Genomic DNA, 111,602 nt, shown 5'->3' with positions numbered 1-111,602 from the left:
GGTCAGCACATTCGGGCCCAATGGCGTATCGAGCTTCAGCAGCCGGTCCTGCTGAAGCAACCCGCCGCGCAATGCGGCAACAGTGTTCTGCATGTTCATGGCAACGGCCTTTTCTTCTTTTGACGCGCCCTCGGATGGCGCGCTATGCGATTTCGCTCGCGCGATTTTACAGACAAATTACTGCGAGACTCCGAAAATCGAACTGATTTAAAAGAGTTTTTCAAGCGTATTCCGAGGGACCCGGTCGAACCGTTCGAACGCTTGTTCGACACATACGCGCCATGACGTCACGCCGAACTGCTCACGCATGGCCCGCTGAAATCGATGCAATCAGGGCCAATTCGACTTCCGGCGCGGCCCGGTTGCGAGTAGTGTCTACGTGCCCGTATTCCGGCCCAGTCCGGGCACGACCGATGCCCGGCGCTCGATTACCACACTGAACACTGGAGATCTGCGATGAAACGTTCGAAGTTCCTGCTGTCGGGCCTGCTGCTCGCGTCGGCCCTCGGTTTCACGGCCGTTGCCGCTCATGCGGAAGACCTGCTCGACTCGGTGAAGAAAGCCGGCGTGCTGCGCGTCGGCCTCGAAGGCACGTATCCGCCGTTCAACTCGCGCGGCACGTCGGGACAGCTCGAGGGCTTCGACGTCGATGTCGCCAATGCCGTTGCCGGCAAGCTCGGCGTGAAGACGCAATTCGTCCCGACCGAATGGAGCGGGATCATTGCGGGGCTGCAGGCCGGCAAGTTCGACGTGATCGTCAACCAGGTCACGATCACGCCGCAGCGCAAGGAAGCGCTCGACTTCAGCGAGCCGTACACGTACTCGGCAGCGCAGCTGATTCAGCGCAAGGACGACACGCGCAACTTCAAGTCGCTCGAGGATTTCAAGGGCAAGAAGCTCGGCGTGACGCTCGGCACCAACTACGACCAGATGGCACGCAGCGTGCCGGGCATCGAGGTGCAGACGTATCCCGGCGCGCCGGAAAAGCTGCGTGACCTCGCCGCGGGCCGGATCGAGGCGACGCTCGACGACCGCCTGATGCTGCCGTACATGATCAAGACGTCGAACCTGCCGCTGCGCTCGGGCGCGGTGCTGAACGGCGGCAAGCAGGAGATGGCGATCCCGTTCCGCAAGGGCAATCCGAAGTTCGAGAAGGCGATCAACGATGCGCTGGAGTCGCTGCGCAAGGACGGCTCGTTGAAGAAGATCTCGATGCACTGGTTCGGCAGCGACGTGACGGTGCCGGTCGCGCAGTAAGCGGTTCGCCGCGCTTGCGTTGCGTCACGTCCTTCGCTGCGGCGAAGGCGTGACGCGCAACTGCATTACTCTTCCCTTCCCCTCAAGCCGCTTCGTCGAAGCGCGCAAGCAGCATCTGGCCGATCGGCGTCAGCGCCGGGCGCGCGGCCACCGCACTCACACGTACCTGCGTATCGTCGACGAGCCGCTTTTCGACGAGTACGGCGAACGCCGGATTCGACGGGTCGACACTGTCCGGTGCGCGGGCAATGCGCAGCAGCATCGAGAATTCGTGCGGACTCAGCATGGTCCTTGTCTCCTGATCGTCCGCGATCCGGTTCGAACCGGCGTCGATCGTCTCTTTTGATGAAATGGCCCGAAGGCATGTGAATGCGAAAATGCGCGGCCGTTTGCGACGAGGGCACGTCGTCGCGAGGAGCCAGCCGCTCCCTGAGCGGTGCGACGTCATCGGATCCGCTGGATGCGGACGTCACGGCAGGGACGTGCAACGTTATTTGGCCATCGTGACGCGGCCGTGACAGCAAAGCAGGGGCGCACATCTGGCCGACCGATACCGACGACCACGCTCATCGCCGACGGCAGATTGGTCGTTTGCAGGCATTGCCTGGAAGACTGGCTGCGGCGCCAAGGCATCGCTTGGAGCGGCATTGCAACCGGGTGAATGCGCCGCTCCTGATAAGCGCGGCGCGGGCCGGCCAGGAAATGTACGGCACCGAGTCGAGAAATCCCGCATGCGCGTGTCCACACATGCATGCGCTGAAATGCACTGAAGCGGGCTTGCCATGCGCCCCGTGTCCCCGCGTCAGATTTGTCGGCTCGCGGCGCTGAAACGACGAAGGGCCGGGAGAAAAAATCTCCCGGCCCTTCGTTCAATTTGGAGCAGTCGCAGGACTCGAACCCGCCACCTGATGCTTACAAAGCACTCGAACGATCAAGCAAACTCAATCACTTACGCAAATTTCGCGTTACCAAAATACCGAATTCGACGGTGTTCTCAGCCATATCCGACGGGCATCGTGACATCGATTGAAAACGCGCCGATATACGTCAAGCAGGGACAGCTTGATATATCAGCGCGCGCTCCACCTCCGTCGTGTAAAAAATTTCATTCACACTGCGGCCTGCTCAAAACCAATCACGATCAACCGAATCAACGCGAGGACGATCAAGATCGAAAGAACAAAGCACATCAGGGGCACGGCAAGGTTCGATCTCGGCCTCCCTTTCGCATCGAATTGGATGAAGTGAAGTAAAGATGGGTGGCGTTTGGCGCGAAATGGGAGGATGGCAAATGACGCGAGCGTGATCGCAAATGCAGCGTTCCTGATATTAGACGTCGATGCCGACTGGTGAATTTCACGGAGAAACGCCACGAAATAGAAAAACGTGACGATACCAACTATCAAAATCGCATCAATCGCATACCCGGCAGCTTTCTTCACGTCATACTCCTTACCGAACCCGTCGCATTCGCTTAAACGCAGTTGCTCCGTCGGTCCACGCCCCGGACGTCGTGAAAAGTGTAGGCTGACTTGGATACCGATTCAGATCTCGTTTACGCGCATGGACGCACGTAACGGCTGTCCCCGCGACGCAACTCCAACCGGCACGCTCCCGATTCGTCAAGGCGCTCCGGAAGTCGGAATGCCTCGTTGCATGCGTTGCGCGGTTCCAGTTGATGACGAAGAAAGATTCGCAATGACGGAATAGCAACCCGAGAACCACTAGACACTGTCCGACCGGCAGCGGTGATTGTTGCCTTGACTATGTGGTCTTGCGGAGTCGCAGCTTGTGAACATACTCGTGCGCCCGCGGATGATGAAGACGAACGTCCGCACCGAATGCTCGGCCCCGCCACTGGCTCGATTTCCGGACTGTCACGCAAAAGCTGAGTTGGAAACGCGAAGGGGCTACGCAAACATCGCGTAACCCCTTGCTAGATATGGTGCGGCTGCAGGATCAACAATCCTTATCCAATCTATTGATTCAAAACGAAAACGGAATCGACGATTGGAGCACCCCCCCCCAAACATACCCCCAATCGGTTGAACCCATGCCGACGAGGCCATCGAGAGAGAAATTGTGGCGTAAGTCGCCGATCGCCGGCCGCCCGAACAGAAAACTTCTGGAGATTTGGAGATATACGCTCAATTCACCCCAGAAGCCTTACGGGTCAAGGGTCCGACTATCTCCAAATGTATCTCCAAAACACTCATTTGCTTGGAGACAAAGTTGGAGATAGTCGGCAAATACGTCGCATGACGCCCGCCGTGTCGAGAAGCACCCTGCGGTCTGGAACGCTGCGCGCAAAGAAACTCCCGTGCCGCAGCCCTCCCCGATGCCACGGCAAAAGCTGGCCTTGTGCTCAATGAAAAGTGACTTTGGACGGTCAAAAATTGCACCGCGCCATTCACCTGCGAAGCCTCCCGGCAACTTTGACAGGGTAGTTACCCTTATTCGGTGCGTGCTACAGTCCTCGCAAAATTTCAACAGAGGATTCGGCATGAGTTCTGCGTTCATTCGGGAAGGCGATACCACTTCGCACGGTGGCCGGGTGCTCGCCTGCACGTCTACCAACATCGTCTTCGGCAAGCCACTCGCGCTCGAAGGCGACATGGTGTCGTGTCCCAAGTGCAGCGGCGTCTACCCAATCATCGGCGTCCGCGTTCGCAGCATGACGTTTGGCGGCCGGGCTGTGGCGACCGAAGGCGACAAGACTGCATGCGGTGCGACGCTGATAGCATCGCAAGGCATGGCGACGGTAGAGCCGACCTCCGGCGCAGGCGGCTCGGTTGGCGCAGGCAAAAGTGTAGTCACGCAGACGACCGCGCAAGACGATGGCGCATATCGCGGCCGCTTCCAGCTCGTCGACGACAAGACACGCGCACCGATCCCGAATCACCCATACACGGTCACGTCGGCGGACGGTCAAACGATTCAAGGCACGACGGACGCGAGCGGCCACACCGATTGGATTAGCAGTCACCAAGCTGCATCGCTGTCGTTCCATCAGCCCGGGAGCGATGCATGACCGGCCCCTACTCCCCAGGGTCGTCGACTGGGGGCTCGAGCACCGGTGGCCAGACAACGCAGGTTGGATTAAGCGCCTCCAAACTCTCCCCGAAGGATCGGAAAGTTCTGTGTCACACGTTCTGCGAGTGCCGTCGGATCGGCGTCGCGACAAAAGCCGGGACAATCCAGCGGCAGCGCTGCGTCGAGATGCGCCTCGGGCTGCCCAATGAGGTGTCGAAGATGCAGTCGGGCGTTCCAACGGAATACAGGCCGGAACAACCGTACGATATGACGACGAATCCACCCCAGCCGATCATGGACTACGACGATCCGCTGGAGCCCAATTCGGGCATTCGCCAATGGATCAAGGACGTATGGCCCAGCAAGGGCAAGAAATACGAGAAAGGCGACGTCCGCCGCCCTGACGTCGTCATCGTGAACGACCCGTCGAAACCTCCCGAGCAATCGAATATCAAGACCGTCGTGGAAATGAAGTTCCCCGGCGATCGATACGGCCCTGATCAGGAAGACGACTACATCGAAATCGCGGGCGGCCCGTCGAAGTTTGTCCACCTCGGCGCGGCTGATTGCGGATGCGGCGACGACGACGGCCAGAAGGAAACTTCGCGCTCGAAGCAATCCGCGCGACAATCCGAGCTTGACGACTTGTTCGGCGGCAATAGCAGCGCGCCCGGAGGCCCACCGCTCCCGACCGCGCCTACATTGCCGCCACCTGCATTCCCGCTCCCGCTTTGACGCCATGACGAACGACGAAATTGAAGCTTGGGCCAAAGATCCGCGCCGTGCGGACACGATGCCTTTCGGGCTTTACGAGCCCGCGCACCAAAAAGGGATCACGGGTGCCGCCCTTGTAGTGCGGGGCGTGCTTTACTTCCGCAACGGTTTCACGTCGGAGGTTCGGCAAGCGCTGGTGCGCTGCTTCAAGCAGTACAACGCGGCGATCGAGGAATATCAACACGCGCTCGAAGTGGCGGCCGGCCAGACGCCGTCGAAGTCCGGGCCGCTGCGCTGGTTCTATTCCGAGGGAGAAGAACCGATCCAGTACGACAAGTCTCCGGGATTCGAAAGTCTCGCGACGAGCGTTCCCTCCGACGAGACCCTTGCGGTCGCGATCACCAGCGGCGAGCACAAGCTCGCGACCGGGTTCTATGAATTCACGGTGTTCGCGCTTAGCGAAAAGAAGGCTGCACGGAAACGCGGTCTCGACGGACTGGTCTTCACGGTACCGCGTGCGTTTATCGCCCACCGCCCCGGCGTGTTCGAGGCGATGTTCCGCGCGTTCGCAGAAGCGTTGCCGATAGTTAGCGGTCACGGCGGGCTGGCCGTGAACGTGCCTCCAATGGGGCGGCGACCAAACGAAGCCAGCGAGTATTTCTACGCGCGCCGTTTCGGGCCTGGCATCGACGTCGGCGATCCAATGCGTTCCACCGTTCGTAAGCTTTACACGAAGATCAAGACCGTTGACTGGCTCAACGCGCTCGATGCGGACTTGGTCGCGGCTGTCGGTGGCGCATCGGCGCTCGGACTCCCGCCAGATTGGTTCGCCCGTATTCCCCTGGGCAACGGAGGCTTAATTATTCAAGCCGGCGTAGCCCCGCAGTCTGGAGTATCAAATGGCCCAGGCATACCCGTATCGCCGCCCGCCGCGTACGTCATTCTGAACCGTGCACTGCGGCCGATCATCGCGGATGACGTCGATACGCTGCAAGACGGGACGCTGGATAGTACTGCGCCCCTGCTAAATACAGTCGTAGCGACCGAAGGTTGGCTGCGCCGGTTCAGCGTACAGGACGATCAGCTCAGCGGCTTCTGGGTCGACCTACACAAGACGCCGAAGCTGGGCGGCGAAACGACGTGATGTTGCGATGAGGCAGCGCCTTGTGATCCGTCATACGCAACATCGCTGCCACCGCTTACACCCTGGCCCCCGGTTGCAATCAAAGACTCTTCAGGTAATCACGATTGCGATTCAACATCGCACCGATGATTCAACATCGCACCGATTTCTGCCAGCTTGGGGTGCGGGCGATTTCATTGTGCGCCGGGGGTACGGCATACCCCCAAATCCGGGAAGTCATACCCCGAATCTTACCCCCAAATTTCCGGGATGCCCCGGTTCCACTCGGCACTTCCAGAAACAAAAAACCCGCGTCAGCGCTAGGCCGGACGCGGGTTTTGGGACTTCTGGGTACTACTTGAAACTAGTGTTTGGTGCCGGCTGCAGGACTCGAACCCGCCACCTGATGATTACAAATCAACTGCTCTACCAGATGAGCTAAGCCGGCGTAAGCGCGAGATTCTACCTCATTTCACGATCTTGAGGCGAGGTCTGCCGCCTTTCGAGCCGTCGCCGTCGGTTTTCGGCGGTTCGTCGGCGCCTTCGGACGGCTCCTCGTTCGCCCCGTCATCGACGACAGGCGTCAACACGGCAGGCGACTCGTCACGCGGCGCATCTTCCGCCTGCGCGGCATCGTCTTCGAACGCGCCCGAATCCGCGCCCTCGCCCGCGACCGCATCGACCTGGAACGCCATCCCCTGCCCATTCTCCCGCGCATAGATCGCGAGCACGTTGGCCACCGGAATCTCGATCTTGTGCGCCTTCCCGGAGAACCGGGCGGTGAACTCGATCCACTCGTTACCCATCTGCAGCTGGCTCGTCGCCTCGAAGCTGATGTTGAGCACGATCTCGCCGTCACGCACGAACTGACGCGGCACGCGCGTCGAGTTGTCGACCCTCACCGCGATATGCGGCGTGTAACCGTTATCGGTGCACCACTCGTACAGCGCGCGCAGCAGATAAGGCTTCGTTGAAATCTCTTGCATCACAATCCTCGAACCCGGAGCGGGCACGCGGCACGCCGCGTCGCCGGCTCCGTCATGCACTCATTGCACCATCAACGACGCATGACCTTTTCGGACGGCGTCAGTGCTTCGATATAGGCCGGACGGCTGAAGATCCGCTCGGCGTACTTCATCAGCGGCGCAGCGTTCTTCGACAGCTCGATGCCGTAGTGATCCAGACGCCACAAGAGCGGCGCGATCGCGACGTCGAGCATCGAGAACTCCTCGCCGAGCATGTACTTGTTCTTCACGAAGATCGGCGCGAGCTGCGTCAGGCGATCGCGGATCGCGAGGCGTGCCTTCTCGTGGTTCTTCTCCGCTGCCTTGCCCTTTTCGTTCTCGAGCGTGCTGACGTGAACGAACAGCTCCTTCTCGAAGTTGAGCAGGAACAGGCGTGCGCGTGCACGCTGCACCGGGTCGGCCGGCATCAGTTGCGGGTGCGGGAAGCGCTCGTCGATGTATTCGTTGATGATGTTTGATTCGTACAGAATCAGGTCGCGCTCGACCAGAATCGGCACCTGACCGTACGGGTTCATCACCGAGATGTCTTCCGGCTTGTTGAACAGGTCGACGTCACGGATCTCGAAATCCATGCCCTTCTCGAACAGCACCAGCCGGCAACGCTGGGAGAACGGGCAAGTTGTGCCGGAATACAGAACCATCATATTTGCGTTTCCTCAAAAAAGCCGAGGGCCGACACGCGGCGCAACCCCTTTCACGGGTTCCGCCTTGCGCCGGCCCCACGCCGGTCAGGCGTGTTTACTTGATATCTTTCCAGTACGCGGCATTGAGCCGCCAGGCCAGGAAAGTCAGGACACCGAGAAAGACCAGCACCCACACGCCGAGGCGCTTGCGGGTCTGCTGGGCCGGCTCGGACATCCATGTCATATAGGCCACCAGGTCGGCCACCGCAGCATCATAGTCCGGCGACGACAACGTCCCCGGCGTGACCTGCTGGAAGCCGACGAGCTTGTGGACCTTCTCGCCCGTCTCCTCGTCCGTCTTGTCTTCGAATTTGGCAGTGCGCTGCCCCTGCAGTTGCCACAATACATGGGGCATGCCGACGTTCTCGAACACCGCGTTGTTCCAGCCGCTCGGCCGCGTATCGTCGCGGTAGAAACTCCGCAGGTACGTGTAGAGCCAGTCGCGGCCGCGCGCCCGCACCTCGACCGACAGGTCGGGCGGCGAGGTGCCGAGCCAGTTCTTCGCGTCTTCGGGCCGCATCGCGACGGACATCGTATTCCCGACCTTGTCGGTCGTGAACAGGAGATTCGTTTCGATCTCCTTCTGGGATATGCCCAGATCCGTCAGACGGTTGTAGCGCATCAGGTTCGCGCTGTGGCAGTTCAGGCAATAGTTTACAAACAATTGCGCGCCGTGCTGAAGCGAAACGAGATTTTCCGTGTTATCGGGCGCCCGGTCGAGCGGAAAATTACCTTCCGCGCGCACGGCCGGCGCCGCCAGCAGCGCCACGGCCGTTGCCCCGATCAGTGCGAGCGTCGAAAGCAGTTTCTTCATGTCGTTCTCTCCTCGCTCACGTTAATGGGGCTTGAAGCGCACCCGTTCCGGCGGCTGCTTGAACGTGCCAAGCGGTGTCCAGACGGGCATGCCGAGGAAGAACGCAAAGTAGATCAGCGCGCAGCCCTGCGCGATCAGCGTCGCGGCCGGCGATGGCGGCCGTGTGCCGAGGAACGCGAGGGTCAGGAACGCCGCGACGAAGATCCCGAGGAACACTTTGTGGAACAACGGCCGGTAGCGGATCGACTTCACCGGGCTACGGTCGAGCCACGGCAGGAAGAACAGCGTAATCACCGCGGAACCCATCACGACGACGCCCCAGAACTTCGATTCCGTCAGGAACATGAACACGACGATCGCCGCGGCCAACACGGGCAGGCCGACCTTCCACTTGCCGCGCGCGCGGATCAGCGCGAGCACGCCGAGCAGCGCGATCACGATCATCAGCACGATCTTGAACGGGTCGGTGGTGGCGCGCAGCATCGCGTAGAACGCTGTGAAGTACCAGACCGGCGCGATCTCCGGCGGCGTCTGCAGCGGGTTCGCCGGGACGAAGTTGTTCGACTCGAGGAAGTACCCGCCCATCTCCGGCGAGAAGAACACGATCAGCGCGAACACCATCAGGAACACGCAGACACCGAAGAAATCGTGCACCGAGTAGTACGGATGGAACGGGATGCCGTCGAGCGGAATGCCGTTCGCGTCCTTCTTCGCCTTGATCTCGATGCCGTCCGGGTTATTCGACCCCACTTCGTGCAACGCGACGAGGTGCGCGATCACGAGGCCGACCAGCACGAGCGGAATCGCGATCACGTGGAACGCGAAGAAGCGGTTCAGCGTGACGTCGGACACGACATAGTCGCCGCGGATCCACAACGACAGGTCCGGGCCGACGAACGGGATCGCCGAGAACAGGTTCACGATCACCTGCGCGCCCCAGAACGACATCTGGCCCCACGGCAGCAGGTAGCCGAAGAACGCCTCGGCCATCAGGCACAGGAAGATCGCACAACCGAAGATCCACACGAGCTCGCGTGGCTTGCGGTACGACCCGTACATCAGCCCGCGGAACATGTGCAGGTACACGACGACGAAGAACATCGATGCACCGGTCGAGTGCATGTAGCGGATCAGCCAGCCCCACGGCACCTCGCGCATGATGTACTCGACCGACGCGAATGCGAGCATCGAGTCGGGCTTGTAGTTCATCGTCAGGAAGATGCCCGTGACGATCTGGTTGACGAGCACGAGCAGCGCGAGGGAGCCGAAGAAGTACCAGAAGTTGAAGTTCTTCGGCGCGTAGTACTCGGAAACGTGCTTCTTCCAGGTGGACGTGAGCGGGAAGCGCTGGTCGATCCAGCCGGTGAGACCTGTCGTGGAGACTTCCTTGTTGTCGGCCATCACGCTTCTCCTTTCTCGTCCTTGCCGATCACGAGGGTCGCCGCCGACGTGAACATGTAGGGCGGGATGTCGAGATTCTGAGGCGCCGGCTTGTTCTTGAACACGCGGCCGGCGAGGTCGTAGGTCGAACCGTGGCACGGGCACAGGAAACCGCCCGGCCAGTCGTCCGGCAGGTTCGGCTGCGGACCCGGCGTGAAGCGTTGGCTGGGCGTGCAGCCGAGGTGCGTACACACGGCCATCACGACGAGAATGTTCTTGCGATCGGCCCGCGCGCGATATTCGTTCGCGCAATACGCGGGCAACGGCATCGAATACGGGGATTTCGAGGTCGGATCGGCCACTTCCTTGTCGGCCTTGACGACGTCGGCGAGCATGTCGTCGGTGCGGTTCAGGATCCAGACCGGCTTGCCGCGCCACGGCACGGTGACCATTTCGCCGGGCTTCAGGCCGCTGATGTCGACCTCGACCGGGGCTCCGGCCGCTTTCGCTTTCGCGGACGGCGCAAGCGACGCCGCGAAAGGTATGACGGTGGCTACGCCTCCCACGCCACCTGCTACGGATGTCGCAATCAGCCAGGTACGGCGGCCGCTGTCGACGCGTTTCTCTTCCTTGTCTCGCATCACACGCCCCACTTCTGAGTTGGATTTTCCGTCACGACTTTTCATTCCGCCGCTAGTTTGCGCGAATGGAGTCGCCATTTACAAGGCCCGGAGATGAAAATCCCTTCGAAGTAGTTGATAGTTAAGGGTTTCCCCCCACTATCGGAGCGATTAAATCATTTCGCTCTTAAGCGGATGCTACATTGTGAAATTTCGATGCGCCGCCGCAAATCCGTCGCTCAGACCGGATTATGAATATCGATAAAAAGGTGTTCGATATCGAATTCTTCGGACAAGTGGGCGCCAAGCGCCTGGATTCCGTAGCGTTCGGTCGCATGGTGCCCTGCCGCAACGAACGCGACGCCGCTCTCGGCCGACGCGTGCGTGACGGGTTCCGATACTTCGCCGGTCAGGAACACGTCGGCGCCGGCGTCGATCGCGGCATCGAAATAGCTCTGCGCGGCACCCGTGCACCACGCGATGCGGCGCAACTGCATCTCCGGATCGCCGAGCACGAGCGGCGTGCGGCCGAGCGTGCGCTCGACCTTCGCGACGAAGTGCTCGAGCGTGACGGGCATCGGCAGCGTGGCCATCCAGCCGAGGTCGCCGTCGCCGAAACGCTGTTCGCCGATCAGCCCGAGCTTCTCGCCGAGCTGAGCGTTGTTGCCGAACTCGGGATGCGCGTCGAGCGGCAGGTGGAACGCGAACAGGTTCAGGTCGTTCGCGAGCAGCAGCTTCAGGCGCCGGTACTTGCGGCCCGTGATCTGCGGCGCCTCGTTGCGCCAGAAATAGCCGTGATGGACGAGCACCGCATCCGCCCCCCATTCGAGCGCGGCTTCGAGGAACGCGAGCGACGCCGTCACGCCAGTGGCGATCTTCTCGATCTTGCGACGCCCCTCGACCTGGAGGCCATTCGGGCAATAGTCCTTGAAGCGCGCGGTTTCAAGGGTATTGTTCAAGTACAATTCAAGTTCGATCCGATCCATATAAACCTCTAATCCATTCAGATGCTTAGACGCTTCTGGCTGTTCTTCGCGCAGGCGGTGACCGTACTGCTCGCGCTGATGTTCATCGTCGTGACGCTCAAGCCGCAATGGCTGCAACGGCAAGGACAGCTCGGCAAGCAGCTCGCCACGCCGATCGTCGCGCTGCGGGAAGTCGCGCCGGGCATCGGCGGTGCACCGGCGACCACGTCATACGCGGAGGCCGCGCAAAAGGCGATGCCCGCCGTCGTCAACGTCTTCTCCAGCAAGGACGGCTCGCTGCCGCCCGACCCGCGCGCGAAGGATCCGCTGTTCCGCTACTTCTTCGGCGACCGCAACGCCCGCAAGCAGCAGGACGAACCTGCGGCCAACCTCGGCTCCGGCGTTATCGTGAGCCCTGAAGGTTACATTCTAACGAACCAGCACGTCGTGGACGGCGCCGACCAGATCGAAGTCGCGCTCGCCGACGGCCGCACGGGCACCGCGAAGGTGATCGGCAGCGACCCCGAAACCGATCTCGCCGTGCTGAAGATCAACATGACGAACCTGCCGACGATCACGCTCGGCCGCTCCGACCAGTCGCGGGTCGGCGACGTCGTGCTCGCGATCGGCAACCCGTTCGGCGTCGGCCAGACGGTCACGATGGGGATCATCAGCGCGCTCGGCCGCAACCATCTCGGCATCAACACGTTCGAAAACTTCATCCAGACCGACGCGCCGATCAACCCCGGCAACTCGGGCGGCGCGCTGGTCGACGTGAACGGCAACCTGCTCGGCATCAACACGGCGATCTACTCGCGCTCGGGCGGCTCGCTCGGCATCGGCTTCGCGATCCCCGTGTCGACCGCGCGCACCGTGCTCGAAAGCATCATCACGACGGGCTCGGTCACGCGCGGCTGGATCGGCGTCGAGCCGCAGGACGTCACGCCGGAAATCGCCGAGTCGTTCGGGCTCCAGCAGAAGTCGGGCGCGATCGTCGCGGGCGTGCTGCAGGGCGGTCCGGCCGACAAGGCCGGCATCAAGCCGGGCGACATCCTCGTGAGCGTGAACGGCGAGGACATCACCGACACGACGAAGTTGCTGAACACCGTCGCGCAGATCAAGCCGGGCACGCCGACCAAGGTGCACGTCGTGCGCAAGGGCAAGGAGTTCGACGTGAGCGTGGTGATCGGCAAGCGCCCGCCGCCGCCGAAGCAGACGCTCGACGAACAGGACAGCGACAGCGAGTGACATCCGGCGGGCGGCGTATCGGCGAGCGCCGCTTGCCGGCCAAGGATGGAAATGCAAAAGGGCAGCCTGATCGGCTGCCCTTTTGTTTTGCTTCGACGATCCTTCGTCACGGTGACGGAGCTGCGCTCACCCGCCGCCTGCACCGCCCGGTCGCGCGCCCGGATTCAACGTCGTCGAGGTGCCGCATCGACGGCGCCCCTCATGCCGGGCGCAGCGCGCCGCGTTTCATCAACTCGCGGCGCCGTTCTCGGCCTCGGGCTCTTCCGTCGGCTTCGGCACGAAGAATCGCGCGGCCAGCAGCCCGATTTCGAACAGCACGACGAGCGGCAGCGCGAGCATCAGCTGCGAGAATACGTCCGGCGGCGTGACGACCGCCGCGACGACGAACGCGCCGACGATCACGTACGGCCGCATCTCCTTCAGCTTCTTCAGCGACAGCACGCCCATCCGGACGAGCAGCACGACGACGATCGGCACCTCGAACGTGACCCCGAACGCGATGAACATCCCGAGCACGAAGCTCAGGTAGTTGTCGATGTCGGTCGACATCTCCGCGCCGAGCGGCGCGTTGTAGTGCGCCATCACACGGAAGATCGTCGGGAACACGAGGAAGTATGCGAACGCCATCCCGCACAGGAACAGGACGTAGCTGCTGCCGACGAGCGGCACGACGAGCTTCTTCTCGTGCTGATACAGCCCCGGCGCGACGAACGCCCAGATCTGGTACAGCACGATCGGCAGCGCGATCACGAGCGCGACGAGCATCGTGACCTTCATTGGCACGAAGAACGAGCCGGTGACGTCGGTCACGATCATCCTGCCGCCCTTCGGCAGGTTCTCCATCAGCGGCCGCGCGAGCAGCCGGAAAATGTCGGGCGCCCAGTACACGAGCCCGAGGAACACGACGATCACGGCCAGCCCCGCGCGAATGATGCGATCGCGAAGCTCGACGAGATGGGAAATGAAGGTTTCTTCCGGGGCGTCGCCCGGATTCTGCTGGGGGTCGCTCACACCGGCCCTCGGTAGGATTGACGAGCGAGCATGCGCTCGGCTCAGAAGAAGCGCGTCGGCCGGCGCAGGCTGGCCGGCTGATGGCGCGCGACACGCGCGGCGCCCGACTGCACGTGCGTGCGGCGGGTCGTGGCGCGCTTGTACCAGACAGGCGTCGCCGCCTGTTTCACACGCCAGTTGCGACGCTTCGGCGCGAGCGCGGCCATGCTGCCCCGCCACGACGGCGCCGCGGGCGTGTCGGAGCCGTACGTGCCGGCATCGACCGAGCCTTCGTTAGGACCGCCGACCGCGGAGTTCCACGTGTCGTTCAGTTCCTTCTCGTGCTCGCGCAGGTTGTCGTGAATCGTCGTCTCGACATTGCGCGCGGCCGACTCGAAATCGGTCTTCATCGTCCGCAGCGCGTCGAGTTCGATTTCGCGCGAGACCTCGGCCTTCACGTCGTTGATGTACCGCTGCGCGCGGCCGAACAATGCGCCTGCCGTACGCGCGACGCGCGGCAGGCGCTCGGGGCCGAGCACCACGAGCGCGACGACGCCGATCAGCGCCATCTTCGAAAGACCGAGATCCAGCATCGCGAATGCCTGTCAGCGTGCCGGCGTTACGCCTTGTTCGAGTCGGAACGCGTCGTTTCCTTCGCGTTGACGTCGACCGAACCCGAACGCGGCAGTTGCTGCGCATCCGCCGGTGTCTCGCCTTCCTTCATGCCGTCCTTGAAACCCTTCACGGCGCTGCCGAGGTCGTTGCCGATGTTGCGCAGCTTCTTCGTACCGAAAACCAGCGCGACGATCAGCAGCACGATCAGCCAGTGCCAAATGCTCAATCCACCCATGATGAAACCTCTCCTCAACCACGCCGCGTCGCGGCGCAAATCGCCGGCGGCACGCCGGCTTCGACTATCGATGCGGGGAAACGCCCCGCCACGTCAACCCATCCGCAGCCACGGGCGCGGGCCGGCCAGGATGTGCGCGTGCAGGTGGTAGACCTCCTGCCCGCCGCCGGGGCCCGTGTTGATCACCGTGCGAAAACCGGTTTCGCCTCCCGTGTATGCAACGCCGAGCTGGTCGGCCAGACGGGCGACCAGCAACATCAGCCGGCCGAGCATCGGCGCATCGGCCTCGCTCGCCGCCGACAGCGTCGGCACATGCCGGCGCGGAATGACGAGCACGTGCGTCTCGGCCGCCGGGCGGATGTCGCGGAACGCGACGAATTCGTCGTCCTCGTGCACCTTCGTGCTCGGGATCTCGCCCGCCGCGATCTTGCAGAACAGGCAATTCGGATCGTGACTCATGTTGCTCCTGCGAAACGCCCGTGCGCCGGTCAGAACCACGCCTGCGGATCGAGCGTCTTGTTGTCGTTCAGGTACAGCCAACCTTTGATGATACGGTACAGCGTCCAAATCCACGTGACAAACATGATCACGAATCCCACCACCACGAACATCAGCGCGAAGCCGATCACGTAGGCGATCAGCGCGCGCCAGAACGTGCGGATCTGCCACTCGAAATGGTCGGCGTACGGCGTGCCGGCCACGTCGCCGCGCTTCACGTAGTTGATGATGATCGCGATGATCCCGGTGACGCCACCCGTCAGCCAATGAATCGCGTAGAGGCCGTACAGCACGTGCGTCAGCGTGCGCAGACCTGCCAGTCGCTCGGCGTCCGCTGCGCCCGGCACCGACGGTGTCGGAAACTGGCTCGGCGTATCGGTCATGATGCTACCCCCGTTAGATGACAATTCTTACAGCTTACCGCACTGTCGTCGGCGCGGCAGGCCGCGCGTCGTCACCCGCCGTTTTCCTCGCGCTCGCGACGCTTGCGCAGCGCCTTTTCCTCGATGCCCGACAGACCTTCGCGGCGCTCGAGTTCGGCGATCACGTCGGCCGGGCTCAGGTCGAAATGCGACAGCATCACCAGGCAGTGGAACCACAGGTCGGCCACCTCGCCGACCAGCGCCGTCGGCGCGCCGCCCTGGCGCACGTCCTTCGCGGCCAGCACGACTTCGGTCGCCTCTTCGCCGATCTTCTTCAGCACCGCGTCGTCGCCCTTGTGAAACAGGCGCGATACGTACGATTGTTCGGGGTCGCCGCCCTTGCGGCTATCGATCACGGCCGCGAGGCGCAGCAGCGTGTCTTCGGTCGATTGCGTCATTTGTAGATGTGTTCGGGGTCTTTCAGCACCGGATCGACCGCGACCCAGTCGCCGCTGTCCACGGTGCCTTCGAATTTCTGGAAGAAGCACGAATGCCGGCCGGTGTGGCATGCGATGCCCGACACCTGCTCGACCTTCAGCAGCACGACGTCCTCGTCGCAGTCGAGCCGCACCTCGTGCACGTGCTGCACGTGGCCCGACTCCTCGCCCTTGAACCACAGGCGCTTGCGCGAACGCGAATAGTAGACCGCGCGCTGCGTCTCGATCGTCTTCGCCAGTGCCTCGCGGTTCATCCACGCGAACATCAGCACGTCGTTCGTCGACGCTTCCTGCGCGATCACCGGCACGAGGCCGTTGTCGTCCCAGCGGACCTTGTCGAGCCACGCGGGCAGGGATTTCGTTTCCGTGTTCATCACAGCCTCACCGGAATGCCCTGGTCGGCCATGAAGCGCTTCGCCTCGCCAACCGTGTGCTCGCCGTAGTGGAAGATGCTCGCGGCCAGCACTGCGTCGGCGCGGCCGTCCTTGATGCCGTCCGCGAGGTCCTGCAGCGAGCCCACGCCGCCCGATGCGATCACCGGCACCGGCACCGCGTCCGACACGCCGCGCGTGAGCGCGAGGTCGAAACCGGACTTCGTGCCGTCGCGGTCCATGCTCGTGAGCAGGATCTCGCCCGCGCCGAGCTCGGCCATCTTGCGCGCCCATTCGATCGCGTCGAGGCCCGTGCCCTTGCGGCCGCCGTGCGTGAACACTTCCCAGCGCGGCGCCTCGCCGTCGGCCGACACGCGCTTCGCGTCGATCGCGACGACGATGCACTGCGAGCCGTACTTGTCGGCCGCGTCGCGCACGAGCTGCGGGTTCGCGACCGCCGACGAATTCATGCTGACCTTGTCCGCGCCGGCGTTCAGCAGGCGCCGCACGTCCTCGACGGCGCGCACGCCGCCGCCGACGGTCAGCGGAATGAAGACCTGCGACGCGACGGCTTCGATGATCGGCAGGATCAGGTCGCGCTGGTCGGAGGTCGCGGTGATGTCGAGGAAGGTCAGTTCGTCGGCGCCTTGTTCGTCGTAGCGGCGCGCGATTTCGACGGGGTCGCCGGCATCGCGCAGTTCGACGAAATTGACGCCCTTGACGACACGCCCGGCAGTCACGTCCAGGCAGGGGATGATGCGTTTAGCTAGAGCCATGATGTTGCGCCAAATGCCGCGCTGGGACGGCCGGTTACGGAAGCCTCGCACGAGGCTTCCGGTGGAGCCGCCCGCGGGCAGCTCCGGCAAACGGAACAACCGCGGTTACGCGTTGTCGAGTTCGCCGTTCAGTTCGTCCGCGCGCTTTTGCGCGGCCGCGAAATCGAGATCGCCGGAGTAGATCGCACGGCCGCAGATCACGCCTTCGACGCCATGCTCTTCCACTTCGCAGAGGTTCTCGATGTCCGTGAGGTTCGACAGGCCGCCGCTTGCGATCACCGGGATGCCGACCGCCTGCGCGAGCTTCACGGTCGCCTCGATGTTGATGCCCTGCAGCATCCCGTCGCGGCCGATGTCCGTGTAGACGATCGATTCGACGCCGTAGTCCTCGAACTTGCGCGCGAGATCGATCACTTCGTGGCCGGTCAGCTTGCTCCAGCCGTCGGTCGCGACCTTGCCGTCCTTCGCGTCCAGCCCGACGATGATGTTGCCGGAGAACGCGGTGCACGCGTCCTGCAGGAAGCCGGGGTTCTTCACGGCGGCAGTGCCGATGATCACGTAGGACAGGCCGGCGTCGAGATACTTCTCGATCGTCTCGAGGCTGCGGATGCCGCCGCCGAGCTGTACTGGGATTTCGTCGCCGACTTCGTCGAGGATCGCTTCGATCGCTTCGAGATTCTTCGGCTTGCCGGCGAATGCGCCGTTCAGGTCGACGAGATGGAGCCGCCGGGCGCCGAGATCGACCCACTTGCGGGCCATCGCCGCCGGGTCCTCGGAGAAAATCGTGGCCTGGTCCATATCGCCCTGTTTGAGGCGCACACACTGACCGTCTTTGAGATCGATGGCCGGAATCAGCAACATAGCAATCGGGTGTCGTCGTGGAAAATGAAAAGAATCCGGCGCGTACCGGCCAAACCGGTGCCGCGCCGTCTCGCTAGTTTAGTACAACTCTTTCGGCGCTTAAGCGGGCAAGCCCCGCGCGACAGGCCGTTCGGCCCGGTCGACTGTGGCTCGCACGCCACGTTTACGGCTTCCAGTGTACGAAGTTGCGATACAGACGCAACCCGACCTCCGCGCTTTTCTCGGGGTGGAATTGGGTCGCGAAGAGGTTGTCCCGCGCGACCGCGGACGTAAACGGCGCGCCGTATACCGTTTCGCCGACCGTGTGCGCCGGGTTGTCCGGGCTCACGTAATAACTGTGCACGAAGTAGAAATATGCGTCGTCGGGCACGCCATCCCACAGCGGGTGCGGCTGCGACTGGTGCACGCGGTTCCAGCCCATCTGCGGCACCTTGAAGCGCGAACCGTCGTCCTGCAGGCGGCCTTCGAGCTCGAACCGCACGACCTTGCCGGGCAACAGGCCCAGGCCCTTCGTGTCGCCTTCCGCGCTCCAGTCGAACAGCATCTGCTCGCCGACGCACACGCCGAGCAGCGGCTTCGTGCGCGACGCCTCGATCACGGCCTCCTGCAGCCCCGACTCGCCGAGGCAGCGCATGCAGTCGGGCATCGCGCCCTGGCCGGGCAGCACGACGCGGTCGGCCGCGCGAATCGCGGCCGGCGTATCGACGATCGCCACGTCGGCGGCCGGTTCGGCCTTCTTGAGCGCCTGCGCGACCGAGCGCAGGTTGCCCATCCCATAATCCACAATCGCAATCGAAGTTTTCATCTCAGTGCAGGCAGTAGCGCCCTCAGTCCATTGACGATGAATTCCACCGCCAGCGCCGACAGCATCAGACCCATCAGCCGCGTGGCGATGTTGATGCCAGTGCGGCCGATCCAGTTCGCGATCGGCTCGGCAAGCCGCATCGCGAAGAAACACAGCAGAGCCAGGACCGCGCCGATCGCGACGAGCCCGGCTCGCTCATACCAGTGATGCGAGTTCGCCGCATAGACGATCGCCGTGCTGATCGAGCCGGGGCCCGTGAGCAGCGGAATCGCCAGCGGCACGACCGCGATGTTGTCCTTCAGCTCGGCCTCGTGGCGCTCCTCCGGCGTCGATCGCGTGTTGCCGATCTGCGCGTTCAGCATGTTGATCGCCATCAGCAACATGATGATCCCGCCGCCCACTTCAAGGGAGCCGACCGAAATACCGAAGAAGTCGATGATCTGCTGCCCGAGCAGCGTCGTCACCGTCATCACGCAGAACACCGACACCGACGCGATCCGGATCGTGCGGCGCCGCTCGATGTCCGACTGCTGCGCCGTCAGGCTCAGGAAAAACGGCACCGCGCCGATCGGGTTGATCAGCGCCAGCAGCGAAATGAACGATTTGAGCAGATCCATCGCAAGCCGGCGCGCCGCGCCGAAGCCGTGAGGTTGTCGTTGGCGGCGTGTCCGTTCGGAAGTTAGAGGCTGCCCTTCGTCGACGGAATCTGCCCCGCCGCACGCTCGTCGAGCTCCACCGCCCCACGCAGCGCCCGGCCGAAGGCCTTGAACACCGTTTCGAGCTGGTGGTGCGCGTTGATTCCGCGCAGGTTGTCGATGTGCAGCGTGACGCCCGCGTGGTTCACGAACCCGCGGAAGAATTCGATGGACAGGTCGACGTCGAACGTGCCGATCCGCGCACGCGTGAACGGCACGTGGAATTCAAGACCCGGCCGGCCCGAGAAGTCGATCACGACGCGCGACAGCGCCTCGTCGAGCGGCACGTACGAATGGCCGTAGCGGCGGATGCCCTTCTTGTCGCCGATCGCCTTCGCGACAGCCTGACCGAGCGTGATGCCGACGTCCTCGACCGTGTGGTGGTCGTCGATATGGGTATCGCCATGCGCTTCGACCTCGAGATCGATCAGACCATGTCGCGCGATCTGGTCGAGCATATGGTCGAGAAACGGCACGCCGGTGGCCAGCTTCTGCCGGCCCGTCCCGTCGAGATCGAGCTTCACACGGATCTGCGTTTCGCTGGTATTGCGAACGACTTCCGCCACACGCATGGCAATTCCTTGAATGAGTCTGATGTAAATGGGGATTGATCGTCGCGCGCCGCCGCGCCCTGGGCTCAACCGGGCAGCGCGAGTTTCAAAGCAGCCAGCAGGCGCGCGTTTTCGTCGGGAGAACCGACGGTCAGCCGCACGCATTCGGACAGCAACGGATGCATTTTACTCACGTTTTTGACCAGCACCCGCTCCGTGAGCAGCGCATCGAACACGGCGGCCGCGTCCGGCACGCGCACCAGCAGGAAATTGCCGGCGCTCGGGAACACCGTCGCCCCCGGCAGCGCGGCCACGGCCTGCGCGAGGCGCGTGCGTTCCGCACGCAGTTCGGCCGCCTGCGCGTCGAGCACGTCGAGGTGGTCGAGCAGGAAATCGGCGGTCGCCTGGGTCAGCACGTTGATGTTGTACGGCGGGCGCACCTTGTCGAACTCGGTCAGCCACGCCGGCAGGCCGGCGAGATAGCCGAGGCGGATCCCCGCGAGGCCGAGCTTCGACACCGTGCGCATCACGACGACGTTGTCGAACTCGGCGGAACGCGGCAGCCACGAGCGCTCCGCGAACGGCTGGTACGCCTCGTCGATCACGATCAGGCTGTGCCGCGCGGCCGCGATGATCCGCTCGACGTCGGCTTCGTCGTACAGCGTGCCGGTCGGGTTGTTCGGGTAAGCGAGGTAGACGAGCGCGGGCCGATGCTCGGCGATCGCCGCGATCATCGCGTCGGCGTCGAGCGTCAGGTCGGCCTTGAGCGGCACGCCGACGAATTCGAGTTGCGCGAACTTCGCCGACAACTCGTACATCACGAAGCCCGGCACCGGTGCGAGCACCTTCGCGCCCGGCTTCGCACATGCCACCGACATCATGCTGATGATTTCGTCCGAGCCGTTGCCGAGCAGCACGTCGCATGCGGCCGGCACGCCCATCGCACGGCGCAGCTTGTCGAGCAGCGCGCCCGGGCGCGGCGCCGGGTAGCGGTTCAGCGCGATCTGCGCGAGGCGTTCGCCGAGCGCCGCCGCAAGCGGCGCCGGCAGCGAATACGGGTTCTCCATCGCGTCGAGCTTCACGAAGCCGCTCGCGTCGGGCACCGGGTAGCTCGTCATCGCGAGCACGTCGCGGCGGATGATGTCTTGTGGCGTCGTCATGGTCTCAAGCCGGCGTGCGTCGCGCCGGCGTCAAATGGTCGGCAGGGCGGCGGCTGCCGCCCTGCGCTGGGTCTCCTCGTCGACCGGAACCGCTGCGTCGGCATCGGCTCCGGCGCGCGTCACCCCTTCATCCGGAGCTCGGCGCTACGCGCGTGCGCCTGCAGCCCTTCGCCGTATGCGAGCTCGGAGGCGATCTCGCCCAGCGTCTGCGCACCTTCGGCGCTGACTTCGATCAGGCTCGAACGCTTGATGAAGTCGTACACGCCGAGCGGCGACGAGAAGCGCGCGGTGCGCGACGTCGGCAGCACGTGGTTCGGGCCCGCGCAGTAGTCGCCGAGGCTTTCGCTCGTGTAGCGGCCGAGGAAGATCGCGCCGGCGTGGCGGATTTGCTGGCCCCATTGCTGCGGCTCCAGCGCGGAAATCTCGAGGTGCTCCGGCGCGATGTCATTCGCGATCCGGCACGCTTCGGCCATATCGCGCACCTTGATCAGCGCGCCGCGGCCTTCCAGCGACGCGCGGATCACGTCCCGGCGCGGCATCGTCGGCAACAGCTCGTCGATCGCCTTCTCGACGCGCTCGAGGAACGCGGCGTCCGGGCACAGCAGGATCGACTGCGCGAGCTCGTCGTGTTCGGCCTGCGAGAACAGGTCCATCGCGACCCAGCTCGGATCGGTCGTGCCGTCGCACAGCACGAGGATTTCCGACGGGCCGGCGATCATGTCGATGCCGACCGTGCCGAACACGCGGCGCTTCGCCGACGCGACGTATGCATTGCCCGGCCCGCAGATCTTGTCGACCGGCGGCACGGTGGCCGTGCCGTACGCGAGCGCGCCGACCGCCTGCGCGCCGCCGATCGTGAACACGCGATCGACACCGCCGAGCAGCGCCGCGGCGAGCACGAGGTCGTTCTTCACGCCGTCCGGGGTCGGCACGACCATCACGATCTCGCCGACGCCCGCGACGCGCGCGGGAATCGCGTTCATCAGCACCGACGACGGATAGGCGGCCTTGCCGCCCGGCACGTACAGGCCGACGCGGTCGAGCGGCGTGACCTTCTGGCCGAGCACCGTGCCGTCGCTTTCCGTGTACTGCCAGCTATGGGTGCCGCACTCGATCTTCTGTTTCTCGTGATACGCACGCACGCGCGCGGCAGCGGCTTCCAGCGCCGCGCGCGCCTTCGGCGCGAGGCCGTCGAGCGCCGTCTGCAGCGCGTCCTGCGGCAGTTCGAGCGCGGCGACGCTGCTCGCGTCCAGCCGGTCGAAGCGGTTCGTGTACTCGAGCACCGCGGCGTCGCCGCGCGACTTCACGTCGGCGAGAATCTTCGCGACCGATTGCTCGATCGCTTCGTCCTCGCTCGCCTCGAACGCGAGCACTGCACGCAGCGCGGCGTCGAAGCCCTCGCTCGTCGAATCGAGTTTGCGGATGGTGATGGCCATGGGAATTCCGTTACGGTGATGCGCTCAATTGCCATTCTGCGACGCGCGTTCGAACGCGTCGAGAATCGGCTTGAGCGCCGTGCGCTTCAACTTCAGCGCAGCCTGGTTCACGACGAGGCGCGACGAGATCGCCATGATCTCCTCGACCTCGACCAGATTGTTCGCCTTCAGCGTGCCGCCCGAACTGACGAGGTCGACGATCGCGTCGGCCAGCCCGACCAGCGGCGCCAGCTCCATCGAGCCGTACAGCTTGATCAGGTCGACGTGCACGCCTTTCGCGGCGAAGTGTTCGCGTGCCGTTTCGACGTATTTGGTCGCGACCCGCAGGCGCGCGCCCTGGCGCACCGCGTTCGCATAGTCGAAACCGGCCGGCACGGCCACCGACATCCGGCAGCGCGCAATGTTCAGGTCGATCGGCTGGTACAGACCCGAGCCACCGTGCTCGACCAGCACGTCCTTGCCCGCCACGCCGAAGTCGGCCGCGCCGTATTCGACGTAGGTCGGCACGTCGCTGGCGCGCACGATGATCACGCGCAGGTTCGGATCGGTCGTCGGCAGGATCAGCTTGCGCGACGTTTCCGGATCCTCGGCCACCTGCACGCCGGCGGCCGCCAGCAGCGGCAGGGTTTCCTCGAAAATCCGGCCCTTCGACAGGGCGAGGGTCAGCGGCGCGGTCATGCTTGGCTCCCGGAGAGGCGGCGCACGTTCGCGCCGACGGCGGTCAGTTTGGTTTCCATGCGGTCGTAGCCGCGGTCCAGGTGATAGATGCGGTCGACGAGCGTTTCGCCTTCGGCCCGCAGCCCGGCGATCACGAGGCTCGCCGAGGCGCGCAGGTCGGTCGCCATCACGTTCGCGCCGGACAGCTTGTCGACGCCGGTCACGAGCGCCGTGTTGCCGTCGATCGTGATGTTCGCGCCGAGCCGGTTCAGCTCCTGCACGTGCATGAAGCGGTTCTCGAAAATGGTCTCGACAACCTGCGCGGTGCCCGTCGCGACCGAATTGAGGGCCATGAACTGCGCCTGCATGTCGGTCGGGAACGCCGGGTATTCCGACGTGCGGATCGTCACCGCCGACGGGCGGCGGTCCATCTTCACGCGCAGCCAGCTGTCGCCTTCCTCGATCGACACGCCGGCCTCGCGCAGCTTGTCGATCACCGCGTCGAGGATGTGCGGGCGCACGCCCGTCAGCATCACGTCGCCGCCCGCCGCCGCGACCGCGCACAGGAACGTGCCGGCCTCGATGCGATCGGGAATCACCGAATGGCGTGCGCCGTGCAGCCGCTCGACACCCTGGATCACGAGGCGGTCGGTGCCGATGCCGTCGATTTTCGCGCCCATCGCGACCAGCAGGTGCGCGAGATCGCTCACTTCCGGCTCGCGGGCAGCGTTCTCGATCACCGTCTCGCCGTCCGCGAGCGTCGCGGCCATCAGCAGGTTTTCCGTCCCCGTCACCGTGATCATGTCGGTCACGATGCGCGCGCCCTTCAGGCGCTTCGCGCGCGCCTCGATGAAGCCGTGCTCGATGCTGATCTCGGCGCCCATCGCCTGCAGGCCCTTGATGTGCTGGTCGACCGGACGCGCGCCGATCGCGCAGCCGCCCGGCAGCGACACCTTCGCCTCGCCGAAGCGTGCGAGCAGCGGCCCGAGCACGAGAATCGACGCGCGCATCGTCTTCACGAGTTCGTACGGCGCCACGAGGTTGTCGACGCGCGACGCATCGAGCTGCACGCGGCAGCCGTCGGTCTCGCTCTTCACGCCCATCTGGTTCAGCACCTTCAGCGTGGTGCGCACGTCCTTCAGGTTCGGCACGTTGTCGAGTTCGACCGGCTCGGCGCTGAGCAGCCCCGCGCACAGGATCGGCAGCGCGGCGTTCTTCGCGCCCGACACGACGATCTCGCCCGACAACCGGCGACCGCCTTCGATCACCAGCTTGTCCATCCCATGTCCCTGCGATTCCCCGTTGGCGGCCGGGTGTGCCGTGGCGACGCTCTGGACGGCGTCGCACTCGTTGACGGTGACTTGCACTCAGTGGTTCCGGTTATGCGTTCTGCCATTCGGCGGGCGTCAGCGTCTTCATGCTGAGCGCGTGAATTTCCTGCTTCATGCGATCGCCGAGCGCCGCATAAACGAGCTGGTGCCGCTGGATCGGCCGCTTGCCTTCGAAGGCCGCCGACACGATCGTCGCGAAGAAATGCTGGCCGTCGCCTTCGACTTCCAGATGGGTGCAGGCGAGACCGCCGGCAATGTATTGCTTGACCTGTTCGGGAGTCGGCAACATGAGAGGCTCCTGTCGGCGCGCGCCGCCCGTGGCGGCCGCAACCGTCGATATCAATGACGCAGTTTGTAGCCGGTCGCGAGCAGCCGCATCGCGAACATCGCGAGCAGCACGAAGAAACCGGTGACGATCGCGAGGCTCGCGAGCGGGTTGATGTCGGACGCGCCGAAGAACCCGTAACGGAAGCCGTCGATCATGTAGAAAAACGGATTGAGACGCGAAATCTCGCGCCACACGGGCGGCAGCGAGTGCGTCGAATAGAACACGCCGGACAGGAACGTCAGCGGCATGATCAGGAAGTTCTGGAACGCGGCGAGCTGGTCGAACTTCTCGGCCCAGATCCCGGCGATCAGCCCGAGCGTGCCGAGGATCGCCGAGCCGAGCAGCGCGAACGCGATGATGAACAACGGCGCCGCGAAATGCATCGGGACAAACCAGATCGTCACGACGAATACGCCCGCGCCGACCGCGAGCCCGCGCACGACGGACGCGAGCACGTACGCGCCGAAGATGTCGCGGTACGACAGCGGCGGCAGCAGCATGAACACGAGGTTGCCGGTGATCTTCGACTGGATCAGCGACGACGAGCTGTTCGCGAACGCGTTCTGCAGCACGCTCATCATCACGAGGCCCGGCACGAGAAAGCTCACGTACTCGACGCCCGGATACACCTCGACGCGGCCCGACAGCGCGTGGCCGAAGATCGTCAGATACAGCAGCGCCGTTACGATCGGCGCGCACACCGTCTGGAACGACACCTTCCAGAAGCGCAGCAGTTCCTTGTAGAACAGCGTTTGAAAGCCGCTTCCCGGCACTCGCCGGGCCGCCCCGATAGTGGCGGGCGCCCCCTCGGGGGGCAGCGAACGAAGTTCGCGTGGGGATTGTTGATTCATGCCAGACCCTCGATCACCTCGGCCCCGTTCATCACCTGGACGAACACATCCTCGAGGTCGGCCTTGCGGACCTCGATCTCGTCGAACGTGCAGCCCGCCGCGCGGCATAGCGCGAGGATCCGCTCGACATCGTCGTAGCTCGTCAGGCGCAGCAGGTGCTCGCCCGGCGCGCGGGCGGCCGGGTCGGACTCCAGCCCGCGCAGCTCGGACGGCAGCGCGCCAGTCCCCAGGCGCAGGTACAACTGCAGCCCGGCGAAGCGGCGCAGCAGCGCGTCGGTGCGGTCAAGCGCGACGACTTCGCCACGGCGCAGCATCGCGATGCGGTCGCACAGCGACTCGGCTTCCTCGAGGTAATGGGTGGTCAGCACGATCGTGTGGCCCTCGCGGTTCAGGCGCGAGATGAACTTCCACAGCGTCTGGCGCAATTCGACGTCGACGCCGGCGGTCGGTTCGTCGAGCACGATCACGGGCGGCCGGTGCACGAGCGCCTGCGCGACCAGCACGCGGCGCTTCATCCCGCCCGACAGCGCGCGCATGTTCGCGTCGGCCTTCTCGGTGAGGTCGAGATTGGCCATCACTTCGTCGATCCAGTCGTCGTTGCGACGCAGCCCGAAATAGCCGGACTGGATCCGCAGCGTCTCGCGGACGGTGAAGAACGGGTCGAACACGAGTTCCTGCGGCACGACGCCGAGCGCGCGGCGCGCATCGCGGAAGTCCTTGACGACGTCGTGGCCGCGCACTGAGATACTGCCTTCATCGGCCCGGGCAAGCCCGGCGAGGATACTGATGAGCGTGGTCTTGCCTGCGCCGTTCGGGCCGAGCAGACCGAAAAACTCGCCTTCCTCGACCGACAGGCTGACGCCCTTGAGCGCCTGAAGCGATTTGTAGCGCTTCTTGACGTGACGGATTTCTATGGCTGACATGACTGTGCGCGGCGCATGGGCCGCGACGCCTATTCTGTGCTTGCTGCGAAAGAAAATGGGGGCCGGACGCCGATTGGCTGCCCCGCAAAACGCTTGATTATAGGGCAAACCGGCTGGTGGGGCCGGCGCAGGAGGCGCGCGGCCTGAAGCGTGCGCGCGCCGGCTGGCGCGGCAGGCTTCGGTCGGGCAGGGTCAATGTCGCCCGGTGCCGTCGATGAGGGCGTCGACGCCATAGGCGCGCGCGAGGCTGGCGAGCTTCTGCGGGAGATTGAGGATGTCGAGGGTCGCGCCGCGCGCTTCGGCGGCACGTTGCCATGCGAGCAGCACGGCGAGCGCGGACGAGTCGAACTGCGTCAGCGCCGTGCAATCGACGGCGGTCGCGCCGGCGCCGATGCGCGCAAGACCGTCCGCGAGCGCGGACTTCGCGCTCGCGACGGTCAGCGAAGAGCCTGCTTCGAAGCCGCTCACGACGCCTGCTTGCCGGAGGCAAGTTGCTGGTTGCGCTGCGTCAGGAACTGGATCAGGCCGTCCACGCCGCTTTGCTGGATCTTCTCGTTGAACTGCTGCTGGTACGTCTGGATCAGCCACGCGCCGAGCACGTTCAGGTCATAGACCTTCCAGCCATTCGCCGACTTGTACAAGCGATAGTCGATCTGGACCGGCTGACCGTTGTTCATCGCGACCGTCTTCACCACCACGTCGGTGTCGGCCGGATCGGCGCGGAACGGCGGGTACTGGATCTGCTGGTCCGGCTTCAACTGCGCGAGCGCGCCCGAATACGTGCGGATCAGCAGCAGCTTGAACTGCTCCTGAACCTGTTGCTGCTGTTCGGCCGATGCCGTGCGCCAGTTGCGGCCCATCGCGAGCTGCGTGGTACGGCGGAAATCCGTGTACGGCAGGATGTCCTTGTTGACGATCGTAATGATGCGGTTGGTGTCGCCCTGCTTGATCGTCTGCTGCTTGACTTCGTCGAGCACCTGCTGCGTCGCCGTCTTGATCAGCGCCTGCGGGTTCGACTGGTCGACTTGCGCGTGAGCTGCGCTGCCGAACGAGAACAGCGCCGCGAAAACGGGGATCAGGAACAGTTTTTTCATCATAGTGACCTGCATGAAGAGTCGATGCGAAGGTTGGAGCCGGTAGCTTACGCGCAAGTTCGCATGCGCTACCGACTGAATCGTTTCCGGCTGTAACGAATGTAAGTTGGTCAGTGCAGCTTGATGCTCGGGAAACGAATCCCGCCCGGTGCGGGCGGCGTCATCTGCATTGCCGGCACGTTCGTCGCGCTGGCCGGGTTCGGTGCTTCGGCACTGCCCGACGCCGGTACGGCAACGGCCGCGCCCGATGCGCCGGCCGGTGCCGCGCCATCGTCCGGCAAGTCGTACTTCGGCAGCGCATCGTTGCTCGACGCCGTCGAGGCCTCGCCGCGCGCGTTGTCGATCAGCATCTGGCGGCGCTGCAGGTAGGCGTTGCGCACGAACGAATACTTGTCGAGCGCCGCGGCATCAAGCACGTCGCCCGCGCCGAGCAGGTTCGCACGCGTGTTGACGAGGTTCACGCCGAACAGGCCCCAGCTCAGGCCGTCCGGCTTCACGTAGGTGAGCGGATTGCCCACGTAGTCGACGCCGAGGCCTGCCGTGTCGCGCAGTGTGCTCGGGCCGAGCAGCGGCAGCACGAGATACGGGCCCGACGGCATGCCGTAGCGGCCCATCGTGATCCCGAAATCGGCCGTGTGCTTCGGCAGTTTCGCAATCGTCGCGACGTCGAACAGGCCGCCGACGCCGAACACCGTGTTGATCACGACGCGCATGATGTCGCCGACGCCGTCCGCGATTCGCAACTGCACGATGTTGTTCGCGGCGATGTAGACGTCGCCGATGTTCGAGAAGAAGTTCGTCACGCTGTCGCGCACCGGCTGCGGCACCACGTACTGGTAGCCCTTCGCGACCGGTTTCAGCGCGTACGTGTCGACCGTGTCGTTGAACTTGTACATCGACCGGTTGAAGCCTTCGAGCGGATCGCCCTTGGTCGGCGTCTGCACGGTCGCGCAACCGCTCAACGCGGCGACTGCCGCCACCGCGAGCGCGGCGTGCCTGATGCGGATCGTCTGCATGGTCATTCCCTCTTGTCTTTCTCTCGTGTGGTTATTGGGCAGCCGAGCCAGACACCGCGGAGGCCGGCACCGCGACCGGCGCGGGTGCCGCCGGCGCGGCCGAGGCCCCGGATGCCGGCTTCGCGCCGCCCGCGTCGGCTGCCTTGCTGTACAGGAACTGGCCGATCAGGTTCTCGAGCACGATCGCCGACTGCGTCATCGTGATCGTATCGCCCTCCTTCAGCATTTCGGTGTCGCCGCCCGGATCGAGGCCGATGTACTGCTCGCCGAGCAGGCCCGACGTCAGGATCTTCGCCGACGAATCCTTCGGGAACGGATACTGACCGTCGATATCGATCGTCACCAGCGCCTGATAGGTGTTGGTGTCGAAGCCGACCGACTTCACGCGGCCGACCACGACGCCCGCGCTCTTCACGGCGGCGCGCGGCTTCAGTCCGCCGATGTTGTCGAATTTCATCCTCACCGAGTAGGTCGGCTGAAACGACAGCGAGCTCATGTTGCCGACCTTGAGCGCCAGGAATAGCACCGCAAGGAAGCCCACCACCACGAACAGGCCGACCCAGAAGTCGAGAGCAGTCTTTTTCATCGTCATCCCAAAATTTGGCTTGGCTGAGGCTCAGCTGAACATCAGCGCGGTCAGCAGGAAATCGAGGCCGAGTACGGCGAGCGACGCGAACACGACCGTCTTGGTCGTCGCGCGCGACACGCCCTCGGGCGTGGGCTTCGCTTCATACCCCTGAAACAGTGCAATGAAGGTCACGGCGAACCCGAACACGATGCTCTTGATCACGCCGTTGCCGACGTCGGCCCACACCTCGACCCCGCCCTGCATCTGCGACCAGAACGCGCCCGGATCGACGCCGATCAGCACGACACCGACGAAATAGCCGCCGAGCACGCCGACCGCGTTGAAGATCGCGGCGAGCAGCGGCATCGCGATGATGCCGGCCCACATGCGCGGCGCGATCACCGTCTTGATCGGATCGACTGCCATCATCTCGAGCGCCGTGAGCTGCTCGCCGGCCTTCATCAGGCCGATCTCGGCGGTGAGCGACGTGCCGGCGCGGCCCGCGAACAGCAGCGCGGTCACGACCGGGCCGAGCTCGCGCACCAGCGACAGCGCGACCAGCAGGCCGAGCGCCTGCTCGGACCCGTAGCGATTCAGCGTGTAATAGCCCTGCAAGCCGAGCACGAAGCCGACGAACAGGCCCGACACGGCAATGATCACGAACGAATAGTTGCCGAGAAAGTGGATCTGCTTGGTGACCAGCCGCGGCCGGCGCAGCAGCGGGAAGAATTCCAGCACGAGGCGCACGAACAGCCGCGTGCCGTAGCCCGCGCGCTCGAGGCCGCCGATGACGTAACGTCCGATCGCGCTGATCATGCGCGCCCTCCGCCGAGCCCGAAATCCGCAGCCAGCGGCGGGCTCGTGTAATGAAATTTGAACGGGCCGTCCGGCGCGCCGTCGATGAACTGGCGCACGCTCGGGTCGGTCGACGCACGCAGCTCATCGGGCGTCCCCTGCGCGAGCACGCCACCATTGGCCAGAAAATACACGTAGTCGGCGATCGCGAACGATTCCGGCACGTCGTGCGTGACGAGGATCGACGTCGCGCCGAGTGCCTCGTTCAGCGTGCGGATCAGGTTCGCCGTGATGCCGAGCGAGATCGGATCGAGGCCCGCGAACGGTTCGTCGTACATGATGAGCTGCGGGTCGAGCGCGATCGCGCGCGCGAGCGCGATGCGACGCGCCATCCCGCCGGACACCTCGGACGGCATCAGGTCACGCGCGCCGCGCAGACCGACCGCGTTGAGCTTCATCAGCACCAGGTCGCGGATCAGGTCTTCGGGCAGGTCGGTGTGTTCGCGCAACGCGAACGCGACGTTCTCGAACACCGACATATCGGTGAACAGCGCGCCGAACTGGAACAGCATGCCCATCTTGCGGCGCAGCGCGTACAGGCCGTCGCGCGTCTGCGCGCCGACGTCGGCGCCGTCGAACAGCACCTGGCCGCGGCGTGCGCGCACCAGTCCGCCGATCAGGCGCAGCACGGTCGTCTTGCCGCAACCCGACCCGCCCATGACGGCGACGACCTGGCCGCGCCCGAAGCGCATGTTCAGGTTCGACAGGACGAGGCGGTCGCCATAGCCAAAGTCGACGTCGCGAAGTTCCAGCAATGTCTCGGTAGGAGTGGGGCTCACGGAGCTGACAGTCCTTTTACGCAGAACGCCGAATTATAGGGCCTGCATTGGAATGATGTCGTGACGCCGTTCCGGGCCCTGCGGTCAATGATTGTCAAATTGTCGGGCAAAACATTGCTGCAACGCAACAATCGCCGCCCGATAATCGTCTGCGCCCGTGACCGCACTGACCACCGCGACGCTGCCGACGCCCGTCGCCAGCACGTCCGGCAACGCGTCGAGCCCCACGCCGCCGATCGCGACGAGCGGCGAGCGCGCGCCGGCGAAGCGCGCATAGCGGGCAATCCGCGCGAGGCCCTGTGGCGGCGCCGCGACGGCCTTGGTCGCGGTCGTGTACACGGGGCCGAGCGCCAGATAGCTCGGGCGCTCGTGCAACGCGCGCAACATCTCGTAATAACCATGGCTCGAAAGTCCGAGCCGCAGGCCCGCGCGCGCGATCGCGGCCAGATCGGCCGTTTCGAGGTCCTCCTGACCCAGATGTACGCCGTACGCGCCCTCTTCTATCGCGATCTGCCAGTGATCGTTGATGAACACGCGTGCATCGGGATAGCGGCGCCCTGCCGCGACCGCACGTGCGACTTCCCGGCGCAACGCGTCCGGGTTCGCGCCTTTCACGCGCAGCTGCACGGTTCGCGCGCCGCACTCGAGCACGCGTTCGACCCATTCGGCGTCGGGGACGACCGGATAGAGGCCGAGTTGCTTGGGGCACGGCGGGAATGCGGGCTCGGGTGCCGCGGCCAGGCCGGCGACGCGCGGGAACCGCGCGGCATCGATCGGCCACGCATCGGTCCCGCGCGTTTCGTCGCCGTCGCCCCACGCCAGCGCGAGCACGAGCGCGTCGATCGGCGCGAAACCGCAATCGAGGAACGCCGCGAGCGCCGCGATCCAGTCGTCGGCGAGCGGATGCGCGGCTTCCAGCGCGTAGCGCACGCCTGCGGCGTGCAGCACCGCGCCGTGCTCGCCGAACTCGATCGCGACCGCGTCCGATGACGCGGGGCGCGATGCGGCCGACGCGCGTGCCTGCGCGGCACGATCGCCGGCCGACACGATCAGCACGTCGCCTTGGGCCGGCACGTCGGGCGCCGCGACGCACAGCCGCCACGCCGTCGTGCCGGTCGGCCAGTCGCCCAGGCGGGCGCGAATCCGCTCGGCCGCTTCGGCCAGTTCGTCGGCCGGCGGCCAGAAGGCATCGGCGAAGCGCGCACTCATGCGCCGCTCCCGTCCTGGTGCCAGAACGGCATGCCGACGACCGGCGTGCTCGCGTGCGCGGTCTCGCGCGCATCCATCGGCCCGGCGAGATAGGCCGCACGGCCGGCCTCGACGCCTTGCGCGAACGCACGCGCCATGATTTCCGGATGCGTGGCCTGCGACACGGCCGTGTTCAGCAGCACGCCGTCGAAACCCCATTCCATCACCTGGCACGCGTGCGACGGCACGCCGAGCCCGGCGTCGACGATCAGCGGCACGTCCGGCAGCCGCTCGCGCAGCACGCGCAGCCCGTACGGATTCACGACGCCCTTGCCGGTGCCGATCGGCGCGCCCCACGGCATCAGGGCCTCGCAGCCGACGTCAAGCAGACGCCGGCCGATCACGAGATCCTCGGTGCAGTACGGCAACACCTTGAAGCCGTCCTTGACCAGTTGCGCGGCCGCCTCGATCAGCCCGATCGGGTCGGGCTGCAGCGTGTAGTCGTCGCCGATCAGCTCGAGCTTGATCCAGTCGGTATCGAAAACCTCGCGCGCCATGTGCGCGGTCGTCACCGCCTCGGCGACGGTCTGGCAGCCGGCCGTGTTCGGCAGCAGCGGCACCGAGTGACGCTTGAGCAGATCGAAAAAGCCGGCCTCTGCGGTGCCGCCGGTCATCTGGCGGCGCAGCGCGACCGTCACCATCCCGGGGCGCGACGCGGCGATCGAATCGGACAGCGACTGCAGCGACGGGTAGCGCGACGTGCCGAGCAACACGCGGCTTGCGAAGGTTTCGCCGTACAGCGTCAGCGCGTCGGCGGAAGTGAGGGACGTCATGTCGTTTTCCTGGAAGAGCAGAGGGCGAACCGGCGGCGCTCAGCCGCCCGCGACGGGGTGCACGACGTCGAGCTTGTCGCCCGTCGCGAGCGCGCGCGCCGCATGCTGCGTGCGCGCGACGAAATTGCCGTTCAGCGCAACCGCGTACGGCGGACGCGCGCCGTACGCGGCGAGCGCGTCGGCCACCGTTGCGCCGTCGGGCAGGGTCAGCGTCTGTTGGTTGATCTGGATATCCATGAGTCTTGGTCGAATTCGGTCGGCGGCGCGCATCAGGCCGGCTGGCGCGCGTCGTCGCGGTGATGGAGGAGCGTCGGCCAGCGCGCGGCATCGCGCCACGCGGCGAACGCGTCGGCATCGGCGAACGCGCCGCCGAGCGCGGCTTGCGCGAACGCGACCGCCGCATGCGCGACTTCCGGCGCGATCATGAAGCCGTGCCGGTACAGGCCGTTGACGGCCAGCGTCGTCGCGCCGTCCCAGATCACCGCCGGGCGGTGATCGGGCAGCGTCGGGCGGCATTGCGCGTTCAGTTCGAGGATGCGCGCCTCGCCGAACGCCGGGTGCACGGAAAACGCCGCGCTCAGCAGTTCGAGCGCCGAGCGCACGCTGACAGGCGACATGTCCTCGCCCTCCACTTCGGTCGCGCCGATCACGTACAGGTCGTCCTGTTTCGGCGCGATGTACAGCGGATAGCGCGGATGCAGCAGCCGCACGGGCCGCGTAAGCCCGATGCCTGGTGCGCACACGCGCGCGACTTCGCCGCGGATGCCCCGCAGCGCGGGAAGCGCGGATTTCGCGCCGAGCCCGCGGCAATCGATCGTGAAATGCGCGTCGGGCCGGTTCGCGTCGTCGATCGTCGCGTGCCAGTGCAACTCGACGCCGCGTTGCGCGAGGCCCGCCGCGAGTGCGCGCAGCGCCTGCCGGTTGTCGAGCTGCCCTTCGCGCGGCAGCATCAGGCCGCGCGCAAAGCGCCCCGCGAGCGCGGGCTCGGCCGCGTCGACCTGCGCGCCGGCCAGCGCGACGAAGCCACCGTCGAACAGTTCGGCCGGCGCGTTCGCGCGCACGCGCCGCTCGAACAGCGGCGCCTCGGCGCGATCCGCTTGATGCCAGACGACGAGCGTGCCGTGCTGCTGGAAGAACACCGGTTCGGGCAGTTCCGCGAGCCATTGCGGCCAGCGCGCGAGCGATGCCGCGCCGAGCTCGGTGATCAGCAGCTCGGCGCTGGCCGCCTCGGCGAGCGGCGCGAGCATCGCGGCCGCGATCCACGCGGCCGACTGCTCGCCGTCCGGGCCGCCGCGCTCGTACAGCGCGACGCGATGCCCGTCGCCCGCAAGCCGCCACGCGATCAGACGGCCGACAAGGCCGCCGCCGAGTACCGCGAAATCGGGCCGGGAAGCATGGAGGTTCATCGCGCGCCCTCCCCGCGAACAGCACCATCGCGTGCGACGAACGTCGACGCGCATGCACCGTCCCGTGCGGACGCACGCGACAGCGGATCGGGAACAGCACAAAAGACTGAAGATTGAGCGGTCATCATTCCTTCCGTAACGCGCGACGCGCGTACCCAAAAGGACGAAACCGGCAGCAAAGGCCGGCCGGGCGGGACTCGGGCGCTGACCATGTGGGATGGCAGCCAGCGCGGCCCGGCGGGATCAGAAACTTCCCTCGCCGGTATTACCCGGATCGGGTGCGAAGGGTCTTTCTCAGCCTCGCCGCGTCGCCCGGAACTGTCCGTCGGCCGCGCTCGAAGCACCCCTGTTTCGTCGTCGGCCATTAGACCATAAAAGCGGAAAGCGCCGCAAACTGTCCCCTTGCGGCAAATTCGCCGTCGCGCCGCGCCGCTCTGGCACAATGCCCGCAGGCCGGCCGCGCGAGCGGCCGGTTGCCGCGTCACCGCCGGCCTTAAGTGCCGTTTAAGACGCGCGGGCCACCATCCGGACGCCCGCCGTCAGTCGGCACCTCGTCCCGGCATGCCGTATCGCGGCGCGCGTCCGGCTCCGCCCGGCCCGCGCGCCGGCTACTCATCAGGAAGCACATGACCCAATCGATCGATCCCGTCCGCTCCGTCCCCGACGCGCCGCAGGACGAGCGCCCGGTATCCGCGTGGAGCCTCATCAAGCCCTACTGGGTGTCGTCCGAATGGAAAATCGCGTGGGGGCTGCTGGTCACGATCATCGCAATCAACCTTTGCGTGGTCTGGATCAACGTCAAGCTGAACAAGTGGAACGCGCAGTTCTACAACGCGCTGCAGTCGAAGGACGTCCACGACTTCCCGAACCTGCTGATGCAGTTCTCCGCGCTCGCATTCGGCTTCATCATCCTCGCGGTGTACGGCCGCTACCTGCGCCAGATGCTCGGGTTCCGCTGGCGCCAGTGGCTCACCGACCGCTTTCTCGGCCAGTGGCTCGGCGATCGTGCGTTCTACCGGATCGAACGCGACCGCCTCGCCGACAACCCCGACCAGCGGATCACCGACGACCTCCAGTCGTTCGCGACGACGACGCTCGCGCTGTCGCTCGACCTGCTGTCGACGGTCGTCACGCTCGTGTCGTTCATCACCATCCTGTGGTCGCTCGCGGGCGCGCTGACGTTCTCGCTCGGCGCGACGCCGATCACGATCCCCGGCTACATGGTGTGGGCGGCCGCGCTGTACGCGGTGGTCGGCTCGCTGATCATCCAGAAGGTCGGCCACCCGCTCGTGTCGATCAACTACCAGCAGCAGCGCGTCGAGGCCGACTTCCGCTTCGGGCTGATCCGCGTGCGCGAGAACGCCGAGCAGATCGCGTTCTACGACGGCGAGAAAACCGAGACCGTCAATGCGCAGAACCTGTTCACGCGCATTCGCGACAACTGGTGGCGCGTGATGAAGTACACGAAGCGCCTTACGTTCGTGCTGAGCTTCTACGGGCAGATCGCGATCATCTTCCCGCTCGTCGTCGCGGCGCCGCGCTATTTCGCGGGCGCGTTCTCGTTCGGCGTGTTGATGCAGATCTCGTCGGCGTTCGGCACCGTCAGCGATTCGTTCTCCTGGTTCATCAACAGTTACTCGACCCTCGTCGAATGGCGCGCCACCGTCAACCGTCTGCGTGAGTTCAAGCGCGTGATGGGCACGTCGCACCTGAAGGAAAGCATGTCGCCCGCGACCGAGCACGGCGGCATCAACCTGCATTACGTCGATGCCGCGAAGCTGTCGACATCGTCGCTGAAGCTCGCGCTGCCGAACGGCAACGCGCTCGCGAACATCGGCAACGTGACGATCGAACCCGGCTCGCGCTGGCTCGTGGTCGGCAAGTCGGGTTCCGGCAAGAGCACGTTCATGCGCGCGCTGGCGGGCCTCTGGCCGTTCGGCGACGGCGCGATCGATGCGCCGGTCGGCGCGCGGATGATGTTCGTGCCGCAAACCAGCTACTTGCCGATCGGCACGCTGAAGGCCGCGCTCACCTATCCGGCCGCGCCCGACGCGTTCACCGACGACGCGTGCCGCGACGCGCTGCGTGCGTGCCACCTGGAAGACTACGTCGGGCGCCTCGACGAGACCGCCCACTGGACGCGCGTGCTGTCGCCGGGCGAACAGCAGCGTCTGGCCGGCGCGCGCGTGCTGCTGCACAAGCCGGACTTCCTGTTCCTCGACGAAGCGACGAGCGCGCTCGACGCCGACAATGAAGCGCGGCTCTATCACCTGTTCGCCGAACGGCTGCCGAAGGCCGCGATCGTCAGCATCGCGCACCGCGAGGCGCTGGCCGCGTTCCACGTCGGCACGATCAACGTCGAACGCGTGAACGAGAGCGACAAGGTCGCCGCTTAACCGCAAAAAAGGCCGGCGCATACCGCGCCGGCCTTCACTTCCTCGTCCTCCCCGCCTTCCAGCTTTCCCGCTACGCCGGCGCGACCGGCGCCGACACGATCGGCACATGCGACACGCCGTCGTGCGACAGCCTGCTTTCAAACAGCGTCAGCGCGACGAAACGCAGCGCGACCGGCCGCCCGGTCGCACCGCCGCGCGCAGGCTGCCCGTCCGCGTCGCGCGGCAACCGCGCGAGTGTGACGTGCGGCCTGAACGGCCGGCCGTCGGCCGGCACGCCCAGTTCGTGCAGCAGCGCGGACACGTCGGCATTCAGCGCCGCACAGGCGGGATCGGGCGCCAGCTCCGCGACGATCAGCCTCGCGCGCGGCAGGCTCGGCCACCACGCGATTCGCTCGACCAGTTGCAACGGCAGCGCATGCCCGGCCGCGAGTGCCGGCAGGCGCGCAGCCAGCGCATTGCACCGCTCCCGTTCGATTGCACCGATGAACGAGAGCGTCACGTGCAATTGAGCCGGCATCGTGCGCCGCGCGCCGCGGGTGACCGGCAACGCGTGCAGTGCATCGCGCGATGCCGCATCGGGCACCAGCGCGACGAATGCACGGAGCCGGTCGCCGTTCATGACTCGCGCACCGCCACGCGCGCTTCGACCACCGCGCCCTCCGAAGCCGGACGCTGCGGCAGCGGACCGTGCTCGCCCCACACGTCGGCGGGCAGCACGCTTGCAAGCTCGGGAATCGTGTTGCGCGTGAACACCGGATCGGCGACGCCTTCCGCGCGCTGGTGGCGATAGTCGCGCCACGCGGCATGCGCATACTTGCCGAGCGCGAGGATCGCGACCAGGTTGATGATCGCCATCAGCCCCATGCTCGTATCGGCCATCGCCCACACGAGCGGCAGTTGCCCGACGCTGCCGAACATCACCATCCCGAGCACCGCGATGCGGAACAGCGGCAGCACGCCGCGCCGCTTCGTGATGAAGTCGACGTTGCCTTCCGCGTATGCGTAATTGCCGATCACCGACGAGTACGCGAAGAAGAAGATCGCGACGGCCATGTAGATGCCGCCCCAGTCGCCGACATGGCTCGCGATCGCGCGCTGCGTGAGCGCCGCGCCCTCCATGCCGGTGCCGAGTTCGTACTGGCCCGACAGCAGGATCACGAACGCGGTCGCGCTGCAGATCACGATCGTGTCGACGAACACGCCGAGCATCTGGATCAGCCCCTGCACGACCGGATGCCGCACGCTCGCGGTCGCGGCCGCGTTCGGTGCGCTGCCCATGCCGGCCTCATTCGAGAACAATCCGCGCTTCACACCCATCGCGACCGCCTGGCTGACTGCATAGCCGGTCAGGCCGCCCGCCGCCTGCTCGAGCCCGAACGCGCTCTTCACGATCAGCGCGATCACGCCCGGCACCAGCGCGACGTGCGTCGCGACCGCGTAGACCGCCAGAGCGAGGTAGCCGATCGCCATCACCGGCACGATCACCTGCGCGACCGACGCGATGCGGCGAATCCCGCCGAAGATGAGCGGCGCGGTGAGCAGCACGAGGCCGAGGCCGACCGTTTCGCGGCTCCAGCCGAACGACGTATGGAACGCGTCGGCGATCGCATTGGCCTGCACCGCGTTGAACACGAAGCCGAACGCGAGGATCAGCGACAGCGAGAACAGCACGCCGAAGCCGCGCGAGCGCAGGCCCGTCTGGATGTAGTACGCGGGGCCGCCGCGATAGCTGCCGTCCGGATGCGACACCTTGAAGATCTGCGCGAGCGTCGCCTCGACGAACGCCGACGACATCCCGACGAGCGCCGTCATCCACATCCAGAAGATCGCGCCCGGCCCGCCGACCGTCAGCGCGACCGCCACACCGGCGATGTTGCCGGTGCCCACGCGGCTCGCGAGGCCGGTCGCGAACGCCTGGAATGACGAGATGCTGCCCGGCTCGCCCTTGCTGCCGACCAGTTTGATGCTGAGGAACAGCGCCTTCAGCTGGATCATCCGGAACCGCAGCGTGAACCATGCGCCCACGCCGAGCAGCAGCGCGATCAGCACGTAGTTCCACAGCACGCCGTTGACGGCGTCGATCAGCCCTTGTACGAATGCTTCCATTCAGAGTCCTTGTAAATGGGGTCAGTCAAATGCGGCGGCCACGCGAACGCGGCCAGCGGGCGATGATATGACAGTTTCCAAGGAACATTACAAAATGAAAGTATTCGGGATCGCGAAAAATCAACGTCCGATGTGATCAGGTTAGGCGACGCTTCGGGGAGGTGCGGGGGGATGCGACGGGGCGGGCGGCGCGGCGAGTGCATGCCCGGGGCTTGGGTGATGCCCCGGATCCTTGCTCTTTGTCGCACGGTGCGCCAGGCTCGGCGAGCAGCGATCCCGAGCGGAAATGCCGTAGCGGGCGAGTCGCGATCTTTGACAACCGAAAACAGTCGCAATAGTGAATCGCCAAACAGAAATGGCGTTAAAAAACGAAACTATGCTTTAAGCAGTTTTCCCCACCCATTAATCACGACTACCCCTCTAGAAACGCCCAATCCCGAAAAATAGAAATAACCCGGGTGAATCCGATGCAGTTTATTGCGATACCGGTTGATTGCCGTAAAAGAATTCACCCGTCGACGACGCGCATGCGTCTGAGTCGGTCGGCGCGGGTCGCCGCGGGGATCCTCTGCCCGCGGCGCCCGCAAACAATTCTTATGCTCGTAGCGATTGCGGCGCTCTTTCGGCGACTGCCTGGAAGGCATGAACCGGCGTCCATTGTTGTGCTTGGGTGCCGTTGTACGGGAATGCCCAGACGAGGTTGTTGGCCTGTCGACTATCGTAATGATCGTCGATCACGAGGCCGGTGTTGGCGAGTGATGTGATGTAACCAGGGCGAATGGAGATGCTCCACCGCTGCGAAGGCGCTCCCGTGAACGGGCGCAGGACCAGCGGCGTTTCGGCGGCGACCTTGCCGTCCGCGAAATCGACCGCCAGCTTGCCTCCGCCGTTCAAATCGCTGAAATCCAGAATGATGAAGCCATGGGTGGGATCGTAGTCCCACAGGGTCTGCACATTCGGGTCGGTGAAGTAGCGAAGTTGCACCGGGGCATTCGGGCCGATCACGCTGCCGTCGGTATTGTTCTGGGCAACACCGAGGACGCGCGTCGGATCCTGCGCAAACTGAAACGACATCGATATATACGCCATGATTTTCTCCAAAGGGTGTGAAAACCAGACCGTTCAATATGCCCGAATTAATCGGACAAAAATCACTATAGGTGGCAGCAGACCCCGATTCAACGTCTATTTGGAGATAAATATCGATATTTTTGTTTTTATGAATGGTCGATTTAATTGATGCCGAATAAATTGATGGCTGTTCACGGAAAATCCCCGCCAACCCAGTCGTCTCAGGCTCGCGCCCCATAAAAAAACGGGCGTCCTTTCGGACGCCCGGTTTTCTTCGAAACCCGCTCGCGCGCTTCAGCTTAGCGCGGCAGTTCCGAATGCCCCATCAGGTACGCGTCGACCGAGCGCGCGCACTGGCGGCCTTCGCGGATCGCCCAGACGACGAGCGACTGGCCGCGGCGCATGTCGCCAGCTGCGAACACCTTGTCGACCGACGTGTAGTACGAGCGATCGCCTTCGGTCGCCGCACGCGCATTGCCGCGCGCATCCTTCGCGACGCCGAACGCGTCGAGCACGGGCGCTGCCGGCTGCGTGAAGCCCATCGCGAGCAGCACCAGGTCGGCCTTCATCTCGAACTCGGAGCCCGGCACTTCCTGCATCTTGCCGTCCTTCCACTCGACGCGCACCGCGATCAGCTTCTCGACCTTGCCGTTCTTGCCTTCGAGACGCTTCGTCGCGACCGCCCAGTCACGCTCGCAGCCTTCCTCGTGCGACGACGACGTGCGCAGCTTGATCGGCCAGTACGGCCACACGAGCGGCTTGTTCTCCTCTTCGGGCGGCTGCGGCAGCAGCTCGAACTGCGTGACCTGCTTCGCGCCGTGACGGTTCGACGTGCCGACGCAGTCCGAACCGGTATCGCCGCCGCCGATCACGATCACGTGCTTGCCCTTCGCGAGCAGCTGGTCGGTGAGCTTGTCGCCCGCGTTCACACGGTTCTGCTGAGGCAGGAAGTCCATCGCGAAATGCACGCCGGCCAGCTCGCGGCCCGGCACCGGCAGGTCACGCGGCGTTTCCGAACCGCCCGCGATCACGACCGCGTCGAACTCTTCCTTCAGCGTGTCCGGCGAGATGGTTTCCTTCGCGAGGCTGCCGATCGATTCGGGCAGCGGATCCTTGCCGATGAACACGCTGGTGCGGAACGTCACGCCTTCCGCTTCCATCTGGCGCATGCGGCGGTCGATCAGCCACTTCTCGAGCTTGAAGTCGGGAATCCCGTAACGCAGCAGGCCGCCGATCCGGTCGTTCTTCTCGAACACCGTCACGTCGTGGCCGGCGCGCGCGAGCTGCTGCGCGGCCGCGAGGCCCGCGGGGCCGGAACCGACGACCGCGACCTTCTTGCCCGTCTTGTGCTCGGCCGGCAGCGGCTTCACCCAACCTTCCGCCCAGGCCTTGTCGATGATCGCGTGCTCGATCGACTTGATGCCGACCGGGTCGTTGTTGATCCCGAGCGTGCACGCCGCCTCGCACGGCGCCGGGCAGATGCGGCCCGTGAATTCCGGGAAGTTGTTGGTCGAGTGCAGGACTTCGATCGCCTGCTGCCAGTCCTGGCGGTAAACGAGATCGTTGAAGTCCGGAATGATGTTGTTGACCGGGCAGCCGTTGTTGCAGAACGGGATGCCGCAATCCATGCAGCGCGCGCCCTGAACCTTCGCATCCGCGTCGGTCAGTGCCGCGACGAATTCCTTGTAGTGCTTCACGCGCGTGAGCGGTGCTTCGTACGCCTCGTGGCGGCGTTCGAACTCCAGAAAACCGGTTGCCTTGCCCATAAGGTGCTCTTCTGTTCGGTGTATCGGGTGGGGGAGCCGCGCGCGGCAATCATGCGCGCGCGGCATTCGCTATGTCGTTCGTCGCTCAGGCGGCCAGCACTTCCTTCGCCGCCTTCTTCGCACCGATCTCGCCCAGCGCGCGCTTGTATTCGTGCGGGAACACCTTCACGAACTGGCGGCGCGCCGCGTCCCAGTTTTCCAGCAGCGACTTCGCGCGCGGCGAACCCGTGAACTGGAAATGACGCTCGACGAGCCCCTTGAGCAGCGCTTCGTCCGTCGTGCCCGCATGCCAGAGCGCGCGGTCGACCGTGCGCTCCTGCTCGGCCTGCTGCAGCACCGGCTCGAGCGCGACCATCGACTTGTTGCACTTCGCCGCGAACGTGCCTTCCGGATCGTAGATGTACGCGAGGCCGCCCGACATGCCGGCCGCGAAGTTGCGCCCCGTCTCGCCGAGCACGACGACCGTACCGCCCGTCATGTATTCGCAGCCGTGGTCGCCCGTGCCTTCGACGACCGCCGTCGCGCCCGAGTTGCGCACGCAGAAGCGCTCGCCCGCCACGCCGCGGAAGAAGGCTTCGCCTTCGATCGCGCCGTACATCACCGTATTGCCGCAGATGATGTTTTCCTCGGACTTGCCGCGGAAGTCGTTGGTCGGTCGGATGATGATCCGGCCGCCCGACAGGCCCTTGCCGACGTAGTCGTTGCCGTCGCCGACGAGGTCGAGCGTCACGCCCTTCGCGAGGAACGCGCCGAAGCTCTGGCCGGCCGTGCCCTTCAGCTGGATGTGCACCGCGTCGTCGGCCAGGCCGTCATGGCCGTGCTTCTTCGCGATCACGCCCGACAGCATCGCGCCGACCGTGCGGTTCACGTTGCGCACCGGCTGGATGAACGACACATGCTCGCCGTTCTCGATCGCGGCCTTCGCCTTCTCGATCAGCACGTGGTCGAGCGCGCGCTCGAGGCCGTGGTCCTGCACGTCGACGTGACGCGGCGCGACGTCCTCGCACTCTTCCGGCTGGTAGAACACGCGCGAGAAGTCGAGGCCCTTCGCCTTCCAGTGCTCGATGCCCTTGCGCGTATCGAGCAGGTCGGCGCGGCCGATCAGGTCGTCGAACTTCGCGATGCCGAGCTGCGCCATGATCTCGCGCACTTCCTCGGCGACGAAGAAGAAGTAGTTCACGACGTGTTCGGGCTGGCCCTTGAACTTCGCACGCAGCACCGGATCCTGCGTCGCGACGCCGACCGGGCACGTGTTCAGGTGGCACTTGCGCATCATGATGCAGCCTTCGACGACGAGCGGCGCCGTCGCGAAGCCGAATTCGTCAGCGCCGAGCAGCGCGCCGATCACGACGTCGCGGCCCGTCTTCATCTGGCCGTCGGCCTGCACGCGGATGCGGCCGCGCAGGCGGTTCAGCACCAGCGTCTGCTGCGTTTCGGCGAGGCCGAGTTCCCACGGCGTGCCGGCGTGCTTGACCGACGACAGCGGCGATGCGCCCGTGCCGCCGTCATGGCCGGCGATCACGACGTGATCGGCCTTCGCCTTCGCGACACCGGCCGCGACCGTGCCGACGCCCACTTCCGACACCAGCTTCACCGAGATGCTCGAGCTCGGGTTCACGTTCTTCAGGTCGTGGATCAGCTGCGCCAGATCCTCGATCGAGTAGATGTCGTGGTGCGGCGGCGGCGAGATCAGGCCGACACCCGGCACCGAGTAACGCAGCTTGCCGATGTATTCGGACACCTTGTGGCCCGGCAGCTGGCCGCCTTCGCCCGGCTTCGCGCCCTGCGCCATCTTGATCTGGATCTGGTCGGCCGACGCGAGGTACTCGGCGGTGACGCCGAAGCGGCCCGACGCGACCTGCTTGATCTTCGAGCGCAGCGAATCGCCGTCCTTCAGCGGAATGTCGCTGACGATCTCGTCGCCGATGACCGACTTCAGCGTCTCGCCCGACTTGATCGGAATGCCGCGCAGTTCGTTGCGATAGCGCTTCTCGTCCTCGCCGCCTTCGCCGGTGTTCGACTTGCCGCCGATCCGGTTCATCGCGATCGCGAGCGTCGCGTGCGCTTCGGTGCTGATCGAACCGAGCGACATCGCGCCGGTCGCGAAGCGCTTGACGATGTCCTTCGCCGGCTCGACGTTTTCGATCGGGATCGCCTTGGTCGGCTCGACCTTGAACTCGAACAGGCCGCGGAAAGTCATGTGCCGCTTGGTCTGGTCGTTGATCAGGTGCGCGTATTCCTTGTACGTCTGGTACGAGTTGCTGCGCGTCGCGTGCTGGAGCTTCGCGATCGAATCCGGCGTCCACATGTGGTCTTCGCCGCGCACGCGGTATGCGTACTCGCCGCCCGCGTCGAGCATGTCGCGCAGGACCGGGCTGTCGCCGAACGCGTCGCGGTGCAGGCGGATCGCTTCTTCCGCGACTTCGAACAGGCCGATGCCGCCGACCTTCGACGCCGTGCCCTTGAAGTACTTCTCGACGAGGTCGCTCGACAGGCCGAGCGCTTCGAAGATCTGCGCGCCCGTGTACGACATGTACGTCGAGATGCCCATCTTCGACATCACCTTCTGCAGGCCCTTGCCGACCGCCTTCGTGAAGTTGTAGACGGCCTTCTCCGGCGACAGGTCGCCCGGCAGGCCTTCGGCCATCTTCGCGAGCGTTTCCATCGCGAGGTACGGGTGCACGGCTTCCGCGCCGTAGCCCGCGAGCAGCGCGAAGTGGTGCGTCTCACGTGCCGAGCCCGTCTCGACGACGAGGCCCGTGCTCGTGCGCAGCCCTTGCTGGACGAGGTGCGTGTGGATCGCCGACGTGGCGAGCAGCGCCGGAATCGCGACATGCTCGGCGTCCGTCTTGCGGTCCGACACGATCAGCATGTTGTAGCCCGACTTCACCGCGTCGACGGCTTCCGCGCACAGCGACGCGAGGCGCGCCTCGATGCCTTCCTTGCCCCAGGCCACCGGATAGCAGATGTTCAGCTCGTATGCGCTGAACTTGCCGCCCGTGTACTGGTCGATCGCGCGGATCTTCGCGATGTCCTTGAAGTCGAGCACCGGCTGCGACACTTCGAGACGCATCGGCGGGTTGATGTTGTTCGTGTCGAGCAGGTTCGGCTTCGGGCCGATGAACGACACGAGCGACATGACCATGTTCTCGCGGATCGGGTCGATCGGCGGGTTCGTGACCTGTGCGAAGAGCTGCTTGAAGTAGTGATAGAGCGTCTTGTTCTTGTTCGACATCACCGCGAGCGGCGAGTCGTTGCCCATCGAGCCGACGGCCTCTTCACCCTGCTGCGCCATCGGCGCCATCAGGAACTTCAGGTCTTCCTGCGTATAGCCGAACGCCTGCTGGCGGTCGAGCAGCGCGGCGCCCTGCGTGCGGCCGGCCGCGACGTCCTCGGCCTTCGGCTCGATCTCGTCGAGCTTGATGCGCACGGCGTCGATCCAGCTCTTGTACGGCTTAGCGTTCGCGAGGTTGTCCTTCAGTTCCTTGTCGTCGATGATGCGGCCGTGTTCCATGTCGATCAGGAACATCTTGCCCGGCTGCAGGCGCCACTTCTTGACGATCTTCGATTCGGGGATCGGCAGCGTGCCGGCTTCCGACGCCATGATGACGAGGTCGTCGTCCGTGACGATGTAGCGCGCCGGGCGCAGGCCGTTGCGGTCGAGCGTCGCGCCGATCTGACGGCCGTCCGTGAACGCGATCGCGGCGGGACCGTCCCACGGCTCCATCATCGCGGCGTGGTATTCGTAGAACGCGCGGCGGTTCTCGTCCATCAGCGTGTGCTGTTCCCACGCTTCCGGGATCATCATCATCACCGCGTGCACGAGCGGATAGCCCGCCATCACGAGCAGTTCGAGACAGTTGTCGAACGAAGCCGTATCCGACTGGCCCGGATAGATCAGCGGCCAGAGCTTCGGCAGGTCGTCGCCGAGCACGTGCGACGCGATCGCGCCGGTACGCGCGTTCAGCCAGTTCACGTTGCCCTTCACGGTGTTGATCTCGCCGTTGTGCGCGATCATCCGGTACGGGTGAGCCAGCTCCCACGCCGGGAACGTGTTGGTCGAGAAGCGCTGGTGCACGAGCGCGAGCGCCGACACGACGCGCGAGTCCTGCAGGTCGCGGTAGTACACGCCGACCTGGCCAGCCAGCAGCAGCCCCTTGTAGACGACCGTGCGCGCCGACATCGACGGCACGAAGTATTCCTTGCCGTGCTTGAGCTTCAGCGCCTGGATACGGTGGCTCGCGGTCTTGCGGATCACGTAGAGCTTCCGCTCGAGCGCGTCCGTCACCATGATGTCCTTGCCGCGGCCGATGAAGATCTGGCGGATCAGCGGCTCGCTCGCCTTGACCGTCGGCGAGATCGGCATCGCGTGGTCGACCGGCACGTCGCGCCATCCGAGCACGACCTGACCTTCAGCCCGCACCGTCCGCTCGAGTTCCTGCTCGCATGCGAGACGCGATGCGTTCTCCTTCGGCAGGAAGATCATCCCGACCCCATATTCACCGGCCGGCGGCAGCGTCACGCCCTGCTTCGACATTTCCTCGCGATAGAACGCGTCCGGAATCTGGATCAGGATGCCGGCGCCGTCGCCCATCAGCGGATCGGCACCGACCGCGCCGCGGTGATCGAGGTTCTCGAGGATCTTCAGACCCTGCTGAATGATCTCGTGGCTCTTCTTGCCCTTGATGTGAGCGACGAAACCGACGCCGCAGGCGTCGTGTTCGTTTTGCGGGTCGTACAGACCTTGTGCGGCGGGCACCGCGGCGAGCGGCTGCTGGTGGTCGTTCATGGGGACACCGTCGTAAAGGGGCCTCGAGGGCCGTTGAACCATTTTGTGTTGCCGTCGATCCCGCTCCCGACGGGAGACGGCACGGCCGACGGTGGTTGGGCGAGCTTCACCCGGGCCACCGGAATTCGGAATATACGCGACGAATCAAAGGAATAGCAACAAAAACCGCTTGATCGAACCCCAATTAAACGCATGCTTCGATCTGGTGCCGTTTTATTGGGGCCGTATCGTATTGGTGCAAAAAGAAGCGGCGCCCGCGGCGCCGCCTCGTGATCCGCCTTTCCCGTGTTACTGCTGGATCGGCGGGGTGTTTTCACGCACCTTTCTGGGGCGTCCGCGCGGCAGCGGCGATACGCGGCGGTTCGCGGTACGCGCCGCCCATTCACGATAGTTCTCGCCGCCGAGCACCCAGCCCTTCAGCGTCGCCTGCTGCAGCTGATCAGCCTGCCGCTCGTCGAGCGGCTGCTCGCACAGCTCCTTGTACGCGCGCTGACGGTCGAACGGCGTGTTGCCGAGCGCCCAGTAGAGCGGATGGTCGGTGATCAGGCTGTCGACGGTGAGCCCGACGTGATGCCGGTAGCTCGACCACCGATAGGCCTCGGGCGTCGCGACCAGCTGCGAGCGCACCGGGCTCATCTCGACCACGCGGCTCGCGAGGAGGAAATAGCGTTCGCCTTCGATCACCGTCGCGCGATAGCGGCCTTCCCACAAGGTGCCGCGACGCGAATAACGTCGGTTGAAATGCGCGACGTAGCGGCGGCCGACCGCCTGCATCGCCTTCGGCAGGCTCGCCTCGTCGCTGGGCGTCACGAGGAGCTGCACCTGGCGCGGAAGCAGCACGTAGGCATGCACCGAGAGGTGATGATCGCGTGCCGCGGCCTTCAGGCAATCGATGAAGAGTTCGTAGTCCTGGTCGTCGACGAACGCAGGTTGCTGATCCAGGCCGCGCAGTATCACGTGCTGCGGCTGGTCGGGAACGTAGAGTCGTGCTAACCGTGCCATGCTGAATGTCCGTTTGAACGCGTTAGGAAATACCCGGAGGTCCGAAATTGCGCACCTGCGTAGAATGCCTGTCCCGGCGGGCGCGGAAACGTACGGTCGTACTAATCTTAGGGTGAAAACTCTAACTTACGAGCTTGTTTGGTTTTAAACGCAGTCGTCATAATGAGCACGCCTTAGATCGGAGGAGACACAATGAAACGAAAACTGGCCATTACGGGGGCTGCAGCGCTCGCATTCACGTTTGCGGGCGGTACGGCACAAGCACAATCCGCAGGTGATTTCTACGTCAGCACCGGTTGGTTCCACCTTTCGCCGCAGGACAGCAGCGACCCGCTGTTCGTCTACGGCGTTGGCGGCACGCCCATCAACCAATCGATTCCCAACACCGGCGCCGGCATCAGCGACGCCGATACGCTTGGGCTCGCAACGGGCTACTTCGTCACCGACCATATCTCCACCGAGCTCGTCATGGGGATACCGCCGAAGTTCGACATCACCGGCAAGGGTCAGTTCGAAAGATTCGGCGTACTCGGCCGTGCGTACCAGTGGAGCCCCGCCGTATTGCTTCGCTACCACTTCAACGACGCCAACGCGAAGTTCCGCCCGTATGTCGGCATCGGCGCAACGTACATCTGGTTCACCGGCGCGAAGATCACGAACAGCAGCTTCGAGAACGGCGTGCTCGGCGGCCCGACCAGCGCCACGACCAGCAACCAGTGGGCGCCCGTCTTCAACGCCGGCTTCACGTACAACTTCACGAAACACTGGTTCGCGGGCCTGTCGCTCTCGTACATCCCCGTCAGCGTGACCGCGACCTTCACGACGGCTCGCCGGACGCCGGTCGGCACCCTGACGGAAACGTCGAAGGCCCACATCTCGCTGAACCCGATCGTCACGTACCTGAACGTCGGCTACCGTTTCTAAGCGTAGTCGAATATTTGGGGAATGGTTAATCCTGCTGCAATTTGTAGCGGATTTTTCGTGACGTAACGTCTCCTCGATGCAAAACGCCCCGGCGGAAATCCCGCCGGGGCGTCGTTTTTTTGTCTCAGGGTCTTCCCGCATCCACCATCGCGCGGGACGGGTCGCTACGCAATGTCGTCCAGTGCATCGGGGCCGATCAGGTCGATTCGGTCCGTGCAGACCGCATCGACGCCCCAGCGCACGAGTTCGCGCGCCCGGGCGAGGTCGTTGACCGTGTAGACCAGGATGCGCAGCCCGGCCGCCTTGATCGCGCGCACGAGCGGTTCGTCGAGTTCCTTGTGGTTTGCATGCAACGATACGCAGCCGAGCGCGCCGACGACCTGCGCGTGCCAGTCGTCCGGCACCGCCTCGTACAGCATCCCGCGCGGCAGCGCCGGGGCGCTCGCGCGCGCCTGTTGCAGCGCGTCGAACGAGAACGACGACAGCAGCGGCAGCACGGCCGCGCCGTGCCAGTACGCGGCCGCATCGGCCGCCACCCGCTGCCCCGTGTCGCGCTCGCGGCCCGGGCACGGCTTGATCTCGACGTTCGCCGCCATCCCGTGCGCGATGCAGCGCGCCGCCGCCGCCTCGAGCGTCGGCATCCGCTCGCCCGCGAACCGCGCGTCGAACCAGGCGCCGGCGTCGAGCGCGGCCAGCGCCGCATAGCGCATGCCCGCCGCCGGCCCGCTGCCGTTCGACGTGCGGTCGACCGTGTCGTCGTGCAGCAGGAAACTCACGTCGTCGGCGGACAGCTTCGCGTCGAACTCGACCATCCGGTGACCGCGCCGCGCGCCTTCGTCGAACGCGGCGAGCGTGTTCTCCGGCGCGAGCGTGCCGCCGCCGCGATGGGCGACGACGCGCGGATAGGGCCAGTCGGTACGGGAAGTCATCGTGCGCCTCGCAGCAGGTCCGTCAGGGTCAGCCGGCACGCTTGCCGGTCTCGGGATCGAAGAAATGCAGCCGGTGCGCGGGCAGCGCGGCGCCCAGCGCCGTGCCGCGCGCGGGACGATCCGCGTGCGGCAGCCGCACCGCGACGTCGTGGTTGCCCCAGCGGCCGTGCGCGAGGTTGTCCGCGCCGAGCAGCTCGCACGAGTCGACCGGCAGCGAGGCCTGCGCGACGCCCGGCTGCGGCGTCATGTGCTCCGGCCGCACGCCGAGCACCCAGTCGCGCCCGGTGGCGATCGTGGTGCCGATGCCGGGCGCGCTGGCGACCGGCAGCGCCGGACCGCCGCCCGCGACCGTAAACGTCGCGCCATCCTCCGACAGCCGGCCGTGCATCAGGTTCATCGCCGGCGAGCCGATGAAGCCCGCGACGAACACCGTCGCCGGTTTCTCGTACACGTCGACCGGCGCGCCGATCTGCTCCGCATAGCCACGGTTCATCACGATCACGCGCTGCGCGAGCGTCATCGCCTCGATCTGGTCGTGCGTCACGTACACGCTCGTCGTCGCGAGCCGCGCATGCAGCCGCTGGATCTCGAGCCGCATCTGCACGCGCAGCTTCGCGTCGAGGTTCGACAGCGGCTCGTCGAACAGAAACACCGACGGCTCGCGCACGATCGCACGCCCCATCGCGACGCGCTGCCGCTGGCCGCCCGACAGTTCGCGCGGCCGCCGCGCGAGCAACGGCTCGAGTTCGAGGATCTTCGCGGCCGCGGCCACCCGCGAGTCGATCGTCGCGCGCTCGATGCCGCGGATCTTCAGCCCGTAGCCCATGTTCTGCGCGACCGTCATGTGCGGATACAGCGCATAGTTCTGGAACACCATCGCGATGTCGCGATCCTTCGGCTCCAGCGCGTTGACGACGCGATCGCCGATCGCGATCTCGCCGTCCGTCACCGTCTCGAGCCCCGCGATCATCCGCAGCAGCGTCGACTTGCCGCAGCCCGACGGGCCGACCAGCACGATGAATTCGCCGTCGGCGATCTCCACGTCGATGCCGTGCAGCACGTGCTGCTTGCCGTCGTAGGATTTCCTGACGCCCTTCAAGCTCAGCGCAGCCATACTTGGTCCTTCTCCCGGTTGCCGTCCGTGGTTCATTTCTCGGAATCGACGAGGCCGCGCACGAACCAGCGCTGCATCGCCAGCACGACGACGAGCGGCGGAATCATCGCCAGCAGCGTCGCCGCCATTACGTATTGCCATTCAGTCGCGGCGTCACCGCTCGCGATCATCGTCTTGATGCCCACCACCGCCGTCGACAGCGACGCCTCGGTCGTGATCAGGATCGGCCACAGATACTGGTTCCAGCCGTAGATGAACGTGATCACGAACAGCGCCGCGATGCTCGTCTTCGACAGCGGCAGCACGACGTCCCGGAAAAAGCGCAGCGGCCCCGCACCGTCGATGCGCGCGGCGTCCATCAGTTCGTCGGGCAGCGTCATGAAAAACTGGCGGAACAGGAACGTCGCGGTCGCCGATGCGATCAGCGGCAGCGAGAGCCCGGCGTAGGTGTTCGTCAGGTTCAGCGTCGACACGACCTGCACGGTCGGGAATATTCGCACCTCGACCGGCAGCATCAGCGTGATGAAGATCAGCCAGAACGCCGTGTTGCGGAAGGGGAAGCGGAAATAGACGATCGCATACGCGGACAGGATCGACACCGCGATCTTGCCGACCGCGATGCCGAGCGCCATCACGAAGCTGTTGACGAGCAGCCGGCCGAACGGCGCCGTCGTGCCGCCGCTGCCGTGCCCCCAGATGTAGGCGATGTTCTCCAGCAGGTGCGTGCTCGGCACCAGCGACAGCGGGATCGTGAACACTTCCTGCGCGTTCATGGTCGCCGCGCAGAACGCGACATACACCGGGAACACGATCAGCACGACGCCCGCGATCAGCACCGCGTGGCAGAACAGGTCGAAGCCCTTGCGATTTTCGATCATGCGTATTGCACCCTGCGTTCGACGAAACGGAACTGGATCACCGTCAGGCCGACGACGACGATCATCAGCACGACCGACTGCGCGCCCGAGCTGCCGATGTCGAGGCCCTGGAAGCCCTCCGTGAAGATCTTGTAGATCAGCGTCTTGGTGCTTTGCGCGGGGCCGCCCGCGGTGGCCGCGTCGATCACCGGGAACGTGTCGAAGAACGCATAGACGAGGTTCACGACCAGCAGGAAGAAGCTCGTGGGCGACAGCAGCGGCAGCACGATGTGGAAGAAGCGCCGCACCGGCCCGGCACCGTCGATCGCCGCCGCCTCGATCAGCGAGCGTGGGATCGCCTGCAACCCCGCGTAGAAGAACAGGAAGTTGTAGCTCACCTGCTTCCACACCGACGCGAGCACGACGAGGAACATCGCCTGGCCGCCGTTCAGCGCGTGATTCCACACGATGCCGCCCTTCGCGAGCGCATAGGTGACGAGCCCGATGCTCGGGTTGAACAGGAACGCCCACAGCACGGCCGCGATCGTCGGCGCGACCGCATACGGCCAGATCAGCAGCGTGCGGTACACGCGCGCGCCGCGGATCACGCGGTCGGCGCAGGCGGCGAGCAACAGCGACACGACGAGCCCGCTGACCGTGACGAGCGAGCTGAACACCAGCGTCGTGCGGAACGAGTCGAGGTACAGCGGATCGGCGAACAGGCGCGCGAAATTCGCGAAGCCGACGAATTCGCTCGACGTGCCGAACGCGTCCTGCATCTGCGTGGACTGCCACAGCGCGACGCCGGCCGGCCACAGAAAGAATACGGCGGTGATCGCGAGTTGCGGCGCGATCAGCAGGTACGGCAGCAGGCTCGCGCCGAAACGGGAACGGGATTGCATCGCGGGCATCCGGTCAGGCGAAACGGGAAAGGAACCGCGCCGCCGGCCGCGCGCGTCGCATATGCGACGCGGCGACCGGCGACACGCACGCGATGCGGGATCAGCCGCCCGACTTCTCGAAGCGGCGCAGCAGTTCGTCGCCGCGCGAGGCCGCCGAGTCGAGCGCGTCCTTCGGCGACTTCTTCTGTGCCCAGACCTGCTCCAGTTCCTCGTCGACGACCGTGCGGATCTGCGGCATGTTGCCGAGGCGCAGCCCCTTCGTGTAAGGCAGCGGCGGCTTGTTCATCATCTGCTTGATCGCGGTTTCCGCGCTCGGGTTCTTCGCATAGAAGCCCTGCTGGCGCGTGAGGTCGTACGCGGCCGTCGTGACCGGCAGGTAGCCCGTTTCCTGGTGCCACTTGGCGGCGATCGGCGGCGAGGCCAGGAACGCGAGGAATTTCGCGACGCCCTTGTAGGTCGCCGGATCCTTGCCGGCCAGCACCCACAGGCTCGCGCCGCCGATGATCGCGTTCTGCGGCGCACCCTTCACGTTCGCGTCGTACGGCATCATGCCGGTGCCGTAGCTGAACTTCGCGAACTTCTGCACGTTCGCGAGCGCGCCCGACGACGTCGTCAGGATCCCGCAGTCGCCGCTGTAGAACTTCGCGGACGCTTCGTCCTTGCGGCCCGCATACGTGAACGTGCCGTCCTTCTGCATCTGCTGCAGGAACGCGATGTGCGCGATCTGCTGCGGCTTGTTGAATTCGAGCGCCGCGTCGGTGCCGTCGAAGCCGTTGTTGCGGCTCGCGAACGGCAGCGCATGCCACGCGCTGTAGTTTTCGAGCTGGATCCAGCCTTGCCAGCCGGTCGTGAAGCCGCACGCCATCCCGGACTTGCGCAGCTTCTCCGCGTCGGCCTGCACGTCGGCCCACGTCTTCGGCGGCTGGTTCGGATCGAGCCCGGCCTTCTTGAACGCATCCTTGTTGTAGTACAGCACCGGCGTCGAGCTGTTGAACGGCATCGACACGAGATGGCCCGTCTTCGCGTCGCTGTAGTAGCTCGCGATGGTCGGCACGAACGCCTTTTCGTCGAGCGGCACGCCGGCCTGCTTGAACACGTCGTAGACGGGCACGACGGCCTTCTTCGCCTGCATCATCGTCGCGGTGCCGACTTCATAGACCTGGAGGATCGCCGGCGCGTTGCCGCTGCGATAGGCGGCGATGCCCGCCGCGAGCGCCTGATCGTAGGTGCCCTTGAAGACCGGCACGATCTTGTAGTCGCCCTGCGATGCATTGAACTGCGCGGCGAGCTCGTTCACGCGCTCGCCGAGCGCCGACTCCATCGCATGCCAGAACTGGATCTCCGTCACGGCGAACGCCGCATGCTGCATACCGAACATGAGCGCGCCGCCCAGCGCGATCGAGCGAACCACGGTCCCCGCAGGCTTCTTCTTCATCGACCTCTCTCCTATGAAAACGTTACCAACAGCGTGTGCAACATTCCCGTCGCCATTGAACCGGCGAAGTCTAGTGATCGTTTGTGACAGTCAGTTGTCGTTGATGACGAACAGGCGCTGATATTCCTTCAGCGCGAAGCGGTCGGTCATGCCGGCGATGTAGTGCGCGACGAGGCGCGGCTGCTGCGCTTCGTCGTCCGACTGGTATGGCGGCGGCAGCAGGCGCGGATCGTCGATGAACGCGTCGAACAGCCCCGTGACGACGCGCTGCGCCTTGTTCGCCATGCGCATCACCTTGTAGTGGCGATACAGGTTCTTGAACAGGAAGCGCTTGAGGGCCGCCGCCTGCGCGGCGATCGCCTCGCTGTGCGCGACGAGCTGCGGCGCGGCGCGCACGTCGTCGAGCGACGCGGGCGCGACACGCGCGAGATTGCGCGTGGTCTCGTCGATGAGGTCGACGATCAGCGTGTTGATGATGCGGCGCACCGTCTCGTGGACGAGGCGGCGACCTTCCAGATGCGGGAATTCGGTGAGCGCGGCGTCGTAGTGGCGCTGCCACAGCTCGACTTCGGCGAGCTGCTCGATCGTGATCAGGCCGGAGCGCAGGCCGTCGTCGACGTCGTGGTTGTTGTACGCGATTTCGTCCGCGATGTTCGCGAGCTGCGCTTCCAGCGACGGCTGGCGCCCTTGCAGGAAGCGCTCGCCGAGCGCGCCGAGCTTGCGCGCGTTCTCGCGCGAGCAGTGCTTGAGGATGCCTTCGCGCGTCTCGAAGCACAGATTCAGGCCGTTGAACGCGCCGTAATGCTCCTCGAGTTCATCGACCACGGCCAGGCTCTGCAGGTTGTGCTCGAAGCCGCCGTGCTCGCGCATGCACGCGTTCAGCGCGTCCTGCCCGGCATGGCCGAACGGCGTGTGACCGAGATCGTGCGCGAGCGAGATCGCTTCGACGAGATCCTCGTTGAGCCGCAGGTTGCGCGCGACCGAACGCGCGATCTGCGCGACTTCGAGGCTGTGCGTGAGACGGGTGCGGAAGAGGTCGCCTTCGTGGTTGACGAAGACCTGCGTCTTGTATTCGAGCCGGCGGAACGCGGTCGAATGAACGATACGGTCGCGGTCGCGCTGGAATTCGGTGCGCGCCGCCGGCGGTGTTTCCTGATGGCGGCGGCCGCGCGACTGCGACGCGTGGGCGGCATACGGAGCGAGATGGGCTTCCAGCGCCGCCAGCGTCGGCGGCTCGGCCGGCGCCGCGACGGATGCGCTGCCGGCTTTGGACGGTTTGCTGCTGGATGTCTCGCTCACGTCTCCTCCATGTCAGGGGCGCCGGGGCATCCGGGGCGCCGTTACCGGGTCGTCTGCGCCAGGGTGGCGAACACGGCTTCGTCGGGCGCCTGGGTGATCAGCGTATCGCCGAATCGCTTCAGCAGGATGAACTTGATCGCGCCGGCTTCGGCTTTTTTGTCGACGCGCATCAGCTCCATGTAGCGCGCATCGCCGAGTGCCGGCCCGCGGACCGGCAGGTGCGCGGCGGCGATCACCGCATCGAGCCGCTGCCGCGACGCTTCGTCGAGGAGGCCGAGCCGCACCGACAGGTCGCCCGCCATCACCATCCCGCAGCCGACCGCTTCGCCGTGCAGCCACTCGCCGTAGCCGAGCCCGGCCTCGATCGCATGGCCGAACGTATGGCCGAAATTCAGGATCGCGCGCAGCCCGCCTTCGCGTTCATCGGCCGCGACCACGCTCGCCTTGATCTCGCACGAGCGCTTCACCGCATGCGCGAGGGCGGCCGGCTCGCGGCGGTTAAGCGCATCGACGTTCGCCTCGATCCAGTCGAAGAATGCCGCATCGGCGATCGCGCCCGTCTTGATGACCTCGGCCACGCCGGCCGCCAGCTCGCGATCGGGCAGCGTGGTCAGCGCGCCGATATCGGCGATCACGGCCTGCGGCTGGTAGAACGCGCCGATCATGTTCTTGCCGAGCGGGTGGTTGATGCCCGTCTTGCCGCCGACCGACGAATCGACCTGCGACAGCAGCGTCGTCGGCACCTGGATGAACGGCACGCCGCGCATGTAGCACGCGGCGGCGAAACCGGTCATGTCGCCGATCACGCCGCCGCCGAGTGCGACGAGTGTCGTCTTGCGATCGGCGCGCTCGGTCAGCAGGCCGTCGAAGATCAGGTTCAGCGTTTCCCAGTTCTTGTAGGCCTCGCCGTCCGGCAGCACGACCGTCGAGACGCGCTTGCCGAGCGGCGCGAGCGCCGCGCGCAGCGCATCGCCGTAGAGCGGATCGACCGTCGTGTTCGTGACGATCGTGATCGACGAACCGGTGATGTGAGGAGCGAACAGCTCGGTGCGGCCGATCAGGCCGGCACCAATGTGAATCGGGTAGGCGCGGTCGCCCAGATCGACGTTGACGGTAATCATGCTTGTAGCGGCTTGGCGACGACGCCTGCCAGTTCGAGTTGCATCAGCACCATGTTGACGAGGCCGTTGACCGACGGACGGCCGGTCTCGATGATGAAGTCCGCGCATTCGCGGTAAAGCGGATCGCGTACTTCGTAGAGCGCTTCGAGACGCGCCTTCGGATCGTCGGTCTGCAACAGCGGGCGGTTCTTGTCCTTGCGCGTGCGCAGCCACAGATCGTGCGGATTGGCGCGCAGATAGATGACGATGCCGCTGCCTTTCAGGCAATCGCGATTTTCAGGGCGCAGCACCGCGCCGCCGCCCGTCGCGAGCACGATGTTCTCGCGCTGCGTCAGATCGGCGATCACCTGCGATTCGCGGTCGCGAAACCCGGCCTCGCCCTCCATCTCGAAGATCACCGGAATGCGCGCACCCGTGCGGGCCTCGATTTCGTGGTCGGAGTCGAAGAACGTCCTGTCGAGCCGGCGCGCGACCGCACGGCCCACGGTGGTCTTACCCGCTCCCATAAGGCCGACGAAAAATACGTTTGCGTGTGGGTCCCGCGCTTGCAACGGCTTCCTCTGCTTGAATCTTGCTGGTGTGTGGCGCAGCTTACTGGCAAAGCGGCTGCCTTGTCGAGCCTGCACCACCGGCTTCCGGCCCCGCTTTTCCCGCATCCGCGTCGCCCGCGCCGGCCGTTTCGCAACGCGCGCCGACGACCGTCGGCGTGATGAAGACGACCAATTCGTTACGCTGGTCGCGCCGCGCACGGTGCCGGAAAAGCGCGCCCAGAACCGGTATTTTGCCCAAGAGCGGCACCCGCGTCACATCGTCCCGGTTCAACTGCTCGTAAATCCCGCCGATGGCGACCGTTCCGCCGTCCTCGACCTCGACACGCGTCTGGACGTGCTTCGTATGAATCGCCGGGCCGGCGGCCGTCGGCTCGCCGATGCTGTCCTTCGTCACGTCCAGGTCGAGCACCACGCGCCCGTCGGGCGTGATCTGCGGCTCGACCTCGAGCTTCAGCGTCGCTCGGCGGAACTGCACGCCGCTCACGCCGTTGCCGACTTTCGCCTGGTACGGCAGCTCCGAGCCCTGTTCGACGATCGCCTTCACGCGATCGGCCGTCACCACGCGCGGGCTGGAAACGATCTGGCCCCGGCCCTGCGCCTCGAGCGCGCTCAATTCGACGTCGAGCACGCGGCTGAGCGGCGCTGCGAACAACGTGAAGCCGGCCGTCGCCGCCTCGAAGCCGCCGAGCGGTCGCGCGGCCAGGTCGAGCGCGTTGCGCGTGTCCGTCGCGGGCGCCGCCCCCTCGGCTGCGGGGGCCCGCCCTTGGGCGCGCAGCGCGACGCGAGCCCCGAGGTTGCGCGAGAACCCCTGTTCGCCCTCGACGATGCGCGCCTCGATCCGGACCTGCCGCGACGGCCGGTCGATCGCGTCGATCAGGCCCGCGATCTGCTCGATGCGCGGCGCCAGGTCGGTGACGAACAACAAGTTCATGCGCGGATCGGCCGCCGCGGCGCCGCGTTTCGACAGCAGGCGCTGGCCGGTCGCCCCCGCCAGCAACCGCTGCACGTCCTGCGCACGTGGGTAATGCAGCGCGAAGGTTCGGCTCGCGAGCGGCTCCAGCTCGGCCGCACGTGCGTGCGTTTCGAAGCGCTCGCGCTCCCGCGCGGCAAGTTCGGCCGCCGGAGTGACCCAGATCACGTTGCCGCGCCGGGACATCGCCAGCCCGTGCGTGTCGAGCAACGTATCGAACGCATCGCGCCAGCGGACATTGTTCAGACGTAATGTCACGGTACCGCGCACCTGCTCGCCGACGATGATGTTCAGCCCGGTGAATCGCGCGAGCGCGTCGAATGCGGCCGCGAGCCCGGCGCCCTGCAGATTCAGCGAGATTCGACGCGCGTCGTCCGCATCGCCGGGGTGCCGCGCCGCGGCGTCGCTCATGCGCACCGGCGGAGGCAATGGAATCGGCGGCCCTTCCAGCTGGGGCACCGGTGCCGCAGTGTCCGCCCGAAGTACCGCGTGCGCCGCTTGGTCGAACGGCTGCGGACCATCGTGCGCGGGCGCGTCACCGCCCACGCCGTCCGCGCCATCAGGCGCGCCCTGCGGCAGCGGCGTCTCCTCGGCGTACGCCCGTATCGATCCGATCGGCCAGCCGGCCGGCGGCAAAGGCGGTAGCGCCGCATCCACGGTGGCCACGCTCGATCCAGCCCAGAATGCGATCACCCACCATCCGTACTTCGTCATGAGTGGTCTCCGTCGTCCACGACGAACCGGCGTGCGCCATCGGCCGTCGCGACCGTCACGGCACCGGCATCGACGCTCACCACACGCGACACCCCGAACACCTCGCCCGGCGCGACGGTCGCGAATGCGCCATCGCCGGCGTCGAACAGCGCGAGCCCGGTGCGTCCGTCGCGAATGGTGCCGGCCAGACGCGGCGGCGTATCGTCGGCTACCGTCGGCGAACCGGCGTCGCCGAATGGATCGTCGCTCGGCGCACCGGCAAGCACCGCCTCCGCGCCGTCCGGAACGCGGGCCCCCGACAGCGCCGGAAACACGTCGATCGTCATGTCCACCCGCGACCCGGGCGGTTTCCTCTCGATATGCAGCCCCGACGGCACCACCAGCGCGGGGAAACTCGCCAACGCGCCCATCAGGCGCAGCAGTGCCGGAAAACCGCCGTCCGCGACGATCCGTACCGTGCGCCGGCCATCCGGCGCTGCATCGTCAGTGCGCCGCGGTTCGATCGACACAACCCGCAGTCCGCTTCCTCGGACCAGGTCAGCCAGCTCCAGCATCAGCGCGGGCCACCCTGGCGCAGGCGGCGAGTTGGCGGCGCGCCCGGCAGGCGTGCCCATATCGCGCCGCGGCGCGGCGGCCGCGAGCAGCCGTTGTGCGTCGGCGGCCCGTATCTGCGCCGTTGCCAGCAACGCGCGACTGCGTGCGAGTCCGCTTCCATCGACGGCACTCATCAGATGAATGCCACCCACCATCACGACCGCGAATGCCAGCGCGCAACCAACGGCGTGCACTGCGGCAGGCGACATCCGCGTCACGCGGCCGAACCACTCGACACCGTCAGGCATGGACCGATGCACGATCGCCGTCATGCGCCGCCTCCCGTTGCCTTCTGTCGCGGCGGCGCGTCGTGCCAGCGCACCTGCACGGAAAAACGGAACGGCGCGGCCGAACCCGGGACCGACGTGGCCGACGCCGGTGTCAACGCACCGATGTCGAATCGCCAGTCGCGCTGCTCGGCCGCGATCCGCGCGAGCCACCGCGCGGCCGTCCGGTAACTCGTCGCGCGCGCGTCGAGCTCGGCACCGGACGATGTCGTACGCAATGCGTCGAGCCGAACGGTGTCGTCGCGCACCAGCGCCAGCGTCGCGAGCAGTCCGGCAACGCGCCGGTAAGGCCCGGCCAGGACGACTGCCCTCGCATCGCGTTGCGCGAGATCGGCTGCCGCGCCGGCGGTGCGCCGTGCGGCATCGACCTGCGGCTGCAATTGCCGCAACCGCGCCTCCACTCGCGTGCGCTCGGCATCCACGCGCCATCGCCATGCTGTCGCCGCCCCTGTCCAGACACAGGCCCCGAGTGCGCCGAGCACGATCGCCGCCCCGCATTGCGTGGCGCGGCGCCGCCGCAGCGCCTGCGCCAGCCGCTCACGGTACGGCAGCAAATTGAAGCCGCCGAGCGCGGCATGGCTGGCGGCAGCGCGCCCGAACCCCATATCGGCCATCATTCCCACACCCCGCGCAGCGCCAGCCCGATCGCGAGGGCAAACGCCGGACCGCCCGGCGCGCCGGCGGGCTCGCACGGCAGCCCGTCCCATCCGGAGCAGTCGAACGGCACCACGGCCACCCCGAGCGCATCGCCGATATCGGCGGCCGACGTGCCGCAGCGGCCGATGCAGCGCTCGTCGCCGGCCACGAGCACGCAGCGCACCGGCTCGAATACGCACTGGCGCAATGCGTCAGGCAACGCCGCCTGCACGTCGCCGGACAGCGCGAGCACCGGCGCGGCGATCGCGCCGTCAATCCGCCAGCCGCGCACGCCCGTGTCACCGAACCAGAATGCGGCATACGGGCCGTGTGCGTCAGGCTCGAACTGCGCGGCATAGCGCAACGCGCGCAGTGCGGCAGCTGACTCGCCGTCGACGGCCGTCAGATCGATGCCAGCCTGCGCGGCCACGTCGATCCGCCGCTCGAGCAACGCCTGCGGCGCCACGGCGACCGCAATCTCGCCCGGGCACGCATCGTCGTCCTGCCGCCAGTCGAACGCGAGGTTGTCGGGTGCCAGCCCCGAGATCCGTTCGGCCGCCTGCCGGGCGGCGTCCGCGATGTCGTCGCGTCCGGCCAGATCAAGCGTCGCGGTCTGCATCTCGTCATCGCGCAGCGCCATCACGCCGCGTGCGTCGCAGCACACACCCGCCGCCGACAGCCGCGACACGGCCGCCGCCAACGCACGTGCCACCGCAGCCCAGCGCGCGTCCTCCGGCCCACCTGCCAGTCCGACCGGCTCCCGCTCGAGTCCTTCGACCCGAACATCCGCAGCCCGGCCGCGCCGGCTCAGCACGGCCACCCTCACCTCGTCCGCCCCGACGTCGATGCCCGTCGAACGGTGCCTGCCCGGCGCGAACCGCGCCGCCCATCGTCCTGCCATTCCAGCCTCCCGCGATCGTTGCGGCCCACGCCGCGTTTCCGATGCCTGATTCTGCAAAGCGCCGCGCGCACCCGACAGTCGGCCGGACGGCCAGTCGTGACACAAGCGGCCGCGCGGACGCCATACTGGCGGCACCGCGATCCGCCGCGTTCCGGCCGACGCCCCCCCGCGCCAGGACCGTCTTACCGGGCAGCTATAATCGCGGGACTGTTTTCCGGTATGCCTATGCAATCCACGTCTCCTACGTCCCCGCCTCCCGCGCCCGAGCCGAAGAAGCGATCCTGGTGGCTGAAAGTCCTGATCGGCGTCGCCGCGATGTGCGTGGCCCTCGTCGTGGCCGGCGGCCTCGTGCTCGGCTACGCGCTCGTCGTCGCGTGGCCGAACATGCCGTCGCTCGAAGCGCTGACCGACTATCGTCCGAAGGTACCGTTGCGGATCTATACGTCGGATCACGTGCTGATCGGCGAATTCGGCGAGGAACGCCGCGACATCGTCCATTTCAAGGACGTGCCCGACTCGCTCAAGAAGGCGATCCTCGCGATCGAGGACGCGCGCTTCTACGATCACGGCGGCGTCGACCTCACCGGCATCGCCCGCGCCGGCTTCGTCGCGCTGACGAATGGCCATGCGTCGCAGGGCGCGAGCACGATCACGATGCAGGTCGCGCGCAACTTCTTCCTGTCGAGCGAAAAGACCTACACGCGCAAGATCTACGAGATGCTGCTCGCGTACCGGATCGAGCGCGCGCTGACGAAGGATCAGATTCTCGAGGTCTACATGAATCAGATCTATCTCGGTCAGCGTGCGTATGGCTTCGCGAGCGCGGCGCGCGTCTACTTCGGCAAGGACCTGAAGGACATCACGCTCGCGGAAGCGGCGATGCTCGCGGGGCTGCCGAAGGCGCCGTCCGCGTATAACCCGGTCGTCAATCCGAAGCGCGCAAAGGTGCGCCAGGAATACATCCTGCAGCGGATGCTCGAGCTGAACTTCATCACGCGCGAGCAGTACGATGAAGCCGTCGCGCAGCCGCTCGTCGTCAAGGGCGCGGGCCGCGAGTTCAGCGTGCACGCCGAGTACGTCGCGGAAATGGTCCGGCAGATGATGTACGCGCAGTACCGCGAGGAAACCTATACGCGCGGCTTCAATGTCGTCACGACGATCGACTCCGCCGACCAGCAGGTCGCGTACACCGCGCTGCGCAAGGGCATCATGGATTACGAGCGCCGCCACGGCTATCGCGGGCCGGAAGGCTTCATCGAGCTGCCGGCCGGCGCCGATGACCGCGAGCAGGCGATCGACGACGCGCTGCTCGAGCACCCCGACAACGGCGAACTGGTCGCGGCGGTCGTCACCGCCGCAACCCCGCGGCAGATCACCGTCGCCTTCATCGACGGCAGCAGCGCGACGATCGAAGGCGACAACCTGCGCTTCGCGTCGGGCGCGCTGTCAGCCAGCGCGCAGCCGAACCGCCGCATCCGTCCGGGCGCGATCGTCCGGGTCTCGAGGAACGACGCAGGCAAGTGGGCGATCACGCAGTTGCCGCAGGTCGAAGGCGCGTTCATTTCGATCGTCCCGCAGGACGGCGCGATCCGCTCGCTCGTCGGCGGCTTCGACTACAACAAGAACAAGTTCAACCACGTCACGCAAGCGTGGCGGCAACCGGGTTCGTCGTTCAAGCCGTTCATCTACTCGGCGTCGCTCGACAAGGGCCTCGGACCGGCCACGGTGATCAACGACGGCCCGCTCTATTTCAGCGCCGCGGAAACCGGCGGCCAGCCGTGGGAGCCGAAAAACTACGGCGGCGGCTTCGAAGGCCCGATGTCGATGCGCACTGCGCTGCAGCGCTCGCGCAACCTCGTGTCGATCCGGATCCTGAACCACATCGGCACGAAGTACGCGCAGCAATACATCACGCGCTTCGGCTTCGACGCCGACCGCCATCCGGCCTATCTGCCGATGGCGCTCGGCGCGGGCCAGGTGACGCCGCTGCAGATGGCCGGCGCGTACTCGGTGTTCGCGAACGGCGGCTTCCGCGTGAATCCGTACCTGATCGCCGAAGTGACCGATCCGAATGGCGCGATCGTCGCTCGCGCGCAGCCGCTCATCGCCGAGCAGAACGCGCCGCGCGCAATCGACGCGCGCAACGCGTACGTGATGAACAGTCTGCTGCAGAGCGTCGCGCAGCGCGGCACCGGCGCGCGCACCAACGTGCTGAAGCGCACCGACCTCGCCGGCAAGACCGGTACGACGAACGATTCGCACGACGCATGGTTCGCCGGCTACCAGCACACGCTCGCGGCGATCGCGTGGATCGGCTACGACAACCCGCGCAGCCTCGGCGATCGCGAAACCGGCGGCGGCCTGTCGCTGCCGGTCTGGATCGACTACATGGGCGCGGCGCTGAAGGGCGTGCCGGAGTTCAAGCCGACGATGCCGGACGACGTCCAGGCGCTCGGCAGCGAGCTGTACTTCACCGAGTTCACGCCGGGACACGGCTTCGTATCGACGGTCGGCGTGCCGCAGGCGCCGGCGGTGCAGAACACCGACGAACCCGTACCGCACGTCGACGAGCAGGAGAAGCAGGACATCATGAACCTGTTCCGCGGCCATTGACCCGCATGGCCCGAGCATGAAAAAAGCGCCCCGCAGGGCGCTTTTTTCTTGTGCTTCGATCCGGCGTATCGGGTGCCGGGCGTTACGCGCCGAACGTGATCGGCAGGCCGGCCTGCTGCGTCGCGTAGTCGGTGAGCGCCGCGAAGAACTCGGCGCCCGTGCGCGTGTCGCGCCATTCGCCGTCCACGAAACGGTAATGGAATCCGCCCGCCTTCGCGGCGATCCACAGTTCCTTCATCGGCGGCTGGAGATTGATGATGATCTTCGAGCCGTTCTCGAACGTCAGCGTCAGCACGCTGCCGTTGCGCTCCAGATCGATGTCGTGATCGCCATCGTTCGCGGCATCCACGGTACGTTCGACGGCCGCCAGCACGGCCTCGGCACGGGCCAGGTATTCAGTATCGGACATGCTAAACTCTATCGGTTAAATTGTTCAGGGACGATCATGCGAGTCGTTTTCCGGATGAGCGCGATTGTAGCGGCTTTGGCGATACTTGCCGGCTGCGGTCAACGCGGCCCGCTCTATCTGCCCACCGTGCCGCCGTTGCCGGCGAAGCCCATCCAGCAGCAGGACACGCCGCCGTCGGACGTCATGCCGACCGATGAAAACGCGTCGTCCGAGAGCATTCCCGATTCTTCCGGCACGCCGCTCACGCTGTCGCCGGAACTGTCGAGCGATGCGTCGAGGGCCGCGACGCCCGCATCCGGTCCGGCTGTCGCGCAGTAATCGCACACCGCCACTCGCGCGGCTCCGTTCGCAACAAAGGCGATGACGTCCCGTCATCGCCTTTTGTTTTTCCAGGCGCGCACGTCATGCACGGATGCGCCGCCAGCCCCATTCAAGCAGCCGCCAGCCGAGCAGCACCGCTACGATCGTCGCGTAGAGCTTCGGCTGTGCGAGATTGTGCTTGCCGGTCCGCATCCACCAGAAATGCAGCACACCGAACAGCGCAATCGCATAGATTGCGCGATGCAGCGTCGCCCAGTGACGGCCGAGCCGGCGCACCATCGCGCGCGGCGACGTCGCGGCCAGCGGAATCAGCAGCACGAACGCGGCGAAGCCGACCGTGATGAACGGACGCTTGCCGACGTCCTTCAGGATCGCAAGCACGTCGAACCACTTGTCGAACCACAGATACGTCGTGAAATGCAGCGTCGCGTAAAAGAACGCGAACAGGCCGATCATCCGACGAAAGCGCAGCAACGCGGGAACACCTGTCACGCGCCGAAGCGGCGTGACGGCGAGCGTGACGCAGAGCATCACCAGCGTCCAGAGGCCCGTCGAACGCGTGATGAACTCGATCGGGTTCGCGCCGAGCCGGTCGGTCAGCCCGAACAGCACCACGCGCGCGAGCGGATAGAGGCCGGCCGCGAAAACCAGCACCTTGGCGGGCGCAAGCCAGCGCGGCGAGGCGTTCCGAACCGTGCCGGCCCCTGCACCACCGGCGGCAGCCGTGCGCATGCCGGACGCGCGCGCGGGCGTCAGCGTCGAAGGCGGGATGTCGTTTCTCACCGGCGCGCTCAGAAGTTCTTTTTCAGATCCATGCCCTGATACATCGACGCGACGAGATCGCCGTAGCCGTTGAACATCAGGGTCTTGCGCTTCGGCGTGAAGAAGCCGTCCTCGCCGATCCGGCGCTCGGTCGCCTGGCTCCAGCGCGGGTGATCGACGTTCGGGTTCACGTTCGAATAGAAACCGTATTCATTCGACGCATACGTGTTCCAGCTCGTCTTCGGCTGCTTGTCGACGAAGCGGATCTTCACCAGCGACTTCGCGCTCTTGAAGCCGTACTTCCACGGCACGACGATCCGCACCGGCGCGCCGTTCTGGTTCGGCAGCACCTGGCCGTACACGCCCATCGTCAGCAGCGTCAGCGGATTCATCGCCTCATCCATCCGCAGCCCTTCCGAGTACGGCCAATCGAGCACCGGCGTCGACAGCCCCGGCATCTGCGACGGATCGGCCAGCGTGATGAACTGCACATATTTCGCGTTGCCGGTCGGCTGTACGCGCTTGATCAGTTCGGACAGCGGCACGCCGATCCACGGAATCACCATCGACCATCCCTCGACGCAACGCAGCCGGTACACGCGCTCCTCGAGCGGCGCGAGCTTCAGCAGCTCATCGAGATCGAACACCTTCGGGTGCAGCACCTCGCCCTCGACGCTCACGCGCCACGGGCGCGGCCGCAGCGTGCCCGCGTTCTGGGCCGGGTCGCTCTTGTCGGTGCCGAATTCGTAGAAGTTGTTGTAGGACGTGATGTCCTTGAACGGCGTCACCTTGTCGGCCGCGACGAACCTCGGATTGGTTTTCGCCGCGAGCTTCGCAGCCCGCGCGTCCGGCGACGCATAAGCCGCGAACGCCGCGCCGCTGCCGCCGAGCAATCCGCCCGCCGCCGCCAGGCCGGCGGCCTGCAATACACGCCGCCGGTTCTCGAACACCGCGCGCGGCGTCATCTCGCTCGGCGCGATATCACCGCCGGTCAGTACGGTGCGCAAAGGGTGTTTGATCCACATCGTGCTGCTCCTCCTGCATGCGCGGCGCGCACGCTTCATGGGTGTTCGACCCGAGCCGTCCTGCGCCGTTCGACGCCCGGACCGTCCGACCGTTACAAAAGAAAACCGCCGGGCACGCAGTGCGCCGGCGGTCTTTTGTCGGACCAACGTCGGAAATCTTACAGCTTGCCGTAGCTATGCAGCCCGGACAGGAACATGTTGACGCCGAGGAACGCGAACGTCGTCACGAGCAGGCCCGTGAGCGCCCACCAGGCGGCGACCGCGCCGCGCAGGCCCTTCATCAGGCGCATGTGCAGCCAGGCCGCGTAGTTGAGCCATACGATCAGCGCCCAGGTTTCCTTCGGGTCCCAGCTCCAGTAGCCGCCCCATGCTTCGGCGGCCCACAGCGCGCCGAGGATCGTCGCGATCGTGAAGAACGCGAAACCGACCGCGATCGACTTGTACATCACGTCGTCGAGCACCTCGAGCGTCGGCAGACGATCGGCGAGCACGCCGCGCTCCTTCATCAGATACGCGACCGACACCATCGCCGACAGCGCGAAGCTGCCGTAGCCGATGAAGTTCGCCGGGACGTGAATCTTCATCCACCAGCTCTGCAGCGCCGGCACGAGCGGCTGGATCTGCTGCGCGTCGCGCGCGACCGAGTACCACATCAGGAAGCCGACGGCCGCGCTGATGACCAGCAGCACGAACGCGCCGAGCGAGCGCGTGCCGTAGTGGCCTTCGTAATACAGGTAGAGCAGTGCGGTGATCAGGCTGAACAGCACGAAGACTTCATACAGATTCGACACCGGGATATGCCCGACGTCGGCACCGATCAGGTAGGACTCATACCAGCGCACCATCAGGCCGGTGAAACCCATCAGCACCGCGACCCACGTCAGTTTCTGGCCGATCGCGGAGCCCGACTCCGAGCGCGCGAGCAGGCCGATCCAGTAGAAGATCGTCGCGAGCACGAACAGCGCGCTCATCCACAGGATCGCGGACTGGCTCGACAGGAAGTACTTGAGGAAGAACGCCGAATCGGCACGCGCGAGATCGCCCTGGTAGATCTGGATCGACAGCAGCGACAGCACCGCGATCGACGCCATCATCAGCCGCGCGGGCTTCCAGCGCCAGCCGAGCACGACAAGCGCCGGCACCGTGCCGATCATCACCGCCTTGTCGTAGTAATTCATGTGTTCGTTGTAATGCACGAACGCATAGCCTGCGCCGACCACGAGAGCCAGGGCGAACAGCCAGTCGATGATCGACAGGCGGGCGAGGAACGGACGGTCGTCGAACAACGGCGCCGGATTCGGGGCCTGAACCGGCCCCGAACGGGAAGAGGAGACTTGAGTGAGATCCATGATGTTACCGGGTGGAATTCTCGGAATCGGAACCGCCGCCGGCAGGCGGACGGACAGTCGCTGCCGCACCGGCGGGTGCGGCGTCGCGTGGCGTGGCGCGCAAGGCGGCGCCGGCCGCGTCGCGCGTCTGCACGAATTCTTTCTCGAAATCGAAGGTCTTGCGGGCCGTGGACATCGCCATCACCACATCGACGCCCGAACCGGCATCCTTGAGCCAGAACCAGAGGCGCCGCTCGCGCACGTAGAACATCGAGAAGATGCCGGCGACCAACAGCAGGCTGCCAAGATACACCAGATTCTTGCCGGGTGCGCGCGTCAGCTGAAATACCGAAGCTTGCACCTGCTTGAAGGAGTCGAGCTGCAAATAGACCGGCGATCCGTACAAGAAGCTGTCGGATAGCGCATTGATCGCGTTCTGCACGAAGCGGATCGTGTCGGCGCCCTGCTGGGCGGCCGGCTCGCCGGCATGCTCGCGCGCGATCTGCCAGACCTCCCACATCGAACCCTCGAGCATGCGCAGCAGCAGGCTGGCCGCCTTTTCCTGCTCGGCCTTCGGCACCGAGCGGTCGATGAACGTCGCCACCGCCTGGAAGCCGCCGACCGGCTGGCCGTCGGCGCCGCGGCCGACGCTGTCGTCGCTCGCGGCAAAGAGGGTCAGCACCTTGAACGCACTGTCCTGCAGGCGGCCGCGCAGCGACGCTTCGGTCGTCGGCAGCGAACGCTGCGCGAAACGTGCGGCGGCGTCGGCACGCACGGCCGGATCCTCGAGCGCGGCGCGCAGGCGCATCCATTCGCCGATCGAATCCTGGCTATCGGCCGGAATCCGCATGTACCGGAACGGATCGTTCGGGCTCGCGCGCACGCCGGCGAGGAACACGCGCGTGCCGCCCATGTCGACGGGCAGCATGTAGTTGTTGAATTCGCGCGCCTGACCGTCCTTGCCGCGAATCTTGTACTGGACCGACGGGCCGATGTTGTGGAGCTGCATCGGCTTCGACGTCTTCGCGCCCGAACCGAGCCGCTCGTCGAACGCTTCCTTGAGCGACTCCGTCTTCGCGACGCCGCGCACGTCCGGCTTGCCGTTCGCGTCCGCCATGTTCTCGACGTTGATCGCGCGGAAGTCGGAGAATTCGATCGTGTCGCCGTCGCTGCCCGGCATCTGCAGCGGCGCCGTACTGCCGATCGTGCCCTTCACCGCGAAGGTCTTCGCGTTGCCGCCCGTCATCGGGTAGGCCGTCATCTCCATCTGCGAGCCGCCGTCCTGGAAGCTCGACTGGTAGATCGACACGCCCTTGTACGTGAACGGCTTGTTGACCTCGACGCGCGCCGGGATCTTCTGGCCCGTCTCGCGATCGATCACGACGATGTCGCTCGCGAACAGCTTCGGCATCCCGGTCGTGTAATAGTCGACGATGAACTTGTTGAGCTGGATCGAGAACGGCAGGTCCTGGATCAGCGAGCCGCTCGGCTGGTTCAGGATCGCGGTCGACACGAACTGGCCTTCCGGCACCCACGCGTAGCCGCGGAACGTCGGGTTCGACGCGGACAGCCGGTGGTCGGGCGAAATCTCGCTGATCGTCGCGCTCGTGTTGACCGGGCTCTTGCCGAACAGCCACATCTGGAATTTGATCGGCAGGTTGCTGTCCAGCAGGCCGCCGATACAGATCACGACGATCGCAAGGTGCGCGGAGATGTAGCCCCACTTCGTCAGCGCGCCGCGTTTCGCGGAGATCAGCGTCGCGCCTTCGGTTTCACGCACGACGTGCTTGTAGCCGGCCTTGGTGACGAACGTGGCGAGCGTGGCCGCGACGGTCGCGCGCGTACCGGACGCCGAGTATTCGGCCTTGTGGTGGAAGGCGCGCAGGCTGCCTTCGCGGACCTTGTCCTTCCAGCTCTTCGCGTCGGCGAGCATCTTCGGCGCGTTGCGGATCACGCACAGCGAGATCGACACGACGAGGAAGATCAGGATCAACATGAACCACCACGCGCTGTACACGTTGTACAGGCCCAGCGAGCGGAAGATGTCCGCCCAGAATGGCCCGAACTGGTTCACGTAGTTCGGATATGGGTCATCCTGGGTCAGGACCGTGCCGACGATGCTCGCGATCGACAGCACCACCAACAGTGCGATCGCGAAGCGCATCGAGCTCAGCAGCTCGACTGCGCGCCTGGACGCACTTTGACCCGACTTCGACTGCAACCCCGACGTGGTAACGCTCATTCAAACTCCGACTAAGGGGAAACAGCCCCCACGCTCACTATGTTCGCTGCCCACCCAAGGGGGGCGGTCAGCACTCCTGGGACGGCCCGGCGAGTGCCGACAAAAAAGGGCGAGGCAACCGCAACGGTGCGGCGCCCCACCCTTTTCTTGTTCTGACGCCGGCCGCACTTCGGGCGCCCGGTCATTCCATTCGCGACCGTCCGTTCAACGCAGGCCCGCGATGTAATCCGCGACGGCCTTGATCTCGTTGTCCGACAGACGCGATGCGATCTGATGCATCGCCTCGTTGTTGTTGCGCGCGCCGACACCCTGCTGGAATGCGGTCAACTGCGCAACCGTGTAATCAGCCCACTGCCCCGACAGACGCGGGTACTGGACCGGAATCCCCTGTCCCGTCGGCCCGTGGCAGCTCGCGCAGGCGGGCACACCCTTTTCCGCGATGCCGCCGCGATAGATCTTCTGGCCGATCGGCACGGTCGCCGCGTCGCGTGCGGTGCCGAGCTTCGTCGTCTGCGATCCGTAATACGCGGCGACGTTGCGCATGTCGTCCGCGCTCAACGCGCTCGCGAACCCGACCATCACCGGATTGGTCCGCGCCGGCCCCTTCGCGCCCGGCTGGGCCTTGAAGTCGTTCAACTGCTTGACCAGATATTCGGGATGCTGGCCGGCGAGCTTCGGGAAACTGCCCGATGCGCTGTTGCCGTCGGCGCCGTGACACGACGCGCAGACTTGCCCGGCAATCGCCTTGCCGCGGTCCAGATCCGGCTTTGCCGCATCCGCCGCGTTTGCCTCCGCTACGAAACCTACGAACCCTGCTGCAACCTGAAGCACCATCAGAGACTTGCACAGTCGATTCATTCGCACACCCTGTTTCGTCTTGTGGGAATTTGAGGTTCTGCAAAAAACGACGTCGACCAGTCTACCGCAGAAGCTGCATAAAAGCGCGAGGCAGGCGCCCGCAACCCTTCGGCAAAACCGGCGTATTGTACAATATCGCGCTGAAAGCTCCCGCGCCTATCGGGGCTACCCCGCCTCCACCAAGCGGCTCGCGCCGCCCCGTCCCTCCGGTTTCCCCCATGGCCTTTTTGCTCCACCAAGCCCGCTTCTACACGACCGTCAACCATCTGCGCGACCTGCCGCCGACGGTACAACCGGAAATCGCGTTCGCCGGCCGCTCGAATGCCGGCAAATCGACGGCGATCAACGTGCTGTGCAACCAGAAGCGGCTCGCGTTCGCGTCGAAGACGCCCGGCCGCACCCAGCACATCAACTACTTCTCCGTCGGCCCGGCCGCCGAGCCCGTCGCGAACCTCGTCGACCTGCCCGGCTACGGTTACGCGGAAGTGCCGGGGGCCGCGAAGGCCCACTGGGAAATGCTTCTGTCGTCCTATCTCGCAACGCGTTCGCAGCTGTGCGGCCTGATCCTGATGATGGATTCGCGGCGCCCGCTGACCGACCTCGATCGCCGGATGCTCGAGTGGTTTGCGCCGACCGGCAAGCCGATCCACACGCTGCTGACGAAGTGCGACAAATTGACGCGCCAGGAAAGCATCAACGCGCTGCGTAACACGCAGAAGGGACTCGACGCGTATCGCGACCAGGGCGTGAAGGGCAAGCTGACCGTCCAGCTGTTCTCGGCGCTGAAGCGCACGGGGCTCGACGAGGCTCATGAACTGATCGAGAGCTGGGTGCGGCCGTCCGTCGCCGACGAAAAAAGCGAGCCTGTAGGACAATGAGCGGGCAACGCGCGGCCGGGATCGGCCGGGCGCACCTGACGGCACCTGCGGATTCGGCCGGCTCATAAAAAAACCCGCCGTTGAACGGCGGGTCAAACAGCCTAATCGAATAACGACAGGCACCCGCTCAGGGAGGAGAAGCGGGGAGTTGCACGCGACGCGTGCCGCTCGATCGCTATCATATACCAACGATCTCGAAAATGACCTAAGGGTTCCGTAAGGTCCTTCTTGCCCTGATTTCTGCCAAATCGCCATGAGCTTCCATCCGCTTCATCGTCCGCGCCGGATGCGCCGCGACGACTTCTCCCGGCGCCTGATGCGCGAAAACCGCCTGACCACCGACGACCTGATCTACCCGGTGTTCGTCGTCGAAGGCACCAATGAACGCCAGGCCGTCCCGTCGATGCCCGGCGTCGAGCGCGTATCGGTCGATCTGCTGATGCACGTCGCCGAGCAGTGCGTCGAACTTGGCGTGCCCGTGCTGTCGCTGTTCCCGGCCATCGAGCCGTCGCTGAAAACGCCCGACGGACGCGAAGCGGCCAATCCGGAAGGCCTGATCCCGCGCGCTGTGCGCGAGCTGAAGAAGCGTTTCCCCGAACTCGGCGTGCTGACCGACGTCGCGCTCGATCCGTACACGAGCCACGGCCAGGACGGCGTGCTCGACGAAAACGGCTACGTGATCAACGACGACACGATCGAGATCCTGGTCGACCAGGCACGCGCGCAGGCAGAAGCCGGCGTCGACATCGTCGCGCCGTCGGACATGATGGACGGCCGCATCGGCGCGGTCCGCGAGATGCTGGAAAGCGACGGCCATATCCATACGCGCATCATGGCCTATTCGGCCAAGTTCGCGTCGGCGTTCTACGGCCCGTTCCGCGATGCGGTCGGCTCGGCGTCCAATCTGGGCAAGGGCAACAAGATGACCTACCAGATGGATCCGGCGAACAGCGACGAAGCGCTGCGCGAAGTGCGCCTCGACATCGACGAAGGCGCCGACATGGTGATGGTCAAGCCCGGGATGCCGTATCTCGACATCGTGCGCCGCGTGAAGGACGAGTTCCGCTTCCCGACCTACGTGTACCAGGTGAGCGGCGAATACGCGATGCTGAAGGCCGCCGCGATGAATGGCTGGCTCGACCACGATAAGGTCGTGCTCGAATCGCTGCTCGCATTCAAGCGCGCGGGCGCCGACGGTGTCCTCACGTACTTCGCGCTCGATGCTGCCCGTCTGCTGAAAGCGCAGCGCTGAGCCGCACGACGGCGAGTATCAAGAAAAACGGCGGGACACTTCATCGGTGTCCCGCCGTTCTGCATTTGCGGTCCGGTGGGCGCAGCGGGCGCCCATGTGCGGCGGCGCGCGCGCCTTACACCGTCGGCACCGCTGCGCGATCGAGGCTGCGCAGGAACGTCTCGGCCGCCTGATAGCCGACCACGCGGCCGATTTCGTTGCCGTTGCGATCGAAGAAGATGATGCCCGGCGGCCCGAACAGGTTGAAGCGCTTGAGGAGCGCCTGGTCGTCCGGATTGTTCGCGGTGACATCCGCGCGCACCAGGTGAAGCTGCGCGAGCCGCGCCTGCACGCGCGAATCGGTGAACGTCAGATGCTCCATTTCCTTGCAGCTCACGCACCAGTCGGCGTAGAAGTCGAGCATCACGGGCCGGCCCGACGTCTTCAGCAGCGCGTCGAGTTCGCCGCTGGAGCGCACCGACGCGAACGCGGGGCCCGCCTGCCCGGCTGCCGACGCATCGCCCGACGCAACCGTGCGCGTCGCGAGTACGGCCAGCGGCTTCACGGGGTCGTTGGAGCCCGCCGCGAGCCCGACGAGCAGCGTCGCGGCCCAGATCGCGAGCGCCGCACCGAGGCCACGACCGAGTCGGCGCCAGATCGACGCGGCGCCGGCATGCGGCGTGAACAGGCCGAGCGCCGCAGCGGCGACGAGCAGCCACAACGCAGCGAGCACCATCTTCAGCCCGCCCGCGAGCACTGGCCACACGATCCACAGCGCGGCCGCGAGCAGCACGATGCCGAAGAACACCTTCACGCCATCCATCCATGCGCCCGCGCGCGGCAGCACCGTGCCGGCACCGACGCCAACGACGAGCAGCGGCACGCCGAGCCCCAGTCCCATTGCGAACAGGGCAGCACCGCCGAGCCACGCATTGCCGGTGTGCGCGATGAACGCGAGCACCGCGAACAGCGGCGCCGTCATGCATGCGCCGACGACCAGCGCGGACAACGCGCCCATCGCCGCGACCGCGACGAAGTGACCGCCCTGCCGCGCGCGCGAAGCTTCGGCCGCGCCGTTCTGCCAGCGCTCGGGCAACGCGATGTCCTTGCCGGAAATCAGCGACACTGCGAATGCCGTGAGCAGTACGCCGAACGCGCCGAGCACCCACGGGTTCTGCAACCACGCGCCAAGGCTCTGGCCAACCAGCGCCGCCGCGATGCCCAGCACCGTATAGACGAGCGCCATGCCGACCACGTACGTCAGCGACAGCGCAAAGCCGCGCGCATGCGTCGCCCGCGTGCCTTGGCCGATGATGATCGCGGACACGATCGGAATCATCGGATACGAACAGGGCAGGAGACTCAGCACGACGCCCGCGACGAAATACAGCGCGACGATCGTGAAGAAGCCGTGCCCCTCGAGCAGCGACTGCGCGAAATCCGCGCTCGTGACCTTGTCGAACCAGTTGCCCGAGGCCGGTGCGCCGTCGGCCGGCGCGGCCGCGCCCAGCGCCGCGCCGTCGACCTTCACGACGTGCTCCGCGGGCGGATAGCAGATCCCTTCGTCGGCGCATCCCTGCGACGTCACCGCGAGCTCGAACGGTCCCGCCGCCTGCTTGACCGGCACGTGAATCACGACCTCGTCGCGATAGGTCTCGACTTCTTTTTGGAACGTCTGGTCGAACTTCACGTGACCGGCCGGGAACTGCGGATCGCCGAGCGTCACCTGCCCGCCCTTCACAGCGAACGCGAACCGCTCGCGGTACAGGTAATAGCCATGGGCGACCTTGAAGCGGACGTCCACCTGCCCCGGCGACTCGCTCGCGCTGAACTTGAATGCGACCGACGGATCGAGAAAATCGTCGGCCGCGCGCGCGACCGACACGCCGGCCAGCATGAACATGAACGACAACAGGACTGCGAGGACCCGCAGCGCGCGCACGCGCACGGAAAGCGCCATACCGTTAAACATGAAATAGACGTTGAGTTTCGCTGGTCACCCACTGGCCGTACGCGGCCGAAGCCGTCGCCTGCCACGAGACGACTTCCGGCGTCTCGTAAGGATGATGCGCGAGAATAAATCGCTCCAGTTCGAGCGAGCGCATGGGGCTCGTCTTGAACAGCAACTGGATCTCGTCGGCCGTCTCGACCTTGCCCTGCCAGTGGTAGCGCGACTTGATCGCACCGAGTTCCGACACGCACGCGGCAAGCCGCGCATCGAGCGCGCCGTCGGCGAGCGCCGCAGCCGTCGCCGCATCCGGCACCGTCGTGAGCATCAACACCACCACCATACGCGCCCTCCTGGCTGGTTTTTACCGGCTTCCGCCGCCACGATTCGCCCATCGAGGGCCCGTGCCGACAGTTCCGTATCGTAGCGCAGCCCGCGCGACACTGCCGGCCGCGGGCTGCGACAATCTTTCGCAGCCCGCGGCACGACAAAAAACAAAAAGGGCCAAGCAATCGCTCGGCCCTTTTCAGATACTGCTGCGTACTGGAAGCTTACTCGGCTTCTTGCACGTTTTCCGTTTCGTCGACTTCCGGACGATCGAGCAGCTCGACCAGTGCCATCGGTGCGTTGTCGCCGACGCGGAAGCCGAACTTCAGCACGCGCAGGTAGCCGCCCGGACGGTTCGCGAAACGCGGACCGAGCACGTCGAACAGCTTCGCCACCGAGTCACGATCGCGCAGGCGGTTGAACGCCAGGCGACGGTTTGCCAGCGACGGCTTCTTGCCGAGCGTGATCAGCGGCTCGACGACTTTACGGAGTTCCTTCGCCTTCGGCAGCGTCGTCTTGATGACTTCGTGCTCGATCAGCGAGTTGGACATGTTACGGAGCATAGCCAGACGGTGGCTGCTCGTGCGGTTCAGTTTCCGCAGACCATGACGATGGCGCATTTCAGTTTCCTTGATTCAAAGTTTTGATCCAGCTCTTCTATCGCACCGCTGGGGTGCACGGGCCGGTAACGAAAAAAGCAAGATGCGGATTTTAAAGGAAAATCCGCATCTTTGCCAACTACAGCAACAACCGGGCTTACTTGTCGAGACCAGCCGGCGGCCAGTTTTCGAGCTTCATGCCCAGCGTGAGACCGCGCGAAGCGAGCACTTCCTTGATCTCGTTGAGCGACTTGCGACCGAGGTTCGGCGTCTTCAGCAGCTCGTTTTCCGTGCGCTGGATCAGGTCGCCGATGTAGTAGATGTTCTCGGCCTTCAGGCAGTTCGCCGAACGAACCGTCAGCTCGAGATCGTCCACCGGACGCAGCAGGATCGGATCGATCTGCGGTGCGCGCGACGGTGCCTCGGCGGCCGTTTCCGTGCCTTCCAGCGCCGCGAACACGGACAGCTGGTCGACCAGGATGCGGGCCGATTGACGGATCGCTTCTTCCGGCGTGATCACGCCGCTCGTCTCGATGTTCATCACGAGCTTGTCGAGGTCGGTACGCTGCTCGACACGTGCGCTTTCGACCGCGTAGCTCACGCGGCGAACCGGCGAGAACGATGCGTCGAGGACGATGCGGCCGATGATCTTGGCCGTGTCTTCGCCGTAGCGACGGACGTTGCCCGGCACATAACCGCGACCCTTCTCGATCTTGATCTGAACGTCGAGCTTGCCGCCCTTCGACAGATGCGCGATCACGTGATTCGGGTTGATGACTTCGCAATCGTGAGCCAGCTCGATATCGCCGGCCGTGACGACGCCTTCGCCTTCCTTGCGCAGCGTAACCGTCACTTCGTCACGGTTATGCAGCTTGAACACCACGCCCTTCAGGTTCAGCAGCAGGTTGACGACGTCTTCTTGCACGCCATCAAGCGTCGAGTACTCGTGCACCACGCCTGCGATCGTCACTTCGGTCGGCGCGTAGCCAACCATCGACGACAGCAGCACGCGGCGAAGCGCATTGCCCAAGGTGTGGCCGTAACCGCGTTCGAACGGTTCCATGACCACCCTCGCGTGGTTCTCGCCCAGCGATTCCACGGCGATGATCTTGGGTTTCAGCAAACTGGTTTGCATGGGCTTTCCTTTTCAATACCCTCGGCTCGTTACACCGATAAGGCTGACCGGTAACAACCAGAAAATAAACAGCCGAGGCCCCCCCTTGCATAACGCAATCGGGGTACCTCGGCCGTCAATCGGATTAACGCGAATACAATTCGACGATCAGGCTTTCGTTGATGTCGCCTGCGATGTCAGCGCGTTCCGGCATTTGCTTGAACGTGCCTTCGAACTTCTTCGCATCGACTGCAACCCAGCTCGGCATGCCGCCTTGCTCGGCCAGCGACAGCGCTTCGACGATACGCGCCTGCTTCTTCGCCTTTTCGCGGATCGCGACGACGTCACCCGCCTTCACTTGCTGCGACGGCACGTTTGCGACGACGCCGTTCACGGTGATCGACTTGTGGCTCACCAGCTGACGCGCCTCAGCGCGGGTCGAGCCGAAGCCCATGCGATACACGACGTTGTCGAGACGCGACTCGAGCAGTTGCAGCAGGTTTTCACCCGTGTTGCCCTTGCGACGGTCGGCTTCAGCGAAGTAACGGCGGAACTGACGCTCCAGGACGCCGTAAATGCGCTTGACCTTTTGCTTTTCACGCAGCTGCGTACCATAGTCGGACGTACGTGCGCCCGAGATACGGCCGTGCTGACCCGGCTTGCTGTCGAGCTTGCACTTGTCGGCGAGCGAGCGGCGCGCGCTCTTCAGGAACAGGTCGGTGCCTTCACGGCGGGACAGCTTGGCCTTGGGGCCGATATAACGTGCCACTTTGCATTCCTTTATCAATCAGTCACGCGGATCGAAATCCGCGCTAGTTCGCGCCCTTTGGGGCGAACGGTGGGCTTAGTCAATCAAAAAAGCAACGCCCGTCGACGCTACGCGGCGACAGGCAAATGTGCCAGCACGAACGTGCCAGCACATTCTTAGATACGACGGCGCTTCGGCGGACGGCAGCCGTTGTGCGGAATCGGGGTGACGTCCGAAATCGCGGTGATCTTGATGCCGAGGCCATGCAGTGCACGCACTGCCGACTCACGACCCGGGCCCGGGCCCTTGATCCGCACTTCCAGATTCTTCACGCCATATTCCATCGCCACGCGACCGGCCGACTCAGCAGCAACCTGAGCAGCGAACGGCGTCGACTTGCGCGAGCCCTTGAAGCCCTGGCCGCCCGACGTCGCCCATGCCAGTGCATTGCCCTGGCGATCGGTGATCGTGATGATCGTGTTGTTGAACGACGCGTGAACGTGAACCACGCCTTCAGCGACGTTCTTCTTAACCTTCTTGCGAACGCGTTGCGCCGCGGTATTCGAAGCCTTAGCCATTACGTTTTCCTGTAACTGTCAGTTCCGCTTACTTCTTCAGCGCTTGCGCTGCACGACGCGGACCCTTGCGGGTACGTGCGTTCGTACGCGTACGCTGACCGCGCATCGGCAGGCCCTTGCGATGACGAACACCACGGTAGCAACCGAGGTCCATCAGGCGCTTGATGTTCATCGTCACTTCACGGCGCAGATCGCCTTCGACGATGAACTTGCCCACTTCTTCACGCAGCTTTTCGAGGTCTGCGTCGGTCAGGTCCTTGACCTTCTTCGAGAATTCCACGCCAGCTGCCGTGCAGATGCTGCGCGAGCGCGTGCGGCCGATACCGAAGATTGCCGTCAGGCCGATCTCGGTATGCTGGTGATTCGGGATGTTAACCCCTGCGATACGAGCCATTGTTTTTCCTCAAACAAAAAGCGCAAACAAACGCGCGGTCAGCCTTGGCGCTGCTTGTGGCGCGGATCCGAGCTGCAGATCACGCGAACGACGCCTTTGCGCTTGATGATCTTGCAATTGCGGCAAATGCGCTTAACCGATGCCATCACTTTCATGATAATACCCTTTTTTCAAATCACTTCGCCCGGAACACGATCCGCGCACGCGACAGATCGTAAGGCGTCAATTCAACCGTCACCTTGTCGCCTGGCAGGATGCGGATGTAGTGCATCCGCATCTTCCCGGAGATATGCCCCAACACGACATGGCCGTTTTCCAGCTTCACACGGAAGGTCGCATTCGGGAGGTTTTCGATCACCTCACCTTGCATCTGGATTACATCGTCTTTGGCCATAGTCCTTAATTAACGCATTGGGATGTTGCCGCCCTTGAAGTTTGCCTTCTTGAGCAGCGACTCATACTGTTGCGACATAACGTACGACTGCACCTGCGCCATGAAGTCCATCGTGACGACGACAATGATCAGCAGCGACGTTCCACCAAAATAAAACGGCACGTTCCAGCGCAGCACCAGGAATTCCGGCAGCAGACAGACGAAGACGATGTAGATCGCACCCGCCAGCGTCAGACGCGTGAGGATACGGTCGATATATCGTGCGGTCTGATCGCCCGGACGAATGCCCGGAACAAACGCGCCGCTCTTCTTCAGGTTGTCCGCGGTTTCCCTGCTGTTGAACACCAATGCGGTGTAGAAGAAGCAGAAAAACACGATCGCCAGCGTGTACAGCAGCACATAGACCGGCTGGCCCGGCTTCAGCGCCTCCGCGACGTTATGCAACGTGTTGGAGATCCAGCTTCCCGACGGCTGACCCGTGCTGAACCAGCCGAGAATCGTGGCCGGGAACAGGATGATCGACGATGCGAAGATCGGCGGAATCACGCCCGACATGTTCAGCTTCAGCGGCAAGTGCGACGACTGGCCACCGTAGATCTTGTTGCCGACCTGGCGCTTCGCGTAGTTCACGAGGATCTTGCGCTGACCGCGTTCGATGAACACGACCAGGTAAGTCACCGCAGCAATCAGAACGACGATGATGATCGCCGAAATGATGCTCATCGAACCCGTGCGCACCAGCTCGAACAACCCACCGACGGCATTCGGGAACCCTGCTGCGATCCCGCCGAAGATGATGATCGAGATGCCGTTACCAAGACCACGCTCGGTGATCTGCTCACCCAGCCACATCAGGAACATCGTACCGGTAACCAGCGTCACGACCGTCGTCAGTCGGAACAGCATGCCGGGGTCGATCACGAGGCCTGGCTGGTTTTCCAGCGCAGCCGCGATCCCGAACGCCTGGAAGGTCGCGAGCACCACGGTGAAATACCGCGTGTACTGCGTGATCTTCCGTTGCCCTGCCTGCCCTTCCTTCTTCAGCGCCTCGAGCTGCGGCGAGACGATCGCCAGCAACTGCATGATGATCGACGCCGAGATGTACGGCATGATCCCCAGCGCAAAGATCGTGAAGCGGGAAAGCGCGCCACCCGAGAACATGTTGAACATGCCCAGGATGCCGCCCGCCTGGCTCTGGAACAGCTTCGCCAGTTGATCCGGATCGATGCCCGGCACGGGGATGTGCGCGCCGATGCGATAGACGATCAGCGCCAGGAGCAGGAACATCGCTCGCCGACGCAGATCGCCGAATTTCGCCGTGCTTCGACCGGGTTTTGCAAGACTCGGGCTGTTAGCCAAGTACCTTCTCCGATGAATGCAAGTAACGACGCGCTACGCGTGTCACTCGGCGAACGAACCGCCAGCCGCTTCGATCGCAGCGCGCGCACCCTTGGTGGCACCGAGACCCTTCACGACGATCTTGCGCTTCAGTTCGCCCGTCGCGATGATCTTTGCGCTCTTCGTCAGCTCGCCGACCAGGCCGGCTTGCTTCAGTGCGAGCAGATCGATTTCATCGACCGGCAGCTTCTCGAGGTCGGAGAGGCGCACTTCACCGACGAATTCCTTCGTCAGCGACGTGAAGCCGCGCTTCGGCAGACGACGTTGCAGCGGCATCTGACCGCCTTCGAAACCGACTTTGTGGAAGCCGCCCGAACGCGATTTCTGACCCTTGTGACCACGGCCAGCCGTCTTGCCGAGGCCCGAACCGATGCCGCGACCGACGCGACGCTTGGCGTGCTTGGCGCCAGCGGCCGGCTTCAGGTTATTCAATTCCATATCAACTCCTTGATCCGTAGGGCCGCTTACGCGATGACCTTAACGAGGTACGAGACCTTGTTGATCATGCCGCGGACCGCCGGCGTGTCCTGCAGCTCGCTAACCGAGTTGAGTCGGCGCAGGCCCAGGCCACGCACGGTCGCGCGGTGCGATTCGCGGGTCCCGATCAGGCTCTTAACGAGCTGAACCTTGACAGTTTTTTCAGACATGGTGACCACCCGGGCTTAGCCCAAAATATCTTCGACGGACTTGCCGCGCTTCGCCGCGATGTCTGCCGGGGTCGACTGCTTGCGCAGACCGTCCAGCGTGGCGCGAACGAGGTTGTACGGGTTCGTCGAACCGTGGCTCTTCGCCACGACGTTCTGAACGCCCATCACGTCGAACACTGCGCGCATCGGGCCGCCGGCGATCACGCCCGTACCTGCCTTCGCCGGAGCGAGGAGGACAGCGGATGCGCCATGCTTGCCGTGCACTTCGTGCTGCAGCGTGCCGTTCTTGAGCGGCACCTTGAACATGTTGCGGCGAGCTTGTTCCATTGCCTTCTGGACAGCGACCGGCACTTCCTTCGCCTTGCCCTTGCCCATACCGATACGGCCATCGCCGTCGCCGACCACGGTCAGTGCGGCGAAGCCGAGAATACGGCCACCCTTCACGACCTTGGTCACGCGGTTGACCGAAATCATCTTTTCGCGAAGGCCGTCGTCGCGCTCGTCAGCCTGAACTTTCGCTTGCATCTTTGCCATGACGAATTCCTTCCTTAGAACTTGAGCCCAGCTTCGCGAGCTGCCTCAGCCAGCGCCTTGACGCGGCCGTGGTAGCGGAAGCCCGAGCGGTCGAAGGCGACGGATTCGATGCCGGCGGCCTTTGCCTTCTCGGCAATACGCTTGCCGATCAGCGTCGCAGCATTAACGTTGCCACCCTTGCCCGACTTGTCGGCCAGTTCGGCGCGCACTTCTGCTTCGAGCGTCGACGCGCTGGCGAGCACCTTGGTGCCGCAGGGCGAGAACACTTGAGCGTAGATGTGCGTGTTCGTGCGATGCACGGCGAGACGCGCGACCTGCAGCTCAGCGATCTTGATACGCGTCTGGCGAGCGCGGCGCAGGCGAGATTGAGTCTTATCCATGATTGCGCACCCTTACTTCTTCTTCGTTTCTTTGAGGATCACAACCTCGTCGGAATAGCGCACGCCCTTGCCCTTGTAGGGCTCCGGCGGACGGTAACCGCGGACTTCCGCAGCCACTTGACCGACTTGTTGCTTGTTGATCCCCTTGATCACGATTTCGGTTTGCGTCGGGGTTTCAGCCTTGACGCCTTCCGGCATCTGGTGCACCACCGGGTGCGAGAAACCCAGCGACAGGTTCAGCTTGTCGCCTTGCGCCTGCGCACGATAACCGACGCCAACCAGCGTCAGCTTGCGCTCGAAACCCTTGGTCACGCCGTGCACGGCATTCGCGATGATCGCGCGCATCGTGCCCGACAGTGCATTTGCTTCGCGGCTTTCGTCGACCGGCGACAGATTCAGCGTGCCGTCGTTGTTCGCCACGTTCACGAGCGGATTGATCGCTTGCGTGATGGTGCCCAGCGGGCCCTTGACGGTGATTGCACCGTCGGCCAGCTTGACTTCCGCGCCTTGCAGCGCGATCGGGCTCTTACCTACTCGAGACATGTTTCTCTCTCCTCGGCTTTAAGCGACGTAGCAGATGACTTCGCCGCCGACGCCGGTAGCGCGCGCCTTGCGGTCGGTCATCACGCCCTTCGGCGTCGACACGATTGCCACGCCCAGGCCATTCATGACCTGCGGAATGTCGTTACGGCCGCGGTACACGCGCAGACCAGGCTTCGACACGCGCTCGAGGCGTTCGATGACCGGGCGACCTGCGTAGTACTTCAGCGCGATATTCAGTTCGGACTTCGCACCTTCCGCCTTGACGGCGAAATCGTCGATATAACCTTCGTCCTTCAGGACTTGCGCGATTGCAACCTTGACCTTCGACGAGGGCATCGCGACCGATACTTTCTCGACCATCTGCGCGTTGCGGATGCGAGTCAGCATATCGGCGATAGGATCACTCATGCTCATTTACGTTTCTCCTATTACCAGCTCGCCTTGGTCAGGCCAGGAATCTCGCCACGGAATGCGATTTCACGAATCTTGTTACGCGCGAGGCCGAATTTACGGAACGTGCCACGCGGACGGCCCGTGATCGCGCAGCGTTTACGCTGGCGGGTCGGGTTTGCGTTGCGGGGCAGTTGCTGCAGCTCAAGGCGTGCTTCGTAGCGCTCTTCTTCCGACTTGCTTTGGTCTTCGACGATCGCCTTCAGCGCTTCGCGCTTTGCTGCGAACTTCGCGACCAGGCGGGCGCGCTTCTTTTCACGTTCGATCAGTGCCAGTTTAGCCACGGTAACCTCAGTTTCTGAACGGGAACTTGAAGCTGGCGAGCAGAGCCTTTGCTTCGTCGTCGGTCTTCGCAGTCGTCGTGATGCTGATGTTCAGCCCACGCAGTGCGTCGATCTTGTCGTAGTCGATTTCGGGGAAAATGATCTGCTCTTTCACACCGATGTTGTAGTTGCCGCGGCCATCGAAAGCACGGCCCGACACACCGCGGAAGTCACGCACGCGGGGCAGGGCAACGGTCACGAAACGGTCGAGGAATTCGTACATCGCACGACCACGCAGCGTCACCATCGCGCCGATCGGGTAGCCCTGGCGGATCTTGAAGCCTGCGATTGCCTTGCGTGCCTTCGTGACGACCGGCTTCTGACCAGCGATCTTCGTGAGGTCGCCAACGGCGTTCTCGATGATCTTCTTGTCAGCGATCGCTTCGCCAAGACCCATGTTCAGCGTGATCTTGGTGATACGCGGCACTTCCATGACCGACTTGTAACCGAACTTCTCGATCAGGCCGGGCACAACCTTTTCTTTGTAAAACTCTTGAAAACGAGCCATTTTTTACTCCGCTGCGTCAGGCGCTCAGTACGGCACCGGTCGTCTTCAGGAAGCGAACCTTCTTGCCTTCCTCGACCTTGATGCCAACACGCGACGCCTTGCCATTCGCGTCGACCAGTGCGACGTTCGAAATATGCAGGGGCATCGTCTTCGCTTCCACGCCACCCGTCGTACCCTTCATCGGGTTCGGCTTCACATGCTTCTTGACGAGGTTGATACCCTCAACCGTCACATGTTCTGCACCGACAGCCAGCACGACGCCGCGCTTGCCCTTGTCTTTGCCAGTGACGACGATAACTTCGTCACCTTTGCGAATCTTGTTCATCGCGACTCCTTACAGCACTTCCGGCGCCAGCGAAACGATCTTCATGAATCGTTCGCTACGCAGCTCACGCGTCACCGGCCCGAAGATACGGGTGCCGATCGGCTCAAGCTTGTTATTCAAAAGCACAGCGGCGTTGCCGTCGAACTTGATCAGCGAGCCGTCTTGACGGCGAACACCCTTGGCGGTGCGGACCACCACGGCGTTGTAGATTTCGCCTTTCTTCACGCGCCCGCGCGGCGTTGCTTCTTTGACGGTCACCTTGATGATGTCGCCAATGCCGGCATAACGACGCTTCGAGCCGCCGAGCACCTTGATGCACATGACTTCACGCGCACCCGTGTTGTCGGCTACTTCGAGCCGAGATTCGGTCTGGATCATGGTTTGTCTTTCCCAACTTAATCCGGATGCACCACCATGATGCATTCGGTCAGTCTTGGTCCCGTCAGCCAATCGGCTGCTTGGGTTGGAACAGCAGCGACGGCAAACGAAACCCGCCATCGCAATTCGGTGAATCTTTCGGACAGGCTGGCGCCAGTCCGCTTCCCCCACCAACTTCGCCCGCGACGGGGCTCCCATAAAGAGGGAAGACCGGGATTATAACAAATAATCCCGGTCACGCAAGCAAAAACTTTGCGATTTCAAGCACTTCTTGGCGAAGTGCCTGTTACTGCCAACTGCTCTGCCCGCTTAGATGACGCGAGCTGCTTCGACGAGGCGCGACACCGTCCAGGCCTTCGTCTTCGAAACAGGACGAGTTTCCTGGATTTCGACGAGATCGCCTTCGTTGCAGGTGTTCGCTTCATCATGCGCGTGGTACTTCTTCGAGCGCACGACGTACTTGCCGTAGATCGGATGCTTGACGCGGTGCTCGATCAGCACGGTGACGGTCTTGTCCATCTTGTTGCTGACGACCCGACCGACCAGCGTCCGCTTCAGCGAGGTTTTCACGCTATCGTTCATTTCTGGTTCGCCTTCTGAGTCATGACGGTCCGCACACGTGCGATGTCGCGACGAACCTTCTTCAGCTGGCTCGTGTTCGTGAGCTGCTGGGTCGCGAGTTGCATGCGCAGGCCGAATTGCGCCTTCAGCAGGTCCGCCAGCTCCTTGTTGAGCGCGGCCTGGTCTTTCTGGAGAAGTTCGGAAGCCTTCATGTTTTCTCCTTAGGCGCCGAGCTGGCGCACGATGAACGTCGTCTTCAGCGGCAGCTTCGCTGCAGCCAGACGGAACGCTTCGCGTGCCAGTTCTTCGGTTACGCCGTCCATTTCATAGAGCATCTTGCCCGGCTGGATTTCGGCGACGTAGTACTCCGGGTTACCCTTACCGTTACCCATACGCACTTCTGCCGGCTTTTGCGAAATCGGCTTGTCCGGGAAGATCCGGATCCAGATGCGGCCGCCACGCTTGATGTGACGCGTCATTGCACGACGCGCCGCTTCAATTTGACGTGCGGTCAAACGACCGCGACCGATCGCCTTCAGGCCGAATTCACCGAACGACACTGCGTTGCCGCGCGTCGCCTTGCCAGTGTTACGACCCTTCTGCTCTTTACGATACTTTCTGCGTTTCGGTTGCAGCATCGTTATTCTCCAGTCTTGCCGTCTTCGGGCTTGCCGGCGCCACGGCGCGGTGCGCCACGACGAGCACCCGGAGCGCCGCCTTCGCCGTCACGGCGCGGACGACGGTCGCCCGGACGCGCATTGCGACGCGGACGCTTGTCTTCGGCTACTTCTTCGACCACCGGCGCGTCATTGCGGCCGAGCGTGTCGCCCTTGTACACCCAAACCTTGACGCCGATGATCCCGTAGGTCGTCTTCGCTTCCGAGGTTGCGTAGTCGATATCGGCACGCAGCGTGTGAAGGGGCACGCGACCTTCGCGATACCACTCCGTACGAGCGATTTCGATACCGTTCAGACGGCCTGCGCTCATGATCTTGATGCCCTGGGCACCCAGACGCATCGCGTTCTGCATCGCACGCTTCATCGCGCGACGGAACATGATCCGGCGCTCGAGCTGTTGCGTGATCGAGTCAGCGATCAGTTGCGCATCGGTTTCCGGCTTGCGGATTTCTTCGATGTTGACGTGAACCGGCACGCCCATGCGGCGTTGCAGTTCCGTCTTCAGCTGTTCGATATCCTCGCCCTTCTTGCCGATGACGACGCCCGGACGCGAGCTGTAAATCGTGATGCGCGCGTTCTTTGCCGGACGCTCGATGACGACCCGACCGACCGAAGCGTTCTTCAGCTTCTTCTTCAGGTATTCACGAACACCGATGTCTTCCTGCAGCATCGCCGCGAAATTGTTATTGTTCGCGTACCAACGCGAAGCCCAATTGCGGCTGACAGCCAGGCGGAAGCCAGTCGGATGAATTTTCTGTCCCATCGTATGGCTCCTTAATTCCCGACCGTCACAGTGATGTGACAGGATTGCTTCTCGATGCGGTTACCGCGGCCCTTTGCGCGCGCGGTGAAACGCTTGAGCGATGCAGCCTTGTCGACGTAGATGCTCTTGATCTTGAGCTCGTCGATATCAGCGCCTTCGTTGTGCTCCGCATTCGCGATTGCCGACAGCACAACCTTCTTCACGATGCCAGCCGCCTTCTTCGGCGAGAACGTCAGAACGTTCAGCGCCTTGTCGACCGGCAAACCGCGGATCTGGTCAGCCACAAGGCGCGTTTTTTGCGCCGAGATGCGGGCACCGCGATGAATTGCTTTCACTTCCATCTTGATTGCCCCTTATTTCTTGGCCTTCTTGTCGGCCGCGTGACCCTTGAACGTACGGGTCAGTGCGAACTCGCCAAGCTTGTGGCCGACCATGTTTTCCGAGATGTACACCGGAACGTGTTGACGGCCGTTGTGAACAGCGATCGTCAGGCCGATGAAATCCGGCAGAATCGTCGAGCGACGCGACCAGGTCTTGATCGGCTTTTTGTCGCGCGAAGCTGCAGCCGCCTCAACTTTCTTCAGCAAATGGGCGTCGCAGAACGGACCTTTTTTTACAGAACGTGCCATTGCCTACTCCTTAACGCTTGTGACGGCGCTGGACGATCATCGTCGTCGTGCGCTTGTTGCTGCGGGTGCGGTAACCCTTAGCCGGCGTACCCCACGGGCTCACCGGGTCGCGACCTGCAGCCGTCTTGCCCTCACCACCACCGTGCGGGTGATCAACCGGGTTCATCGCAACGCCACGCACCGTCGGGCGGATACCGCGCCAGCGGTTCGCGCCAGCCTTGCCGATTTGGCGCAGGCTATGCTCTTCGTTGCCGACTTCACCGATCGTTGCACGGCACTCGATGTGCACGCGGCGGATTTCGCCCGAACGCAGACGAACCTGCGCGTAGACGCCTTCACGTGCCAGCAGCATGGCCGACGTGCCAGCCGAACGCGCCATTTGCGCGCCCTTGCCCGGCAGCATCTCGATGCAGTGGATCGTCGTACCGACCGGAATGTTGCGGATCGGCAGCGTGTTACCTGCACGGATCGGCGCTTCCGAACCCGACATCAGCTGTTGGCCGACGGTCAGGCCCTTCGGGGCGATGATGTAGCGACGCTCGCCGTCTGCGTAGAGCACCAGCGCGATGTTCGCGCTACGGTTCGGGTCGTATTCGAGACGCTCGACCTTTGCCGGGATGCCGTCCTTCGTGCGACGGAAATCGACGATACGGTAATGCTGCTTGTGACCACCACCCTTGTGACGCGTGGTGATGCGGCCGTTGTTGTTACGGCCGGCGGTCGAGCTCTGCGAGTCGAGCAGTGCCGCGTACGGCTTGCCCTGGTGCAGATTCTTGTTGACCACCTTGACCATCGCGCGGCGACCCGGCGAAGTCGGTTTAACTTTCACGATTGCCATGATTACTTGGCCTCCGCTTCAAAGTTGATTTCCTGGCCGGGCTTCAGGCAAACGTACGCCTTCTTCACGTCCTTGCGACGGCCCATCGAACGGCCGAAGCGCTTTTGCTTGCCCTTCTGAACAAGCACGTTGACCGAATCAACTTCAACCTTGAACAGCAGCTCGACAGCCGCCTTCACTTCCTGCTTCGTGGCATCCGGTGCGACTTCGAACACGACTTGCTCGTTCTTGTCGGCAACCAGCGTCGCCTTTTCCGAGATCACCGGTGCGAGCAGGACCTGCATCAAACGATGATCGTTCTTGCGAATCTCGCTCATGACAGCAACTCCTCGATCTGGGCGACCGCAGCCTTCGTGACCAGCACTTTCTTGAAGTAGATCAGCGACAGCGGGTCAGCGTAGCGCGGCTCGACAATCGCCACGTGCGGCAGGTTGCGCGAAGCCAGGTACAGGTTCTCGTCGACCGTGTCCGTAATGATCAGCACGGAGTCGAGACCCATGGTCTTGAATTTGTCAGCCAGCAGCTTGGTCTTCGGCGCTTCGAGGATGATGTCCTCGACGACCGACAGACGACCTTCACGGGCCAGCTGCGAGAAGATCGAGCAGAGACCTGCGCGATGCATCTTCTTGTTGACCTTGTGCGAGAAGTTTTCTTCCGGCGAGTTCGGGAAGATGCGACCACCGCCACGCCACAACGGGCTCGACGACATACCGGCACGAGCGCGGCCCGTACCTTTCTGACGCCACGGCTTCTTGGTGGTGTGCTTGACTTGCTCACGGTCCTTCTGTGCGCGGTTACCTTGGCGAGCATTCGCCTGGTACGCGACGACGACCTGGTGGATCAGCGCTTCGTTGTAGTCACGACCGAACACGACGTCCGACGCGTTGACCACTGCACCTTCCTGACCATTTTCGTTCAGGAGCTTGAGTTCCATTATTTCGCCCCCTTGGTCTTGACGGCCGGCGTCACGAAAACCTTGCCGCCCTTCGCGCCCGGAATCGCGCCCTTGACGAGCAGCAGCTTGCGCTCTGCGTCGATACGAGCGATTTCGAGGTTCTGCACCGTCACCGTAACGTCACCGAGGTGACCCGTCATGCGCTTACCCGGGAAAACGCGACCCGGATCCTGCGCCATACCGATCGAGCCCGGCACGTTGTGCGAGCGCGAGTTACCGTGGGTGGCACGGCCGGAGGAGAAGTTGTAACGCTTGATCGTACCAGCGTAGCCCTTACCGATCGACACGCCTTGCACGTCGACCTTCTGGCCCACTTCGAAAAGATCAGCACCGACCACGGCGCCATTCGACAGCTCTGCCGCCTTGGCCGCGTCAATGCGGAATTCCTTGAGGATTTCACCGGCTTCGACACCGGCTTTGGCGAGATGACCTGCCAGCGGCTTCGTCACGCGCGATGCGCGGCGGGAGCCGAATGCAACCTGCACGGCCGTGTAGCCGTCGGTTTCAACAGTCTTGATCTGCGTCACGCGGTTGTCCGACACGTCCAGCACGGTGACGGGAATCGAATCCCCTTCAGCCGTGAAGATACGGGTCATGCCAACCTTGCGACCTACGAGTCCAAGGCTCATCATTTTCTCCATTCCCGACTGCGATTGGTCGGGGCTGATTTACAAAATGCCGGGCACGCAAGGCCCAACTTTTTTACGCGAATACGCGAAAAGCCAAGCAGTATAGCCCGACTTCTCGATTTCCGCAAGCAATACAAAGACTTAGCACCACCCAGCAATCCGGATGGCGCCGAAAGCCTTACTGCAGCTTGATTTCCACGTCGACGCCAGCCGGCAGATCGAGCTTCATCAGCGCGTCAACCGTCTTGTCGGTCGGATCGACGATGTCCATCAGGCGCTGGTGGGTACGGATTTCGAGCTGATCGCGCGACGTCTTGTTGACGTGCGGCGAGCGCAGGATGTCAAAACGCTGAATGCGCGTCGGCAGCGGCACCGGGCCACGGACGATTGCGCCAGTCCGCTTCGCGGTATCGACGATTTCGGCAGCCGATTGATCGATCAGACGATAGTCGAAAGCCTTCAGGCGAATGCGGATTTTCTGTTGCTGCATGACGATTCCTTGAAAAGAGCGAGGCGATGTTGCATCGCCGGACACTAAAAGAACGCGAAACCTGTTGCCTGCGGGGAGCGAGGCGCCAGCTTCCGAACGGCACTTCCACTGCTAAGCCCGCGATTCTACACGAAAAATCGGAGTGGTGGTGTGCGTTTGTCAATGCCGCAACGCGCACGCCACAAAGACAAAACCGGGTGCCAGATCAAACTGGACACCCGGTTTCGACGGTACGACTGCCTACCGTGGAATCGCGGACCCCGGAGGGATCCGCGGATCGTCGATGTTACTCGATGATCTTGGCGACGACGCCGGCGCCGACGGTACGGCCACCTTCGCGGATTGCGAAGCGCAGACCTTCTTCCATCGCGATCGGAGCGATCAGCTTCACCGTGATCGACACGTTGTCGCCCGGCATCACCATTTCCTTGTCCTTCGGCAGCTCGATCGAGCCCGTCACGTCCGTCGTACGGAAGTAGAACTGCGGACGGTAGTTGTTGAAGAACGGCGTGTGACGGCCGCCTTCGTCCTTGCTCAGCACGTACACTTCAGCCGTGAAGTGCGTGTGCGGCGTGATCGAACCCGGCTTCGCCAGAACCTGGCCACGCTCCACGTCTTCACGCTTCGTGCCGCGCAGCAGGATACCCACGTTGTCGCCTGCCTGACCTTGGTCCAGCAGCTTGCGGAACATTTCAACGCCCGTGCAGGTCGTCTTCACCGTCGGCTTGATACCGACGATTTCGATTTCCTCGCCGACCTTCACGATGCCGCGCTCGACACGACCCGTCACCACCGTACCACGGCCCGAGATCGAGAACACGTCTTCCACCGGCATCAGGAACGCGCCATCAACTGCACGCTCCGGCGTCGGGATGTACGTGTCCAGTGCGTCTGCCAGGCTCATGATCGCCACTTCGCCCAGCTCGCCCGTGTCGCCTTCCAGCGCCAGCTTCGCCGAACCCTTCACGATCGGCGTGTCGTCGCCCGGGAAGTCGTACTTCGACAGGAGTTCGCGAACTTCCATCTCGACCAGCTCGAGCAGTTCAGCGTCGTCCACCATGTCGCACTTGTTCAGGAACACGATGATGTACGGAACGCCAACCTGACGCGCCAGCAGGATGTGCTCACGCGTTTGCGGCATCGGGCCGTCTGCTGCCGAGCAAACCAGGATCGCGCCGTCCATCTGCGCCGCGCCCGTGATCATGTTCTTCACATAGTCAGCGTGGCCCGGGCAGTCGACGTGTGCGTAGTGGCGGTTTGCCGTTTCGTACTCGACGTGTGCCGTGTTGATCGTGATGCCGCGCGCCTTTTCTTCCGGTGCCGCGTCGATCTGGTCGTACGCCTTCGCTTCGCCGCCGAACTTCTTCGTCAGAACCGTCGTGATCGCTGCCGTCAGCGTCGTCTTGCCGTGGTCAACGTGACCAATCGTACCAACGTTGACGTGCGGCTTGGTCCGCTCAAACTTTTCTTTTGCCATGATTCTCTTCTTTCAAAAAATAATCGGTTGGTAGCTACAGATTTACTTCGACTTCGCGCTGATGATCGCTTCAGCAACGTTGCGCGGAGCTTCAGCGTAGTGCTTGAACTCCATCGTGTACGTTGCACGACCTTGCGTCAGCGAACGCAGCGACGTCGAGTAACCGAACATTTCCGACAGCGGCACTTCGGCGCGAACGATCTTGCCGCCGCCAACCATGTCTTCCATGCCCTGGACGATGCCGCGACGGCCCGACAGGTCGCCCATCACGTTGCCCATGTAGTCTTCCGGCGTCTCGACTTCGACAGCCATCATCGGCTCGAGGACGACCGGGTTCGCCTTGCGCATCGCTTCCTTGAACGCCATCGAACCGGCCATGCGGAACGCGTTTTCGTTCGAGTCAACGTCGTGGTACGAACCGAACGTCAGGTGAACCTTCACGTCGACGACCGGGAAGCCAGCCAGCACGCCCGACTTCAGCGTGTCCTGGATACCCTTGTCGACCGCCGGGATGTATTCACGCGGAATCACACCACCCTTGATCTCGTCGAAGAACTCGTAGCCCTTGCCTTGTTCGTTCGGCTCGAGCGTGATGACCGCGTGACCGTACTGGCCGCGACCACCCGACTGCTTGACGAACTTGCCGTCGACGTCCTTCGCCGTCGAACGGATCGTTTCGCGGTATGCAACCTGCGGCTTGCCGACGGTCGCTTCCACGCCGAATTCACGCTTCATCCGGTCAACCAGAATTTCGAGGTGGAGCTCGCCCATGCCCGAAATGATGGTCTGGCCCGACTCTTCGTCGGTCTGCACGCGGAACGACGGGTCTTCCTGCGCCAGACGGTTCAGCGCGAGGCCCATCTTTTCCTGGTCAGCCTTGGTCTTCGGCTCGACAGCCTGCGAAATCACCGGCTCCGGGAACACCATGCGCTCGAGAACGATCGGGTTCGCCGGGTCGCACAGCGTGTCGCCCGTGGTCGCTTCCTTCAGGCCGACCGCAGCAGCGATGTCGCCTGCGCGAACTTCCTTGATTTCTTCACGCTGGTTCGCGTGCATCTGCAGAATACGACCGAGGCGTTCCTTCTTGCCCTTGGTCGAGTTCAGCAGCGTGTCGCCCGAGTTGACAACGCCCGAGTACACACGGAAGAAGATCAGCTGGCCGACGAACGGGTCGGTCATGATCTTGAACGCGAGCGACGAGAACTTCTCGTCGTCCGACGCCTTGCGCTCCGCTTCTTCGCCGTTTTCGAGCTCGCCCTTGACCGGCGGGATGTCGACCGGCGACGGCAGGAAGTCGATCACGGCGTCGAGCATACGCTGCACGCCCTTGTTCTTGAACGCGGTACCGCACAGCATCGGCTGGATTTCGCACGCGATCGTACGGTCGCGCAGAGCCTTGACGATGTCGGCTTCCGGCAGATCGCCTTCTTCCAGGTACTTGTTCATCAGGTCTTCGCTGGCTTCAGCAGCCACTTCGACCATCTTTTCGCGCCATTCCTTGCAGGTCTCGGCGAGCTCGGCCGGGATGTCGACGTAGTCGAACTTCGTGCCTTGCGACGCTTCGTCCCAAATGATCGCCTTCATCTTGATCAGGTCGACCACGCCCTTGAAGTTTTCTTCCGAGCCGATCGGCACCACGACCGGAACCGGATTCGCCTTCAGGCGCAGGCGGAGCTGGTCGTAGACCTTGAAGAAGTTCGCGCCGGTACGGTCCATCTTGTTGACGAACGCGAGACGGGGCACCTTGTACTTGTTAGCCTGGCGCCACACCGTTTCCGACTGCGGCTGCACGCCGCCCACTGCGCAGTACACCATGCACGCGCCGTCGAGCACGCGCATCGAGCGCTCCACTTCGATCGTGAAGTCGACGTGCCCCGGGGTGTCGATGATGTTGATGCGGTGTTCCGGATAGTTGCCGCCCATGCCCTTCCAGAAGGCCGTGGTAGCAGCGGACGTGATCGTGATGCCACGCTCCTGTTCCTGCTCCATCCAGTCCATCGTGGCTGCGCCGTCGTGAACTTCACCGATCTTGTGGTTCACACCGGTGTAAAACAGAATGCGCTCGGTCGTCGTCGTCTTGCCGGCGTCGATGTGAGCGCTAATACCGATATTGCGGTAGCGCTCGATAGGAGTCTTGCGAGCCACTTTGATCCTCTACTGGGATGACATGATGCAGCCCTGCTGCATCATGCTTCAACACAAACGGGCGAGGCGCCTGAAAAGCGCACCCGCCCGGAATTTATTTCCGCTAACAGCCCAGCCAGGCGCTTAGAAACGGAAATGCGAGAACGCGCGGTTGGCTTCTGCCATGCGGTGAACTTCATCGCGCTTCTTCATCGCGCCGCCACGGCCTTCGGCCGCTTCGGAGAGTTCACCTGCCAGGCGCAGGGCCATCGACTTCTCGCTGCGCTTCTTCGCAGCCTCACGCAGCCAGCGCATCGCCAATGCCATACGACGCGACGGGCGCACTTCGACCGGAACCTGATAGTTGGCACCACCAACGCGACGGCTCTTCACTTCGACCACCGGCTTCACGTTGTTGAGCGCAACGGTGAACACTTCCAGCGGGTCCTTGCCACCCTTGGTCTGGATTTGTTCGAATGCGCCATAAACGATGCGCTCTGCGACCGACTTCTTGCCGGACAGCATCAGCATGTTCATGAACTTGGCTACATCAACGTTGCCGAACTTCGGATCCGGCAACACTTCCCGCTTGGGGACTTCGCGACGACGCGGCATGATTCTTCCTTTACCTGTTCAGTTGGAGCTGCATTCAGCCCCGCGGCCACCAACAAACCCGATCACATCTTCACGACTAACCAGCTTGGCCGGGTGACCACTTACTCGACAGCACCGGCAATCCGGCACTCCCGCCTTGACCGCCCTGCGGCGATCCCTGATCAAAAACTGCTTACTTGGCAGCCTTTGCACGCTTCGCGCCGTACTTCGAGCGCGCTTGCTTACGGTCCTTGACGCCCTGGGTATCCAGCGAGCCGCGAACCATGTGGTAACGCACACCCGGCAAGTCCTTCACACGGCCGCCGCGGATCAGCACAACCGAGTGTTCCTGCAGGTTGTGGCCTTCACCGCCGATGTACGAAATCACTTCGAAGCCGTTCGTCAGACGAACCTTGGCAACCTTACGGAGTGCCGAGTTAGGCTTCTTCGGCGTCGTCGTGTACACACGGGTGCACACGCCGCGACGCTGGGGGCAGTCCTGCAGGGCCGGGCTCTTGCTCTTCGTCGTTTCCGACTGACGGCCTTTGCGAACCAGTTGGTTGATGGTTGGCATTGTTTATTCCTGAAATTGAACAAAATCTGCACATCGATTTCGGGCAAAGCGAGAATCGACACACAGTTGATTTCCGAACTGGCGATACGGACACGAACTTTCGAACGCGGCTCGACCCACCGAATACCGGAACCCAGCATCATATGCCGGAAATGCCAACGAAGTCAACGGCTTGCGTGATTTGCCAACCGCGCGGGCGGTTTGCCGGAAGGGTCGGAACACCTGTGTCATGCCGATTCGACGACGTCGATGATTTCGTCGCCGAAGCGTTCCAGCTTGCGCACACCCATGCCGGGGATATGGCGCAGGTCGTCGATCGTCTCCGGCGCATTGCGCGCAATTTCGGCCAGCGTCGCGTCGTGGAAGATCACGTAGGCCGGCACACCGTCGGACTTCGCGGTTTCCGCGCGCCACGCGCGCAGCGCGTCCCAGCGTGCGCGCTCGCGCGTGCCCATGCCGGCCGTCGGGTCGACCCGCGTGCCGCTGCGGCTCGACGACTGGCGCGTGCGCTGCGGCTTCACGTAGCGGCGAAGCGTGACCTTCTCCTCGTTCTTCAGCACCGGCTTCGCGGCCTCGGTCAGCATCAGCGCACCGAAGCCGCCATGGTCGACCGCCAGATAGCCATACGCCACGAGCTGCCGGAAAATCGCGCGCCACTCGGGCTCGGATAGCGACGCGCCGATCCCGAACGTACTGAGCTGGTCGTGGCCGCGCTGCAGCACCTTCTCGGTGCGGCCGCCACGCAGAATCTCGATCAGATGGCTCGAGCCGAAATTGAAGCCGCTCGCGCGCTGCGCGCGGAATACGCACGACAGCGCCATCTGCGCCTCGCGCGTCGCGTCCCACGAATCGGGCGGTTCGAGGCACGTGTCGCAGTTGCCGCACGGGTGGCTCGCCTCGCCGAAGTAGTTCAGAAGCCGCACGCGCCGGCACGAGATCGTCTCGCACAGTCCGAGCAGCGCATCGAGCTTCGACGTCTGTACGCGCTTGTGCGCGTCGTCCGCATCGGACTCGTCGATCATCTTGCGCTGCTGGACGACGTCGCCGAGCCCATACGCCATCCACGCGTTTGCCGGCATCCCGTCGCGGCCCGCACGGCCGGTTTCCTGGTAGTAGCCTTCGACACTCTTCGGCAAATCGAGGTGGGCGACGAAGCGCACGTCCGGCTTGTCGATGCCCATGCCGAACGCGATGGTCGCGCACATCACGATGCCTTCCTCCCGCTGGAACATTTCCTGGTGCTTCTGCCGCACCTCGAACTCCATCCCCGCGTGATACGGTAGCGCGCGCACGCCCTGCGCCTTGAGCCATTCGGCCGTTTCCTCGACCTTGCGGCGCGACAGGCAGTAGACGACACCGGCGTCGGTCGTGCCGTCGGCATTCGTGTGTTCGGCGCGGATGAAATCGAGCAACTGCGAACGCGCGTTGTCCTTTTCGACGATCCGGTAGCGGATGTTCGGGCGGTCGAAGCTCGACACGAACACGCGCGCGTCGTCGAGCGCGAGACGATGGATGATCTCGTCGCGCGTGATCGCATCGGCCGTCGCGGTCAGCGCGATACGCGGCACCGACGGGAACCGCTCGTGCAGCACCGACAGCTGAATGTATTCCGGGCGGAAATCGTGCCCCCATTGCGACACGCAGTGCGCTTCGTCGATCGCGAACAGGCCGATCTTCGCGCGCTCGAGCAGGTCGAGGAAGCGCCCGGTCATCAGGCGCTCCGGCGCGACGTACAACAGGTCGATTTCGCCTTCGCGCAGCGCACGCTCCGTGGCCGCGGCCTCGGCGCCCGACAGCGTCGAGTTCAGGTAGGCCGCGCGCACGCCGACTTCGCTCAACGCCGCGACCTGGTCCTGCATCAGCGCGATCAGCGGCGACACGACGATGCCGGCGCCCTGCCCGGCCTCGCGGCGCAGCAGCGCCGGAATCTGGTAGCACAGCGATTTGCCGCCGCCAGTCGGCATCAGCACGAGGCAATCGCCGCCGCCGGCGACGTGTTCGACGATCTCGCCCTGCTGGCCGCGAAATGCGGAATAACCAAAGACTTCGTCGAGGATTTCGAGGGCGCGGGACATGAATGATGAGAACGAGGACGGCGGAACGATGACCGCGATTTTAACAACCCGCTCGCGCGACGCGCGGCGAATCGTGCAACGTTGGCCGATCGGCAGGGTTCGTGCACGCGCATGACGGGCCTGCGCAAGCGTGCGGCAAGCCCGTCATGCACGTGAACGACGTATAAAAAAAACCGCCCGGCGGACCGGGCGGTTTCGATGACAGCGAATACGCAACGTGAGGCGGCTCGCGCCGCCCCGCGCTTATTCGGCTGCCGGGTGTTGCGGCTCTTCCGCAGGCGCGCTCGGCGTGCCGAAGTCGAATGCCTCTTCCGCTGCGATCTGATCGAAACGCTCGCGATCGGACATCTCCTTCGCCTTGCGTGCCTTGTGGAACGCGAGACCCGTACCGGCCGGGATCAGACGGCCGACGATCACGTTTTCCTTCAGGCCGCGCAGATCGTCGCGCTTGCCCATGATCGCCGCTTCGGTCAGCACGCGGGTCGTTTCCTGGAACGATGCCGCGGAGATGAACGAGTCGGTCGACAGCGACGCCTTCGTGATACCGAGGAGCACGTTGTCGTACGACGCCGGACGCTTGCCCTCGGCGATCATGCGATCGTTCTCGTCCAGCATGTCGGAACGCTCGACCTGTTCGCCCGGGATGAAGCGCGTATCACCGTTGTCGGTGATCTGCACACGACGCAGCATCTGGCGAACGATCACCTCGATGTGCTTGTCGTTGATCTTCACGCCCTGCAGACGATACACGTCCTGCACTTCGTCGACGATGTAGCGCGACAGCGCCTCGATACCCTGCAGACGCAGGATGTCGTGCGGATCGGCCGGGCCGTCCACGATCATTTCGCCCTTGTTGACGACCTGAGCATCGTGGACCAGCACCTGCTTTTCCTTCGCGATCAGGAACTCGTGCTGATTGCCTTCGAGGTCCGTGATGACGAGACGCTGCTTGCCCTTCGTGTCCTTGCCGAACGACGTCGTGCCGGTGACTTCCGCGAGAATGCCGGCATCCTTCGGCGAACGCGCTTCGAACAGTTCCGCCACCCGCGGCAGACCGCCGGTAATGTCACGCGTCTTCTGCGCTTCGGTCGGGATACGTGCAAGCACTTCACCCACCTGCACTTGCTGGCCGTCCTTCACGGTGATCAGTGCACCGACCTGGAAGCCGATCTGCACTGCGTGTTCCGTGCCCGGGATCTTCACTTCTTCGCCGTTCGCGTCGAGCAGCTTCACCTGCGGACGCACGCTCTTCGAAGCTTGCGAACCGCGACGCTTCACGTCGATCACGACCAGCGTCGACAGGCCGGTCACGTCGTCGATCTGCTTCGCGACGGTTACGCCTTCCTCGACGTTCTCGAACTTCACCGTACCACCGTACTCGGTGATGATCGGACGCGTCATCGGATCCCACGTCGCCAGCTGCGTGCCGGCCTTGATCGCCGCGCCGTCGAGCTGCAGCAGCGTCGCGCCGTACGGGATCTTGTGACGTTCGCGCTCGCGGCCGATATCGTCGGTGATCAGCGCCTCGCCCGAACGCGAGATGACGATCTGTTCGCCCTTCGCGTTGGTGACGTAACGCATCGTCGCCGTGAAACGCACGATACCGTTGCTCTTCGCTTCGACCGACGACGCCACTGCCGCACGCGATGCCGCACCACCGATGTGGAACGTACGCATCGTCAGCTGCGTGCCCGGTTCACCGATCGACTGTGCCGCGATCACGCCGACTGCTTCGCCGACGTTCACGAGCGAGCCGCGGCCGAGGTCACGGCCGTAGCAGGCTGCGCACAGGCCATAACGCGTTTCGCAGGTCAGCGGCGTGCGCACGCGCACTTCGTCGATGCCGAGGCGTTCGATTTCCTCGACCGCCGTTTCGTCGAGCAGCGTACCCGATTCGTACAGCGTTTCCTGCGTTTCCGGGTTCACGACGTCCGCGACCGCGACGCGGCCGAGGATACGGTCGCGCAGTGCCTCGACGACTTCACCGCCTTCGACCAGCGCCTTCATCGCCACGCCGTTCGACGTGCCGCAATCGTCCTCGACCACCACCAGATCCTGCGTGACGTCGACGAGACGACGGGTCAGGTAACCCGAGTTTGCCGTCTTCAGTGCCGTATCAGCCAGACCCTTACGTGCACCGTGGGTCGAGATGAAGTACTGCAACACGTTCAGGCCTTCGCGGAAGTTCGCGGTAATCGGCGTCTCGATAATCGAGCCGTCCGGCTTCGCCATCAGGCCACGCATACCGGCCAGCTGACGAATCTGCACCGCCGAACCCCGGGCGCCCGAGTCGGCCATCATGTAGATCGAGTTGAACGACTCCTGGCGCGTCTCGTTGCCGTCGCGGTCGATCACCGGCTCCGTCGACAGCTGCTCCATCATCGCCTTGCCGACCGCTTCCGACGTCGCCGACCAGATGTCGACCACGTTGTTGTAGCGTTCCTGGGCGGTGACGAGACCCGACATGTACTGGCGGTCGTACTCCTTCACCTTCTTCGCGGCGTCGCCGACGATCGTTTCCTTCTGCGGCGGCACGAGCATGTCGTCCACGCAGATCGAAATGCCGGCGCGCGTCGCGAGACGGAAACCCGACTGCATCAGCTGATCGGCGAACACCACCGTCGCGCGCAGACCGCACTTGCGGAACGCCGTGTTGATCAGGCGCGAGATTTCCTTCTTCTTCAGCGGCTTGTTCAGCACCGAGAACGGCAGGCCGTGCGGCAGGATCTCCGACAGGATCGCGCGACCGACGGTCGTCGCGTACAGCGTGATCTTCGGCACGAATGCCGGTGCGCCTTCCGACTTGTCTTCGTTGTGGACCATTTCGGTGATCCGCACGTTGACGCGCGATGCCAGCTCGACTTCCTTGTTCTCGTACGCGCGGATCACTTCCGACACGCCGGTGAACGACAGGCCTTCGCCCTTGCCGTTGATCGCTTCGCGGGTCGCGTAGTACAGACCCAGCACGATATCCTGCGACGGCACGATCGACGGATCGCCGTTCGCCGGGAACAGCACGTTGTTCGACGCCAGCATCAGCGTGCGCGCTTCCATCTGCGCTTCGAGCGACAGCGGCACGTGAACGGCCATCTGGTCACCGTCGAAGTCGGCGTTGAACGCCGCGCAGACGAGCGGGTGCAGCTGGATCGCCTTGCCTTCGATCAGCACGGGCTCGAACGCCTGGATACCGAGACGGTGCAGCGTCGGCGCACGGTTCAGCATCACCGGGTGCTCGCGGATCACCTCTTCGAGGATGTCCCACACCACCGGCGTCTGGTTCTCGACTTCCTTCTTCGCAGCCTTGATGGTCGTCGCGACGCCCATCACTTCCAGCTTGTTGAAGATGAACGGCTTGAACAGCTCGAGCGCCATCAGCTTCGGCAGGCCGCACTGGTGCAGCTTCAGCGTCGGGCCGACCACGATGACCGAACGGCCCGAGTAGTCGACGCGCTTGCCCAGCAGGTTCTGACGGAAACGACCGCCCTTGCCCTTGATCATGTCGGCGAGCGACTTCAGCGGACGCTTGTTCGCGCCCGTCATCGCCTTGCCGCGACGACCGTTGTCGAGCAGCGAGTCGACGGCTTCCTGCAGCATCCGCTTTTCGTTGCGGACGATGATTTCAGGGGCCTTCAGCTCGAGCAGACGCTTCAACCGGTTGTTACGGTTGATCACGCGGCGATACAGGTCGTTCAGGTCCGACGTCGCGAAACGGCCGCCGTCCAGCGGCACGAGCGGACGCAGTTCCGGCGGCAGCACCGGCAGCACTTCGAGGATCATCCACTCAGGCTTGATGCCCGAGCGCTGGAATGCCTCGAGGACCTTCAGGCGCTTCGCGTACTTCTTGATCTTCGCTTCCGAGCCGGTGTTCTTCAGCTCGGTGCGCAGCGTCTCGACCTGCTCGTCGATATTGATCGCGCGCAGCAGTTCACGCACGCCTTCCGCGCCCATCTCGGCACGGAATTCGTCGCCGTATTCCTCGACCTTGTTGTAGTAATCCTCTTCGGTCATGATCTGCCGCGCCTTCAGCGGCGTCATGCCCGGTTCGATCACCACATACGCTTCGAAGTACAGCACGCGTTCGATGTCGCGCAGCGTCATGTCGAGCACCATGCCCAGACGCGACGGCAGCGACTTCAGGAACCAGATGTGCGCGACCGGCGAGGCCAGTTCGATGTGGCCCATGCGTTCGCGACGCACCTTCGCCAGCGTCACTTCGACGCCGCACTTCTCGCAGATCACGCCGCGGTGCTTCAGACGCTTGTACTTGCCGCACAGGCACTCGTAGTCCTTGATCGGCCCGAAGATCTTCGCGCAGAAGAGACCATCGCGTTCCGGCTTGAACGTACGGTAGTTGATGGTCTCCGGCTTCTTCACTTCACCGAACGACCACGAACGGATCTTGTCGGGCGAGGCCAGACCGATCTTGATCGCGTCGAAAACTTCTTCCTGTTGGACTTGCTTGAATAGATCGAGCAGAGCTTTCATTGCTTTCTCTCCGTAGTCCGATTAATTGCGGTCGAGATCGATATCGATACCGAGCGAGCGGATTTCCTTCACGAGCACGTTGAAGGATTCCGGCATGCCTGCATCGATCACGTGATCGCCCTTGACGAGGTTTTCGTACACCTTCGTCCGGCCGGTCACGTCGTCCGACTTCACCGTCAGCATTTCCTGCAGCACGTAGGACGCGCCGTACGCTTCGAGTGCCCACACTTCCATTTCACCGAAACGCTGGCCACCGAACTGCGCCTTACCGCCCAGCGGCTGCTGCGTGACGAGCGAGTACGGGCCCGTCGAACGCGCGTGCATCTTGTCGTCGACCAAGTGGTGCAGCTTCAGGTAGTGCATGTAGCCGAGCGTCACGCGACGTTCGAACATTTCACCCGTGCGGCCGTCGTACAGGCGGACCTGGTTCTTCGACGGGTTCATGCCGAGCTGTTCCGCGATGTCGTCCGGGAACGCGAGGTCGAGCATCTTGCCCATTTCTTCCTCGGTCGCACCGTCGAACACCGGCGTTGCGAACGGCACACCTTCGCGCAGGTTCTTCGCGAGTTCGAGGATCTCGTCGTCGGTGAAGCTTTCCAGATCTTCCTGGCGGCCCGACTCGTTGTAGATCTTCGTCAGGAACACACGCAGTTCCTCGATCTTCGCCTGACGCTGCAGCATTTCGCCGATACGCCAGCCGAGGCCCTTCGCGGCCCAGCCGAGGTGCACTTCCAGAACCTGACCCACGTTCATCCGCGACGGCACGCCGAGCGGGTTCAGCACGACGTCTGCCGGACGGCCGTCGGCCATGTACGGCATGTCTTCGATCGGGACGATCTTCGACACGACACCCTTGTTACCGTGGCGGCCTGCCATCTTGTCGCCAGGCTGCAGGCGGCGCTTCACCGCGAGGTACACCTTGACCATCTTCAGCACGCCCGGCGGCAGTTCGTCGCCTTGCGTGAGCTTCTTGCGCTTCTCTTCGAACGCGAGATCGAACTGGTGACGCTTTTCTTCGATCGAGTTCTTGATCGCTTCGAGCGATGCCGCTGCTTCGTCGTCCGCGAGGCGGATGTCGAACCAGTGGTAGTGGTCGAGGTCTTCCAGGTAAGCCTGGTCGATCTTCGTGCCCTTCGCGAGCTTCTTCGGACCGCCGTTCGCGACCTTGCCCACGAGCATCCGTGCGAGACGCTGGAACGCGTCGCCTTCCACGATGCGCAGCTGGTCGTTCAGGTCGAGACGGTAGCGCTTCAGTTCGTCGTCGATGATCTGTTGCGCACGCTTGTCGCGCTGGATGCCTTCACGCGTGAATACCTGGACGTCGATCACGGTGCCGCTCATGCCCGACGGCACGCGCAGCGACGTGTCCTTCACGTCCGAAGCCTTCTCGCCGAAGATCGCGCGCAGCAGCTTCTCTTCCGGCGTCAGCTGGGTCTCGCCCTTCGGCGTGACCTTGCCGACCAGCACGTCGCCCGCTTCGACTTCCGCACCGATGTACACGATGCCCGATTCGTCGAGACGGCCGAGCTGGACTTCCGCCAGGTTCGAGATGTCGCGCGTGATTTCTTCCGGCCCGAGCTTCGTGTCGCGTGCAACGACGTTCAGCTCTTCGATGTGGATCGACGTGTAGCGATCGTCGGCCACGACCTTCTCCGAGATCAGGATCGAGTCCTCGAAGTTGTAGCCGTTCCACGGCATGAACGCGATCAGCATGTTCTGGCCGAGCGCGAGCTCGCCCAGGTCCGTCGATGCGCCGTCGGCCAGCACGTCGCCGCGCGAGACCTTGTCGCCCATCTTCACGATCGGACGCTGGTTGATGTTCGTGTTCTGGTTCGAACGCGTGTACTTGATCAGGTTGTAGATGTCGACACCGACTTCACCCGCGACCGCTTCGTCGTCGTTCACGCGAATCACGATACGGCCTGCGTCGACATAGTCGACGACGCCGCCGCGGAACGCCTGAACCGTCGTGCCCGAGTCGACCGCACAGGTGCGCTCGATGCCCGTACCGACGACCGGCTTTTCCGGACGCAGACACGGCACGGCCTGACGCTGCATGTTCGAACCCATCAGTGCACGGTTCGCGTCGTCGTGCTCGAGGAACGGGATCAGCGAAGCTGCAACCGACACGATCTGCGACGGCGCGACGTCCATGTACTGGATGCGATCCGGCGTGACCATCATCGTTTCGCCGGCTTCACGCGACGACACGAGTTCGTCGACCAGCGTGCCGTTCTCGTCGATCGCGGCGTTCGCCTGCGCGATCATGTAGCGGCCTTCCTCGATCGCCGACAGGTAGTCGATCTGGTCGGTCACCTTGCTGTCCACGACCTTGCGGTACGGCGTCTCGAGGAAGCCGTACTCGTTCAGGTGCGCATACAGTGCGAGCGAGTTGATCAGACCGATGTTCGGACCTTCCGGCGTTTCGATCGGGCACACGCGGCCATAGTGGGTCGGGTGCACGTCACGCACTTCGAAGCCTGCGCGTTCGCGCGTCAGACCGCCCGGGCCCAGTGCGGAAACACGGCGCTTGTGCGTGATTTCCGACAGCGGGTTGGTCTGGTCCATGAACTGCGACAGCTGCGACGAACCGAAGAACTCGCGGATCGCCGACGAAATCGGCTTCGAGTTGATCAGGTCATGCGGCATCAGGTTTTCGCTTTCGGCCTGGCCGAGGCGTTCCTTGACCGCGCGCTCGACACGCACGAGACCCGCGCGGAACTGGTTTTCCGCCAGTTCGCCGACGCAACGCACGCGACGGTTGCCGAGGTGGTCGATGTCGTCCACTTCGCCCTTGCCGTTGCGCAGTTCGACGAGGATCTTGATCGTCGCGAGGATGTCGTCGTCCTGCAGCGTCATCGGGCCGGTGATCTCGTCACGGCTGACGCGGCGGTTGAACTTCATACGGCCGACCTTCGACAGGTCGTACGCTTCTTCGCTGTAGAACAGACGGTTGAACAGCGCCTCGACCGCTTCTTCGGTCGGCGGCTCGCCCGGACGCATCATGCGGTAGATCGCGATGCGCGCGGCCGTCTTGTCGGTCGTTTCGTCGACACGCAGCGTCGACGAGATATACGGACCCTGGTCCAGATCGTTCGTATAGAGCGTCTGGATGTCCTTGATGCCCGCTTCACGCAGCTTCTCGAGCACGCTTTCCGTGACTTCGTCGTTCGCGCTCGCGATCACTTCGCCGGTATCGCCATCGACGACGTTCTTCGCCAGCACGCGGCCGAGCAGATAGTCTTCCGGCACCGAGATGAACTTGGTCTTGGCGGCTTCGAGGTCGCGAATGTGCTTCGCGTTGATCCGCTTGTCCTTCTGGACGATGACCTTGCCATCACGATCCGTGATGTCGAAACGCGCGACTTCACCACGCAGGCGCTCGGGCACGAACTCGAGTTGTGCGCCTTCGTCCATCAGCGTGAAGTTGTCGAACACGAAGAAGTTCGCGAGGATCTGTTCCGGCGTGAGGCCGATGGCCTTCAGCAGGATCGTGACCGGCATCTTGCGGCGACGGTCGACGCGGAAGTACAGGATGTCCTTCGGATCGAATTCGAAGTCGAGCCACGAGCCGCGGTACGGAATGATCCGTGCCGAGAACAGCAGCTTGCCCGAGCTGTGCGTCTTGCCCTTGTCGTGTTCGAAGAACACGCCCGGCGAACGGTGCAGCTGCGAGACGATGACACGCTCGGTGCCGTTGATGACGAACGAGCCCGTCGGCGTCATGAGCGGCATTTCGCCCATGTACACTTCCTGCTCTTTCACTTCCTTGACGACCGGCTTGTTCGGCGATTCCTTGTCGAGGATGACAAGGCGGACCTTCGCGCGCAGCGCGGAGCAGTACGTCAGGCCACGCTGCTGGCATTCCTTGATGTTGAATGCCGGCGAGGACAGCGCATAGCTCACGAACTCGAGGCGCGCGAAACCGTTGTGCGAAACAATGGGAAATACCGATGTGAACGCGGCCTGCAAACCTTCAGGCTTGCGTTGTGTGGCCGGCACATCGGCTTGCAGAAACGTGCTGAATGATTCAAGCTGGGTGGCCAGCAAGAACGGAACTTGGTGAACGATGGGGCGCTTCGCGAAACTCTTGCGAATGCGCTTCTTCTCGGTGAAGGAATATTGCATACGATCTCCGAATCACGGCGGGTGCTATCGAGGCGGAATACCTGGACGTTTCAAACCCGAGTGTTCACCGACTGAGACCCGATGGCCGTCCAACGGCTTGAACGAGCCGAGAAGCTTGGTGGTTGGCCGCTACCAACCGCTGGCTGACGGCAGCGGATGCCTGTGTTGCCCGCTACCCGACCAAACTTGCCTTCTGCAGTCGCTTCAGAAGACAAAGAGAAACGCCGATCGCGACCATTGATTACGATTCGGCGGTTTTCTTTGGCTTCTGGGGCCGATTATTCGGGCTCCCGAATGAGTGCCAGAATAACGTCCCCACAAAGCACAAAAAGGCCGGCGGTGAAAATACCGCCAGCCTTCGCACAGCGCGTCGAAACTTACTTGACTTCGACCTTTGCGCCTGCTTCTTCCAGCTTCTTCTTGGCTTCTTCAGCAGCAGCCTTGTCGACGCCTTCCTTGACAGCCTTCGGTGCGCCGTCAACGACGTCCTTCGCTTCCTTCAGGCCGAGGCCCGTCAGTTCGCGAACTGCCTTGATAACTGCAACCTTGTTGCTGCCAGCTTCAGCCAGAACGACCGTGAATTCGGTCTTCTCTTCTGCAGCAGCAGCAGCGCCGCCGCCTGCCGGGCCAGCGACTGCCACTGCAGCTGCCGACACGCCAAACTTCTCTTCGAACGCCTTGACCAGTTCGTTCAGTTCCAGAACGGTCATCCCTTCGACTGCTGCCAGGATGTCTTCTTTTGCGATTGCCATTTGAAATACTCCTAAATTGAATTCGGATACAGCCAGCGATCAGTGACGCTGATGCTCGCTCGATTACGCAGCTTCTGCTTGCTTCTTCTCGGCCAGCGCGGCAAGAGCACGCGCGAAGCCCGAAACAGGCGATTGCATAACGAACAGCAGCTTCGAGAGCAGTTCTTCACGGCTCGGGATGCTTGCCAGCGCTTGCACGCCAGCCTTGTCCATCACCTTGCCATCGAACGAACCAGCCTTGATGACCAACTTGTCATTGCCCTTGCTGAAGTCGTTGACGACCTTAGCAGCAGCAATTGCATCTTCCGAGATGCCGTAGATCAGGGGGCCAGTCATCTGCTCTGCCAGCGGAGCAAACGGCGTACCTTCAACAGCGCGACGCGCCAGCGTGTTCTTCAACACACGCAGGTAAACCTGTTGCTCACGCGCTTTCGCGCGCAGCTTGGTCAGATCGCCAACCGCAATTCCACGATACTCAGCCAGCACAACGGTCTGGGCCTTCGCGACTTGCGCGGCAACCTCAGCGACGACGGCTTGCTTGTCTTCTCTATTAAGCGGCACGGTTAGCCTCCAGAAACGATACGTTCGGCACGAAACCTCACGTACCTCGTTCAACAACGGCGTCCGACCTCGTTAGGAGTATTTCCACCTCACGCCGGGAATCGCTTCACGGCCTGCGGCTTCACCACTGCAAAACTTTTTCGGGTTCGCCATCTGCGTTGGCTTGAATTAAGGGATCGCCTGCCTGCTGCGCCCCACCAACGGTCTTTGATAACCGGTTGCCCGCCTTGCTGCACGAACAACCGCCCAAAGCCCATGTAGGCCGCTTCGCGAACGAAGCGGCCCGAATACTTGCTTACTGTGCTGCCAGCGTAGCCTGGTCGACACGCACGCCGACACCCATCGTGCTCGACAGTGCGATCTTGCGCAGGTAGACGCCCTTGCTCGTTGCCGGCTTGGCCTTCTGCAGCGCTTCGATCAGTGCCGACAGGTTCGAACGCAGTGCGGTCGATTCGAACGATGCACGGCCGATGGTCGCGTGAATGATACCGGCCTTGTCGACACGGAATTGCACCTGACCAGCCTTCGCGTTCTTGACTGCAGTCGCAACGTCCGGCGTGACCGTGCCGACCTTCGGGTTCGGCATCAGGCCGCGCGGGCCGAGGATCTGACCGAGCGTACCGACGATACGCATCGTGTCCGGCGAAGCGATCACGATGTCGAAGTCCATCTGGCCAGCCTTGATCTGCTCAGCCAGGTCTTCCATACCGACGATTTCCGCGCCTGCTGCACGAGCCTGCTCGGCCTTATCGCCTTGTGCGAACACGGCAACGCGAACCGACTTACCCGTACCTGCCGGCAGAACGACCGAACCACGAACGACCTGGTCCGACTTCTTCGCGTCGATGCCGAGTTGCACTGCGACGTCGATCGATTCGTTGAACTTCGCGCTCGCGCATTCCTTCACGAGTGCCAGTGCGTCTTCGATCGCGTACAGCTTCTGACGATCGACCTTGGCGGCAAATGCCTGACGGCGCTTGGAGATCTTAGCCATTTACACGCCCTCCACAGTGATGCCCATCGAGCGTGCGCTACCAGCGATGGTGCGAACGGCTGCGTCCAGATCAGCTGCCGTAAGGTCCGGCATCTTGGTCTTCGCGATTTCTTCGGCTTGAGCGCGCGTGATCGAACCGACCTTGTCGGTGTGCGGCTTGCTCGAACCCTTGTCCACCTTCGCCGCCTTCTTGATCAGGACGGTCGCCGGCGGCGTCTTCATCACGAACGTGAAGCTCTTGTCAGCGTATGCCGTGATGACCACCGGCACCGGCAGACCCGGCTCCATGCCTTGAGTCTGCGCGTTGAACGCCTTGCAGAACTCCATGATGTTCAGGCCGCGCTGACCCAGTGCCGGACCGACCGGCGGCGACGGGTTGGCTTTACCTGCAGGGATCTGCAGCTTGATAAAGCCGACAATCTTCTTTGCCATTTGTAAACCTCGTTGGAACGCCAAGCGGCGTTCGGTGAGTGATAACGCGCTTTCGCCGCTGGCTACTGACGCTCCTCAACGGCCATAACGCGAGCCGTAAGCGCGAAGGTGGGCAGCCGAGGCTGCCCACCGAATCGGGATTAAACTTTTTCGACCTGACCGAACTCGAGTTCGACCGGGGTAGAGCGGCCAAAGATGGTGACCGACACACGCACGCGCGATTTTTCGTAGTTGACTTCCTCGACAGTGCCGTTGAAGTCCGTGAACGGGCCTTCCTTGACACGCACCATCTCGCCAACTTCGAACAGGGTCTTCGGGCGCGGCTTCTCGACGCCTTCCTGCATCTGCGACATGATCTTTTCGACTTCCTTCGGGGAAATCGGGGTCGGGCGGTTACGCGCACCGCCGACGAAGCCCGTGACCTTCGCCGTGTTCTTCACGAGGTGCCACGTTTCGTCCGTCATCTCCATTTCCACCAGCACGTAGCCGGGGAAGAAACGACGCTCGGTTACAGCCTTGTGGCCACCTTTGACTTCGACCACTTCTTCGGTCGGAACCAGGATCTGACCGAATTTATCCTGCATGCCAGCACGTTCGATGCGCTCTTGAAGCGCGCGCTGCACGCTCTTCTCCATACCGGAGTAGGCGTGCACGACGTACCAACGCTTTCCGCTCGGGGATGCCGGAGTATCGCTCATATCATTTCCAACCCAGAATCGCCGAGAAAATCACCCATTCGATCGATTTGTCACTCAACCAGAGGAAAATCGCCATCACGAGCACGAAACCAAACACGACGAGTGTGGTTTGCGTTGCCTCCTTGCGGGTGGGCCAAACGACCTTGCGGACTTCCTTGTACGAATCCTTGGCAAACGCGATGAGGCTCTTGCCAGGTGCGGACATCAGGCCGACGGCCACGCCGGCGATAATACCTACCGCCAATGCGGCACCGCGGACGTACCACTGCTGATTGGCCAGCCAGAAGAAGCCCACGAATCCGGCCAAGACCAGCAATACGCCCAGGGCCAGCATCAGCTTATCGCCGGAGGTATTTACAGTTTCGACGGATGGATTCGCCATAACACCTTAAAACAAATGCCACGTGGGACACGTGGCGATTTTTGGCAGGGGCAGAGGGAATCGAACCCCCAACCTTCGGTTTTGGAGACCGACGCTCTGCCAGTTGAGCTATACCCCTAAACCATGCTGGGGCCGGCTGATGCCAGCCCCAAAACTGTCGATCAACGAATAACTGGCTTACTCGATGATCTTGGCGACGACGCCGGCGCCGACGGTACGGCCACCTTCGCGGATTGCGAAGCGCAGACCTTCTTCCATCGCGATCGGAGCGATCAGCTTCACCGTGATCGACACGTTGTCGCCCGGCATCACCATTTCCTTGTCCTTCGGCAGCTCGATCGAGCCCGTCACGTCCGTCGTACGGAAGTAGAACTGCGGACGGTAGTTGTTGAAGAACGGCGTGTGACGGCCGCCTTCGTCCTTGCTCAGCACGTACACTTCAGCCGTGAAGTGCGTGTGCGGCGTGATCGAACCCGGCTTCGCCAGAACCTGGCCACGCTCCACGTCTTCACGCTTCGTGCCGCGCAGCAGGATACCCACGTTGTCGCCTGCCTGACCTTGGTCCAGCAGCTTGCGGAACATTTCAACGCCCGTGCAGGTCGTCTTCACCGTCGGCTTGATACCGACGATTTCGATTTCCTCGCCGACCTTCACGATGCCGCGCTCGACACGACCCGTCACCACCGTACCACGGCCCGAGATCGAGAACACGTCTTCCACCGGCATCAGGAACGCGCCATCAACTGCACGCTCCGGCGTCGGGATGTACGTGTCCAGTGCGTCTGCCAGGCTCATGATCGCCACTTCGCCCAGCTCGCCCGTGTCGCCTTCCAGCGCCAGCTTCGCCGAACCCTTCACGATCGGCGTGTCGTCGCCCGGGAAGTCGTACTTCGACAGGAGTTCGCGAACTTCCATCTCGACCAGCTCGAGCAGTTCAGCGTCGTCCACCATGTCGCACTTGTTCAGGAACACGATGATGTACGGAACGCCAACCTGACGCGCCAGCAGGATGTGCTCACGCGTTTGCGGCATCGGGCCGTCTGCTGCCGAGCAAACCAGGATCGCGCCGTCCATCTGCGCCGCGCCCGTGATCATGTTCTTCACATAGTCAGCGTGGCCCGGGCAGTCGACGTGTGCGTAGTGGCGGTTTGCCGTTTCGTACTCGACGTGTGCCGTGTTGATCGTGATGCCGCGCGCCTTTTCTTCCGGTGCCGCGTCGATCTGGTCGTACGCCTTCGCTTCGCCGCCGAACTTCTTCGTCAGAACCGTCGTGATCGCTGCCGTCAGCGTCGTCTTGCCGTGGTCAACGTGACCAATCGTACCAACGTTGACGTGCGGCTTGGTCCGCTCAAACTTTTCCTTGGCCATTTTCAACTCCCAAAAGGAATTTCACATGTTGCGCCGCGCGCAAACAGACACTGACTTTGTACTGCTGGTGCCCATGGGCAGGATCGAACTGCCGACCTCTCCCTTACCAAGGGAGTGCTCTACCACTGAGCCACATGGGCGCTATTACGCTTCAACTACACGGACTGGAGCGGGTGAAGGGAATCGAACCCTCGTCGTAAGCTTGGAAGGCTTCTGCTCTACCATTGAGCTACACCCGCACGGGCCACTAACGATTCCCTACCGCTCTTTGCGTTGATGTTCTGGTGGAGGAGGTTGGATTCGAACCAACGTAGGCGTAAGCCAACAGATTTACAGTCTGCCCCCTTTAGCCACTCGGGCACCCCTCCGTAGAGAACTGACGATTATGGGGGTGCATCGCACTCTTGTCAAGCACATCCGAAAGATTATTTTCATTCTCTTCCATAGCACTTGCCGACTCACCCGACACTCACGCTTACCCAGCTGAGGCAAGCACGAGAGGAGGCCGATCGGCGCCACATCTTCGTCAGACTCCGTCTTCAGCGTCGATTTGCATCTTCGCTAAAAACGAAAGACCGCCATGATACGACCTCCCGCGGATAATGCCAAGCGGGTAGAGGCAAAAAATTTGCAATTTCCATGCCGACGGGAATTGCGGGGGCATCCGGCAAACTTCCGGACCAGCTGAAGCCGATTGACGGTGACGTCAGCATATCGCCCGGCCCGGGGCTGCCGCGTTGTCCGCAGGGGCCTCGGGGACACCGACACAGGATTCCGGATATAGCGCCGCCGTTCGCCTCCTCCGCTGCGATAGCTTGACCTGACGCTCACGTTGATAAGCTTGCACGAAGGCCCGATGCAATGCGGGCTGCACCGCTGCACGTTCGCCGCGACGGTGACGCGCAGTCGACGTGGTAGCCAGGGGTGCGGGAGCAGATCGTCGCGTATGAGCGGCAGCATGACGCCGAAGCAGGTTGAGCTTTGACCCTAGCCCACAATATGGCCCCACTTAGAAGTGGAAAATTCCGGCATGACGATGTCATCGGGACCTGGAGGTCATGCCGCGAAGAAGAGCAAGTTCACCGAAGAGCAGATCGCCTATGCGTTGAAGCAGGCCGAGCTGGGCACGCCGGTCGCGGAGGCCACCGCAAGATGGGGATTAGCGACGCAATGTTTTACATATATGGACTGCTCCCAATAGCAAACGGAAGTTGACGGACACGGAAGTCGATTGCGTACATATATCCGGCGTC

Annotated in this window: 118 protein-coding genes, 5 tRNA genes, 1 pseudogene and 1 riboswitch (1 of these 125 running past the window's edge); of the genes and pseudogenes, 12 read left to right on the top strand and 112 right to left on the bottom strand. The window is 64.0% G+C overall.

What is annotated here, in order from left to right; translation table 11 throughout:
- Positions 1-99 carry the 5' portion of a type VI secretion system Vgr family protein gene (locus tag BTE28158_RS13100; protein WP_151048138.1) on the bottom strand. Its footprint begins 3,081 nt before the window's first position, so only the first 99 of its 3,180 coding nucleotides appear in the window; it begins with the start codon at positions 97-99; its stop codon lies off the left edge, out of view.
- Positions 100-456: 357 nt separating this feature from the next.
- On the opposite strand from BTE28158_RS13100, the gene BTE28158_RS13095 reads away from it, so the two are divergent.
- Positions 457-1,257, top strand: coding sequence for a cystine ABC transporter substrate-binding protein (locus tag BTE28158_RS13095; protein WP_059599833.1), 801 nt, complete (start codon positions 457-459; stop codon positions 1,255-1,257).
- 82 nt (positions 1,258-1,339) lie between these two features.
- Here the strand turns inward: BTE28158_RS13095 and BTE28158_RS13090 are convergent, their stop codons facing one another.
- Complete coding sequence (locus BTE28158_RS13090; protein WP_059599832.1) at positions 1,340-1,543, bottom strand: hypothetical protein; 204 nt, start codon at positions 1,541-1,543, stop codon at positions 1,340-1,342.
- A gap of 823 nt (positions 1,544-2,366) precedes the next feature.
- On the bottom strand, positions 2,367-2,699 hold the full coding sequence (locus BTE28158_RS13085; protein ID WP_151048137.1) for a hypothetical protein: 333 nt from the start codon (positions 2,697-2,699) through the stop codon (positions 2,367-2,369).
- A gap of 1,061 nt (positions 2,700-3,760) precedes the next feature.
- Between BTE28158_RS13085 and BTE28158_RS13080 the strand changes: the two genes are divergently transcribed.
- From BTE28158_RS13080 to BTE28158_RS13070, 3 genes are read left to right on the top strand one after another with little or no spacing between them, the layout of a single operon-like run.
- Complete coding sequence (locus BTE28158_RS13080; RefSeq protein WP_059560249.1) at positions 3,761-4,288, top strand: PAAR domain-containing protein; 528 nt, start codon at positions 3,761-3,763, stop codon at positions 4,286-4,288.
- Positions 4,285-5,025 carry a VRR-NUC domain-containing protein gene (locus tag BTE28158_RS13075; protein ID WP_151048136.1) on the top strand — a complete coding sequence of 247 codons (741 nt, stop codon included), beginning with the start codon at positions 4,285-4,287 and terminating at the stop codon, positions 5,023-5,025. The genes BTE28158_RS13080 and BTE28158_RS13075 overlap by 4 nt, the downstream gene beginning before the upstream one ends.
- A gap of 4 nt (positions 5,026-5,029) precedes the next feature.
- The gene (locus tag BTE28158_RS13070) at positions 5,030-6,148 is read left to right on the top strand and encodes a DUF3396 domain-containing protein (protein WP_151048135.1); all 1,119 of its coding nucleotides are present in this window, start codon (positions 5,030-5,032) and stop codon (positions 6,146-6,148) included.
- A 351-nt stretch (positions 6,149-6,499) separates the two neighbouring features.
- Here the strand turns inward: BTE28158_RS13070 and BTE28158_RS13065 are convergent.
- The 7 genes from BTE28158_RS13065 to BTE28158_RS13035 all read right to left on the bottom strand — a co-directional run bounded on the left by BTE28158_RS13065 (position 6,500) and on the right by BTE28158_RS13035 (position 11,635).
- A tRNA-Thr gene (locus BTE28158_RS13065) sits at positions 6,500-6,575 on the bottom strand.
- Positions 6,576-6,594: 19 nt separating this feature from the next.
- Positions 6,595-7,113, bottom strand: a complete 519-nt coding sequence (locus BTE28158_RS13060) for a ClpXP protease specificity-enhancing factor (protein WP_124628018.1) — start codon at positions 7,111-7,113, stop codon at positions 6,595-6,597.
- 71 nt (positions 7,114-7,184) lie between these two features.
- Positions 7,185-7,796: a glutathione S-transferase N-terminal domain-containing protein gene (locus BTE28158_RS13055; RefSeq protein WP_006400565.1), complete on the bottom strand. Its 612-nt coding sequence runs from the start codon at positions 7,794-7,796 to the stop codon at positions 7,185-7,187.
- Between the two features lie 94 nt (positions 7,797-7,890).
- A complete protein-coding gene (locus tag BTE28158_RS13050) occupies positions 7,891-8,649 on the bottom strand; it encodes a cytochrome c1 (protein ID WP_059599828.1) in 759 nt (252 codons plus the stop codon).
- Positions 8,650-8,670: 21 nt separating this feature from the next.
- A complete protein-coding gene (locus BTE28158_RS13045; RefSeq protein ID WP_108064681.1) occupies positions 8,671-10,053 on the bottom strand; it encodes a cytochrome b in 1,383 nt (460 codons plus the stop codon).
- On the bottom strand, positions 10,050-10,670 hold the full coding sequence (gene petA, locus BTE28158_RS13040) for a ubiquinol-cytochrome c reductase iron-sulfur subunit (protein WP_151048134.1): 621 nt from the start codon (positions 10,668-10,670) through the stop codon (positions 10,050-10,052). Before petA ends, BTE28158_RS13045 begins: the two co-directional genes overlap by 4 nt.
- A gap of 218 nt (positions 10,671-10,888) precedes the next feature.
- The gene (locus BTE28158_RS13035) at positions 10,889-11,635 is read right to left on the bottom strand and encodes a Nif3-like dinuclear metal center hexameric protein (protein WP_059599825.1); all 747 of its coding nucleotides are present in this window, start codon (positions 11,633-11,635) and stop codon (positions 10,889-10,891) included.
- Positions 11,636-11,656: 21 nt separating this feature from the next.
- Here BTE28158_RS13035 and BTE28158_RS13030 point away from each other — a divergent pair, with 21 nt between their 5' ends.
- The gene (locus BTE28158_RS13030; protein ID WP_151048133.1) at positions 11,657-12,862 is read left to right on the top strand and encodes a Do family serine endopeptidase; all 1,206 of its coding nucleotides are present in this window, start codon (positions 11,657-11,659) and stop codon (positions 12,860-12,862) included.
- Between the two features lie 228 nt (positions 12,863-13,090).
- On the opposite strand, the gene tatC is transcribed toward BTE28158_RS13030, so the two are convergent.
- The 29 genes from tatC to BTE28158_RS12885 all read right to left on the bottom strand — a co-directional run bounded on the left by tatC (position 13,091) and on the right by BTE28158_RS12885 (position 34,543).
- On the bottom strand, positions 13,091-13,873 hold the full coding sequence (gene tatC / locus BTE28158_RS13025) for a twin-arginine translocase subunit TatC (RefSeq protein WP_059599823.1): 783 nt from the start codon (positions 13,871-13,873) through the stop codon (positions 13,091-13,093).
- A 41-nt stretch (positions 13,874-13,914) separates the two neighbouring features.
- Positions 13,915-14,445: a Sec-independent protein translocase protein TatB gene (gene tatB, locus BTE28158_RS13020; protein ID WP_059686471.1), complete on the bottom strand. Its 531-nt coding sequence runs from the start codon at positions 14,443-14,445 to the stop codon at positions 13,915-13,917.
- Positions 14,446-14,471: 26 nt separating this feature from the next.
- Positions 14,472-14,702: a Sec-independent protein translocase subunit TatA gene (tatA, locus tag BTE28158_RS13015; protein WP_034183658.1), complete on the bottom strand. Its 231-nt coding sequence runs from the start codon at positions 14,700-14,702 to the stop codon at positions 14,472-14,474.
- A 93-nt stretch (positions 14,703-14,795) separates the two neighbouring features.
- Positions 14,796-15,161, bottom strand: a complete 366-nt coding sequence (locus tag BTE28158_RS13010) for a histidine triad nucleotide-binding protein (RefSeq protein ID WP_044845951.1) — start codon at positions 15,159-15,161, stop codon at positions 14,796-14,798.
- Positions 15,162-15,190: 29 nt separating this feature from the next.
- Entirely contained in the window at positions 15,191-15,583 is a 393-nt protein-coding gene (locus BTE28158_RS13005; protein ID WP_059599820.1) for a DUF4870 family protein, read from the bottom strand.
- A gap of 71 nt (positions 15,584-15,654) precedes the next feature.
- Positions 15,655-16,020: a phosphoribosyl-ATP diphosphatase gene (locus BTE28158_RS13000; RefSeq protein WP_044845953.1), complete on the bottom strand. Its 366-nt coding sequence runs from the start codon at positions 16,018-16,020 to the stop codon at positions 15,655-15,657.
- Entirely contained in the window at positions 16,017-16,433 is a 417-nt protein-coding gene (gene hisI, locus BTE28158_RS12995) for a phosphoribosyl-AMP cyclohydrolase (RefSeq protein ID WP_044845954.1), read from the bottom strand. The genes BTE28158_RS13000 and hisI overlap by 4 nt, the downstream gene beginning before the upstream one ends.
- On the bottom strand, positions 16,433-17,206 hold the full coding sequence (gene hisF / locus BTE28158_RS12990) for an imidazole glycerol phosphate synthase subunit HisF (RefSeq protein WP_059599819.1): 774 nt from the start codon (positions 17,204-17,206) through the stop codon (positions 16,433-16,435). The genes hisI and hisF overlap by 1 nt, the downstream gene beginning before the upstream one ends.
- 105 nt (positions 17,207-17,311) lie before the next feature.
- Positions 17,312-18,067: a 1-(5-phosphoribosyl)-5-[(5-phosphoribosylamino)methylideneamino]imidazole-4-carboxamide isomerase gene (gene hisA / locus BTE28158_RS12985; protein WP_039366646.1), complete on the bottom strand. Its 756-nt coding sequence runs from the start codon at positions 18,065-18,067 to the stop codon at positions 17,312-17,314.
- Positions 18,068-18,230: 163 nt separating this feature from the next.
- Positions 18,231-18,872: an imidazole glycerol phosphate synthase subunit HisH gene (gene hisH / locus BTE28158_RS12980; RefSeq protein WP_059599818.1), complete on the bottom strand. Its 642-nt coding sequence runs from the start codon at positions 18,870-18,872 to the stop codon at positions 18,231-18,233.
- A complete protein-coding gene (locus BTE28158_RS12975; protein ID WP_059599817.1) occupies positions 18,869-19,489 on the bottom strand; it encodes a YchE family NAAT transporter in 621 nt (206 codons plus the stop codon). The genes hisH and BTE28158_RS12975 overlap by 4 nt, the downstream gene beginning before the upstream one ends.
- 62 nt (positions 19,490-19,551) lie before the next feature.
- Entirely contained in the window at positions 19,552-20,139 is a 588-nt protein-coding gene (gene hisB, locus BTE28158_RS12970; protein WP_059599816.1) for an imidazoleglycerol-phosphate dehydratase HisB, read from the bottom strand.
- Positions 20,140-20,204: 65 nt separating this feature from the next.
- Positions 20,205-21,278: a histidinol-phosphate transaminase gene (gene hisC, locus BTE28158_RS12965; protein WP_151048132.1), complete on the bottom strand. Its 1,074-nt coding sequence runs from the start codon at positions 21,276-21,278 to the stop codon at positions 20,205-20,207.
- Between the two features lie 119 nt (positions 21,279-21,397).
- Positions 21,398-22,714 (bottom strand): histidinol dehydrogenase, encoded by a 1,317-nt coding sequence (gene hisD, locus BTE28158_RS12960; protein WP_059599814.1) that lies wholly within the window; start codon positions 22,712-22,714, stop codon positions 21,398-21,400.
- 24 nt (positions 22,715-22,738) lie between these two features.
- Positions 22,739-23,392 (bottom strand): ATP phosphoribosyltransferase, encoded by a 654-nt coding sequence (hisG, locus tag BTE28158_RS12955; RefSeq protein WP_059599813.1) that lies wholly within the window; start codon positions 23,390-23,392, stop codon positions 22,739-22,741.
- Complete coding sequence (gene murA / locus BTE28158_RS12950) at positions 23,389-24,651, bottom strand: UDP-N-acetylglucosamine 1-carboxyvinyltransferase (protein WP_239007278.1); 1,263 nt, start codon at positions 24,649-24,651, stop codon at positions 23,389-23,391. Before murA ends, hisG begins: the two co-directional genes overlap by 4 nt.
- Before the next feature lie 100 nt (positions 24,652-24,751).
- Positions 24,752-24,991, bottom strand: a complete 240-nt coding sequence (locus BTE28158_RS12945; protein WP_006477131.1) for a BolA family protein — start codon at positions 24,989-24,991, stop codon at positions 24,752-24,754.
- Between the two features lie 50 nt (positions 24,992-25,041).
- Positions 25,042-25,881, bottom strand: a complete 840-nt coding sequence (locus BTE28158_RS12940; RefSeq protein ID WP_226118283.1) for an ABC transporter permease — start codon at positions 25,879-25,881, stop codon at positions 25,042-25,044.
- On the bottom strand, positions 25,878-26,804 hold the full coding sequence (locus BTE28158_RS12935; protein ID WP_151048131.1) for an ABC transporter ATP-binding protein: 927 nt from the start codon (positions 26,802-26,804) through the stop codon (positions 25,878-25,880). The genes BTE28158_RS12940 and BTE28158_RS12935 overlap by 4 nt, the downstream gene beginning before the upstream one ends.
- A 192-nt stretch (positions 26,805-26,996) precedes the next feature.
- Positions 26,997-27,272, bottom strand: coding sequence for an STAS domain-containing protein (locus tag BTE28158_RS12930; protein ID WP_124904013.1), 276 nt, complete (start codon positions 27,270-27,272; stop codon positions 26,997-26,999).
- Entirely contained in the window at positions 27,269-27,898 is a 630-nt protein-coding gene (locus tag BTE28158_RS12925; RefSeq protein ID WP_151048130.1) for an MlaC/ttg2D family ABC transporter substrate-binding protein, read from the bottom strand. Before BTE28158_RS12925 ends, BTE28158_RS12930 begins: the two co-directional genes overlap by 4 nt.
- Positions 27,899-28,008: 110 nt before the next feature.
- Entirely contained in the window at positions 28,009-28,914 is a 906-nt protein-coding gene (locus BTE28158_RS12920; protein ID WP_151048146.1) for an MlaA family lipoprotein, read from the bottom strand.
- A gap of 31 nt (positions 28,915-28,945) precedes the next feature.
- Positions 28,946-29,506, bottom strand: a complete 561-nt coding sequence (gene mlaD, locus BTE28158_RS12915; RefSeq protein WP_151048129.1) for an outer membrane lipid asymmetry maintenance protein MlaD — start codon at positions 29,504-29,506, stop codon at positions 28,946-28,948.
- Between the two features lie 24 nt (positions 29,507-29,530).
- Positions 29,531-30,298 (bottom strand): lipid asymmetry maintenance ABC transporter permease subunit MlaE, encoded by a 768-nt coding sequence (mlaE, locus tag BTE28158_RS12910; protein ID WP_059599807.1) that lies wholly within the window; start codon positions 30,296-30,298, stop codon positions 29,531-29,533.
- Positions 30,295-31,116, bottom strand: a complete 822-nt coding sequence (locus BTE28158_RS12905) for an ABC transporter ATP-binding protein (RefSeq protein WP_059535623.1) — start codon at positions 31,114-31,116, stop codon at positions 30,295-30,297. Before BTE28158_RS12905 ends, mlaE begins: the two co-directional genes overlap by 4 nt.
- Before the next feature lie 84 nt (positions 31,117-31,200).
- Positions 31,201-32,325 (bottom strand): thiamine phosphate synthase, encoded by a 1,125-nt coding sequence (gene thiE / locus BTE28158_RS12900; protein ID WP_151048128.1) that lies wholly within the window; start codon positions 32,323-32,325, stop codon positions 31,201-31,203.
- Positions 32,322-33,137, bottom strand: a complete 816-nt coding sequence (locus BTE28158_RS12895; RefSeq protein ID WP_151048127.1) for a thiazole synthase — start codon at positions 33,135-33,137, stop codon at positions 32,322-32,324. The genes thiE and BTE28158_RS12895 overlap by 4 nt, the downstream gene beginning before the upstream one ends.
- Before the next feature lie 39 nt (positions 33,138-33,176).
- Complete coding sequence (gene thiS, locus BTE28158_RS12890; protein WP_014898319.1) at positions 33,177-33,374, bottom strand: sulfur carrier protein ThiS; 198 nt, start codon at positions 33,372-33,374, stop codon at positions 33,177-33,179.
- Positions 33,375-33,406: 32 nt separating this feature from the next.
- Complete coding sequence (locus BTE28158_RS12885; protein WP_059599804.1) at positions 33,407-34,543, bottom strand: FAD-dependent oxidoreductase; 1,137 nt, start codon at positions 34,541-34,543, stop codon at positions 33,407-33,409.
- A 234-nt stretch (positions 34,544-34,777) separates the two neighbouring features.
- Positions 34,778-34,901, bottom strand: a riboswitch (TPP riboswitch).
- A 268-nt stretch (positions 34,902-35,169) separates the two neighbouring features.
- Between BTE28158_RS12885 and BTE28158_RS12880 the strand changes: the two genes are divergently transcribed.
- Positions 35,170-36,939 carry an ABC transporter ATP-binding protein/permease gene (locus BTE28158_RS12880; RefSeq protein WP_151051108.1) on the top strand — a complete coding sequence of 590 codons (1,770 nt, stop codon included), beginning with the start codon at positions 35,170-35,172 and terminating at the stop codon, positions 36,937-36,939.
- Positions 36,940-37,009: 70 nt separating this feature from the next.
- Here BTE28158_RS12880 and thpR read toward each other — a convergent pair whose 3' ends face one another.
- The 6 genes from thpR to BTE28158_RS12850 form a co-directional block, all read right to left on the bottom strand.
- A complete protein-coding gene (gene thpR / locus BTE28158_RS12875; protein WP_151051106.1) occupies positions 37,010-37,558 on the bottom strand; it encodes an RNA 2',3'-cyclic phosphodiesterase in 549 nt (182 codons plus the stop codon).
- Positions 37,555-39,045, bottom strand: a complete 1,491-nt coding sequence (locus tag BTE28158_RS12870; RefSeq protein ID WP_151051104.1) for an alanine/glycine:cation symporter family protein — start codon at positions 39,043-39,045, stop codon at positions 37,555-37,557. Before BTE28158_RS12870 ends, thpR begins: the two co-directional genes overlap by 4 nt.
- Before the next feature lie 594 nt (positions 39,046-39,639).
- Positions 39,640-40,134: an RICIN domain-containing protein gene (locus BTE28158_RS12865; protein WP_151051102.1), complete on the bottom strand. Its 495-nt coding sequence runs from the start codon at positions 40,132-40,134 to the stop codon at positions 39,640-39,642.
- 281 nt (positions 40,135-40,415) lie between these two features.
- Entirely contained in the window at positions 40,416-41,882 is a 1,467-nt protein-coding gene (locus tag BTE28158_RS12860) for a glutamate synthase subunit beta (RefSeq protein WP_124628042.1), read from the bottom strand.
- Between the two features lie 85 nt (positions 41,883-41,967).
- Complete coding sequence (locus tag BTE28158_RS12855; RefSeq protein ID WP_151051100.1) at positions 41,968-46,671, bottom strand: glutamate synthase-related protein; 4,704 nt, start codon at positions 46,669-46,671, stop codon at positions 41,968-41,970.
- A gap of 288 nt (positions 46,672-46,959) precedes the next feature.
- Positions 46,960-47,673, bottom strand: coding sequence for a transposase (locus tag BTE28158_RS12850; protein ID WP_027783329.1), 714 nt, complete (start codon positions 47,671-47,673; stop codon positions 46,960-46,962).
- Between the two features lie 192 nt (positions 47,674-47,865).
- Here BTE28158_RS12850 and BTE28158_RS12845 point away from each other — a divergent pair, with 192 nt between their 5' ends.
- Positions 47,866-48,597, top strand: coding sequence for an OmpW/AlkL family protein (locus BTE28158_RS12845; protein WP_151051098.1), 732 nt, complete (start codon positions 47,866-47,868; stop codon positions 48,595-48,597).
- 164 nt (positions 48,598-48,761) lie between these two features.
- Here the strand turns inward: BTE28158_RS12845 and ugpQ are convergent, their stop codons facing one another.
- The 12 genes from ugpQ to BTE28158_RS12785 all read right to left on the bottom strand — a co-directional run bounded on the left by ugpQ (position 48,762) and on the right by BTE28158_RS12785 (position 60,907).
- On the bottom strand, positions 48,762-49,526 hold the full coding sequence (gene ugpQ / locus BTE28158_RS12840; protein WP_174919911.1) for a glycerophosphodiester phosphodiesterase: 765 nt from the start codon (positions 49,524-49,526) through the stop codon (positions 48,762-48,764).
- Positions 49,527-49,554: 28 nt separating this feature from the next.
- A complete protein-coding gene (locus tag BTE28158_RS12835; RefSeq protein WP_059599795.1) occupies positions 49,555-50,640 on the bottom strand; it encodes a sn-glycerol-3-phosphate import ATP-binding protein UgpC in 1,086 nt (361 codons plus the stop codon).
- Between the two features lie 32 nt (positions 50,641-50,672).
- The gene (gene ugpE / locus BTE28158_RS12830; RefSeq protein WP_059599794.1) at positions 50,673-51,518 is read right to left on the bottom strand and encodes a sn-glycerol-3-phosphate ABC transporter permease UgpE; all 846 of its coding nucleotides are present in this window, start codon (positions 51,516-51,518) and stop codon (positions 50,673-50,675) included.
- The gene (ugpA, locus tag BTE28158_RS12825) at positions 51,515-52,399 is read right to left on the bottom strand and encodes a sn-glycerol-3-phosphate ABC transporter permease UgpA (RefSeq protein WP_059599892.1); all 885 of its coding nucleotides are present in this window, start codon (positions 52,397-52,399) and stop codon (positions 51,515-51,517) included. The genes ugpE and ugpA overlap by 4 nt, the downstream gene beginning before the upstream one ends.
- A gap of 100 nt (positions 52,400-52,499) precedes the next feature.
- A complete protein-coding gene (ugpB, locus tag BTE28158_RS12820) occupies positions 52,500-53,834 on the bottom strand; it encodes a sn-glycerol-3-phosphate ABC transporter substrate-binding protein UgpB (RefSeq protein WP_124614644.1) in 1,335 nt (444 codons plus the stop codon).
- A gap of 90 nt (positions 53,835-53,924) precedes the next feature.
- On the bottom strand, positions 53,925-55,133 hold the full coding sequence (locus BTE28158_RS12815; RefSeq protein ID WP_151052085.1) for a deoxyguanosinetriphosphate triphosphohydrolase: 1,209 nt from the start codon (positions 55,131-55,133) through the stop codon (positions 53,925-53,927).
- Between the two features lie 41 nt (positions 55,134-55,174).
- Positions 55,175-56,254 carry a 3-dehydroquinate synthase gene (gene aroB, locus BTE28158_RS12810; protein ID WP_059599791.1) on the bottom strand — a complete coding sequence of 360 codons (1,080 nt, stop codon included), beginning with the start codon at positions 56,252-56,254 and terminating at the stop codon, positions 55,175-55,177.
- The gene (locus BTE28158_RS12805) at positions 56,251-56,805 is read right to left on the bottom strand and encodes a shikimate kinase (RefSeq protein WP_082728862.1); all 555 of its coding nucleotides are present in this window, start codon (positions 56,803-56,805) and stop codon (positions 56,251-56,253) included. The genes aroB and BTE28158_RS12805 overlap by 4 nt, the downstream gene beginning before the upstream one ends.
- 40 nt (positions 56,806-56,845) lie before the next feature.
- Entirely contained in the window at positions 56,846-58,489 is a 1,644-nt protein-coding gene (locus BTE28158_RS12800) for a type IV pilus secretin PilQ (protein WP_174919909.1), read from the bottom strand.
- Positions 58,486-59,355 (bottom strand): pilus assembly protein, encoded by an 870-nt coding sequence (locus BTE28158_RS12795; RefSeq protein ID WP_151048389.1) that lies wholly within the window; start codon positions 59,353-59,355, stop codon positions 58,486-58,488. Before BTE28158_RS12795 ends, BTE28158_RS12800 begins: the two co-directional genes overlap by 4 nt.
- Positions 59,352-59,987 (bottom strand): fimbrial protein, encoded by a 636-nt coding sequence (locus BTE28158_RS12790; RefSeq protein WP_174919907.1) that lies wholly within the window; start codon positions 59,985-59,987, stop codon positions 59,352-59,354. The genes BTE28158_RS12795 and BTE28158_RS12790 overlap by 4 nt, the downstream gene beginning before the upstream one ends.
- Entirely contained in the window at positions 59,984-60,907 is a 924-nt protein-coding gene (locus tag BTE28158_RS12785) for a type IV pilus biogenesis protein PilM (protein ID WP_151048390.1), read from the bottom strand. Before BTE28158_RS12785 ends, BTE28158_RS12790 begins: the two co-directional genes overlap by 4 nt.
- Positions 60,908-61,132: 225 nt before the next feature.
- Here BTE28158_RS12785 and BTE28158_RS12780 point away from each other — a divergent pair, with 225 nt between their 5' ends.
- The gene (locus BTE28158_RS12780) at positions 61,133-63,520 is read left to right on the top strand and encodes a penicillin-binding protein 1A (RefSeq protein WP_108064679.1); all 2,388 of its coding nucleotides are present in this window, start codon (positions 61,133-61,135) and stop codon (positions 63,518-63,520) included.
- A gap of 82 nt (positions 63,521-63,602) precedes the next feature.
- Here the strand turns inward: BTE28158_RS12780 and cyaY are convergent, their stop codons facing one another.
- A complete protein-coding gene (gene cyaY, locus BTE28158_RS12775; protein ID WP_059599785.1) occupies positions 63,603-63,929 on the bottom strand; it encodes an iron donor protein CyaY in 327 nt (108 codons plus the stop codon).
- Between the two features lie 36 nt (positions 63,930-63,965).
- Here cyaY and lptM point away from each other — a divergent pair, with 36 nt between their 5' ends.
- Positions 63,966-64,247, top strand: a complete 282-nt coding sequence (gene lptM / locus BTE28158_RS12770; RefSeq protein WP_124628070.1) for an LPS translocon maturation chaperone LptM — start codon at positions 63,966-63,968, stop codon at positions 64,245-64,247.
- Positions 64,248-64,331: 84 nt separating this feature from the next.
- Here the strand turns inward: lptM and msrQ are convergent, their stop codons facing one another.
- From msrQ to BTE28158_RS12745, 5 genes are all read right to left on the bottom strand, one after another.
- Entirely contained in the window at positions 64,332-65,021 is a 690-nt protein-coding gene (gene msrQ / locus BTE28158_RS12765; protein ID WP_151048397.1) for a protein-methionine-sulfoxide reductase heme-binding subunit MsrQ, read from the bottom strand.
- Positions 65,022-65,041: 20 nt separating this feature from the next.
- Positions 65,042-66,037, bottom strand: a complete 996-nt coding sequence (gene msrP / locus BTE28158_RS12760) for a protein-methionine-sulfoxide reductase catalytic subunit MsrP (RefSeq protein ID WP_151048391.1) — start codon at positions 66,035-66,037, stop codon at positions 65,042-65,044.
- Between the two features lie 158 nt (positions 66,038-66,195).
- Complete coding sequence (gene ccsB, locus BTE28158_RS12755) at positions 66,196-67,386, bottom strand: c-type cytochrome biogenesis protein CcsB (RefSeq protein ID WP_059692389.1); 1,191 nt, start codon at positions 67,384-67,386, stop codon at positions 66,196-66,198.
- A 4-nt stretch (positions 67,387-67,390) separates the two neighbouring features.
- Positions 67,391-69,607 (bottom strand): cytochrome c biogenesis protein ResB, encoded by a 2,217-nt coding sequence (locus BTE28158_RS12750; RefSeq protein WP_151048392.1) that lies wholly within the window; start codon positions 69,605-69,607, stop codon positions 67,391-67,393.
- 204 nt (positions 69,608-69,811) lie between these two features.
- A complete protein-coding gene (locus BTE28158_RS12745; protein WP_059468469.1) occupies positions 69,812-70,465 on the bottom strand; it encodes a c-type cytochrome in 654 nt (217 codons plus the stop codon).
- Positions 70,466-70,683: 218 nt separating this feature from the next.
- Between BTE28158_RS12745 and yihA the strand changes: the two genes are divergently transcribed.
- Positions 70,684-71,343 (top strand): ribosome biogenesis GTP-binding protein YihA/YsxC, encoded by a 660-nt coding sequence (gene yihA, locus BTE28158_RS12740; protein WP_059599780.1) that lies wholly within the window; start codon positions 70,684-70,686, stop codon positions 71,341-71,343.
- A gap of 253 nt (positions 71,344-71,596) precedes the next feature.
- On the top strand, positions 71,597-72,595 hold the full coding sequence (gene hemB, locus BTE28158_RS12735; RefSeq protein WP_059599779.1) for a porphobilinogen synthase: 999 nt from the start codon (positions 71,597-71,599) through the stop codon (positions 72,593-72,595).
- Positions 72,596-72,710: 115 nt separating this feature from the next.
- Here hemB and dsbD read toward each other — a convergent pair whose 3' ends face one another.
- The 49 genes from dsbD to BTE28158_RS12490 form a co-directional block, all read right to left on the bottom strand.
- Entirely contained in the window at positions 72,711-74,546 is a 1,836-nt protein-coding gene (gene dsbD, locus BTE28158_RS12730; RefSeq protein WP_151048393.1) for a protein-disulfide reductase DsbD, read from the bottom strand.
- Positions 74,539-74,865, bottom strand: coding sequence for a divalent-cation tolerance protein CutA (gene cutA, locus BTE28158_RS12725; RefSeq protein ID WP_059599777.1), 327 nt, complete (start codon positions 74,863-74,865; stop codon positions 74,539-74,541). Before cutA ends, dsbD begins: the two co-directional genes overlap by 8 nt.
- 208 nt (positions 74,866-75,073) lie before the next feature.
- A complete protein-coding gene (rplQ, locus tag BTE28158_RS12720; protein ID WP_006477175.1) occupies positions 75,074-75,469 on the bottom strand; it encodes a 50S ribosomal protein L17 in 396 nt (131 codons plus the stop codon).
- Between the two features lie 136 nt (positions 75,470-75,605).
- Positions 75,606-76,583, bottom strand: coding sequence for a DNA-directed RNA polymerase subunit alpha (locus BTE28158_RS12715; protein ID WP_006477176.1), 978 nt, complete (start codon positions 76,581-76,583; stop codon positions 75,606-75,608).
- A 124-nt stretch (positions 76,584-76,707) separates the two neighbouring features.
- Positions 76,708-77,331 (bottom strand): 30S ribosomal protein S4, encoded by a 624-nt coding sequence (rpsD, locus tag BTE28158_RS12710; protein ID WP_124599313.1) that lies wholly within the window; start codon positions 77,329-77,331, stop codon positions 76,708-76,710.
- Between the two features lie 155 nt (positions 77,332-77,486).
- Positions 77,487-77,888 carry a 30S ribosomal protein S11 gene (gene rpsK / locus BTE28158_RS12705; protein WP_004197937.1) on the bottom strand — a complete coding sequence of 134 codons (402 nt, stop codon included), beginning with the start codon at positions 77,886-77,888 and terminating at the stop codon, positions 77,487-77,489.
- A 28-nt stretch (positions 77,889-77,916) separates the two neighbouring features.
- Positions 77,917-78,282 (bottom strand): 30S ribosomal protein S13, encoded by a 366-nt coding sequence (gene rpsM / locus BTE28158_RS12700; RefSeq protein WP_039323572.1) that lies wholly within the window; start codon positions 78,280-78,282, stop codon positions 77,917-77,919.
- Between the two features lie 38 nt (positions 78,283-78,320).
- Complete coding sequence (gene rpmJ, locus BTE28158_RS12695) at positions 78,321-78,437, bottom strand: 50S ribosomal protein L36 (protein ID WP_004199844.1); 117 nt, start codon at positions 78,435-78,437, stop codon at positions 78,321-78,323.
- Positions 78,438-78,457: 20 nt separating this feature from the next.
- Positions 78,458-78,676 carry a translation initiation factor IF-1 gene (gene infA / locus BTE28158_RS12690; RefSeq protein ID WP_004521905.1) on the bottom strand — a complete coding sequence of 73 codons (219 nt, stop codon included), beginning with the start codon at positions 78,674-78,676 and terminating at the stop codon, positions 78,458-78,460.
- 9 nt (positions 78,677-78,685) lie between these two features.
- Positions 78,686-80,035 carry a preprotein translocase subunit SecY gene (secY, locus tag BTE28158_RS12685; RefSeq protein ID WP_006400642.1) on the bottom strand — a complete coding sequence of 450 codons (1,350 nt, stop codon included), beginning with the start codon at positions 80,033-80,035 and terminating at the stop codon, positions 78,686-78,688.
- A 42-nt stretch (positions 80,036-80,077) separates the two neighbouring features.
- Entirely contained in the window at positions 80,078-80,512 is a 435-nt protein-coding gene (rplO, locus tag BTE28158_RS12680; RefSeq protein ID WP_006477180.1) for a 50S ribosomal protein L15, read from the bottom strand.
- Positions 80,513-80,538: 26 nt separating this feature from the next.
- Complete coding sequence (gene rpmD, locus BTE28158_RS12675) at positions 80,539-80,721, bottom strand: 50S ribosomal protein L30 (protein WP_006400644.1); 183 nt, start codon at positions 80,719-80,721, stop codon at positions 80,539-80,541.
- A gap of 15 nt (positions 80,722-80,736) precedes the next feature.
- Entirely contained in the window at positions 80,737-81,255 is a 519-nt protein-coding gene (rpsE, locus tag BTE28158_RS12670) for a 30S ribosomal protein S5 (RefSeq protein ID WP_006752931.1), read from the bottom strand.
- A 14-nt stretch (positions 81,256-81,269) separates the two neighbouring features.
- Entirely contained in the window at positions 81,270-81,635 is a 366-nt protein-coding gene (gene rplR / locus BTE28158_RS12665; protein ID WP_006477183.1) for a 50S ribosomal protein L18, read from the bottom strand.
- Positions 81,636-81,647: 12 nt separating this feature from the next.
- Positions 81,648-82,178 carry a 50S ribosomal protein L6 gene (gene rplF / locus BTE28158_RS12660; RefSeq protein WP_006758786.1) on the bottom strand — a complete coding sequence of 177 codons (531 nt, stop codon included), beginning with the start codon at positions 82,176-82,178 and terminating at the stop codon, positions 81,648-81,650.
- Positions 82,179-82,196: 18 nt separating this feature from the next.
- Entirely contained in the window at positions 82,197-82,592 is a 396-nt protein-coding gene (gene rpsH / locus BTE28158_RS12655) for a 30S ribosomal protein S8 (protein ID WP_006477185.1), read from the bottom strand.
- A 14-nt stretch (positions 82,593-82,606) separates the two neighbouring features.
- Positions 82,607-82,912 carry a 30S ribosomal protein S14 gene (gene rpsN, locus BTE28158_RS12650; RefSeq protein WP_151048394.1) on the bottom strand — a complete coding sequence of 102 codons (306 nt, stop codon included), beginning with the start codon at positions 82,910-82,912 and terminating at the stop codon, positions 82,607-82,609.
- Between the two features lie 7 nt (positions 82,913-82,919).
- Complete coding sequence (gene rplE, locus BTE28158_RS12645; protein WP_006482882.1) at positions 82,920-83,459, bottom strand: 50S ribosomal protein L5; 540 nt, start codon at positions 83,457-83,459, stop codon at positions 82,920-82,922.
- Between the two features lie 16 nt (positions 83,460-83,475).
- A complete protein-coding gene (gene rplX, locus BTE28158_RS12640; protein ID WP_006477187.1) occupies positions 83,476-83,784 on the bottom strand; it encodes a 50S ribosomal protein L24 in 309 nt (102 codons plus the stop codon).
- A 9-nt stretch (positions 83,785-83,793) separates the two neighbouring features.
- A complete protein-coding gene (gene rplN / locus BTE28158_RS12635) occupies positions 83,794-84,162 on the bottom strand; it encodes a 50S ribosomal protein L14 (RefSeq protein ID WP_006752929.1) in 369 nt (122 codons plus the stop codon).
- Positions 84,163-84,471: 309 nt separating this feature from the next.
- Complete coding sequence (gene rpsQ, locus BTE28158_RS12630) at positions 84,472-84,744, bottom strand: 30S ribosomal protein S17 (protein ID WP_006752928.1); 273 nt, start codon at positions 84,742-84,744, stop codon at positions 84,472-84,474.
- Positions 84,741-84,935 carry a 50S ribosomal protein L29 gene (gene rpmC, locus BTE28158_RS12625; protein ID WP_006400652.1) on the bottom strand — a complete coding sequence of 65 codons (195 nt, stop codon included), beginning with the start codon at positions 84,933-84,935 and terminating at the stop codon, positions 84,741-84,743. The genes rpsQ and rpmC overlap by 4 nt, the downstream gene beginning before the upstream one ends.
- Positions 84,936-84,944: 9 nt before the next feature.
- On the bottom strand, positions 84,945-85,361 hold the full coding sequence (rplP, locus tag BTE28158_RS12620; protein WP_059468475.1) for a 50S ribosomal protein L16: 417 nt from the start codon (positions 85,359-85,361) through the stop codon (positions 84,945-84,947).
- Positions 85,362-85,363: 2 nt separating this feature from the next.
- Complete coding sequence (gene rpsC, locus BTE28158_RS12615; protein WP_006482899.1) at positions 85,364-86,164, bottom strand: 30S ribosomal protein S3; 801 nt, start codon at positions 86,162-86,164, stop codon at positions 85,364-85,366.
- Between the two features lie 11 nt (positions 86,165-86,175).
- On the bottom strand, positions 86,176-86,505 hold the full coding sequence (gene rplV, locus BTE28158_RS12610; protein WP_004199272.1) for a 50S ribosomal protein L22: 330 nt from the start codon (positions 86,503-86,505) through the stop codon (positions 86,176-86,178).
- Between the two features lie 12 nt (positions 86,506-86,517).
- Entirely contained in the window at positions 86,518-86,793 is a 276-nt protein-coding gene (gene rpsS, locus BTE28158_RS12605) for a 30S ribosomal protein S19 (protein WP_004199273.1), read from the bottom strand.
- A gap of 10 nt (positions 86,794-86,803) precedes the next feature.
- The gene (rplB, locus tag BTE28158_RS12600; RefSeq protein WP_034209733.1) at positions 86,804-87,631 is read right to left on the bottom strand and encodes a 50S ribosomal protein L2; all 828 of its coding nucleotides are present in this window, start codon (positions 87,629-87,631) and stop codon (positions 86,804-86,806) included.
- Positions 87,632-87,633: 2 nt separating this feature from the next.
- The gene (gene rplW / locus BTE28158_RS12595) at positions 87,634-87,948 is read right to left on the bottom strand and encodes a 50S ribosomal protein L23 (protein ID WP_004199275.1); all 315 of its coding nucleotides are present in this window, start codon (positions 87,946-87,948) and stop codon (positions 87,634-87,636) included.
- A complete protein-coding gene (gene rplD, locus BTE28158_RS12590) occupies positions 87,945-88,565 on the bottom strand; it encodes a 50S ribosomal protein L4 (protein WP_006477192.1) in 621 nt (206 codons plus the stop codon). The genes rplW and rplD overlap by 4 nt, the downstream gene beginning before the upstream one ends.
- A complete protein-coding gene (gene rplC / locus BTE28158_RS12585) occupies positions 88,565-89,215 on the bottom strand; it encodes a 50S ribosomal protein L3 (protein WP_006752926.1) in 651 nt (216 codons plus the stop codon). Before rplC ends, rplD begins: the two co-directional genes overlap by 1 nt.
- A gap of 178 nt (positions 89,216-89,393) precedes the next feature.
- Positions 89,394-89,705 (bottom strand): 30S ribosomal protein S10, encoded by a 312-nt coding sequence (gene rpsJ, locus BTE28158_RS12580; protein ID WP_004199280.1) that lies wholly within the window; start codon positions 89,703-89,705, stop codon positions 89,394-89,396.
- Positions 89,706-89,991: 286 nt separating this feature from the next.
- Positions 89,992-91,182, bottom strand: a complete 1,191-nt coding sequence (tuf, locus tag BTE28158_RS12575) for an elongation factor Tu (RefSeq protein WP_006482910.1) — start codon at positions 91,180-91,182, stop codon at positions 89,992-89,994.
- Between the two features lie 42 nt (positions 91,183-91,224).
- A complete protein-coding gene (gene fusA, locus BTE28158_RS12570; RefSeq protein ID WP_059535572.1) occupies positions 91,225-93,327 on the bottom strand; it encodes an elongation factor G in 2,103 nt (700 codons plus the stop codon).
- A 123-nt stretch (positions 93,328-93,450) separates the two neighbouring features.
- Complete coding sequence (gene rpsG / locus BTE28158_RS12565) at positions 93,451-93,921, bottom strand: 30S ribosomal protein S7 (protein ID WP_006477195.1); 471 nt, start codon at positions 93,919-93,921, stop codon at positions 93,451-93,453.
- 172 nt (positions 93,922-94,093) lie between these two features.
- Complete coding sequence (gene rpsL / locus BTE28158_RS12560; RefSeq protein WP_006400662.1) at positions 94,094-94,474, bottom strand: 30S ribosomal protein S12; 381 nt, start codon at positions 94,472-94,474, stop codon at positions 94,094-94,096.
- Between the two features lie 227 nt (positions 94,475-94,701).
- Complete coding sequence (recQ, locus tag BTE28158_RS12555; RefSeq protein ID WP_059599776.1) at positions 94,702-96,549, bottom strand: DNA helicase RecQ; 1,848 nt, start codon at positions 96,547-96,549, stop codon at positions 94,702-94,704.
- A gap of 243 nt (positions 96,550-96,792) precedes the next feature.
- Positions 96,793-101,034 (bottom strand): DNA-directed RNA polymerase subunit beta', encoded by a 4,242-nt coding sequence (rpoC, locus tag BTE28158_RS12550; RefSeq protein WP_059599775.1) that lies wholly within the window; start codon positions 101,032-101,034, stop codon positions 96,793-96,795.
- 21 nt (positions 101,035-101,055) lie between these two features.
- Entirely contained in the window at positions 101,056-105,162 is a 4,107-nt protein-coding gene (gene rpoB, locus BTE28158_RS12545) for a DNA-directed RNA polymerase subunit beta (RefSeq protein WP_059599774.1), read from the bottom strand.
- Positions 105,163-105,539: 377 nt separating this feature from the next.
- Positions 105,540-105,914, bottom strand: coding sequence for a 50S ribosomal protein L7/L12 (gene rplL, locus BTE28158_RS12540; protein WP_021161757.1), 375 nt, complete (start codon positions 105,912-105,914; stop codon positions 105,540-105,542).
- A 63-nt stretch (positions 105,915-105,977) separates the two neighbouring features.
- Entirely contained in the window at positions 105,978-106,475 is a 498-nt protein-coding gene (gene rplJ / locus BTE28158_RS12535; protein WP_059599773.1) for a 50S ribosomal protein L10, read from the bottom strand.
- Between the two features lie 295 nt (positions 106,476-106,770).
- On the bottom strand, positions 106,771-107,469 hold the full coding sequence (gene rplA / locus BTE28158_RS12530; RefSeq protein ID WP_059535563.1) for a 50S ribosomal protein L1: 699 nt from the start codon (positions 107,467-107,469) through the stop codon (positions 106,771-106,773).
- Complete coding sequence (gene rplK, locus BTE28158_RS12525; RefSeq protein ID WP_006400671.1) at positions 107,470-107,901, bottom strand: 50S ribosomal protein L11; 432 nt, start codon at positions 107,899-107,901, stop codon at positions 107,470-107,472.
- A gap of 140 nt (positions 107,902-108,041) precedes the next feature.
- Complete coding sequence (gene nusG, locus BTE28158_RS12520; protein ID WP_006400672.1) at positions 108,042-108,599, bottom strand: transcription termination/antitermination protein NusG; 558 nt, start codon at positions 108,597-108,599, stop codon at positions 108,042-108,044.
- A gap of 1 nt (position 108,600) precedes the next feature.
- A complete protein-coding gene (gene secE, locus BTE28158_RS12515) occupies positions 108,601-108,981 on the bottom strand; it encodes a preprotein translocase subunit SecE (protein ID WP_006482892.1) in 381 nt (126 codons plus the stop codon).
- Positions 108,982-109,023: 42 nt separating this feature from the next.
- Positions 109,024-109,099, bottom strand: a tRNA-Trp gene (locus tag BTE28158_RS12510).
- Between the two features lie 59 nt (positions 109,100-109,158).
- Complete coding sequence (gene tuf, locus BTE28158_RS12505) at positions 109,159-110,349, bottom strand: elongation factor Tu (protein WP_006482910.1); 1,191 nt, start codon at positions 110,347-110,349, stop codon at positions 109,159-109,161.
- Positions 110,350-110,414: 65 nt separating this feature from the next.
- Positions 110,415-110,489 (bottom strand) — tRNA-Thr (locus BTE28158_RS12500).
- 25 nt (positions 110,490-110,514) lie between these two features.
- A tRNA-Gly gene (locus BTE28158_RS12495) sits at positions 110,515-110,588 on the bottom strand.
- A gap of 43 nt (positions 110,589-110,631) precedes the next feature.
- Positions 110,632-110,717: transfer RNA gene (locus BTE28158_RS12490), tRNA-Tyr, on the bottom strand.
- A 668-nt stretch (positions 110,718-111,385) separates the two neighbouring features.
- Between BTE28158_RS12490 and BTE28158_RS32470 the strand changes: the two are divergent.
- Positions 111,386-111,528, top strand: a pseudogene (locus BTE28158_RS32470) (transposase); the annotation flags it as partial.
- Between the last annotated feature and the right edge of the window lie 74 nt (positions 111,529-111,602).

Source organism: Burkholderia diffusa, from assembly GCF_902499115.1.
Taxonomy (GTDB): Bacteria; Pseudomonadota; Gammaproteobacteria; order Burkholderiales; family Burkholderiaceae; genus Burkholderia; species Burkholderia diffusa.
This window is presented reverse-complemented; position numbering and strand designations above follow the sequence as displayed.

What these genes read in the sequence shown, in the direction of transcription:
- BTE28158_RS13095 (WP_059599833.1), top strand. Translation starts at nt 457, where the DNA reads ATGAAACGTTCGAAGTTCCTGCTGTCGGGCCTGCTGCTCGCGTCGGCC.
- BTE28158_RS13090 (WP_059599832.1), bottom strand. Translation starts at nt 1,543, where the DNA reads ATGCTGAGTCCGCACGAATTCTCGATGCTGCTGCGCATTGCCCGCGCA.
- BTE28158_RS13080 (WP_059560249.1), top strand. Translation starts at nt 3,761, where the DNA reads ATGAGTTCTGCGTTCATTCGGGAAGGCGATACCACTTCGCACGGTGGC.
- BTE28158_RS13075 (WP_151048136.1), top strand. Translation starts at nt 4,285, where the DNA reads ATGACCGGCCCCTACTCCCCAGGGTCGTCGACTGGGGGCTCGAGCACC.
- BTE28158_RS13070 (WP_151048135.1), top strand. Translation starts at nt 5,030, where the DNA reads ATGACGAACGACGAAATTGAAGCTTGGGCCAAAGATCCGCGCCGTGCG.
- BTE28158_RS13060 (WP_124628018.1), bottom strand. Translation starts at nt 7,113, where the DNA reads ATGCAAGAGATTTCAACGAAGCCTTATCTGCTGCGCGCGCTGTACGAG.
- BTE28158_RS13055 (WP_006400565.1), bottom strand. Translation starts at nt 7,796, where the DNA reads ATGATGGTTCTGTATTCCGGCACAACTTGCCCGTTCTCCCAGCGTTGC.
- BTE28158_RS13050 (WP_059599828.1), bottom strand. Translation starts at nt 8,649, where the DNA reads ATGAAGAAACTGCTTTCGACGCTCGCACTGATCGGGGCAACGGCCGTG.
- petA (WP_151048134.1), bottom strand. Translation starts at nt 10,670, where the DNA reads ATGCGAGACAAGGAAGAGAAACGCGTCGACAGCGGCCGCCGTACCTGG.
- BTE28158_RS13035 (WP_059599825.1), bottom strand. Translation starts at nt 11,635, where the DNA reads ATGGATCGGATCGAACTTGAATTGTACTTGAACAATACCCTTGAAACC.
- BTE28158_RS13030 (WP_151048133.1), top strand. Translation starts at nt 11,657, where the DNA reads ATGCTTAGACGCTTCTGGCTGTTCTTCGCGCAGGCGGTGACCGTACTG.
- tatB (WP_059686471.1), bottom strand. Translation starts at nt 14,445, where the DNA reads ATGCTGGATCTCGGTCTTTCGAAGATGGCGCTGATCGGCGTCGTCGCG.
- tatA (WP_034183658.1), bottom strand. Translation starts at nt 14,702, where the DNA reads ATGGGTGGATTGAGCATTTGGCACTGGCTGATCGTGCTGCTGATCGTC.
- BTE28158_RS13010 (WP_044845951.1), bottom strand. Translation starts at nt 15,161, where the DNA reads ATGAGTCACGATCCGAATTGCCTGTTCTGCAAGATCGCGGCGGGCGAG.
- BTE28158_RS13005 (WP_059599820.1), bottom strand. Translation starts at nt 15,583, where the DNA reads ATGACCGATACGCCGAGCCAGTTTCCGACACCGTCGGTGCCGGGCGCA.
- BTE28158_RS13000 (WP_044845953.1), bottom strand. Translation starts at nt 16,020, where the DNA reads ATGACGCAATCGACCGAAGACACGCTGCTGCGCCTCGCGGCCGTGATC.
- hisI (WP_044845954.1), bottom strand. Translation starts at nt 16,433, where the DNA reads ATGAACACGGAAACGAAATCCCTGCCCGCGTGGCTCGACAAGGTCCGC.
- hisF (WP_059599819.1), bottom strand. Translation starts at nt 17,206, where the DNA reads ATGGCTCTAGCTAAACGCATCATCCCCTGCCTGGACGTGACTGCCGGG.
- hisA (WP_039366646.1), bottom strand. Translation starts at nt 18,067, where the DNA reads ATGTTGCTGATTCCGGCCATCGATCTCAAAGACGGTCAGTGTGTGCGC.
- hisH (WP_059599818.1), bottom strand. Translation starts at nt 18,872, where the DNA reads ATGAAAACTTCGATTGCGATTGTGGATTATGGGATGGGCAACCTGCGC.
- BTE28158_RS12975 (WP_059599817.1), bottom strand. Translation starts at nt 19,489, where the DNA reads ATGGATCTGCTCAAATCGTTCATTTCGCTGCTGGCGCTGATCAACCCG.
- hisB (WP_059599816.1), bottom strand. Translation starts at nt 20,139, where the DNA reads ATGCGTGTGGCGGAAGTCGTTCGCAATACCAGCGAAACGCAGATCCGT.
- hisC (WP_151048132.1), bottom strand. Translation starts at nt 21,278, where the DNA reads ATGACGACGCCACAAGACATCATCCGCCGCGACGTGCTCGCGATGACG.
- hisD (WP_059599814.1), bottom strand. Translation starts at nt 22,714, where the DNA reads ATGGCCATCACCATCCGCAAACTCGATTCGACGAGCGAGGGCTTCGAC.
- hisG (WP_059599813.1), bottom strand. Translation starts at nt 23,392, where the DNA reads ATGACCGCGCCGCTGACCCTCGCCCTGTCGAAGGGCCGGATTTTCGAG.
- murA (WP_239007278.1), bottom strand. Translation starts at nt 24,651, where the DNA reads ATGGACAAGCTGGTGATCGAAGGCGGTCGCCGGTTGTCGGGCGAGATC.
- BTE28158_RS12945 (WP_006477131.1), bottom strand. Translation starts at nt 24,991, where the DNA reads ATGTTGCCGACTCCCGAACAGGTCAAGCAATACATTGCCGGCGGTCTC.
- BTE28158_RS12940 (WP_226118283.1), bottom strand. Translation starts at nt 25,881, where the DNA reads ATGAATCAACAATCCCCACGCGAACTTCGTTCGCTGCCCCCCGAGGGG.
- BTE28158_RS12935 (WP_151048131.1), bottom strand. Translation starts at nt 26,804, where the DNA reads ATGTCAGCCATAGAAATCCGTCACGTCAAGAAGCGCTACAAATCGCTT.
- BTE28158_RS12925 (WP_151048130.1), bottom strand. Translation starts at nt 27,898, where the DNA reads ATGAAAAAACTGTTCCTGATCCCCGTTTTCGCGGCGCTGTTCTCGTTC.
- BTE28158_RS12920 (WP_151048146.1), bottom strand. Translation starts at nt 28,914, where the DNA reads ATGCAGACGATCCGCATCAGGCACGCCGCGCTCGCGGTGGCGGCAGTC.
- mlaD (WP_151048129.1), bottom strand. Translation starts at nt 29,506, where the DNA reads ATGACGATGAAAAAGACTGCTCTCGACTTCTGGGTCGGCCTGTTCGTG.
- mlaE (WP_059599807.1), bottom strand. Translation starts at nt 30,298, where the DNA reads ATGATCAGCGCGATCGGACGTTACGTCATCGGCGGCCTCGAGCGCGCG.
- thiE (WP_151048128.1), bottom strand. Translation starts at nt 32,325, where the DNA reads ATGAGTGCGCGCTTCGCCGATGCCTTCTGGCCGCCGGCCGACGAACTG.
- BTE28158_RS12895 (WP_151048127.1), bottom strand. Translation starts at nt 33,137, where the DNA reads ATGACGTCCCTCACTTCCGCCGACGCGCTGACGCTGTACGGCGAAACC.
- thiS (WP_014898319.1), bottom strand. Translation starts at nt 33,374, where the DNA reads ATGGATATCCAGATCAACCAACAGACGCTGACCCTGCCCGACGGCGCA.
- BTE28158_RS12885 (WP_059599804.1), bottom strand. Translation starts at nt 34,543, where the DNA reads ATGAACCTCCATGCTTCCCGGCCCGATTTCGCGGTACTCGGCGGCGGC.
- BTE28158_RS12880 (WP_151051108.1), top strand. Translation starts at nt 35,170, where the DNA reads ATGACCCAATCGATCGATCCCGTCCGCTCCGTCCCCGACGCGCCGCAG.
- thpR (WP_151051106.1), bottom strand. Translation starts at nt 37,558, where the DNA reads ATGAACGGCGACCGGCTCCGTGCATTCGTCGCGCTGGTGCCCGATGCG.
- BTE28158_RS12870 (WP_151051104.1), bottom strand. Translation starts at nt 39,045, where the DNA reads ATGGAAGCATTCGTACAAGGGCTGATCGACGCCGTCAACGGCGTGCTG.
- BTE28158_RS12865 (WP_151051102.1), bottom strand. Translation starts at nt 40,134, where the DNA reads ATGGCGTATATATCGATGTCGTTTCAGTTTGCGCAGGATCCGACGCGC.
- BTE28158_RS12860 (WP_124628042.1), bottom strand. Translation starts at nt 41,882, where the DNA reads ATGGGCAAGGCAACCGGTTTTCTGGAGTTCGAACGCCGCCACGAGGCG.
- BTE28158_RS12855 (WP_151051100.1), bottom strand. Translation starts at nt 46,671, where the DNA reads ATGAACGACCACCAGCAGCCGCTCGCCGCGGTGCCCGCCGCACAAGGT.
- BTE28158_RS12850 (WP_027783329.1), bottom strand. Translation starts at nt 47,673, where the DNA reads ATGGCACGGTTAGCACGACTCTACGTTCCCGACCAGCCGCAGCACGTG.
- BTE28158_RS12845 (WP_151051098.1), top strand. Translation starts at nt 47,866, where the DNA reads ATGAAACGAAAACTGGCCATTACGGGGGCTGCAGCGCTCGCATTCACG.
- ugpQ (WP_174919911.1), bottom strand. Translation starts at nt 49,526, where the DNA reads ATGACTTCCCGTACCGACTGGCCCTATCCGCGCGTCGTCGCCCATCGC.
- BTE28158_RS12835 (WP_059599795.1), bottom strand. Translation starts at nt 50,640, where the DNA reads ATGGCTGCGCTGAGCTTGAAGGGCGTCAGGAAATCCTACGACGGCAAG.
- ugpE (WP_059599794.1), bottom strand. Translation starts at nt 51,518, where the DNA reads ATGATCGAAAATCGCAAGGGCTTCGACCTGTTCTGCCACGCGGTGCTG.
- ugpA (WP_059599892.1), bottom strand. Translation starts at nt 52,399, where the DNA reads ATGCAATCCCGTTCCCGTTTCGGCGCGAGCCTGCTGCCGTACCTGCTG.
- ugpB (WP_124614644.1), bottom strand. Translation starts at nt 53,834, where the DNA reads ATGAAGAAGAAGCCTGCGGGGACCGTGGTTCGCTCGATCGCGCTGGGC.
- aroB (WP_059599791.1), bottom strand. Translation starts at nt 56,254, where the DNA reads ATGATTACCGTCAACGTCGATCTGGGCGACCGCGCCTACCCGATTCAC.
- BTE28158_RS12800 (WP_174919909.1), bottom strand. Translation starts at nt 58,489, where the DNA reads ATGACGAAGTACGGATGGTGGGTGATCGCATTCTGGGCTGGATCGAGC.
- BTE28158_RS12795 (WP_151048389.1), bottom strand. Translation starts at nt 59,355, where the DNA reads ATGACGGCGATCGTGCATCGGTCCATGCCTGACGGTGTCGAGTGGTTC.
- BTE28158_RS12790 (WP_174919907.1), bottom strand. Translation starts at nt 59,987, where the DNA reads ATGATGGCCGATATGGGGTTCGGGCGCGCTGCCGCCAGCCATGCCGCG.
- BTE28158_RS12785 (WP_151048390.1), bottom strand. Translation starts at nt 60,907, where the DNA reads ATGGCAGGACGATGGGCGGCGCGGTTCGCGCCGGGCAGGCACCGTTCG.
- BTE28158_RS12780 (WP_108064679.1), top strand. Translation starts at nt 61,133, where the DNA reads ATGCAATCCACGTCTCCTACGTCCCCGCCTCCCGCGCCCGAGCCGAAG.
- cyaY (WP_059599785.1), bottom strand. Translation starts at nt 63,929, where the DNA reads ATGTCCGATACTGAATACCTGGCCCGTGCCGAGGCCGTGCTGGCGGCC.
- lptM (WP_124628070.1), top strand. Translation starts at nt 63,966, where the DNA reads ATGCGAGTCGTTTTCCGGATGAGCGCGATTGTAGCGGCTTTGGCGATA.
- msrP (WP_151048391.1), bottom strand. Translation starts at nt 66,037, where the DNA reads ATGTGGATCAAACACCCTTTGCGCACCGTACTGACCGGCGGTGATATC.
- ccsB (WP_059692389.1), bottom strand. Translation starts at nt 67,386, where the DNA reads ATGGATCTCACTCAAGTCTCCTCTTCCCGTTCGGGGCCGGTTCAGGCC.
- BTE28158_RS12750 (WP_151048392.1), bottom strand. Translation starts at nt 69,607, where the DNA reads ATGAGCGTTACCACGTCGGGGTTGCAGTCGAAGTCGGGTCAAAGTGCG.
- BTE28158_RS12745 (WP_059468469.1), bottom strand. Translation starts at nt 70,465, where the DNA reads ATGAATCGACTGTGCAAGTCTCTGATGGTGCTTCAGGTTGCAGCAGGG.
- yihA (WP_059599780.1), top strand. Translation starts at nt 70,684, where the DNA reads ATGGCCTTTTTGCTCCACCAAGCCCGCTTCTACACGACCGTCAACCAT.
- hemB (WP_059599779.1), top strand. Translation starts at nt 71,597, where the DNA reads ATGAGCTTCCATCCGCTTCATCGTCCGCGCCGGATGCGCCGCGACGAC.
- dsbD (WP_151048393.1), bottom strand. Translation starts at nt 74,546, where the DNA reads ATGTTTAACGGTATGGCGCTTTCCGTGCGCGTGCGCGCGCTGCGGGTC.
- cutA (WP_059599777.1), bottom strand. Translation starts at nt 74,865, where the DNA reads ATGGTGGTGGTGTTGATGCTCACGACGGTGCCGGATGCGGCGACGGCT.
- rplQ (WP_006477175.1), bottom strand. Translation starts at nt 75,469, where the DNA reads ATGCGCCATCGTCATGGTCTGCGGAAACTGAACCGCACGAGCAGCCAC.
- BTE28158_RS12715 (WP_006477176.1), bottom strand. Translation starts at nt 76,583, where the DNA reads ATGCAAACCAGTTTGCTGAAACCCAAGATCATCGCCGTGGAATCGCTG.
- rpsK (WP_004197937.1), bottom strand. Translation starts at nt 77,888, where the DNA reads ATGGCTAAGGCTTCGAATACCGCGGCGCAACGCGTTCGCAAGAAGGTT.
- rpsM (WP_039323572.1), bottom strand. Translation starts at nt 78,282, where the DNA reads ATGGCTCGTATCGCAGGGGTTAACATCCCGAATCACCAGCATACCGAG.
- rpmJ (WP_004199844.1), bottom strand. Translation starts at nt 78,437, where the DNA reads ATGAAAGTGATGGCATCGGTTAAGCGCATTTGCCGCAATTGCAAGATC.
- infA (WP_004521905.1), bottom strand. Translation starts at nt 78,676, where the DNA reads ATGGCCAAAGACGATGTAATCCAGATGCAAGGTGAGGTGATCGAAAAC.
- rplO (WP_006477180.1), bottom strand. Translation starts at nt 80,512, where the DNA reads ATGGAATTGAATAACCTGAAGCCGGCCGCTGGCGCCAAGCACGCCAAG.
- rpmD (WP_006400644.1), bottom strand. Translation starts at nt 80,721, where the DNA reads ATGTCTGAAAAAACTGTCAAGGTTCAGCTCGTTAAGAGCCTGATCGGG.
- rpsE (WP_006752931.1), bottom strand. Translation starts at nt 81,255, where the DNA reads ATGGCAAAGATGCAAGCGAAAGTTCAGGCTGACGAGCGCGACGACGGC.
- rplR (WP_006477183.1), bottom strand. Translation starts at nt 81,635, where the DNA reads ATGGATAAGACTCAATCTCGCCTGCGCCGCGCTCGCCAGACGCGTATC.
- rplF (WP_006758786.1), bottom strand. Translation starts at nt 82,178, where the DNA reads ATGTCTCGAGTAGGTAAGAGCCCGATCGCGCTGCAAGGCGCGGAAGTC.
- rpsH (WP_006477185.1), bottom strand. Translation starts at nt 82,592, where the DNA reads ATGAGCATGAGTGATCCTATCGCCGATATGCTGACTCGCATCCGCAAC.
- rplE (WP_006482882.1), bottom strand. Translation starts at nt 83,459, where the DNA reads ATGGCTCGTTTTCAAGAGTTTTACAAAGAAAAGGTTGTGCCCGGCCTG.
- rplX (WP_006477187.1), bottom strand. Translation starts at nt 83,784, where the DNA reads ATGAACAAGATTCGCAAAGGTGACGAAGTTATCGTCGTCACTGGCAAA.
- rplN (WP_006752929.1), bottom strand. Translation starts at nt 84,162, where the DNA reads ATGATCCAGACCGAATCTCGGCTCGAAGTAGCCGACAACACGGGTGCG.
- rpsQ (WP_006752928.1), bottom strand. Translation starts at nt 84,744, where the DNA reads ATGAACGATAGCGTGAAAACCTCGCTGAAGCGGACGCTGGTCGGTCGG.
- rpmC (WP_006400652.1), bottom strand. Translation starts at nt 84,935, where the DNA reads ATGAAGGCTTCCGAACTTCTCCAGAAAGACCAGGCCGCGCTCAACAAG.
- rplP (WP_059468475.1), bottom strand. Translation starts at nt 85,361, where the DNA reads ATGCTGCAACCGAAACGCAGAAAGTATCGTAAAGAGCAGAAGGGTCGT.
- rpsC (WP_006482899.1), bottom strand. Translation starts at nt 86,164, where the DNA reads ATGGGACAGAAAATTCATCCGACTGGCTTCCGCCTGGCTGTCAGCCGC.
- rplV (WP_004199272.1), bottom strand. Translation starts at nt 86,505, where the DNA reads ATGGAAGTGAAAGCAATTCATCGCGGTGCCCGCATCTCGGCGCAAAAA.
- rpsS (WP_004199273.1), bottom strand. Translation starts at nt 86,793, where the DNA reads ATGGCACGTTCTGTAAAAAAAGGTCCGTTCTGCGACGCCCATTTGCTG.
- rplB (WP_034209733.1), bottom strand. Translation starts at nt 87,631, where the DNA reads ATGGCAATCGTGAAAGTTAAACCGACTTCGCCGGGTCGCCGCGCGATG.
- rplW (WP_004199275.1), bottom strand. Translation starts at nt 87,948, where the DNA reads ATGAGCGAGATTCGCAAGAACGATCATCGTTTGATGCAGGTCCTGCTC.
- rplD (WP_006477192.1), bottom strand. Translation starts at nt 88,565, where the DNA reads ATGGAACTCAAGCTCCTGAACGAAAATGGTCAGGAAGGTGCAGTGGTC.
- rplC (WP_006752926.1), bottom strand. Translation starts at nt 89,215, where the DNA reads ATGAGCCTTGGACTCGTAGGTCGCAAGGTTGGCATGACCCGTATCTTC.
- rpsJ (WP_004199280.1), bottom strand. Translation starts at nt 89,705, where the DNA reads ATGCAGCAACAGAAAATCCGCATTCGCCTGAAGGCTTTCGACTATCGT.
- tuf (WP_006482910.1), bottom strand. Translation starts at nt 91,182, where the DNA reads ATGGCAAAAGAAAAGTTTGAGCGGACCAAGCCGCACGTCAACGTTGGT.
- rpsG (WP_006477195.1), bottom strand. Translation starts at nt 93,921, where the DNA reads ATGCCGCGTCGTCGCGAAGTCCCCAAGCGGGAAGTGTTGCCGGATCCG.
- rpsL (WP_006400662.1), bottom strand. Translation starts at nt 94,474, where the DNA reads ATGCCAACCATCAACCAACTGGTTCGCAAAGGCCGTCAGTCGGAAACG.
- recQ (WP_059599776.1), bottom strand. Translation starts at nt 96,549, where the DNA reads ATGTCCCGCGCCCTCGAAATCCTCGACGAAGTCTTTGGTTATTCCGCA.
- rpoC (WP_059599775.1), bottom strand. Translation starts at nt 101,034, where the DNA reads ATGAAAGCTCTGCTCGATCTATTCAAGCAAGTCCAACAGGAAGAAGTT.
- rpoB (WP_059599774.1), bottom strand. Translation starts at nt 105,162, where the DNA reads ATGCAATATTCCTTCACCGAGAAGAAGCGCATTCGCAAGAGTTTCGCG.
- rplL (WP_021161757.1), bottom strand. Translation starts at nt 105,914, where the DNA reads ATGGCAATCGCAAAAGAAGACATCCTGGCAGCAGTCGAAGGGATGACC.
- rplA (WP_059535563.1), bottom strand. Translation starts at nt 107,469, where the DNA reads ATGGCTAAGATCTCCAAGCGCCGTCAGGCATTTGCCGCCAAGGTCGAT.
- rplK (WP_006400671.1), bottom strand. Translation starts at nt 107,901, where the DNA reads ATGGCAAAGAAGATTGTCGGCTTTATCAAGCTGCAGATCCCTGCAGGT.
- nusG (WP_006400672.1), bottom strand. Translation starts at nt 108,599, where the DNA reads ATGAGCGATACTCCGGCATCCCCGAGCGGAAAGCGTTGGTACGTCGTG.
- secE (WP_006482892.1), bottom strand. Translation starts at nt 108,981, where the DNA reads ATGGCGAATCCATCCGTCGAAACTGTAAATACCTCCGGCGATAAGCTG.
- tuf (WP_006482910.1), bottom strand. Translation starts at nt 110,349, where the DNA reads ATGGCCAAGGAAAAGTTTGAGCGGACCAAGCCGCACGTCAACGTTGGT.